General features: G+C 66.6%; 63 protein-coding genes and 1 pseudogene. 44 read left to right on the forward strand and 20 right to left on the reverse strand.

Annotated elements, in window-relative coordinates:
- Window positions 1-229: 229 nt before the first annotated feature.
- From ABZW16_RS05920 to ABZW16_RS05940, 5 genes are all read right to left on the reverse strand, one after another.
- Window positions 230-1,669 (reverse strand): dienelactone hydrolase family protein, encoded by a 1,440-nt coding sequence (locus ABZW16_RS05920; RefSeq protein ID WP_354952655.1) that lies wholly within the window; start codon window positions 1,667-1,669, stop codon window positions 230-232.
- A gap of 27 nt (window positions 1,670-1,696) precedes the next feature.
- Window positions 1,697-1,873: a hypothetical protein gene (locus ABZW16_RS05925; protein WP_354952657.1), complete on the reverse strand. Its 177-nt coding sequence runs from the start codon at window positions 1,871-1,873 to the stop codon at window positions 1,697-1,699.
- Between the two features lie 72 nt (window positions 1,874-1,945).
- A complete protein-coding gene (locus ABZW16_RS05930; protein ID WP_354952659.1) occupies window positions 1,946-2,611 on the reverse strand; it encodes a class I SAM-dependent methyltransferase in 666 nt (221 codons plus the stop codon).
- Between the two features lie 31 nt (window positions 2,612-2,642).
- Window positions 2,643-3,344, reverse strand: a complete 702-nt coding sequence (locus ABZW16_RS05935) for a siderophore-interacting protein (RefSeq protein WP_354952661.1) — start codon at window positions 3,342-3,344, stop codon at window positions 2,643-2,645.
- A 160-nt stretch (window positions 3,345-3,504) separates the two neighbouring features.
- Window positions 3,505-3,996 (reverse strand): hypothetical protein, encoded by a 492-nt coding sequence (locus tag ABZW16_RS05940; RefSeq protein WP_354952663.1) that lies wholly within the window; start codon window positions 3,994-3,996, stop codon window positions 3,505-3,507.
- A gap of 144 nt (window positions 3,997-4,140) precedes the next feature.
- Here ABZW16_RS05940 and ABZW16_RS05945 point away from each other — a divergent pair, with 144 nt between their 5' ends.
- From ABZW16_RS05945 to ABZW16_RS06000, 12 genes are all read left to right on the forward strand, one after another.
- Window positions 4,141-5,427 carry a SidA/IucD/PvdA family monooxygenase gene (locus tag ABZW16_RS05945; protein WP_354952665.1) on the forward strand — a complete coding sequence of 429 codons (1,287 nt, stop codon included), beginning with the start codon at window positions 4,141-4,143 and terminating at the stop codon, window positions 5,425-5,427.
- Window positions 5,428-5,457: 30 nt separating this feature from the next.
- Window positions 5,458-6,393, forward strand: a complete 936-nt coding sequence (locus ABZW16_RS05950) for a methionyl-tRNA formyltransferase (RefSeq protein ID WP_354952667.1) — start codon at window positions 5,458-5,460, stop codon at window positions 6,391-6,393.
- Window positions 6,394-6,567: 174 nt separating this feature from the next.
- Window positions 6,568-7,323: an alpha/beta fold hydrolase gene (locus ABZW16_RS05955; RefSeq protein WP_354952668.1), complete on the forward strand. Its 756-nt coding sequence runs from the start codon at window positions 6,568-6,570 to the stop codon at window positions 7,321-7,323.
- On the forward strand, window positions 7,320-8,636 hold the full coding sequence (locus tag ABZW16_RS05960) for a polyketide synthase (RefSeq protein WP_354952670.1): 1,317 nt from the start codon (window positions 7,320-7,322) through the stop codon (window positions 8,634-8,636). The genes ABZW16_RS05955 and ABZW16_RS05960 overlap by 4 nt, the downstream gene beginning before the upstream one ends.
- Entirely contained in the window at window positions 8,629-11,733 is a 3,105-nt protein-coding gene (nbtC, locus tag ABZW16_RS05965) for a nocobactin polyketide synthase NbtC (protein WP_354952672.1), read from the forward strand. The genes ABZW16_RS05960 and nbtC overlap by 8 nt, the downstream gene beginning before the upstream one ends.
- A 13-nt stretch (window positions 11,734-11,746) precedes the next feature.
- Window positions 11,747-17,794: an amino acid adenylation domain-containing protein gene (locus ABZW16_RS05970; RefSeq protein ID WP_354952674.1), complete on the forward strand. Its 6,048-nt coding sequence runs from the start codon at window positions 11,747-11,749 to the stop codon at window positions 17,792-17,794.
- Window positions 17,795-17,867: 73 nt separating this feature from the next.
- Window positions 17,868-22,400, forward strand: a complete 4,533-nt coding sequence (locus ABZW16_RS05975) for an amino acid adenylation domain-containing protein (RefSeq protein ID WP_354952676.1) — start codon at window positions 17,868-17,870, stop codon at window positions 22,398-22,400.
- The gene (locus ABZW16_RS05980) at window positions 22,397-23,353 is read left to right on the forward strand and encodes an ATP-binding cassette domain-containing protein (RefSeq protein WP_354952678.1); all 957 of its coding nucleotides are present in this window, start codon (window positions 22,397-22,399) and stop codon (window positions 23,351-23,353) included. The genes ABZW16_RS05975 and ABZW16_RS05980 overlap by 4 nt, the downstream gene beginning before the upstream one ends.
- Entirely contained in the window at window positions 23,350-24,114 is a 765-nt protein-coding gene (locus ABZW16_RS05985; protein WP_354952680.1) for an ABC transporter permease, read from the forward strand. The genes ABZW16_RS05980 and ABZW16_RS05985 overlap by 4 nt, the downstream gene beginning before the upstream one ends.
- A complete protein-coding gene (locus ABZW16_RS05990; protein WP_354952682.1) occupies window positions 24,111-24,875 on the forward strand; it encodes an ABC transporter permease in 765 nt (254 codons plus the stop codon). The genes ABZW16_RS05985 and ABZW16_RS05990 overlap by 4 nt, the downstream gene beginning before the upstream one ends.
- A gap of 87 nt (window positions 24,876-24,962) precedes the next feature.
- On the forward strand, window positions 24,963-26,732 hold the full coding sequence (locus tag ABZW16_RS05995; RefSeq protein WP_354952684.1) for an MFS transporter: 1,770 nt from the start codon (window positions 24,963-24,965) through the stop codon (window positions 26,730-26,732).
- 42 nt (window positions 26,733-26,774) lie between these two features.
- Window positions 26,775-27,869: a DUF6545 domain-containing protein gene (locus ABZW16_RS06000; RefSeq protein ID WP_354952686.1), complete on the forward strand. Its 1,095-nt coding sequence runs from the start codon at window positions 26,775-26,777 to the stop codon at window positions 27,867-27,869.
- A 2-nt stretch (window positions 27,870-27,871) separates the two neighbouring features.
- Here the strand turns inward: ABZW16_RS06000 and ABZW16_RS06005 are convergent, their stop codons facing one another.
- A complete protein-coding gene (locus ABZW16_RS06005) occupies window positions 27,872-28,840 on the reverse strand; it encodes an ABC transporter substrate-binding protein (RefSeq protein ID WP_354952688.1) in 969 nt (322 codons plus the stop codon).
- Window positions 28,841-29,126: 286 nt separating this feature from the next.
- Here ABZW16_RS06005 and ABZW16_RS06010 point away from each other — a divergent pair, with 286 nt between their 5' ends.
- The gene (locus tag ABZW16_RS06010; protein ID WP_354952690.1) at window positions 29,127-29,483 is read left to right on the forward strand and encodes a hypothetical protein; all 357 of its coding nucleotides are present in this window, start codon (window positions 29,127-29,129) and stop codon (window positions 29,481-29,483) included.
- A 376-nt stretch (window positions 29,484-29,859) separates the two neighbouring features.
- Complete coding sequence (locus ABZW16_RS06015; RefSeq protein WP_354952692.1) at window positions 29,860-30,246, forward strand: Uma2 family endonuclease; 387 nt, start codon at window positions 29,860-29,862, stop codon at window positions 30,244-30,246.
- Between the two features lie 41 nt (window positions 30,247-30,287).
- On the opposite strand, the gene ABZW16_RS06020 is transcribed toward ABZW16_RS06015, so the two are convergent.
- On the reverse strand, window positions 30,288-32,324 hold the full coding sequence (locus ABZW16_RS06020; RefSeq protein WP_354952694.1) for a M13 family metallopeptidase: 2,037 nt from the start codon (window positions 32,322-32,324) through the stop codon (window positions 30,288-30,290).
- Between the two features lie 95 nt (window positions 32,325-32,419).
- Window positions 32,420-34,462 carry a M13 family metallopeptidase gene (locus ABZW16_RS06025; RefSeq protein WP_354952696.1) on the reverse strand — a complete coding sequence of 681 codons (2,043 nt, stop codon included), beginning with the start codon at window positions 34,460-34,462 and terminating at the stop codon, window positions 32,420-32,422.
- 346 nt (window positions 34,463-34,808) lie between these two features.
- On the opposite strand from ABZW16_RS06025, the gene rplN reads away from it, so the two are divergent.
- The 5 genes from rplN to ABZW16_RS06050 all read left to right on the forward strand — a co-directional run bounded on the left by rplN (window position 34,809) and on the right by ABZW16_RS06050 (window position 37,688).
- Entirely contained in the window at window positions 34,809-35,177 is a 369-nt protein-coding gene (gene rplN / locus ABZW16_RS06030) for a 50S ribosomal protein L14 (protein WP_040686591.1), read from the forward strand.
- Window position 35,178: 1 nt separating this feature from the next.
- Window positions 35,179-35,496, forward strand: a complete 318-nt coding sequence (gene rplX / locus ABZW16_RS06035) for a 50S ribosomal protein L24 (RefSeq protein WP_354952699.1) — start codon at window positions 35,179-35,181, stop codon at window positions 35,494-35,496.
- A 1-nt stretch (window position 35,497) separates the two neighbouring features.
- Window positions 35,498-36,061: a 50S ribosomal protein L5 gene (gene rplE / locus ABZW16_RS06040; RefSeq protein ID WP_354952701.1), complete on the forward strand. Its 564-nt coding sequence runs from the start codon at window positions 35,498-35,500 to the stop codon at window positions 36,059-36,061.
- A 4-nt stretch (window positions 36,062-36,065) separates the two neighbouring features.
- Window positions 36,066-36,251, forward strand: a complete 186-nt coding sequence (locus ABZW16_RS06045) for a type Z 30S ribosomal protein S14 (protein WP_062983162.1) — start codon at window positions 36,066-36,068, stop codon at window positions 36,249-36,251.
- A 156-nt stretch (window positions 36,252-36,407) separates the two neighbouring features.
- On the forward strand, window positions 36,408-37,688 hold the full coding sequence (locus tag ABZW16_RS06050; protein ID WP_354952703.1) for a Fic family protein: 1,281 nt from the start codon (window positions 36,408-36,410) through the stop codon (window positions 37,686-37,688).
- 292 nt (window positions 37,689-37,980) lie between these two features.
- On the opposite strand, the gene ABZW16_RS06055 is transcribed toward ABZW16_RS06050, so the two are convergent.
- Together ABZW16_RS06055 and ABZW16_RS06060 are read right to left on the reverse strand one after the other, a co-directional pair.
- The gene (locus ABZW16_RS06055; protein WP_354952705.1) at window positions 37,981-38,631 is read right to left on the reverse strand and encodes a Uma2 family endonuclease; all 651 of its coding nucleotides are present in this window, start codon (window positions 38,629-38,631) and stop codon (window positions 37,981-37,983) included.
- A gap of 81 nt (window positions 38,632-38,712) precedes the next feature.
- Window positions 38,713-41,520: an AAA family ATPase gene (locus ABZW16_RS06060; RefSeq protein ID WP_354952707.1), complete on the reverse strand. Its 2,808-nt coding sequence runs from the start codon at window positions 41,518-41,520 to the stop codon at window positions 38,713-38,715.
- A gap of 276 nt (window positions 41,521-41,796) precedes the next feature.
- Between ABZW16_RS06060 and rpsH the strand changes: the two genes are divergently transcribed.
- From rpsH to map, 9 genes are all read left to right on the forward strand, one after another.
- Window positions 41,797-42,195: a 30S ribosomal protein S8 gene (rpsH, locus tag ABZW16_RS06065; protein WP_354952709.1), complete on the forward strand. Its 399-nt coding sequence runs from the start codon at window positions 41,797-41,799 to the stop codon at window positions 42,193-42,195.
- A 15-nt stretch (window positions 42,196-42,210) separates the two neighbouring features.
- Complete coding sequence (gene rplF / locus ABZW16_RS06070; protein WP_354952711.1) at window positions 42,211-42,750, forward strand: 50S ribosomal protein L6; 540 nt, start codon at window positions 42,211-42,213, stop codon at window positions 42,748-42,750.
- A 2-nt stretch (window positions 42,751-42,752) separates the two neighbouring features.
- A complete protein-coding gene (gene rplR / locus ABZW16_RS06075; protein ID WP_354952713.1) occupies window positions 42,753-43,160 on the forward strand; it encodes a 50S ribosomal protein L18 in 408 nt (135 codons plus the stop codon).
- 31 nt (window positions 43,161-43,191) lie between these two features.
- Complete coding sequence (gene rpsE / locus ABZW16_RS06080) at window positions 43,192-43,854, forward strand: 30S ribosomal protein S5 (protein WP_354952715.1); 663 nt, start codon at window positions 43,192-43,194, stop codon at window positions 43,852-43,854.
- Entirely contained in the window at window positions 43,855-44,034 is a 180-nt protein-coding gene (gene rpmD, locus ABZW16_RS06085; protein ID WP_062983142.1) for a 50S ribosomal protein L30, read from the forward strand.
- Between the two features lies 1 nt (window position 44,035).
- Window positions 44,036-44,479, forward strand: coding sequence for a 50S ribosomal protein L15 (rplO, locus tag ABZW16_RS06090; protein ID WP_354952717.1), 444 nt, complete (start codon window positions 44,036-44,038; stop codon window positions 44,477-44,479).
- 138 nt (window positions 44,480-44,617) lie between these two features.
- Window positions 44,618-45,940 (forward strand): preprotein translocase subunit SecY, encoded by a 1,323-nt coding sequence (gene secY, locus ABZW16_RS06095; RefSeq protein WP_354952719.1) that lies wholly within the window; start codon window positions 44,618-44,620, stop codon window positions 45,938-45,940.
- Complete coding sequence (locus ABZW16_RS06100; protein ID WP_354952721.1) at window positions 45,937-46,482, forward strand: adenylate kinase; 546 nt, start codon at window positions 45,937-45,939, stop codon at window positions 46,480-46,482. Before secY ends, ABZW16_RS06100 begins: the two co-directional genes overlap by 4 nt.
- A 54-nt stretch (window positions 46,483-46,536) precedes the next feature.
- Window positions 46,537-47,334, forward strand: coding sequence for a type I methionyl aminopeptidase (gene map / locus ABZW16_RS06105; RefSeq protein WP_354952723.1), 798 nt, complete (start codon window positions 46,537-46,539; stop codon window positions 47,332-47,334).
- A 1,336-nt stretch (window positions 47,335-48,670) separates the two neighbouring features.
- On the opposite strand, the gene ABZW16_RS06110 is transcribed toward map, so the two are convergent.
- Both ABZW16_RS06110 and ABZW16_RS06115 read right to left on the reverse strand, forming a co-directional pair.
- On the reverse strand, window positions 48,671-49,492 hold the full coding sequence (locus ABZW16_RS06110) for a class I SAM-dependent methyltransferase (protein WP_354952725.1): 822 nt from the start codon (window positions 49,490-49,492) through the stop codon (window positions 48,671-48,673).
- A 207-nt stretch (window positions 49,493-49,699) separates the two neighbouring features.
- Window positions 49,700-49,939, reverse strand: coding sequence for a hypothetical protein (locus ABZW16_RS06115; protein ID WP_354952727.1), 240 nt, complete (start codon window positions 49,937-49,939; stop codon window positions 49,700-49,702).
- Between the two features lie 132 nt (window positions 49,940-50,071).
- Between ABZW16_RS06115 and ABZW16_RS06120 the strand changes: the two genes are divergently transcribed.
- Both ABZW16_RS06120 and ABZW16_RS06125 read left to right on the forward strand, forming a co-directional pair.
- Window positions 50,072-51,943 carry a PPE domain-containing protein gene (locus ABZW16_RS06120; RefSeq protein WP_354952729.1) on the forward strand — a complete coding sequence of 624 codons (1,872 nt, stop codon included), beginning with the start codon at window positions 50,072-50,074 and terminating at the stop codon, window positions 51,941-51,943.
- Window positions 51,940-52,728: an ESX secretion-associated protein EspG gene (locus ABZW16_RS06125; RefSeq protein WP_354952731.1), complete on the forward strand. Its 789-nt coding sequence runs from the start codon at window positions 51,940-51,942 to the stop codon at window positions 52,726-52,728. The genes ABZW16_RS06120 and ABZW16_RS06125 overlap by 4 nt, the downstream gene beginning before the upstream one ends.
- Window positions 52,729-52,787: 59 nt before the next feature.
- Here the strand turns inward: ABZW16_RS06125 and ABZW16_RS06130 are convergent, their stop codons facing one another.
- Window positions 52,788-54,296 (reverse strand): hypothetical protein, encoded by a 1,509-nt coding sequence (locus ABZW16_RS06130; RefSeq protein WP_354952733.1) that lies wholly within the window; start codon window positions 54,294-54,296, stop codon window positions 52,788-52,790.
- A gap of 256 nt (window positions 54,297-54,552) precedes the next feature.
- Entirely contained in the window at window positions 54,553-54,984 is a 432-nt protein-coding gene (gene dtd, locus ABZW16_RS06135) for a D-aminoacyl-tRNA deacylase (RefSeq protein ID WP_354952735.1), read from the reverse strand.
- Between the two features lie 98 nt (window positions 54,985-55,082).
- Here dtd and ABZW16_RS06140 point away from each other — a divergent pair, with 98 nt between their 5' ends.
- The 7 genes from ABZW16_RS06140 (at window position 55,083) to ABZW16_RS06170 (ending at window position 91,978) form a co-directional block, all read left to right on the forward strand.
- Window positions 55,083-55,886: a DUF6585 family protein gene (locus ABZW16_RS06140; protein ID WP_354952737.1), complete on the forward strand. Its 804-nt coding sequence runs from the start codon at window positions 55,083-55,085 to the stop codon at window positions 55,884-55,886.
- 215 nt (window positions 55,887-56,101) lie between these two features.
- A complete protein-coding gene (locus ABZW16_RS06145; protein ID WP_354952739.1) occupies window positions 56,102-56,401 on the forward strand; it encodes a hypothetical protein in 300 nt (99 codons plus the stop codon).
- A gap of 11 nt (window positions 56,402-56,412) precedes the next feature.
- Entirely contained in the window at window positions 56,413-61,860 is a 5,448-nt protein-coding gene (locus ABZW16_RS06150; RefSeq protein WP_354952740.1) for a hypothetical protein, read from the forward strand.
- A complete protein-coding gene (locus tag ABZW16_RS06155) occupies window positions 61,857-62,354 on the forward strand; it encodes a YbaB/EbfC family nucleoid-associated protein (RefSeq protein WP_354952742.1) in 498 nt (165 codons plus the stop codon). Before ABZW16_RS06150 ends, ABZW16_RS06155 begins: the two co-directional genes overlap by 4 nt.
- Window positions 62,355-62,667: 313 nt before the next feature.
- Entirely contained in the window at window positions 62,668-62,982 is a 315-nt protein-coding gene (locus ABZW16_RS06160; RefSeq protein WP_354952745.1) for a hypothetical protein, read from the forward strand.
- 14 nt (window positions 62,983-62,996) lie between these two features.
- Window positions 62,997-63,512, forward strand: coding sequence for a YbaB/EbfC family nucleoid-associated protein (locus ABZW16_RS06165; RefSeq protein WP_354952747.1), 516 nt, complete (start codon window positions 62,997-62,999; stop codon window positions 63,510-63,512).
- 17 nt (window positions 63,513-63,529) lie between these two features.
- Window positions 63,530-91,978 carry a hypothetical protein gene (locus ABZW16_RS06170; RefSeq protein WP_354952749.1) on the forward strand — a complete coding sequence of 9,483 codons (28,449 nt, stop codon included), beginning with the start codon at window positions 63,530-63,532 and terminating at the stop codon, window positions 91,976-91,978.
- A gap of 293 nt (window positions 91,979-92,271) precedes the next feature.
- On the opposite strand, the gene ABZW16_RS06175 is transcribed toward ABZW16_RS06170, so the two are convergent.
- The 3 genes from ABZW16_RS06175 to ABZW16_RS06185 form a co-directional block, all read right to left on the reverse strand.
- Window positions 92,272-92,835 carry a hypothetical protein gene (locus tag ABZW16_RS06175; protein WP_354952751.1) on the reverse strand — a complete coding sequence of 188 codons (564 nt, stop codon included), beginning with the start codon at window positions 92,833-92,835 and terminating at the stop codon, window positions 92,272-92,274.
- Window positions 92,836-93,281: 446 nt separating this feature from the next.
- Window positions 93,282-93,611, reverse strand: a complete 330-nt coding sequence (locus ABZW16_RS06180) for a hypothetical protein (protein WP_354952753.1) — start codon at window positions 93,609-93,611, stop codon at window positions 93,282-93,284.
- Window positions 93,611-93,955, reverse strand: coding sequence for a hypothetical protein (locus ABZW16_RS06185; protein ID WP_354952755.1), 345 nt, complete (start codon window positions 93,953-93,955; stop codon window positions 93,611-93,613). Before ABZW16_RS06185 ends, ABZW16_RS06180 begins: the two co-directional genes overlap by 1 nt.
- Before the next feature lie 285 nt (window positions 93,956-94,240).
- Between ABZW16_RS06185 and ABZW16_RS06190 the strand changes: the two genes are divergently transcribed.
- Both ABZW16_RS06190 and ABZW16_RS06195 read left to right on the forward strand, forming a co-directional pair.
- Entirely contained in the window at window positions 94,241-95,410 is a 1,170-nt protein-coding gene (locus ABZW16_RS06190) for a helix-turn-helix domain-containing protein (RefSeq protein WP_354952757.1), read from the forward strand.
- Window positions 95,411-95,565: 155 nt separating this feature from the next.
- The gene (locus ABZW16_RS06195) at window positions 95,566-95,766 is read left to right on the forward strand and encodes a hypothetical protein (RefSeq protein ID WP_354952758.1); all 201 of its coding nucleotides are present in this window, start codon (window positions 95,566-95,568) and stop codon (window positions 95,764-95,766) included.
- 987 nt (window positions 95,767-96,753) lie between these two features.
- On the opposite strand, the pseudogene ABZW16_RS06200 reads toward ABZW16_RS06195, so the two are convergent.
- Window positions 96,754-97,339: pseudogene (locus ABZW16_RS06200) on the reverse strand (transposase); the annotation flags it as partial.
- A 380-nt stretch (window positions 97,340-97,719) separates the two neighbouring features.
- Here ABZW16_RS06200 and ABZW16_RS06205 point away from each other — a divergent pair.
- A complete protein-coding gene (locus ABZW16_RS06205) occupies window positions 97,720-99,351 on the forward strand; it encodes a hypothetical protein (RefSeq protein WP_354952760.1) in 1,632 nt (543 codons plus the stop codon).
- On the opposite strand, the gene ABZW16_RS06210 is transcribed toward ABZW16_RS06205, so the two are convergent.
- Window positions 99,342-100,016 carry a response regulator transcription factor gene (locus ABZW16_RS06210; protein WP_354952762.1) on the reverse strand — a complete coding sequence of 225 codons (675 nt, stop codon included), beginning with the start codon at window positions 100,014-100,016 and terminating at the stop codon, window positions 99,342-99,344. The genes ABZW16_RS06205 and ABZW16_RS06210 overlap by 10 nt on opposite strands.
- A gap of 56 nt (window positions 100,017-100,072) precedes the next feature.
- The gene (locus tag ABZW16_RS06215; protein ID WP_354952764.1) at window positions 100,073-101,389 is read right to left on the reverse strand and encodes an MFS transporter; all 1,317 of its coding nucleotides are present in this window, start codon (window positions 101,387-101,389) and stop codon (window positions 100,073-100,075) included.
- A gap of 382 nt (window positions 101,390-101,771) precedes the next feature.
- Here ABZW16_RS06215 and ABZW16_RS06220 point away from each other — a divergent pair, with 382 nt between their 5' ends.
- The 4 genes from ABZW16_RS06220 to ABZW16_RS06235 all read left to right on the forward strand — a co-directional run.
- Window positions 101,772-103,025, forward strand: coding sequence for a hypothetical protein (locus ABZW16_RS06220; RefSeq protein ID WP_354952766.1), 1,254 nt, complete (start codon window positions 101,772-101,774; stop codon window positions 103,023-103,025).
- A gap of 24 nt (window positions 103,026-103,049) precedes the next feature.
- Entirely contained in the window at window positions 103,050-103,370 is a 321-nt protein-coding gene (locus ABZW16_RS06225) for a hypothetical protein (RefSeq protein WP_354952768.1), read from the forward strand.
- 61 nt (window positions 103,371-103,431) lie between these two features.
- A complete protein-coding gene (locus tag ABZW16_RS06230; RefSeq protein ID WP_354952770.1) occupies window positions 103,432-103,953 on the forward strand; it encodes a YbaB/EbfC family nucleoid-associated protein in 522 nt (173 codons plus the stop codon).
- Window positions 103,954-103,974: 21 nt separating this feature from the next.
- Window positions 103,975-109,197, forward strand: a 5,223-nt coding sequence (locus ABZW16_RS06235; RefSeq protein WP_354952772.1) for a hypothetical protein, incomplete at its 3' end; no start/stop codon positions are given.

Genomic DNA, 109,197 nt, shown 5'->3' on the forward strand with positions numbered 1-109,197 from the left:
CCCCGCAAACGCCACGGCTTCCGCACCCCCGCCCACATCCTCGATGACATACTCACCCAATCAACCACTGTTGCATCGACCACGTGAATCCGCCGGCCTGTGCGACCACCATTCGACTACGTTCGACAGACCCGGCCCAGGGCTGGCTGGGCGCGGCACTAGCCGGTCAGCGTCGCGTTGGCCGGAAAGGCGAGGGCCTACTCGCACAGCATCCGCCATTCCGTGCGGTCTAGGAGACCGGCCCGCCGCGGATATCGGCGTGCTGGGCCGCAGCGGCCGGAACATCCCCGGGTGTTCCACCGAGCGGCCCCTGTAGGAAGGCCGCGAGTATGTCGTTGGCCGCGCGCTGGGTATCCACCGGACCTCGCTCACCGCCGGTGAATTGGGCGACGGCGAATCGTACTGGTGCGGCGAGGAATAACGGGACATCGGTGAAGCCGAAATGGTTGGCCTCGGCGATTTCGTAGCGGAAACCGCCTGCGCGCAGGTGCTGGATGAGATCGCGATTGCGGTCCAGGTAGTTCATGGAGTGGCCGGTCTCGGCGTGATCGCTCTCCAATAGCAGGAACGGTTGTGGCAATGCGTGGTTCGGCAGATCGCCGTAGAGGGTGCCATCGATATTCACCGCCGCCTTGATCCGGGGATCATCCGCCGCTGCCGCGACCGCGCTCGCGCCACCGAACGAATGTCCGATTGCGGCAATGTGATCGGTATCCAACCGTCCCGCCAGTACGCCCATCGCCTCGGGCCGGTCCAACTGATCGACCACGAAACGCAGGTCGCCCCTGCGGACTTCGAGTTGTCCGGTCATATACCGCTCGCCGTCCGCGTCGTTGTCCGGGAAATCCTCGATCGGGGTTGCGACGGAGCCGTCCGCGAGTTCGGTGACGGCCACCTCATAGGGATGGTCGATGGCGAGTACGACGAAGCCGCGACTGGCGAGATCGCTGACCAATCCCGTGTAGAACGCGCGGGGAGCGCCGTATCCGGGTGAGAACAGCACCACCGGCCAGCGCGCCCGTTCGGCGCTGATCGGCACATCGGCGTACGCGTGGGTATCGATCCGCCCGTAGTTGCTCATGAGGAAACCGGGAATCTGGGTGACTCGGTTCGGCAGCCGGTCGAGCCCGTCGATATAGACCCACTGCCGTGCCGAGGTGAACTCCGTCGGATACCAGGCCTGCACAATGACATTGCGCCGGTCCGCAGTGGAATCCGTTGCCGTCTCCGGCCTTTGCTGATCGACCCAGCGAAAGATCTCCGCGCCGACGCGGTATCGGCCGGACGGCTCGGGCAGAGTGGGAACGGGCGGAACGCTCCACGGAACAATGGCGAGCACGGCGAGCAGACCGACGGCCACGGGCGCGATGAAGGCGGGGATTTGGTGCTTCGTCCGCTCGGCCGGTGGCGGTTCGGTGATCGCGAGCTCGCGCAGTATCGTCGCGCTACGCTGCGATCGGCTGAAGACCAGCAGCGTCGCGGCGACAATGGCCAGATAGCTCGGCACCATCTGCCAGTAGAAGTTCTCCAATAGGAATTGGACCAGGCAGCCGACGACCAGCAGCGGCAACACCACCGGCATGGCGCGCGCGACGTGCCTGGGAAATACCGCCGTGGCCATCGCGAAAAGGATGGCAGTGGCGGCTATGACTCCATCGATGATCGACATTGCCCGCTCGCTTCCGCGCCACCGGGCTCAGCGTGCTGCGGCGGCGATTCGAATTCGAGCATCAGCATCGCGTATCGGGTGGGGCGGATACGTCGCCAGAAAGTAGCGAGTGGGGTCATCCCGGAGGATGATCTTCTTGCCGAGGAATGTATCGGAATGTTGCTGGATGTGTTGTGTATCAACGAGATCGCCGACATCGGCCACCTACATCCGCTGGCGCAACCAACACGCCGAACCCAAACGCGACTTCGCCGTCGACTCCAGAATGCCGGGCGGTTACTGCCGGGTGGTGATGCCAGGAAGTTCCCATTCCGCATCGAGCTGCAGGCCGAGACAGGTCCAGGCAACTCCGGGGCGTCCGTGTGGATCCTCACGCTGAGCTTCGTGGACGACGTTCAGGCCGTGGCTCTGGGCGAGGCCGATGGTCTCCTCGGCGGAGACGGGGAACATACGGCGGCCCACCGGAATCGGACCATGACGCAGGGAGAGGACTACCCGGCCTTTGCTCTCGAGCAGGCCGACCAGGCGGGCCATGGCCGAGGCGCGCTGTCGTTCGTCGAGATGCATCCAGACTGCGGTCAGCAGGATCAGATCGAAGCGGCGCTCTTGTGCAGCCAGCCCGGGAAGCGCGGGAAGCGCGTCATCGACCCATTCGATCTCCTGGTCGGCATGCAGGCGCTGGCCCAGCGCGCGCAGCTCGGCGGTGGGTTCGGCGGCGACGACCCGGTGTCCTCGGGCGGTCAGCGCTGCCGCGTCGCGCCCGCTGCCCGCCCCAATATCCAGCACGGAGCTCGGCCGGGTGGGGAACAGGTGCAGCACCTCGCGATGTACCTCGGTGAAGGTCACGCTCTCGTACTGCTCGGCAAGAGCCTCGGCCGCCTCGCCGTATCCGGCGGTACTGGTCATGGCCTGCAACTGCTCGCCGTCTGTCCCGCTGTTCATGGCGAGGCACCCTACGCCTGCTCCGGCCCGGCTACTTCCAATAGGCGCGGGATTTGATCGAGGTCTTCGGCAGCCCGTGGGTGGTCTCGAGCGCCTTGACGATCGAACGCGTGGTGTGTCCGTCGCAGGCGATCCAGGCGTAGGCGTCCTTTGGGCAGTCCATTTCCTGTGCCTGCTCGCGCAGCAGTCGGCCGTCGTCGACGCGCTGCACCCAGGTCACCCGGTGGTGCGGCTTATTGCGCACCGGCAGACCGGAATCGGATTCGTATTGCCATTCCAGCCATACCCGCGCCGGAATATCGCCGATGGCATCGAGTAGGGAGTTGATTGCGGGCAGCGAGGCGGTGTCGCCGAAGATGACGAATTCACTGGGCAGCGGATCGGGGAGTTGGAAGTCCGAACCCAGCACCGACACATCGATCTCATCGCCGACCGCGGCATTCTGCGCCCATACCGAGGCGGGGCCGTGGTGCACCGCGAATTCGATCGAGAATCTGTCCCCGGCCGGATCGGGATCGACCAGGGTGTAGCCGCGCTGGTGTTCGCGCTCGCCATTCGGAATCCACAGCCGCACCCACTGGGTCGGATGCACCGGATGATCCGCCAGCAGTCCGCCCGCCTGGAAGCCGAGCCGCAGGTACTTATCGCTGATGTACTCGGTCGAGGTCACCGTGAGCCGGTAGTCCTCGGCACGCCACGCCTTCAGCATCAACCCTTCGAAACCTCTGCCCATGGAGATAAGGTTAGCCTAAACACACTTGGGTGTCGCAGGTGTCCGGATATCCGCCGCGCCGCCGCCATGGGAGATCGGCGGCGCGATAGCACCGCCGAAAAGCCGTGTGGCCCCGAGATATTCGTTCGCCTCGGGGCCGACTCGCCTGTGGTGCCGGTGATTACAGGTTGCAGGGGAGCATGGCGACGCCCGCGAGGGTGCATTCGGCCTCGCGGGTCAGCTTCCAGGTGCCGTCGATCTGCCTCCAGGACAGGTCGAAGTACCAGGGGTTCCAGCCGTCGATGGCGGTGGTCAGCTGGGCGTTGAGCAGATCGCCGGAGACATTGACCGGTCCGAGCACATCCCAGCGGAAGCTGGACGGGGCGCCGGCCATGACGGTGCCGATCTGATCGACCAGGCCGAGACCGGCCTCGCCCGCTTCGAGTTCGGCCGCGCGGGCCGAGCGCCCGGCTCCGGTGTTGAACACCAGCTGCAGCTTGGCCTTCAGCTCACCCACGCCGGGTGCGGCGGTCCGCATCGGCGCGCCGATGGGCGCGGCAGTGGCCGGAACCGCCGTGGCGACGGTGCCGAATGCGCCGATCACGGCGGCCGCGGCGAGCGAGAACACCGCGGTGGCGGCGCGCGCCACCGGCTTGTTTCTGGTGCTGAACATCGATACTTCCAATCGTTCGTGTGCGGTAGTGCATCCGTCCCGGGGACTGGCACTGCAGTGCAATATAAGGTAAGCCTATGCAAAGCTATTAGCGAGAAGTTAGGTGACCCTGGGTTGCCGCCCTTGATCGAACGCAGGAGAACCGTGGACACACTGTTGGTGGTCGGAGCTGGGCCGAAAGCCCTTGCGGTGGCGGCTAAAGCGCACGTCCTGCGGAAGTTGGGGCTCGCGGCCCCGCGCGTGATCGTGGTCGAGGCGCATGCGGTCGGCGGCAATTGGCTGCCGAGCGGCGGCTGGACCGATGGACAGCACCGGCTGGGCACCAGTCCGGAGAAGGACATCGGTTTCCCGTACCGCTCGACCTGGGCGCGCGGGCACAACCGCGCCATCGACGAGGCGATGATGGCCTACAGCTGGACCTCGTTCCTGGTCGAACACGGCACCTATGCCGAGTGGATCGATCGCGGCCGCCCGAGCCCGCAGCATCACGTGTGGGCCAAATACCTGCAGTGGGTGGCCCGCGCGATCGATCTCGAATTGGTGCTGGGGACGGTGGATTCGGTCGCCGCGGCGGCCGATGGCTGGCTGGTTTCGTTGACCGGCGCGGACGGCGTGACCACCGAAATCGATACCGACGCACTGATGATCACCGGCCCCGGCCACAGCCGCCGGGCACTGGCCGAACATCCCCGGGTGCTCAGCATCGCCGAATTCTGGGATCTGGCGGGTAAGCGCGCATTGCCGGTCTCCTCGCGGGCCGCGGTGATCGGCGGCGGCGAGACCGCGGGCTCGGCCCTGGACGAGCTGGTCCGCCACGACATGCTCACCATCTCGGTCATCACGCCGAAGGCCACGATCTACACCCGCGGCGAAAGCTATTTCGAAAACGCGCTTTTCAGCGATCCGACCAAATGGAACACGCTGAGCATGGACGAACGCCGCGATGTCATCCGGCGTACCGACCGCGGCGTCTTCTCGGTTCGCGTGCAGGAGAGCGTGATCGGCGACAATCGCGTGCACCATCTGCAGGGCCGGGTCGTGCGGATCGCCGAACAGGGTGACGGTGTCGCCATGACACTGCGCAACGACCGCCGCCCGGATCACGTGCACACCTTCGATCTGGTGATCGATGCCACCGGCGGACAGCCGCTGTCGTTCCTGGAACTTTTCGATGCCAACGCCGCCGACCTGCTCGAACTCGCGGTCGGCGGACCGCTGACCCAGACCAGGCTGGAGGCCGCGATCGGCTACGACCTGGCGGTCTCCGGACTGGACGCGAAGCTCTATCTGCCGAATATGGCGGCCATCGCACAGGGGCCGGGATTCCCGAATCTCAGCTGCCTCGGCGAACTTTCGGATCGGGTATTGCGCACCGCCCCGGCGCGTCAGGTCGTCGGTGCGCGGAGTGGTGTGGCCGCGCGACCGGCCTGATCTCCCTTAATTCAGCTACGTGAGGTTTCCATGCGCATTGTCTTCTTCGGCTTCCAGACCTGGGGTCGCAGCACCCTGCAGGCCCTGATCGATTCCGAGCACGAGGTCGTGCTCGCGGTCACGCATCCGGCAAGTGCGGACTCCTATAAGGGGATCTGGTCGGATTCGGTCGAGGAACTCGCCCGCGAGCACGGCATTCCGGTGCATCTGACGCAGCGGGCCGATGCCGAGACCATCGACCTGGTGAAGCGGGCCGAGCCGGATGTCATCGTGGTGAACAGCTGGTACACCTGGATGCCCGCCGAGCTCTACAACCTGCCCCCGCACGGCACCTTGAATCTGCACGATTCGCTGCTGCCCAAATTCACCGGATTCTCCCCGGTGCTGTGGGCGCTGATCAGCGGTGAATCCGAAACCGGCCTGACCGTGCACCGGATGGACGAGGGGCTGGACACCGGCGACATCCTGGTGCAGCGGTCGCTTGCCATCGGGCCCACCGATACCGGCACCGAACTGGTGCTGCGCGGTATGGAACTCATCCCCGACGCACTGGCCGAGGCGCTGCACGCCCTCGAATCCGGTACCGCGCAGTGGCAGCCGCAGCGCAAGTCCGAGCGGACCTACTTCCACAAGCGCTCGGAGCGGGACAGTCGAATCGACTGGATGTGGTCGGCGGTGGACCTCGAGCGTTTCGTGCGTGCGCTGTCCGAGCCGTATCCGCGGGCATTCACCTATTACCGCGGCGAGCGGATCGAGGTGCTCGAGGCCGTGGTCTCGGAGGCGCGCTATGGCGGCACGCCCGGCCGGGTGATCGTGCAGGAGGGTGGCGGCGCGGTGGTCTGCGGTCAGGAGGCGCATCGGGGTCGCAATCGCGGGCTGGTGATCACCCGGATCCGCACTGCCGACGGTGTCGAGCACGCGGCCACCGAATTCTTCACGCGCGGTGGATATCTCACCGATCAGTGAGGGCGGAGCGCGAATCAGTGGACTTGTTAGGGTAGCCTACGCTAATATCGGGCGACCGTTCAGAAATCAGATCAGTGCAGCGAGCCGGGGGGTGTTGTACGCCGCCGACCAATGACGCTGTCCCGCGCGACCATCGCGCCGGGCAACGTCCGGCGGAAGCGCAGGAGTCAAGAAATGCCAGCAACTCTCGGATGGATCCGGCAATTCCACCGGCCCCGCTCCGTCGATTGCCCACCGCTGTTGATCTGCCCGCACGCGGGTAGCGGCGCCTCCACCTATCGGGCGTTCTCGAAGGTGCTCAGCGAGCACTTCGATGTGCTGATCTTCCAATATCCGGGTCGTCAGGACCGGGCCCGCGAGGCGGCGCTCGGCACGCTGCCCGAACTCGCCGCCGGTGCGTTCGCGGAATTCCGCACCTCGGCACACAATCGCGGTCTGCCGCTCACCGTCTTCGGCCACAGCATGGGCGCGATGGTGGCATTCGAGCTGGTCCGCGCCGCGGAGGCAGCCGGAATCGAGGTGCGGCTGCTCGCGCCCTCCGCCGCGGTCGCACCGGGCCGGGCCGTCGATCTGCCGCCGCATCCGAGCGACGACGAACAGATCCTGGACCACCTCGGCGCGCTGGAGGGCACCGGCGCGGATGTGCTCGGCAGTCGTGAGGTGATGCGGATGGCGCTGCCGGTGGTGAAGGCCGACTACCGGGCCTTCGATGCCTATACCTGCCCGGTGGATGTCAAGGTGCAGGCCAAGATTCATGTGCTCGGCGGCGCCGAGGATCACTTCATCACCCCGCGTGAGCTGTATGCCTGGTCCAACCACAGTGCGCAGGAGATCGATGTCACCGTCTTCGACGGCGGTCACTTCTACCTGAACGACAATGCCACCGGTATCGCGGAATTGCTGGCGCCCGAACTGGATCGGGTCGGATGAGCCCGGATATGGATCCGATCGTCATCTCCGGTATGGCCGTCGAGGCGCCGGGCGGTATCGATACTTTGCCCGAATTCTGGTCCGCGCTGGCCGAATCGCGTGAACTCATCGGACCGTTCCCGCGCAATCGGGAATGGCCGATCGATGAGTTGCTTTCGCTGCATCGCCGCGAGGGCTGGAGCCGGGTCGCCGACGCCGGTGGCTTCCTCGCGGAGGCAACGGAATTCGATCCGATGTTCTTCGGCATCACCCCGCGCGAGGCGCTGTCCATGGATCCGCAGCAGCGGGTAGCGCTGCGGGTGGCCTGGCGGGCGCTGGAGAACGCGGGCATCAATCCGGGCGCGCTGGACGGCGTCGAGGTCGGCTGCTTCATGGGCGCGTCCATCAATGAATACGGTCCGCAGGGCGGTGTGGTCACCGAGTACACCGGATACCGGGTGACCGGGACGGCGCTCGGCGCGGTGGCGGGCCGGATCTCGCACAGCCTCGGGCTGGTCGGGCCGTCGGTGACCATCGACACCGCATGCGCCTCAGCGTTGACCGCGGTCCACCTGGCCGCACATGCGGTGCGCGCGGGTGAGTGCGATTGGGCGCTGGCCGGTGGCGTGTGCGTAATGGGTTCGCCAGCCGCATTTTTCGAGTTCTCCAAGAACAACGCATTGGCCGCCGACGGACACTGCCGCTCCTACGCCGCCGATGCAACCGGCACGCTGTGGGGCGAGGGGGCCGGTGTGGTGGTCATCGAACACGAATCGCGCGCACGCGAACTCGGCCATCGGATCTACGGCCGACTGCTGGCGACCCGGATCAATCACAATGGCAAGGGCGCACCCATCGCCGTGCCGAGCGCATCGGCGCAGCGGCGGCTGATCGAGAAGACTGTGGCCGCGGCGGGAATTCGGCCGGACGATATCGGGCTCATCGAGGGGCACGGCACCGGAACACCGGTCGGCGATCCGCTCGAGCTGACCGCCCTGGCGCAGGTGTACGGCGATATCAATCGCGGCGGAGACGGTCCGCTGCTCGGTTCGGTGAAGTCGAATATGGGTCACGCACAGGCCGCCTCGGGGCTGCTCGGCTTGATCAAGGTGCTGCTCAGCGGTGCGAACGGGCAGATAGCGCCGAGCCTCTACGCGGAAAACCCCACCACCGAGGTGGATTGGGATGCCACCAGCCTGCGGCTCGCCACAAAACTCGAACCCTGGGAGCCGGTCGACGGCCTCCGCTACGGCGCGGTGTCCTCGTTCGGTGTCGCGGGCACCAATGCACACGCGATCCTGGCGATGCCCGTGCTGGAGGATATCGATGCCTGAATACCGACTTCCGGACGGAACCATCCCGGTCCTACTGTCCTCCGATACGGCCGATGGACTGCGCGGCGAGGCCTCGGCGATCCTGTCGTATCTCGAACGGCATCCCGACGTCGGTCCGGATCGCGTGGCGGACACGCTGTTTCGCACCAGGGTCGCGCGGCGGCGCCGGGCACTCGCCATGGTCGAGACCAGTGCCGAACTCCGCGACGCGCTGCGGTCGATCATCGCCGATGCCGAACATCCCGCAGTGGTATCCACCGGCGGCGTGGCCGCGGCTCGGCGGATCGGATTCGTCTTCCCCGGCCAGGGCAGTCAGCGCCCCGGAATGGGCAGGCTCTACTACGACGTCTCGCCCGCGTTCCGCGCTGCGGTCGACGAATGCGCCGCGATCTTCGAGGATCGGTTCGGTCACCGGGAGCCGCTGCACTATCTGCTCGGCACCGAGGGGCAGTTCGCGGACGCCGTGCGAGTGGTGCAGCCCGCGTTGATGTTCCAGATGTTCGCGCTGGCCGCGATGTGGCGTGCGGCCGGTGTCGCACCCACCGCGACGATCGGACACAGCCAGGGGGAGTTGGCGGCCGGTGCGGCCTCAGGGGTCATGACGCTGCGCGATTCGGTGCTTGCGGTGACGCATCGGGCGCTGTGTGTCGATCAGCTTGCGCCGCGCGGCTATTCGATGGCCGTGCTCGGCATGGACCGCGATCAATGTGAGGCGCTGCTGGCCAGGCATTCGGGCTGGGCCGAGCTGTCGGTGATCAACTCGGCGCACATCCTGGCCATTTCGGGTGACCGCGAGACCATTGTCGATATGGTGGCGACCGCGACCGCGCGCGGTCGGTTCGCCAAGGAGATCCGCGTCGCCTATCCGGCGCATACCTCGGTGGTCAGCGAGTACCGGGAAGTACTCGAGGCGGTGCTCGGCGACGAGATGAGCGGCGCGCACTTCGCGGCGACCGAAATTCTCTGCTACGGAGCGACGCTCGGCACCGCCATTACGCCCGATCTACGGCACGACCAGTACTGGTACTGGAATCTGCGCAATCGCGTCCGGTTCGATCGGGCGATCACGGCGGCCACCGCTGATGTCGACACCTTTGTGGAAATGTCGGAACATCCCATGCTGCAGTTGGCCATTCAGGAAAACCTGAGCACGGTGCCGCGGGATCCGGCATCGCCGCAGCGCGAGTTCCGGGTGATCGGCACCTCGCTGCGCAGCGCGACGGGGCTGCGGGAGTTCACGCGCAATCTGGCGACCGTCGCGGTGCACGATCTGAACTATCGGTGGGATGCATTGCAGGTCGAATCCGATTCGGGTGCAGTGCGATTGCCGCTGCGGGACTTCCCCAACACCGTGCTGAATCCACAGCGGCTGTGGGCCGCCTACCGAACGAATGAGACCCCCGAACCGGTGCGCTCCGAACATGCCGCCACTCGTCTGGCGGAGCGCTGGGTGCGGCTCGAGCGTCGCTCGCTGGTGTCGCCGCGCACCATGCTGATCGTCGATCACACCGGACAGTGCGCCGAACTCGCCGCGGCACTGTGCACCGCGGCTTACGACCACGGCGGCGGCGCCTCCGTCTACGACACCGACAAAACAGCCGATACGGGTGCCTACGATTCGGTCGTCGTGCTGCTACCGCGGCTGCCCGACCTGGACGGACCCGCCGCGATCGAGGAGTTGGCGCGGTTCTATGACGCCCGCTGGCTCCCCGCGCTCGACGCCACCATCACCGACTGCTGGCTGGTGACCGTCGGCGGTGAATCCGCGGTCGCCGACGATCCGGTACCGCAGCTGTTCCACGGTGCGGTCTCCGCCGGATTCCGCTGCATCGGTCTGGAGAATATCGGCACCGCATTCCGGCATCTCGACCTGGGCGATGCCGATCCGGCGCAGGCCGCCGCGATCGTGCGGGCACTGCACGCCAAGGGCGAACCGCAGCTCGCACTGCGTGCGGGCGGTCTCTACGCCAAGCGGCTCGAGGTGGACAGCGATCCGCTCGCCGGGGCTCCGGATGACGCGGAGCTCGAGCATGTCGTCATCGTCGGCGGTACCGGAACGCTCGGCCTGAAGTTCGCCGAACACTTCGCCGATCGTGGCGCGCGGCTGATCACACTGCTGAGCCGGTCCGGCGAGACCGACACCGTCGCAGCACGATTGCGCGCCATTCGGCAGATCGGCGCGGCCGAGGTCGCGGTCGTCGCATGCGATGTCAGCGACGCATCCAGTGTGCGGGATCTCGCCGCCGCGCTGACGGACACACCGGCGACCATGCTCGTGCACGCCGCGGTGAACTACGTGCGCGCCGAACTCGCCGAGGTGACCGGCGAGAAGCTGTTCGAGATGGCGGCATCGAAGATCATCGGCACCGACCACCTGCTGCGGCTGCTGCCGCTGGCCGCCGATGCTCGGATCATTATCTGCTCCTCCGCGGCGGCCACCTTCGGCGGTCGCGGGCAGATTCTCTACGCGAGCGTCAACCGGATGCTCGATGTGCTGGCCAGCCGACTGCGCGCCGCGGGTACGAATGCCGTTGCTATGCAATGGGGCATCTGGGATCTCGCGGGGCCACTGCATGCGGTCGGCGTGGATCGGATCGCCGCCGCGGGCGGCCAGTCCATGGACCCGCGTGATGCGCTCGCCATCGGTTTCACCGAGTACGCCGAGATCGGTCGGCCCGGCAATCGCATTGTCATGGCCGCCGACTGGCCGCAGTTGAACGACATCATCTCGGCCGTCGGCTGGGGTCCGCTGCTCACCGATGTGCTGGCGCGGGTGGACTCGGTGCCAGCGCCGGTCGTGCCGGTTGTGGCTGCGCCCGCTCCCGTCGCGGCCGTGCTGCCGGAGGCGGTCGAACCGTCCGCCGGTTCGCTGTCCGAGCAGGTGCGGGTGGAACTGGGCAAGGTAATGGGCACCGATGGGCTCGACCTCATCGACAGCTCCGTGCCGCTGGTCGCGCTCGGCCTGGATTCCCTGCAGGCGTTGGACTTCCGCAAGCGGGTCCGGGCCGAATTGAACCGCGATCTTCCGGTGGCGGCCATTCTCGGCGGCGCGTCATTGGACGATGTCGTGCGCTTGATGGCCGACAGCAACGTCTAAGGCGAGGGATCTGATGTCGAACAACGAGCTCATGAGCGTGCTGGACCGCCGGAAGGCACTGCTGCGCAAGCGTTTGGCCGAAAGCGGCCTGACCGCGGCGACACCGACGGCCGCACCGATGCGAAGATCGAAACCCGGTGCGCGTCATCCGCTTTCGGCCGGACAGCGGCGCATGTGGTTCCTGCAGACCCGGGATCCGGAGGACACCACCCTCAATATCTGTGTGGCCTACCGGCTGACCGGCGCACTCGATGAGACGCGGCTGCGTCGGGCGATCACGGCCGTCGTCGACCGCCACGACATCCTGCGCACCACCTACGGGCTCGATGAGAGCGGTGAGCCGTATCAGATCGTGCGGGCCGATCTCGAATACTCCTGTCAGTCATACGATCTGACCGATCTGCCGGAATCCGGCCGGGAGCGCCGATCGGAAGTACTGGCGCGTCGGGAATTCGGCCGCCCTTTCGATCTCGCAGTCGAATCGCCATTGCGCATCAGCCTGGTGCGCACCGGTGCCGATGAAATCACCCTGCTGCTGGTCGTGCACCACATCAGCTGGGACGACGACTCGTGGGCGGTCTTCTTCACCGAACTCAACGACGCCTATCGCACTGCACCGGCTGAGCCCGATAGTGCACGTGCGCAATTCGTCGATATCGCGGTCTTCGGCGATAGCACCGACGACGACGCGGTCGATATCGACTACTGGCGTGCGACACTGCGTCCGCTGCCGGAATCCCTGGAACTCCCCGGTCCGGCCACGGTCCGCACCGTCGCGACCAAGCAGTCCGGTCGTTGCACCGTGTCACTGTCGGCCGAGCTCGTCGGTCGAGTAGAGGCTTTCGCTCGCGCGCACGGTGCTACCCCGTTCATGGTGTGGCTGGCCGCCTATGACGCGGTGATCCATCGCTACACCGCGGCAACGGATTTCCTGGTCTCGGTACCGGTGACCGTGCGTCGCGCTGCCGCCGCCGAATCATTGATCGGCTATTTCGGCAATACGCTGCTGCTGCGCGCCACCATCGGCGCGGGGAGCACCTTCGCCGACTTCACCGAATCCGTTCGCGATACCTGTGTCGGGGCCTTCGCCCATCAGCATGTCGGCATCGATCGCGTGGTGTGCGAGGCGAATCCGGACCGTGTCGACGGCCGGGACGGGCTGGAGCAGCTGGTCCGCCTCGGCTTCGGGGTACGCAAGAGCGCACAGGGCTTCGATCTCGACGGTGTCGATGCGACGCTGCTGGATCTCGGCAGCGCGGTCGCGCAGGTATCGCTCGGCTTGACCGTGGTCATGGCGGCCGATGGCGCCTATCTGGAGGCCGAGTACCGGATCGCCGATCTGGACCGCGCACTGGTGGAGCAGCTGCTCGGCCACTACGTGCAGCTGCTGGACAGCGCGCTCGCCGAGCCCGATCGCCGGCTCGGCGATATCGATATGCTCGGTGCGGCCGATCGTGCCGCGATCCTGGCACTGTCGCACGGCGCAATCGTCGATGCGGAGCCGACCACCATGGTCGCACTCTTCGAAAACCAGGTCGCCGCAACGCCGGACGCGCTCGCCATTGTTGCCCCGGCCGAACGCGGCAGCGCCGATACCGAACTCGGCTACGCCGAGCTGAATCGTCGCGCCAATCGGCTTGCGCGCTGGCTGATCGGGCAGGGCCTCGGTACCGAGGACATTGTCGGATTGCGGCTGTCCAACTCGGTCGAGTTCGTGGTCGCGGTGCTCGGTGTGCTCAAATCCGGTGCGGCGTACCTGCCCATCGACCCGGCCTACCCGGACGAGCGCATCGACTATCTCGTCGAAGACGCCGCACCTCGACTGGTGCTCGGCCGGGTCGAGTTGACGGCCGCCGAGACCGCGGCCGACCGGCTTCCCGACGCCGATCTGGTCGATGCCGACCGGCTGCGGCCACTGCTGCCCGGTCACCTCGCCTATGTCATCTACACCTCCGGGTCCACCGGAAAGCCCAAGGGCGTCCCGGTATCCCATGCCGCCATTGCCGAACATCTCTCGGGCTTCGTCGCGGAATGGAGTATGACCAGCGAAGACCGGCTGCTGCAGTCGTCTTCGGTGAGCTTCGACGCCTCGCTGCTCGATATCTTCGTGACGCTGACCCTCGGTGCCCGCCTGGTCATCCCGAAACCCGATGCGTTCCGCGATATTCCGTATGTCGCCGAGCTGATCACCCGCTGCGGGGTGACCGTGCTGCATATGGTGCCGTCGATGTTGAGCACCTTCCTGCTGCTGCCGGAGGTAAGCGAATGGCGTGCGCTGCGGCATGTGCCGGTGGGCGGTGAGGCGCTGCCCGGCGAGGTGGCCGATAGGTTCGCCGGTGTCTTCGATGCGGAACTGCGCAATCACTACGGCCCGACCGAGGCCGTGGTGTGCGCGACGCATATGAATGTGGACGGCCCGCAAGGGACCCGGATCGTGCCGATCGGCGTGCCGAACCAGAACGTCACGGTGTATCTGCTCGACGAGGCGCTGCAGCTGGTGCCACCGGGTGTGGTCGGTGAGATCTATCTCGGCGGTGCGCAATTGGCGCGCGGGTACCTGAATCGGCCCGGACCGAGCGCGGAGCGGTTCGTCGCCGATCCGTTCGCACTCGGCGCGCGGTTGTATCGGACCGGAGATCTCGCGCGGCGCAATGCCAATGGTGAGATCGAATTCGTCGGCCGGGCCGATGAGCAGGTCAAGGTGCGCGGTTTCCGGATCGAACTCGGCGAGGTCGAGGCGGTCATCGCGTCCTATCCCGGTGTCGGGCACTGTGTGGTCATTGCGGTGGCCGACGCGGCGGTCGGTGCGATGCTGGCCGCGTATGTCGTGGTGGCCAATGGTCTTTCGGAGTCGGCACTCGATATCGAGGATGTTCGGCGCCATGCCGCGGCCACGCTGCCGGAGTACATGGTGCCCAGCGCGTTCGCCGTGATCGATGAGATTCCGCTGACCGCGCACGGCAAACTGGACCGGCGCGCATTGCCCGCGCCGGAGCGCACCACCACCCACCGCTATCGGGAGCCGGGCACCGCCACCGAGATCCGGCTCGCGGAGCTGTTCGCGCAGATCTTCGGTCGCGCGCAGATCGGCGCGGACGATTCCTTCTTCGAACTCGGCGGACATTCGCTGCTGGCCACCCGGTTGGTCGTGCAGATTCGCACCGAGTTCGGCATCGAAGTCGATGTCCGGGCGCCATTCGATACCCCGACCGTGGCCGGGCTCGCCGCGCTCATCGAGGCGGCACCGGCGCACACCGCCGCCGCCGTGCCCGCACTGCGGAAATGGTCGAGGCCCGACCGCATTCCACTGTCCTACTCCCAGCTCGCGCTGTGGTTCCAGCGAAAGCTGGAGGGGCCGAGCGCCATCGGCAATATTCCGTTCGCGGTGCGGGTGGACGGTCCGCTGGAGCTGGCTGCGCTGACCGCCGCCCTCGCCGACGTGGTGGCTCGGCACGAGGTGCTGCGCACGGTATTCCCCGAAAGCGATGGCGTGCCATATCAGTCGGTGCTGCCCGCCGGGCCGATCGATATTCCGGTGACGGAGCTCAGTGATCCCGAACAGCTGCGCGCCGAGCTGGCGCAGGCGGGTCGGCACTGCTTCGCCCTGGATGGCGAATTGCTCATCCGGCCGCGGATCTTCATGCTGGACACCGAGACCCATGTGCTGTCGCTGCTGGTCCACCATCTGGTTGCCGACCACTGGTCGTTCCGGACGATTCTCGACGATCTCGCCATCGCCTACCGGGCGCGCACCGCCGGTGCGGCACCGGAGTGGTCACCGTTGGCCGTGCAGTACGCGGATTACACACTGTGGCAGCGCGAGGCGGTCGATGCACTCGATGCGCAAGTGGACTACTGGCGCGGCGCGCTCGCCGGTCTGCCGGACCAGATCAATATCGCCACGGACAAGCCGCGCCCCGCGGTACTGAGCAAGAGCGGGCAGGTGGTGCCGTTCGCGGTCCCGGCCGCGCTGCGCGGGCAGCTGAAGTCCGTCGCCGAGGCGAGCGGGGCCAGCGAGTTCATGCTGTATCAGGCCGCGGTCGCGACACTGCTGCACAAACTCGGTGCTGGCGTCGATATTCCGCTCGGTACGCCGATTGCCGGCCGGGTGGACCCGGCGGCCGCGGATCTGGTCGGCCTGCTGGCCAATATGGTGGTGCTGCGCAATGACCTGTCCGGCGATCCCACGCTGCGCACCGTGCTCGCGCGCTCCCGCGATATCGCGCTCGGTGCGTACAGCAACCAGGACATCCCCATCGAGCGCCTGGTGGATGCGCTCGACCCGGCCCGTTCGCGGGCCAGGAATCCGCTGTTCCAGGCCATGATGCACTTCCGCGAGGAGAACTGGGACGGCGCGGACCAGGGACTCGACGCGCGGACCGCACTCACGGTGCTGCCATTGGACTTCGATATCTCGCTGCTCGACCTGAGCATCAATTTCTTCGCGGGATCCGATGGCGGCTTCGAGGCCAGTGTGATCGTCAATACTGATCTCTATGAGCCCGCGACCGGAGAGTTGTTCGCGCAGCGCATGCTCCGCGTGCTCACTGCCTTCGCGGCATCTCCCGACAGCACCGTCGGCGAACTCGACATCATGCCCGTCGCCGAGCGTCAGCGGGTGCTCGGCGAATGGGCCACGGGCGTCGAGCTTTCCTGGATGCCCGGGATCGCCGAGCTGATCCGGCGCGGGCGCGGCATTCCCTCCGACCGGATCGCGGTGCGTTGCGGTGCGGAAGCCCTCAGCTACGGTGCGCTGTTCGAACAGCTCGATCGTGGGGCCGGGGCGAGTATGCCCGATGGTGCGTCGGTGGCCGCAGTGGTCCGTCGCCTGGCCACGCTCGACGCGATCGCGAATACGGATGGGACCATTGCACTTTCGCGTGTCGATGCGCCTACCGCGGTGTTCACGCGGGACGCCATCGCGGCCGCTGTCGCCGATCGACGCGCTGTCGCCGCCGATCGCCGTGCCGAATCATTCGACCGGGCAAGGGGTTCGGCGGATGTGCGACTCGTCGCCGCACCGTGGTCGGGATCCGAGATCGAGGTCGAACTGCTGGCCGCGCTGGCCGATGGTGCGACGCTGATCCGCACCACCGATTCGCAGCGCGACGATCCGGTCGCACTGGTCGAATTGATCGGCGCGCACGCGGTCACCCACGTGGTCGCCGACCCTGCCACGCTTGCGCGGATCGTGCACACCGGAATCTCGATGCTGCCGTCGGTGCGCAGCTGGGAGGTCACGGGAACCGCGTGGCCCGCCGCACTGCCCGATCTGCTGCCCGCGCTCGCGGCCGGTTCGATCGCCACCTTCGACTATCGGATCCCGGAATACGCGGGCGCGGTGGCCCGCGGTGCGGTCGACGGAAGCGGATACGCGCGTCCTATCCCGGGGGGTCGGGTGCTGGTTCTGGATGCCGCCTTGCGACCGGTCGCACCCGGCGTGCACGGCGATGTCTATGTGGGTGGTGCCGGACTCGCCGATGGCTATGTCGAGGAGTCGGCGCACGCCTTCATCGACGATCCGTATCTGCCGGGAGCCCGATTGTTCCGGACCGGGCAGCGAGCGCGTTGGGATACGGCGGGGCGACTCGCCTTCGCAACCAAGGTGACGGCCATCGTCGACACCAGCACAGCGCCTTCCGATGCCGCGCACACCGATACCGAACAGCAGCTGATCTCGATCCTCGAGGAACTGCTGGAAATCGAGGACGTCACCGCCGATGACGGCTTCTTCGCACTCGGCGGCGACAGCGTGATCTCCATCCAATGGTCGGCACGTGCCAACCAGATCGGACTGCCGCTGTCCCCGCAGCTGGTATTCGAACACCTGACCATCGCCGAACTCGCGGCCGCGGTCGATGCGGCGGTGCCGGCGGGTGTGACCACGACCATCGAAGACACCTTTGGTACGGCCCTGGACGACGCGAATAGCGATGGCGTACCGGCGGATACCGATCAGTCCGCCGAACCGGCCCGGCACCAGCATGCCGCCATGAGTGTGTCCGGCCTCAGCTCGGACGCACTGGCCGCATTGGGTGCGGCGTGGAAGCAGTCGCAATGAGGGGCGGCTGCTTCCGATCGGCTCGCCGGATGAGTGGCGGTGTCGCGGTGACCATCGGTCGAAAGGCGGTGCGATGACGGTGGACCGGAGCGTTCCGGCCGAAATCGAGGATGTGCTGGCGCTCAGCCCGCTGCAGGAGGGCCTGTTCTCGCTGGCGCGACTGGCCGCCGACGGGGTCGATCTGTACACCATGCAGTTCGTCATCGATATCGGCGGTCCGATCGACGTGCCGATGCTGCGGCGCAGCGCGGAGGTGATCCTGGAGCGACACGCCAACCTGCGGGCCTCGTTCTGGGATAAGGATCTACCCAAGCCGGTGCAGATCGTGCCGACCTGGGTGGATCTGCCGTGGCTCGAAATCTCGGCCCGGCCGGAGGAATTCGATGCCATCGCCGAGGCCGAACGGCAGCAGCGGTTCGACCTCGGTCGCGGCCCGGCCCTGCGCATTACGCTGGTCGCGCTGCCCGATGAGCGGCGTCGAATGATCGTCACCGCACACCACATCCTGATGGACGGCTGGGCGGTCGCGGTGTTCTTCCGCGAGCTCATCGCGGTGTACGAGGCCGGGGGACAGGCGGATTCGCTACCGCCCGCCCGGCCCTACCGCGACTACATCGGCTGGCTCGCCGCACAGGACGCCGCCGCGATCACCCGCAGCTGGACCGAATACCTTGCGCCACTGAGCGGTCCGCTCATGCTCGCTGGTGGTACGGCGACCGAGGTCGGCGCGGCGATTCCGCGCCGCAGCCGATTCGGCTTGGACACCGCCGAAACCGCGCGGCTGGTGCACTGGGCGCGGTCGAACGGCCTGACTCTCAATACCGTTGTGCAGTACGCCCTGGCGGTCGTGCTCGGCAGACTCACCGATCGACGCGATATCGTTTTCGGCACCACCATCTCCGGTCGCCCGGATGCGCTGCCCGGTGTGGAGACGATGATCGGGCTGTTCATCAATACCGTGCCCGCCCGCGTCCTGATCGATGGCACCCGCACGGTCGCCGAGCAGTGCGTGCAACTGCAGCGCGAATCGGCGGCCATGCGCGATGCCGGATACGTGAGCCTGTCGACCATTCAGCGCGCGGCCGGTCACGGTGCGCTGTTCGATGTGCTGTTCGTCTTCGAGAACGCGCCCATCGGCGCGGCCACCGATCCGATCGTCACCGCGAATGGCACTCGCTTCCTGCCGGTCGCAATGGAAAGCCTGGTGCACTACCCGCTTTCGGTCGTCTCCTACCTGAACGACGGGATACTCGTGGTGATGCTGGAGGCGATTGCCGAAGCGCTGCCGCACTTTTCGGTCGCCGATATCGGCGCGCGGATCCTATCGGTGCTCCGCCAGCTGCCCGACCATGGCGATGCGAGTCCCGATACGGTGGATGTGCTGCTGGCCGAAGAGAAGGCGCGATTCGGGATCGAATCGCCGTCGAGTACTGCCGGGCCAGGAGTCTACGAACTATTCCTGAGCCAGGTCGACCGGACCCCGGACGCAGTTGCATTGAGAACCGGCACCGCGCGCTATTCCTACCGTGAGCTGCGGGAAGTTGCCGGGCAGCTGGCGAGCGAGCTCGTCCTGCACGGCATAGGACCGGAAACGGTTGTGGCCCTGATGCTTCCGCGATCAGCCCGATCGATTGTCGCGATCCTCGCAGTGCTGGAGGCGGGTGGTGCCTATGTGCCGGTGGATATTTCGGCACCGGCAGCGCGCATCGCATCCATCCTGTGTCAGGCGAGCCCGAAACTCGTCCTGACAGTGGGCGAGTGCGCACACCTGCTCGGCGAGAACGAGCGCCCGCTAGTGGTGCTCGACGACCCCGCCGTTGCCGAGCGGATCGCGCACCATCCCATTTCGCCCTACCGGCCGATCCACCCGGAGACCGCCGCGTACCTGATCTTCACCTCCGGCTCCACCGGCGAACCCAAGGGCGTCATGGGCACGCACGCCGCCCTCAGCAGCTACTTCGCCGATCACCGAGACCGTGTCTACCGTCCGGCCGTGGCCCGGCTCGGCCGCCGACTGCGGATCGCACACGCCTGGTCGCTGAGCTTCGACGCCTCCTGGCAGCCGATGATCGGACTGTTCGACGGCCACGCGGTGCATCTGTTCGACGAGACCGAAATGCGTGATGCGCAGGGTCTGGTCGCGGGCATCGTCCGGCACGAGATCGATATGATCGACACCTCGCCGTCCATGTTCACCCAGCTGGCCGCGGCCGGTCTGGTGGACGGTGAGCGGCTGACCGTGCTCGCGCTCGGCGGTGAGGCCATCGGTGCGCCCATGTGGGAGCGGCTGCGCACCCTGCCCGGCACCGCCGTCTACAACTGCTACGGCCCCACCGAGACCACCGTCGAGGCGGTGGTCGCGACGGTGAACACCGGTCGCGACCAGCCCGGGAATGCGCAGCCGAGCATTGGCGGACCGGTGGATCGCATGTCCGCCTACGTCCTGGACGCCATGCTCCGGCCGGTGCCGCACGGCGTCATCGGTGAGCTGTACCTCTCGGGTGCCCAGGTGGCGCGCGGTTATATCGGTAAGGCCGCCACCACGGCCGACCGCTTTGTCGCGAACCCCTTCCGACCGGGTGCGCGCATGTATCGCACCGGCGACCTGGTGCGGCAGTTGCCGAATGGCGACCTCGCCTATTTGGGCCGGGCCGACGACCAGGTCAAGATTCGCGGCTACCGGATCGAAATCGGCGATATCGAAACGGCTTTGCTGCGGCTGCCGCAGGTGCGTGCGGGCGCGGTCGTTGTGGTACAGCGGCCGAGCGGCCCCAGCCTCGTCGCCTTCGCGGTCGGTGCGACGGCCGATGCGGCCACACTGCGCGCCGACCTCGCCGAACGGCTGCCCGGATATATGGTTCCGGCCCGGATCATTTCGCTGCCGGAGCTCCCGGTCACCGCCAATGGCAAGCTCGATATCCGTGCGCTGACCGCACTCGGCCAGGAGGCACTGGCGGGGTCGGCCGGTCGCACCCCACCGAATACCGATACCGAGCGGACGCTGTGCCGCGCCCTCGCCGAGGTGCTGGGTGGGACAGCGCCCGGCATCGATGACGACTTCATCGCGCTCGGCATGGACAGCATTGTCGCCATCTCACTGGTGAACGCGGTGCGCCGTGCCGGGCTATCCGTCAGCCCGGCCGTGGTCATGTCCAACCACACTGTCCGTGACCTGGCCGTCGCCATCGATTCCCGTGCGGCACAACAGGAGTCGGTGCGCACCCCGGTCGAATTCGGTGAGGTGCGTCCGACGCCGATCATGTCCTGGATGTACGAGTACGGCGGTTTCCGCAGGCTCGCACTCTCGACGCTGATATCGCTGCCCCCCGAACTGGACCGGCCGCAGTTGGAATCGGTACTGCAGGCCCTACTCGATGCCCACGACATGCTGCGCGCCCGGCTGACGACGACCGCGGACGGGCACCGGCTCGAAACCAGGGCGCCGGGCAGCGTGCGCGCCGCCGATATCCTGCGGGAGGTCCCGGCACCCGGCGACTTTGCCGCCGTGCTCGCGCAGCATTCGCGCGCGGCGATCGACCGTATCGATCCGCTGACGGGCACCATGATGCAGGTCGTCCGCTTCGAGGGCACCGACATACTGCTGCTGTCGATCCACCACCTCGCGGTGGACCCCGTCTCCTGGCACATCATCCTCGCGGATCTGGCCGATGCCTGGTCACAGCTCAGCGCAGGCCGAATCCCCACCATCGCAGCGGAATGCACCAGCTACCGAGGCTGGGCCGAACTGTTGCACGAGCGCCGAACGGCACCAGAAGTACTCGCCCAACGCGACTTCTGGACAGCGCAGCTGACCGGCCCCGATCCGGAACTCGGCCGGCGCCACCCGGATCCGACCCGCGACACCTGGTCCTCCTACCGGATCACCCCATCGTTCGCGCCGACCGACCGCACCCGCCGCATCCTCGACCGCCTCGGCGCCGATATCGGCATGCACGAATTCCTGCTCACCGCACTGACGATCGCACTCACCACCTGGCGATCCGAACGAAACCAGGACGCCGCCACCGGCGCACTGGTGGCCCTGGAGGGACACGGCCGCGAAGACGCCACCGTCGGCGGTGTCGACACCGCTCGCACCGTCGGTTGGTTCACCACCGTCTATCCGCTGCGCGTCGGCGCGGGCTCGGCACTCGACATCATCGGCGCCGAAGCCGATCCGGCCGAGGTGGCGAGTCTGCTGAAAGCCATTGGCACCCAATTGGACAGTATCCCGAACAAGGGCTTGGACTACGGCCTGCTCACCTACGGTGACACCGCGCCGCAGCGCGATCCACAGGTGATGCTCGACTACCTCGGCCGCATGGACCTCGCCGCCAACGCATCGCGACCATGGTCCCCGATCACCGATCTCGGCCTGCACCAACGCCTTCCGATCGCCCCCGAACCGGATATGCCGCTGCGCTACGCCATCGACCTCGTCACCGCTGTGTACCCCGGTGCCGACGGACCCCAGCTGGCCACGCTGTTCCGCTGGAGCGACGCACTTTTCGATACCGCGGAGATCGACCGCTTCACCACCATCTGGCAGCGCTGCGTCACCGTGGTGGCCGCCGCCATGCCCAACACAGCACCGGGAGAACGATGAACGCGACCGATAACGCCATTGTGGTCGAGGACGTCCGCAAGTCCTTCGGCGACGTCCACGCAGTGCGCGGCCTCACCTTCGCGGCAGCCGCCGGGAGTGTGCTCGGAGTGCTCGGCCCGAACGGCGCGGGCAAGACCACCACGGTCTCCATACTGTCCACGCTGACCAAACCCGATGCGGGCCGCGCACTGGTGGCCGGATACGACGTGGTGCGCGAGGCCGCGGCCGTGCGCGCATCCATCATGCTCACCGGCCAATACGCGGCGCTCGACGAGGTGCTGACCGGCCGGGAGAACCTGGTCCTGTTCGGCCGCCTGATGGGCCTGCGCCCGAAACAGGCCAGGGTTCGCGCCACCGAACTGCTCGAACAATTCGACCTGACCGCGGCCGCCGACCGCCGCGTCGGCGGCTACTCCGGCGGTATGCGCAGGCGCATCGATATCGCCTGCGGCCTGGTCCGCCCGCCGAAGGTCGTCTTCCTCGACGAACCGACCACCGGCCTGGATCCGGTGAGCAGGCAGGGCGTCTGGTCGCTGGTGCGTTCGCTGCGGGAACAGGGCGTGACGATCCTGCTCACCACGCAATACCTCGAAGAGGCGGATGCGTTGAGCGACAACATCATCGTCATCGATAAGGGCCGGGTGATCGCCGAGGGCACCGCGGATGAACTCAAGGCCCGCTCGGGTTCGAGCTACTGCGAGGTCGTTCCGGTCGACGCGGCCGACGTGCCCGCCGTTGTCACCGCGCTCCACGGCCTCGGCGCGGTCACCGTCGCCGAATCCAAGGACCGGGTTTCGCTGCCCGCGCCCGACGGCGCGGCCACGCTGGCCGAAGCGTTGCGCCGCATTACCGACGCCCGCATCGAACTCATCGATATCGCCTTGCGCAGACCATCGCTGGACGAGGTCTTCATCGAGCTCACCACCGACGCACCGGCAGCGCTGACCGCATGACCGAAATATCCCCGATACCAGCCGGAATGCAATGGAGCGCACTGAGCGGGCGCACCGTGCGCGCGGCATTGCGCGAGGGCGACCTAGCCTTCGGCTGCCTCGCCCCGATGATCTTCTTCCTCTGTTTCTATGTCCCGCTGCGCAAGTCGATGGAGCAGACCGGTGCCGACTACGCCCAGTACCTGCTGCCGGTGATCGTGCTGCAGAGCATGTTCTTCACCGCCATGTCGGCCGGTGATCGCGCCGCCCGAGACACCTTCAGCGGCATGGGAACTCGCATGCGCTCCATGCCGGTGCGCTCCTGGATCCCGCTGGCCGCCCGGATGTCGGCGAATCTGGTCCGCGCACTGGCGGGGCTCGCCGGAGCGCTGGTGATCGGCACTGGCTTCGGCTTCCGATTCCACGGCGGGGCGGCGGCTCTCACCTTCGTCGCACTGTCCTTGGCCTTCGGTGTGGCGCTGGTGATCGGCGCCGACGCACTCGGCGTCGCCACCGGTAAGCCGGAGATCGGCGCATCGGCACTGCTGGCGCCACAACTGCTGCTGATCATGATGTCGACGGGTTTCGTTCCGGCGGAGGGCTTTCCGGGATGGATCCAGCCTTTTGTGCGCAATCAGCCGGTCTCCCAGGCGGCAGCCGCACTGCGCGATCTCGCCGCGGGCGATTACACCTCGGCCGTCGCGATCGCGCTGGCCTGGATCCTCGGCCTGATCGTGGCGTTCACCGCCGTCTCGGTCCTGGTGGAAGGGCGGCGGCCATGAAGACACTGATCGACCAGAGTCTCGTCGAAACGGGCCGACTGCTGCGGCGCTGGCCGCGCGAGCAGGAGGTGCTGACCTCCACGCTGATCCTGCCGGTGCTGCTGCTGTTGATGTACCAGCTGGTGCTCAACAAATTCCTCAGCGCATCCTCCGGTGTGGACACCATCTACGGTTTCGTCCCGATGATCGCGGTCACCGGCGCGATGTACGGCGCGATGGGCACCGGGCTTTCGCTCTACGCCGAGCGGGAAAGCGGTCTGCTGCGGCGCTTTTGGGTGCTGCCGGTGCACCGCGCGGCCGGACTGATCGGCAGATTGCTCGCCGAATGCGGGCGCACGCTGATCGCCACAATCATTGTGGTCGCGCTCGGTATCGCGCTCGGCTTGCGCTTCCACCAGGGCTGGCTGGGCATGCTCGGTGCGCTCGCTGTTCCGGTGCTGCTCATACCGGGTTTCGCGACCATGGTGATCACGGTCGGCGTCAGCAGAGCGGGCAATAAGGTCGTGCAGCTGTTCTCGGCGCTCGTCCTGCTCGGCATGTTCTTCAATTCCGGCTTCGCTCCGGTGCAGAACTATCCGGGCTGGCTGCAGCCGATAGTCCGAGTCCAGCCGATGAGCTGTGCGATCGAGGCGATGCGCGGCTGCACGATCGGCGGCCCCGTTGCCACCCCGCTGTTGCAGACGATGGCCTGGTCCATCGGGCTCGCCGTGGCCTTCGGCGCGTTCGCCGTTCGCGGCTACCGCAGAGCCGCCGAGAGCTGAGACTTCTCACTGGGTGGGCCCTCGGCTTGTTCGTTACATCAGCTAACTATATAGTTTGCTGAGGTAATAACTCAGCAAGGGGCTGCCGTGACGATTCCATCCGCCGATCTCGATCTCGGTGATGTCCAGACCATTCGCCGTCGCCTGCGCTACGACCGGGATCACCCGCACTACAAGTGGATCGTCCTGACCAACACCACCCTCGGTGTGCTGCTCAGCGCGGTCAATGCCTCGATCGTGTTGATCTCGCTGCCCGCGATCTTCCGCGGCGTCGGGCTGAATCCGCTGGAAGCGGGCAATGTCGGCTATCTGCTGTGGATGCTGATGGGCTATCTGCTCGTCACCGCCGTGCTCGTGGTGATGTTCGGGCGGCTCGGCGATATCTTCGGCCGCGTCAGGATCTACAACCTCGGTTTCGCGGTCTTCGCGGTGACCTCGGTCGCGCTGTCGTTCGATCCGTTCCACGGCGGATCGGGTGCGATGTGGATCATCGTCTGGCGCGTGCTGCAGGGCATCGGCGGCGCCATGCTGACGGCCAATTCGACAGCCATCCTCACCGACGCTTTCCCCGCCAAACAGCGCGGCACTGCACTCGGCATCAATATGGTCGCCGCGGTCGCCGGTTCATTCCTCGGACTGATCATCGGCGGTGTGCTGTCGGAATGGGATTGGCGCGCGGTGTTCTGGGTCAGTGTGCCGATCGCCATCGTCGGTGCGATCTGGTCCTACCGCTCGCTGCACGAGGTGGGAACGCGCACCAAGGGCAAGGTCGACTGGGCGGGCACCATTACCTTCGGACTCGGCCTCACCGCACTGCTCACCGGCATCACCTACGGCATCCAGCCCTACGGCGGCCACCCCACCGGCTGGTCCAACCCCTGGGTGCTCGGCGCGGTGCTCGGCGGCATCGCCCTGCTCGCGGTGTTCTGCGTGGTGGAGACCAAGGTCGCCGAGCCGATGTTCCATCTGTCGCTATTCCGCAACCGCGCCTTCGGATTCGGCAACTTCGCCAACCTGATGGTCTCGATCGGTCGCGGCGGTATGCAGTTCATGCTGATCATCTGGCTGCAGGGCATCTGGCTGCCGCTGCACGGCTACGACTACGAATCGACCCCGCTGTGGGCCGGTATCTACCTGCTGCCGCTGACCGTGGGATTCCTTGCCGCCGGACCGGTTTCGGGTTGGCTGTCGGACCGCTACGGTTCGCGTCTGTTCACCACCGGCGGCGCGACGCTGGCCGGGCTCACCTTCCTGCTGCTGCTCGTCATCCCGGTCGACTTCAACTACTGGGTCTTCGCCGCGATCGTGCTGCTCAACGGCATCGGCTGCGGACTGTTCTTCTCCCCGAATACCGCCGCCATCATGTCCAGCGTGCCCGCGGCCCAGCGCGGCGCGGCCTCCGGTATGCGCGGCACCCTGTTCAACGGCGGCAATGCGCTGTCGATGGGAATCTTCTTCTCGCTCATGGTCATCGGCCTTGCCGCGAGCCTGCCCTCGGCGCTCGACAGCGGCCTGCGCGCCCAGGGTGTGTCCGCGGGTGCTGCGACCCAGCTCGCCGACCTGCCGCCGGTAGCGAGCATGTTCGCCGCCTTCCTCGGCTACAACCCGATCCAGGAATTGCTCGGCCCCACCGGCGAATTGGCCAAGCCCGGCGTCAATGCCGACACCCTCACCGGTCAGGAGTTCTTCCCGAATCTGCTGACCGGACCGTTCCACTCGGGCCTGATCGTGGTGTTCGTATCCGCCGCGCTGATGATGTTCATGGCCGCCGCATCCTCGTACTTCGCTGGCAATAAGTACGTCGAGGACGAACAGGCCGAACTCGCCGAGGCCGAGGAACTGATCGCGGTGCGCTGATCGAATCGCGTTCGGCCCCTTCGGGTTCTAGGGTCGAGCGCGATGAACAGTGTGCCGCCCGTGGTCGGAGTGTCGACGTTCGTATTCGTTGCCGTGATCACGGCCGCTCGCTGGTTTCTGCTCGACGAGGTGACGATGGATCGGCTCGTCAATCGCGCGCTCGGGTGGAATCTGGCCGGACTGCTGATGGCCGGGCCGGCCTTCGCGCTCGATCATGACGATCTCGGGCACCGGTTGTTCCTCAGCGCCGGGCTCATTGCGGTCGCGTACCTGTACGGCCTGGCACGACTGCTCGATGGGGCGCCCGCCGCGGCGGCGGTCCGCAGACAGCGTCGCTACAACGCGGTCGGTGCGTCGGTCGGTGGCTTGGTGCTGGTCGGCACGGTGACCGAGGGCCTCGGACTGCCCGTCGTCGGCGGGCTGCGCTGGGATGCCGTGATCTGGGCGGGCTCATATCTGCCGATCCTGGCCGCCAGTGTGCTGATCGCCCGCGCTTGCATCCGGGAACTGCGGCTCCCCGGTGCGACGGTGGCCGAGCGGCTGGCCTACTCGGCCCTGCTGACGACTGCCTGCTGCTGGATCGTGTCCTCCTGCGTGGCCTTGGTGCGCGCCGCCATCGGCGTCTCGCCGGAGCAGCCGGGCACCGCCTTCGCCGTGCTGGCCTTCGTGAACTTCGCCGTGATCGCGGTACTGATCTCGTTTCCCGTCGTGGACGCGGTGCTCGTGCGCGCCCAGCTGGATCGAGCGGGCCGGGCCTGCCGGGTGCTACGCCCGCTGTGGCGCGATCTCACGGCCGCGGTGCCGGAGGTCGTACTCCGTGACGGCCCGGTGCATGACGGGGAATCGCTGTCCCGGCTGTACCGCATGACGGTCGAGATCTGGGATGCCATGCTGCACCTGAAGCAGTACCGCGCGGATGCACCCTTCGACGGCGATGTCGGCGGGCGCGCCCTGGCGATCGCCTATGCCGCACAGGCGAAGACCCAAGGCGTCGCACCGGAACCGGTCCGGCACGCCGCGGACGCGGTGCCGGTCGGCACCCGCGATCGGTCCGATGAACTGCGTTATCTGCTCGAACTGGCCGCGCAATGGCCGAAGGCCCGCGCGTTGGCGGGCCTGCGATCCGCGGCGGGCTGAACTTATTTCGCCGCGACGGCGAAGGCTGGCTCCAGCTTGGTCAACAGATAGGGCACCGAAAGCGCGGTCGGCTGGTTGACGGCGCTGATCTCCTGCACCGTCAGGAACACCACCGAGCCCTTGCGCACCGCGGGCAGATCGGCGTATCCCGGCAGCTGTCGGTACTTTTCGTCCATGCCCTGGGAGTATCCGGCCAGCAGCAGATCGGCGGTGAGCTCGTCGACCCGCTCGGGCGATAGCGCGAGCCTGCCCTGATTCGACGGCTTATCAGTCAGGTTCTTCGGAATGCTCAGCCCGAGCTGGGTGAAGATCCTGCTCGATCCGTCGTTCGGATCGGTCAGCACCATCAGCTGCGCCGGGCTGGCCAACCAGGTGCTGGCGAAGGTCTTACCCTTCAGTCCGGGATGCGCCTGGCCGATGGACTGCACCTTCTTGTCCACATCGGCGATCACCCGCGTCGCGGCATCCTCGTTGTGCAGGACCTTGCCGAGCGCGGTCACCTGATCCTGCCAGGACGCGACCGTCTCCTTCGTCAGCGCGGGCAGGGTCGGCGCGACCTTGGACAGCTCGTCATAGGTCTTCTGGTCGGCCAGGAATCCGTCCACCAGAATCAGATCCGGTTCCAGCGCCGCGACCTGTTCGGCGATATTGCCGGTGGTATTCAGGGCCTTCGACGATTCGAGCGCCTTCGGCTCCCACGGCGGCGTGCTCTTGGATATCGAGGCGACATTATCGACATAGCCGACCGGTGTCACGCCGAGCGCCAGTGTCGAATCCAGCCACTGATTCCCCAGCGTGACAATCTTTTTCGGGGTGCCACGGACGGTTGTCGTGCCGCGCGCATGGTTGATGGTGACGGGCGCGTCGCCGTCGGATCCCGCATCATCGCTGGGCGACCCACAGGCGGTAATACCCAGGGTCAGCGCACCGGCCAGCACGGCAACCGCCGCCCGCTGCCAGCTGCCAGACATCCGAACAGACTGCATCGTCACCCTCTCCTCATCGAGTAATTCCCCGACTCGGCTCCCTTCGAGCCGCAATAGAGTAGGTCAGCCTAACCTATATTGATTCCCGCGCCGCTTCTGTCTGCCGCTTGCTGTCACGTCATCTGTCGTGGACCTATTGAACGTACCGCTATATAGCGGTACGTTCAATGGCGTCAATAAATGATCCTCTCGTCCGGGAGGCATCGACGTCGAACCCGTGAGCACGCGGGTCCTCGCACGACTGACGCATACCGAATCGAGGTTAGTTCCGATGAATCAAAAGAGTTCCGCCGGACGCTTCCGGCCCATGGTTGCCCGCATCGCTATCACCTCCGCCCTGGCCCTGGCCCCGATCGCCGCGGTAGCGGGCCCGGCGCTCGCTGACACGACCGACACCCAGGGCCCGGCCATCGTGCTGGTGGATCAGGCCGACGACATCCATGGCCACGGCGGCTGGGGTCATGGTGGCTGGGGTCGTGGCGGCTGGGGTGGCTGGGGTGGTCGTGGCGGCTGGGGCGATTACGACGGTTGGGGCGGTTACGGCGGCTGGGGCGGCTACGGCGGCTGGTTCGGCTACCCGGGCTACCCGGGCTATTTCCCCATGCCCTCCACCGGCAGCGCCTTCTGACCAGAGTCGCCTCGGCGGAGCAAGCCTTCCCCTCGAAGCGCTTCCCGTATGAATTAAGCCCGGCACAGCAGCCGGGCTTATTCACATCCATCCGACGACCTACACCGGCGAAGTAGATCGCAGGTGTGGGTCAGCTGCCGCAGACATGGGCTCTCGATATGGCGAATGGGTAGGCTTCCGTCATGACGATCGGGCCGTCCGGCCATCTGCCGCACGAGATGACCGAGGAGCAATACCGTCTCCTGCCCGAGGACACGGCGCGTGAGATCGAGGTCGTCCATGGGCATGTGATCGTCTGTGAGTCGCCGGTGCCCGAGCATAATCGTGTGGCACGCAGACTGGCCGGTGCAATGGAGCAACTGCCGAGCACCGAGCCGTGTATTCGAGTCGAGACCGGTATCGACGTAGTGCTCTGGCGAGTACCAAATTCACGTTCCGGCGGCCGAATGTCACGGTCTATCGCTGCCTTCCGGAGCGGGGTGCGAAACCCGAGGCCGGTGATGCCCTGATCGTCATCGAGGTTTCCTCGCCATCCACCGCCGCTGAGGATCTGCTCGACAAGAAGGTGCAGTACGCCCGCGCAGGCATCCCGCTCTATCTGGTCGTAGCTCTCGATACCAAATACGACATCGAAGAGGTCCGTGAGTTCCGGCTCGACGCGCACGCCGCCGAGTACCGCTTGCACCGGTTGCATCGCGACGGATTCGTGCAGCTCGAGCACGTCGTGCTGGGCGAGATCAGTTTCGCTGACCTGGTTCGGTAACGAAACAGCCCGGCGTGGGCCGGGCTGTTACGGGGCGGGGTTCAGAGTGTGATGCGCTGGTTCTCCGGGAGGAAGAGTTTGTCGCCTTCCTTGACGGCGAAGGTGTTGTAGAACTGGGCGATATTGCGGACGATCTGGTTGCAGCGGAATTCGTTGGGGGCGTGCACGTCCTGGAGCAGGCTGATGGTGGATTCCTCGGTCTGCTTTTCCCGCCAGCTGCGGGCGTGCGAGAGGAACATCTGCTGGTAGTCGGGTTCGATGCCCTCGCGCCCGGCGGCGATGCGGTACGCCTCGACGGCGATTTGCAGGCCGCGCAGGTCGGCGAGGTTCTCGCCGACGGTGAGCGCGCCGTCGACGTGATACTTGGGATCGAGCCCCTCGGGTACCAGCACATCGAATTGCTCGATCAGCTGTTTGGTCTTGGCTTCGAATGCGGCCAGGTCCTCGGGGGTCCACCAGTCGCTGCGGTTGCCGTCGGCGTCGTATTTACGGCCCTGATCGTCGAAGCCGTGGCCGATCTCGTGGCCGATAGTGGCGCCGACCGCGCCGTAGTTGACGGCGGTGGTGGCGTCCTTGTCGAAGAACGGCGGCTGCAGATAGGCGGCGGGGAAAGTGATCTGGTTGCTGGTCGGGGAGTAGTAGGCGTTGACGGTCTGCGGTGACATCCCCCATTCGGACTTGTCGACCGGGGTACCGAGCCGGTTGAACGCCTTCTTGGATTCGAAAGCACTTACCGCGCGCAGGGATTCGATCAACTTGCCCCTGGTGATCTGCAACGCCGAGTAGTCGTCCCACTTGTCCGGGTAGCCGATTCTGGCCTCGATCTTGTCGAGTTTGACGATCGAGGCATCCCTGGTCGGCTGCGACATCCACGACGAATGCGTGAAGTTGTCCTTATAGGCGGCCATGAGGTCGGCCACCATCTGCCTGGCTCGGTCCTTGGCGGCGGGCGGAAAGTGCTTCTCGACATACAGTTTGCCGAGTTGGTCGCCGAGATTCTCATTGACGATGCCGACGCCGGACTTCCAGATTTCCGGCCGCTCCTCGATCCCGTTGAGCACCTTGCCGACGAATTCGAAGCGGGCATCGCGGATCGCCTTGGGCAGGAAGCGGGCATACTCCGCAACCACATTGACGCGCAGGTACTCCCGCCACACCGCGATATCGGCATCGCCCCACAGCTGCGCCACCGCGGTCACGAATGAGGGCTGCGCGACCACGATCTTGTCGAACAGCGAGCGTGGCCGATCGGTATTGCCCGTCATCCACGGATCCCAATCGAATTGCGGTCCGAGCGCGACCAATTCCTGCCAGCTCATCAGGTTGTAGGTGGCGTCGGTATTGCGATTGCGCACACTGTCCCAATGCGCCGCTGCGATCTTGGTCTCCAGATCGACCATGCGCTGCGCAATGCCGGCTGGATCGGCGAAACCCGCGCCCGCGGACATCTTCTCGAGATAGGTCTTGTAGCCCGCGAGCTGCTTGGCGTATTCCGGCTTGCGGTAGTACTGCTCGCTGAGCCCGATACCCGATTGGCTGACGGTGGGGATATAGGCGTTGGAGTTCTTGCGATCGATACCGATACCGATGCCGATCAGCCCGGAGATCGGCAGCTCCGCCATGGCCTTGGCCAGATCCGCTTTGGTCGCCGCGCCGTCGATCTTGGCGAACAGATCGGCCAGCGGCGTCATGCCGAGCGTTTCGAAGGTGGCCTCGTCCAGCCGCGCGTCGTAGAGATCGCGAATCTGCTGTGCCTCCGAACCCGCCTTCGGATCCTTGATGGCCTCGATGATCTCGTGCAGCTGATCCAGCGTCCGATCGCTGGCGTCGCTGATCGCGCCGACCGCGGCCTTATCCGGCGGCAACTGGTACTCGCGCAGCCACTTGCCGTTGACATGCCGGTACAGATCGTCCTGCGGCCGGATCGTCAGGTCCGCACCGCCCATATCGACCCCGGCGAGCTGGACCGAACGCGCATCCTTCGAGCAGGAGACCAGGGCGACGGCGGCGGGCGCCAGCCCGAGCGCCACCAGGAAGGCGCGTCGGTCCAGCTGACCGGGACGACCGGTTGATGTCACGGGGATTCCTCTCCCGATGCGGTCCCGCCGCATCCTCGTCAGGGCGATAGTGCTGGCCCGAGGCTACCCGTCGGCGGCCCCGCCAGCCCGTCGGATCAGAGCGAGACGCGCTGGTCCTGGGGCAGGAACAGCTGGTCTCCCGGCTGTACGCCGAAGGTGGTGTAGAACTCGTCGATATTGCGGACCACCTGATTTGCGCGAAACTCATTGGGTGCGTGCACGTCCATGGCGAGTCGCATTTCCTGCTGCTGCACGGTCGCCTTGTTCCGCCAGACACGCGCCCAGGACAGGAACATCGTCCGGTGGTCGGGATCGTCCTTGCCGTCGCGTTTATCGGCGATGCCCAAGGCGGCCAGGGCGATACCGAGACCGCGCAGATCGGCGAGATTCTCCCCGACCGTGAGGGCGCCGTCGACGTGCTTGCTCGGATCCAGGCCCGCGGGGACCAGCACGTTGTACTGCTCGATCAGCTGTTTGGTCTTGATGTCGAAGGCGGCGCGATCCTCGGGTGTCCACCAGTCGCGCAGATTGCCGTCGCCGTCATAGCGCGATCCCTGATCGTCGAATCCGTGTCCGATCTCGTGCCCGATAACCGCCCCGATCGCGCCGTAATTGACCGCGGCCTGAGCGTCCTTATCGAAGAACGGCGGCTGCAGAATGGCAGCGGGAAACGAGATCGAGTTGGCATTCGGGTCGTACATGGCATTCACCAGCTGCGGCGGCATACCCCATTCGGACTTGTCGACCGGGGTGCCGAGCCTTGCCAAATGGCGCTTGGTCTCGAATTGGTTTGCGGCACGGACGGATTCGATCAGCTTGCCGCGGGTGATGGTCAATCCGGAGTAGTCGATCCAGGTATCCGGATAGCCGATCTTCGTGACGATCTTGTCGAGTTTGGCGATGGCGGCCTGCTCGGTCGGCGGCGACATCCAGGTGGACTCGGTGAAATCGGCCCGGTAGGCCGACATCAGGTCCGCGACCATCGCCAGCGCGCGCTCCTTGGCCGTGGGCGGAAAGTGTTTGCCCACATAGAGTTTCCCGAGCACCTGGCTGAGATTCGCATTGACGGTGGCGATGCCGTCCTTCCACGGCTCCTGGCGTTCGCGCAGCCCCTGCAATGCCTTGCCGACGAAATCGAATTCGGCATCGGCAATGGCCCTGGGTAGCAGCGCTGCGAAGCGTTTGACCACCGCCAGCCGCAGATACTCCCGCCAGGCCGCGATATCGACCTCGGCCCAGAGCTGTCCGGCGGCCGTCACGAACGACGGCTGCCCGACTACCACCCGGTCGAATAGCGAATGTGGCCGGTCGGTGGTACCGGCGAGCCACGGCTCCCAGTCGAATTGCGGTGCGAGCGCGGTCAATTGGGGCCAGTCGAGCGGGTTGTAGGTGGCATCGGGATTGCGCAGTCGCACGTCGTCCCAGTAACCGGCGGCGATCCTGGTCTCCAGGTCGAATACGCGCTGGGCGGTGCCCGCGGGATCGGCGAAGCCCACACCCGCGGCGACCCGCTCCAGGTAGGTCCGATAGGCCGCACGCTGCTCGGCGTATGCGGGCTTGCGGTAGTACTGCTCACCCATATTCGGATCGATACCGGACTGGGAGATGGTGGGGACATATCGGCCGGAATTCTTCGGATCCACCCCGACGTCCAATCCGATCAGCCCGCCGATCGGCAGCCCGCCCATCACCCGCGCGAGATCCGCCTTGTTCGCCGCACCATCGATCGCGGTGAGCAGATCGGCCAGCGGGGTGAGGCCGAGCCGCTCGATCTCGGCGGAATCGAGTCGGGCGTCGTAGAGATCGCGGATCTGCTGTTCGGCGGATCCGGCCTGCGGATCGTGGATGCCCTCCACGATCTCCCGCAGCTGCAGTTCGACGCGATCGCTGACCTCGTCGAAGGTGCTGTAGGACGGCTTATCCGGCGGCAGCTGATAGTCACGCAGCCAGCTGCCGTTGACGTAGCGGAACAGATCGTCCTGCGGCCGGATGGCCTGGTCTTCGCCCCGCATATCGACCCCGGTGAGCCGCACCGGCTGATCCCGCGAGCAGGAGACCAGCGCGGTGGCCGGAATCACGCCGAGGGCGATCAGGAAGGTGCGACGACCGAGCCGGGCGGAACGCGCGGACGAACTCAAGAGAACCTCTCTTCCAGCGGTGATACGGAATGTGCACAGTTCTACAGGCGATCTTGCTCGTTCTCGAGGGTAGTAACGTCGCAGCTCGCGAGCACTGATCGGCGCGGTTTCACAGCGGAAGCTCAGCCTGCGTTGATGGGCCCTGATTTGGGACCGACCTGGGCATTCACCTACACTGAACCGGTTGCCTGCGGGAGCTATGCCCGCAATCCGGCCGTGAACCCCCAGTGGTTGGGTCATCGAGATCCACATAACCGCTGGCAGGCGCGCGTTCGGGTGGTGACACGACCATGCCCGTCGGGTCGGCAATCCGGCGTGCGTATACATCCAGGTCAAGGAGGCTGAAGTGATTCAGCAGGAGTCGCGACTGCGGGTCGCCGACAACACGGGTGCGAAGGAAATCCTCTGCATCCGCGTTCTCGGTGGTTCGTCGCGTCGCTATGCCGGTATCGGTGACATCATCGTCGCCACCGTCAAGGACGCCGTCCCCGGCGGCAATGTCAAGAAGGGTGAGGTCGTCAAGGCCGTCGTCGTGCGCACCGTCAAGGAGCGTCGTCGCCCGGACGGTTCGTACATCAAGTTCGATGAGAACGCGGCCGTGCTGATCAAGGCGGACAACGACCCGCGTGGCACTCGTATCTTCGGCCCGGTCGGCCGCGAGCTGCGTGAGAAGAAGTTCATGAAGATCGTTTCGCTGGCCCCGGAGGTGCTCTGACATGAAGGTGCACAAGGGTGACACCGTGCTCGTCATCTCGGGTAAGGACAAGGGCGCCAAGGGCAAGGTCATTCAGGCCTACCCGAAGGAGAACCGGGTCCTGGTCGAGGGCGTGAACCGGATCAAGAAGCACGTCGCGAACTCCGCCAACCAGCGCGGCGCCTCCTCGGGCGGCATCGTGACCCAGGAAGCCTCCATTCACGTGTCGAACGTGATGGTCGTCGACTCCGACGGCAAGCCGACCCGTATCGGCTACCGGACCGACGAGGAGAGCGGCAAGCGGGTCCGGATCTCCCGTAAGAACGGGAAGGACATCTGATATGACCACCTCTGAGCAGACCCAGCCGCGCCTGAAGACCCGCTACCGGGCCGAGATCAAGGACGCGCTGAACACCGAGTTCAACTACGCCAATGTGATGCAGATCCCGGGCGTGGTCAAGGTCGTCGTGAACATGGGTGTCGGTGACGCCGCGCGCGACGCCAAGCTCATCAATGGCGCGGTCAAGGATCTGGAGCTGATCACCGGTCAGAAGCCCGAGATCCGCAAGGCCACTAAGTCGATCGCGCAGTTCAAGCTGCGTGAGGGCATGCCGATCGGCGCGAAGGTCACCCTGCGCGGCGACCGCATGTGGGAGTTCCTGGACCGTCTGGTCTCCATCGCGCTGCCCCGTATCCGTGACTTCCGCGGCCTGTCGCCGAAGCAGTTCGACGGCAACGGCAACTACACGTTCGGTCTCAGCGAGCAGTCGATGTTCCACGAGATCGACGTGGACTCCATCGACCGCCCGCGCGGTATGGACATCACGGTCGTGACCACCGCGACCAACAACGAAGAAGGCCGTGCCCTGCTCAAGCACCTCGGCTTCCCGTTCAAGGAGAACTGAGCAAATGGCTAAGAAAGCACTGGTCAACAAGGCCAACAGCAAGCCGAAGTTCGCCGTTCGCGCCTACACCCGCTGCCAGCGCTGCGGTCGCCCGCACGCGGTGTACCGCAAGTTCGGCCTCTGCCGCGTGTGCCTGCGCGAAATGGCGCACCGCGGTGAGCTGCCGGGTGTGCACAAGAGCTCCTGGTGAGCTCGCGCTCATTGTGAGCGCACCCGCATAACTGAGCACAGAACAAGGGCACGGACTCTCAGTAAGTCCGTGCCCTTGTGCGTTTGCTGGGCAAGAACCGATAGCAACGCGACTCCTTATTAAATGTTATCTGTTAACCTTTAATAAGGAGGTGTCATGGCGAAGTTTGTGCAGCTGCGCTGGTCGGGCAATCTGGATGGCAGCGGTCTGTCTCGCAGGGATCGCGGCTCCGGCACCTACCAGGCATATCTGCCTGATCCATTGGTCGGTCGCCCCATCGTTCTGACCAGTGAGACCGCTGCTGATGTCGTCGATGCCGAGGTTGCGATCGCTCGGCACGACACCGAAGCACAGGCGCTGGTCGAAACGGAAGCGTTGTCTCGATTGTTGTTGCGTGCCGAGGCCGTCGCTTCTTCGCGGATCGAAGGCTTGGAAATCGGCGCGCGCCGACTTCTGCGCGCTGAGGCGGCACGGCAGCTGGAAGGTGAATCTTCTGACGTGACGGCCACCGAGGTGCTGGCCAACATCGACGCTATGGCGGTCGCCACCGACGCGGTGCGGCGTGGCCAGCCGATCAGCGAAGACGTTTTACTCGAGGCCCATCGTCGCCTGCTTGCTGGCACCAGGCTCGCGCAGCACGGGGGATGCCTGCGTGACGTGCAGAACTGGATCGGTGGCAGCTCGTTCAACCCCTGCTCGGCCGCTTTCGTTCCGCCGCCGCCGGAATACGTGCCCGAGTTGATGGAAGACCTGATCGCCTTCTGCAACAGCGACGACCTACCCGCCGTCGCACAAGCGGCGATCGCCCACGCTCAGTTCGAGACGATCCACCCGTTCATCGATGGCAACGGCCGCACCGGGCGCGCGTTGATCCATCTCGTTCTGCGCCGCCGCGGCGTCGCAGAACGAGTCATCGTGCCGGTGTCGCTGGTCCTCGCCACTTGGAGCGACAGCTACATCGACGGGCTGAATCGCTTCCGGCATATAGGTGCTGCGGAATCGGCGCAGGCCACCGACGATTTGAACACCTGGGTGGCGCGTTTTGCCGGCGCGTGCACTCGGGCGGTCGAGGATGCGACAGCTTTCGAAGTGAAAGCTGCTGCCCTGCAACGATCGTGGCGGGATCGGGTAGCGCCGGTACGGGCGAACTCCGCTCTGGACTTGCTCTTGGACAAACTCGTCGGAGCCCCGATTCTCACCGTCTCCGCCGCGGCCGCCCTGATCGGGCGGAGCTTTCCCGCCGCGAACGCCGCAGTCGAGCGATTGACCGAGGCTGGAATTCTGCATCAGCTCACTATCGGCCGCCGCAACCGAGCGTTCGAGCCACCCGAAGTGATCACTGCGTTCACCGCACTGGAACGGCGCCTCGCCAGCCCGGACGGCGACACACGAACATCGGATCCGAAACGTCCGGTGCCGCGCCACGCCGCCCGCTAGGCGGTCCGAGACAAGACGCAAAGTCAGCTGGATTTCATCAGGGGAGAAGCGAAGCGAAACGCGGATCGCGTCGTAGTGGGTTCCCGACTACTGGAGAAAGCAATACTGGCAGGATAGTGCCGCGGATGCATTGAAGTCGGATACCGGAAATGAATATTTCGAAGAATCTGATGCAAATGGCGGACGATGGGTTGTGGTTCACGATCTCACTGCCGACAAAGCCCGAATCTTCGCCCGTGGACTATGTTGACCTCGACTCGGTACGGAGTTTCCCGACACCGATTCGCGCGGTTCAGAATTCGAGTTCGGACCAGGGGATGTGGATCGGGAACGGGTGGTCGATTTCGATAGCCTCGGACTCGCTGGGAGACCAGGTGCCGGCGAGGATGTAGTTGGCTTGGTGCAGCACCGTGACGCCGGGTGGCGCCGCGACGTCCGGTGCCAGGACGTAGGCGTGGACATGGGCTATCGCACTTTGCTGGGTCGCGAGGGTAACTTCCCAGTACCACGGAATTCCGGCAGCGGCGTAACGTGCCTTCTTCAGCTCCATGTCGGCGTCTGAGTTGGATGGTGACAGAACCTCACCGACCAAGAGAACTCCGTCGGATCGGACGTACTGGTATGGCTCGTCCAGGCATCGGAAGATCATGAAGTCCGGCGTGACGAAGTCGGATTTTCCTGTCCGCCCGAAGAAAACGTTGGTCTCGGTGCTCACCCTCCAGCACTGCTCGGGGTCCGCAGTCATGTTGCTGCGGGCGCATCGGCGCAGCCCACTCCACAAGAGGTTGGTGAACTCCTGGTGTTCGTCTGGCCCGCGTCGCAACCAGACAACGCGACCGTTCCAGAGTTCGATCTGCTCCGCGATCTCTTCGGGAAGCTGTTCCAGTTCCTCCCAGGTCATGTACTCGGGGAGGTCCGGACGCTTGATCTGCGGACTCGACATGGTGCCATGCTAGCCGGGCGCGGCGACAATTTGCCCTGGTTGCGGCGGCCCGCGAAACGCCGCGCGGAGTTACCCACGGATTCAATGGGGTTGGGGCATGGCTGTCGCGATTTCGCGGCGGGAACGGAGGTCCAGTTTTGCCAGGATGTTCGAGACGTGGGATTGGATTGTGCGGCGGGACAAGTACATTTGGGCTGCGATATCGGTGTTGGACAGGCCCTCGGCGGCCTGCACGGCGACTTTGCGTTCGGTGTCGGTGAGGGCTGCCCAGCCGGACTTGGGGCGGTTGCGGGGGCCGCGGACGCCGCGGCGGATTCCGTAGGGGCGCACGCGGGCAACCGCGCGGGCGGAATCCCAGGATGCGCCGAGGCCGGAATACAGTTCGATCGCGGCGTCCAAGGCGTTGCGGCACTCGGGTCCGCGGCCCGCGGCGGCGAGTAGGACAGCGGCGTTTTCCTGCGCCTGGGCCTCGAACAGCGGGCGGCCGGATTGCCGGAAGACGTCGGCGGAGGCGAGCAGGTCATCGGGATCGGAGTCGGCGAGGCCGCGGCACAGCAGGGCCGTTCCGGTTCGCGATGCGGTCGGCTGTCGGGTGAGGAGTAGATCCGCGCTGGCTGCTACCGACCGGGCCGCAGGCGCGTCACCGATTTCCGCGGCCAGGCGCGCGATATCCGGGAAGATGTAATGCAGTGTGGCTGCGGCCAATCCGTCGGCAAGCCGCTGATGTGCGTCGAGGAGAAGTTCCAACGCCAGCTCAGGGCGACCGTGGGCCTCGGCAGTCAGGGCCTTGACCCACGGATGGAAGTGCGCGTAGCCGATATTGCCCGGTCGATCATCCGGCGCGGGCAGGCCGTCCGGGTCCGGCAGGAAGGTGCCACGGCGAATTCCGATGAGCGCCGCAATGGTGTGCGCAACCGTCGCATACCCGAGCACATCGGGGGTCTGCATACTCGCCGCGCATTCGGCCAGCGCGTCGTCCCAGCGCCCGCCCACCAGATACATCCGCGCCTTGGCGACCAGATTCGAGGACAGATAGACGCCGCGGAATCGGCGGTTGCGCCCGATGGCCGTCTTCAGCACCTCCTCGGCGTCGGCCAGCCGATCGAGTTCGATCAGGCAGTGCGCGTAGAGCGCGTACGGATCGAATTGGTCGGGCCCGGTCCCGTCCTCGAAGAGGGCCGGGATTCGAGCACTCAGGTTCAGCGCATCGTCGAGATGGCCCTCGGTATAGCGCACCGCGCCCACTGCAGTCAGTCCGTATCCGGTGGCCAGCGAATTCTCGGCGCGCTCGCCCAGCGATACGGCCTGCCGACCGGCCTGCTCCGCCGCCGCGAACCGCCCGAGGAAGAAATTGCCGAGTCCCGTCATACCCAGAAATCGGGCGGCGTCCTCGACGCCCAATTCCCTGGTCGTGCCCAGCTCGCTGGCGGACAGCACCTCCTCGGCGACCGCGACGGCATCGGCCAATCGGGCCTGGGCTTGATAGATCTGGGCGAGCAGCCAGCGCAATTCGATATGGCCGCCGTCCTCCGGCTGGGTGAGCAGCGCCTCGCGCACCACCGATTCGGCCTCGGCCGCGTTCCCATCCCACAGCAGGGCATGAATTCTCAGCCGGATCAGTACCGAACGCCTTGCCGCATCGAGATCCGGCGCCGTTGCGACGCGGCTCAACAACCGTTTCGCCAGTTCGGGTGCGCGAACGATCAGCTTGTCGGCGGCACCGATCAGCCAATCGAGGCTGGCCGCGTCCAAATCGCGGTCGGCGACCGACAGATAGTAGGCAACCCGTTCGATCGGCGCATCGGTCGACTGGAGCGCCTGTCCGGCCTGCTGGAGCAGATCCGACCGCAGTGAAGCGGGCAGCCGATTGGCCAATGCATCGCGGATCAGGTCGTGCCGAAACACCAACTCGGAGTTCACCCGGATGAGCAGTCCGCCATCCAGTGCCTCGGTGACGGCGCTCCAGACATCCAGAATCGGGATCTGCAATATCACCGCGAGGTCCGCGACATCGATGGTCGGACCGAGGGCCGCGGCCATCGGCAGCACATCGCGTGTTGGACGGGACAGGAAGTCCAGCCGCTGGGTAATCGCCTCGGCCAAGGACGCGGACGTGTTCGCGACAACAGCGCCCGCGGGATCGGCGGTGTCGGCGATCACCCTGATCGCCCCGTCGCGCACCAGGGCAGCCACCAATTCCGAGACATGCAGCGGATTTCCACCGGCCTCGGCCACCTTCGCCAACAGCCGTGGTCCCGGTTCGGCGCCGATCAGCTCACGCACCAGTTTCGCGGCGTCGGTTGCGGGCAGGGCACCGAGCCGCAGTACCGGGGCCTGCCGGGCCACGAGTTCGGCCGACAGTGCGGCGAAGGCCGGATCGCGCGGCAGCGGCCGGGCCGCGAGCACCAGCAGCAGCGGCAGTTCGTCGACGAGGGTGCAGAGCCGGTGCAGCAGCGTCAGGCTCGACCGGTCCGCCCAGTGCACATCGTCCATGACCAGGGCAATCGGGCCCGCGGCGCACCAGGTGTCGATCTGGTCCAGAATCGCCTCGGCGATGGTCAGTTCATGGGTCGCCGCCACATCGCCCACGCGATCTCCGCTGCGCAGTGCGTCGATCGGGGATGTCGGGCCCGGGTCGTCGAGCCAGGAGCACACCGCGGCGAACGGCACGCCCTGCCGCAATTCCTCGGCGGCGCCGACGCGAATGCGCAGGCCCGCTGCGGCGAATGGATTTCGCATCGCTGCCAGCAGTGCCGATTTACCGATCCCCGGCTCACCCTCGACCAGCACGACGCACCCGTGTCCGGTGGCCGCACGCCGTCCGAGTGCCGCCAGACTCGCCACTTCGACATCGCGACCAACGAGTGCGGTCGCGAAGCAATCCTGCACCCGGGTGAGTGTAAGGGGCGAACCCCGGATTTTGTCCTGGTAGCGACCTTGCCTACACTAGAGCGGTTGCTTGGGCACCTCTGTGCCCGCATGTCCTGGATACAGCGACTGTATCGATGTGTGGGCGGCCCGGGCACCGAGAGCTCTGATGAGAACTCAATCCGGTCGGCAAGTGTCGGCCGGACCGCCGAATTGCTATAGGCCCACGGCTGGCGTGCGCATGCGTACGCCGGTGTTGCATGGGAACCGTAGCGAGAAAGGTGTCAAGGTCGAACCATGACCATGACTGATCCGATCGCAGACTTCCTGACGCGTCTGCGCAACGCCAACTCGGCGTACCACGATCAGGTGAAGGCTCCGCACTCGAAGCTCAAGGCGAATATCGCCGAGATCCTCAAGCGCGAGGGCTACATCGCCGACTACCGGACCGAGGACGCGACCGTGGGCAAGACCCTCATCGTCGACCTCAAGTACGGCCCCAGCCGTGAGCGCAGCCTGCAGGGCCTGCGCCGCGTCTCGAAGCCGGGTCTGCGTGTGTACGCGAAGTCCACCAATCTGCCCAAGGTCCTGGGCGGCCTCGGCGTGGCCATCATCTCCACGTCGACTGGTCTGCTCACCGATCGTCAAGCGGCCAAAGCTGGCGTGGGCGGCGAAGTCCTCGCCTACGTCTGGTAAGGGGAGGTAGGACACATGTCGCGTATTGGTAAGAAGCCCATCGCCATTCCTGCCGGTGTCGAGGTCGCCATCGACGGCCAGAACGTGTCGGTGAAGGGTCCCAAGGGCACCCTGACCCACCTCGTCGCCGAGCCGATCACCGTCGCCAAGGGTGAGGACGGTCAGCTCGAGGTCGCCCGTCCGGACGACCAGCGCCAGAACCGCTCGCTGCACGGCCTGACCCGCACCCTGGTCTCGAACATGATCGAGGGCGTGACCAAGGGTTACGAGAAGAAGATGGAAATCTTCGGCGTCGGTTACCGTGTCGCGGCCAAGGGCTCGAACCTGGAGTTCGCCCTCGGCTACTCGCATCCGGTGCCGATCGAGGCCCCGGAGGGCATCACCTTCGCGGTGGAATCGCCCACCAAGTTCTCCGTGTCCGGTATCGACAAGCAGAAGGTCGGTCAGATCTCCGCTGTCATCCACGGACTGCGCAAGCCCGACCCGTACAAGGGCAAGGGCATCCGCTACGCCGGTGAGGTCGTTCGCCGCAAGGTCGGAAAGACGGGTAAGTGATCATGGCGCAAACCGAAAATCAGAAGGCCAAGCGCATTCCGCGTGGCAAGGACGTGTCGACGACGCGTCGCCTGTCGAAGGCCCGCCGTCACTTCCGCCTGCGCAAGAAGGTCGTCGGCACCACCGAGCGTCCGCGCCTGGTGGTCAACCGCTCCTCGCGGCACCTGCACGCACAGCTCATCGACGATTCGGTCGGCAAGACCATTGCCGCCGCGTCCTCGATCGAGGCCGATGTGCGCGCACTGGACGGCGACAAGTCGGCCAAGGGCAAGAAGGTCGGCGAACTGCTGGCCGAGCGCGCCAAGGCCGCTGGCATCGAGGCCGTCGTATTCGACCGTGGTGGCCACGACTACCACGGCCGCATCGCGGCGCTGGCCGATGCCGCTCGCGAAGGTGGGTTGAAGTTCTGATGACTGCAAACATTTACGGAAGGAACGTCTGATGCCGGGACGTCAGAGGCGTGACGGCGGCAACGGACCCGCCGGACAGCAGAGTGGTGCCGCTGGTGGCGGCGACAGCCGCGACGGCCGCGGCGGTGGCCGGGATCGTCGCGGCGGCGGTGACCGTCGTGACCAGCAGACCGACAAGAACCAGCTCGAGCGCGTAGTCGCGATCAACCGTGTCTCCAAGGTCGTGAAGGGTGGTCGTCGCTTCAGCTTCACCGCCCTGGTGATCGTCGGTGACGGCAACGGTCTGGTCGGCGTCGGCTACGGCAAGGCCAAGGAAGTTCCCGCGGCCATCCAGAAGGGTGTCGAGGAGGCTCGCAAGGGCTTCTTCCGCGTCCCGATGATCGGCTCGACCATCACCCACCCGGTTCAGGGTGAGGCGGCGGCCGGTGTGGTCATGCTGCGTCCGGCCTCGCCCGGTACCGGTGTGATCGCCGGTGGTGCGGCGCGCGCGGTGCTGGAATGCGCTGGTATCCATGACATTCTGGCGAAGTCGCTCGGTAGCGACAACGCCATCAACGTCGTGCACGCGACGGTTGCGGCGCTCAAGATGCTGCAGCGTCCGGAAGAGGTCGCGGCTCGCCGTGGCCTGCCGCTCGAGGATGTCGCTCCGGCTGGCATGCTGCGTGCGCGCGCTCAGGCAGCAGGAGGTCGGTAAATGGCAGATCTCAAGGTGACCCAGATCAAGTCGTCGATCGGCGCCAAGGCGAACCAGCGGGAGAGCCTGCGCACGCTCGGCCTGCGCAAGATCCGCCAGACCGTGGTTCGCGAGGACAACCCGCAGAACCGCGGCCTGATCAACGTCGTGCGCCACCTCGTAACAGTTGAGGAGGTCTGACATGACCATCAAGTTGCACCATCTGCGTCCGGCTCCCGGCGCCAAGACCGAGAAGACCCGCGTGGGTCGCGGTGAAGGCTCCAAGGGCAAGACCGCGGGCCGCGGTACCAAGGGCACCAAGGCTCGCAAGAATGTTCCCGCCGCCTTCGAGGGTGGGCAGATGCCGATTCACATGCGGCTGCCCAAGCTCAAGGGCTTCACGAACCCGTTCCGCACGGAATACCAGGTCGTGAACGTCGGCTCGATCGCCAAGCTGTTCCCCGAGGGCGGCGCGGTCGGCAAGGCGGAGCTGGTTGCCGCCGGTGCGGTTCGCAAGAACCAGCTGGTGAAGGTTCTCGGCGACGGCGAGATCGGCGTCGCGGTCCAGGTGACCGTCGACAAGGTGACCGGCGCCGCCAAGGAGAAGATCACTGCGGCCGGTGGCACTGTCACCGAGCTGGGCTGACGGTACTCTGCAGATAGTGGCGCCGGACGAGTGAAGAGCTCGTTCGGTGCCACTGTTAGAGTTCAATTGTTGTCTGCCAAGCCTCGTCATGGGTTTTCTATATCCGTGGCATGACCATGTCGTTCGCCAGGAGGATCTGTGCTTTCCGCCTTCGTATCGGCCTTCCGGACTCCGGACTTACGGCGGAAGATTCTCTTCACGCTGGGGTTGATCGCGCTGTACCGCTTGGGTGCATCGCTGCCGTCCCCCGGTGTCGATTACAAGAGCGTGCAGGAATGCATCGACCTGGTCTCCGGCGGTGAAAACGCCGGTATCTATCAGCTGATCAACCTGTTCTCCGGTGGTGCGCTGCTGCAGTTGTCGGTCTTCGCGATCGGCATCATGCCCTACATCACCGCGAGCATCATTATCCAGCTGCTCACCGTTGTTATCCCACGCTTCGAAGAACTGCGTAAAGAAGGCCAAACCGGCCAGAACAAGATGACGCAGTACACCAGATACCTCTCGATCGCGCTGGCGATCCTGCAGGCCACCGGTCTGGTCGCGCTCGCGGCCCGCGGCCAGCTGCTGCGGGGCTGCCAGAAGGACATCCTGGCCGATACCAGCATCTTCGGCATGGTGATCATCGTGCTGGTGATGACCGCCGGTGCCGCACTGGTCATGTGGTTCGGCGAGCAGATCACCGAGCGTGGTATCGGCAACGGCATGTCGCTGCTGATCTTCGGCGGTATCGCCGCGCGCATCCCGAACGAGGGCAACAACATTCTGCAGAACCGTGGCGGATTGGTCTTCGGTCTGGTCTGTGTCGCCGCGTTTGCCATCGTCAGCGGGGTCATCTTCGTCGAGCAGGGCCAGCGCCGAATCCCGGTGCAGTACGCCAAGCGCGTGGTCGGCCGCAAGATGTATGGCGGTTCCTCTACTTACTTGCCGCTGAAGGTCAACCAGGCGGGTGTTATCCCCGTGATCTTCGCGTCGTCGCTGCTGTACCTGCCGAACCTCGTGTCGCAGCTGACCTCGTCCAAGGGGGCGACTGGCACGAGTTGGTGGCAGACGGCCATCGAGAAATACCTGGTGAACCCGGGCAACCCGGTATACATCGCGATCTACTTCAGTCTGATCGTGTTCTTCACCTACTTCTATGTCGCGATCACCTTCAACCCGGAGGAACGCGCGGACGAGATGAAGAAGTTCGGCGGCTTCATTCCGGGATACCGCCCGGGTAAGCCGACCGCCGACTACCTCAATTTTGTGTTGAGCCGCATCACTCTGCCCGGCTCGATCTACCTCGGTCTCGTGGCCGTCCTCCCGAATCTGTTCCTCGATATCGGCGCGTCCGGTGGCACCCAGAACCTTCCGTTCGGTGGCACCTCGGTGCTGATCATGGTGAGTGTCGGCTTGGACACCGTGAAGCAGATCGAAAGCCAGCTGATGAATCGAAATTACGAAGGGTTCCTCAAGTGAGACTTGTACTGCTCGGACCGCCGGGTGCCGGAAAAGGAACTCAGGCCGATCTCCTGTCGGACAAGCTGGGTGTCCCGCACATCTCCACCGGGGACCTGTTCCGCACCAATATTTCCGCCCAGACCCCGCTGGGGCGTGAGGCGCAGAAGTACATCAACGCTGGCGATCTCGTGCCGAGCGATGTGACCAACCGTATGGTCGAGGCCCGGGTCGCTGAGCCGGATGCCGCGAACGGCTTTGTACTGGACGGCTACCCGCGCACGGTCGACCAGGCCGACGCGCTGGAGAAGATCCTCGCGGATATGGACAAGAAGCTCGACGCGGTGCTGTGCTTCGTCGTGCCCGAGGAGACCGTGGTTTCCCGGATGATGGCGCGCGGTCGCGCCGACGACAACGAAGATGTGATCCGCAACCGGCTGCGGGTGTACCGCGAGGAGACCGAGCCGCTGCTGGAGCACTACGACGGTCTGGTCGTCTCGGTCGACGGTGTCGGCGAGATCGACGAGGTCAATGCCCGCGCCTTGCGCGCCCTTGGGCACTGAATGCTGCCCCCTGCGGAGCACATGATGCCGCTCGGAATGGAGCACTGAGCCCGGATGGTCTTCAACCGCAAAAAGAAGGTCGTGCCGTTCCGTACGGCAGGTGAACTGGATGCCATGGCGGCGGCGGGCGCGGTCGTCGGCCGCGCACTCGTCGCGGTGCGTGCGGCTGCCAAACCCGGGGTCTCCACCCTGGAGCTGGACGAGGTCGCCGAGCAGGTGATCCGTGATGCGGGTGCCGTGCCGTCCTTCAAGGGCTACCACGGCTTTCCGGGTTCGATCTGCGCATCGGTGAACGACCGTGTGGTGCACGGGATTCCGACCGCCGCGGAGGTGCTGGCCGAGGGCGATCTGGTTTCGATCGACTGCGGCGCGATTCTCGAAGGCTGGCACGGTGATTCCGCCTGGACCTTCGGTGTCGGCGAGATCATCGAGGCCGATCAGCTGCTCAGCGAGGCCACCAAGATGTCGATGGAGGCCGGTATCGCGGCAATGCTGCCCGGTAATCGGCTGACCGACGTCTCGCATGCCATCGAAATGGGTACGCGCGCGGCCGAGAAACAGCACGGCCGGTCCTATGGGATCGTCGACGGTTATGGTGGGCATGCCATCGGCCGGGAAATGCATATGGATCCGTTCCTGGCCAATGAGGGTGCACCGGGCAAGGGCCCGAAACTCGTGGTCGGATCGGTACTCGCGATCGAGCCGATGCTGACCCTGGGCACCACGCAGACCAAGGTGCTCGACGACGACTGGACCGTGGTGACGCTCGACGGCAGTCGCGCCGCGCACTGGGAACATTCGGTCGCGGTTACCGAGGACGGACCGCGGATTCTCACACTGCGTCCGGAGTAGGTGGCGGTACCGGACATTGGTCCGGGACTTTCGATGCCGAACGTTGGATGGCATCGGATAATGCGTTGGCCCGGAACGGTGTTTGCCGGACGTTGGTCGGCATGCTCGGTGCTCGGTGCTGGAACTCGTTGGCCTTGGATATTGGTCGGTTGACCTTGCGCGTGTCGGGGATTGGTTGGCACGGGCCGTTGGCTCGGTGCCCGACGTTGCTTGGTGCTGGGCATTGATTGGCATGGGCACTGGCTCGGTGCCGGGGCGTTGGTCGGTGCGGGATGTTGATCGGCACGGGATGTTGGCTTGGCACCTGACGTTGCTCGGCGCTGGTACCCCGTTGGTTCCGGACATTGGTCGGTACCGAGCCATTCTCGGTACCGAACATTGCTTCGGTGCCGGATCCTCCCTGGTGCCGTACATGTCTCGGCACCGTGGTTCAGCGACATACATTCGCGCTGAAACCCTTACGGCACCCCAAATCCGGGCGGCACCATACCTCCCGCGGCGCCGCGCGCCACCCCTGGACGAGTGATCACCATGCGCTCATGCAGGTAAACGTCGAGAGCGCACCTGCATGAGCGCATTCTCGGCTGATGGGAGGGGTTGGTTGCGCCGTACGTTTGTCGGCGCTGGAAAGTTGGGTTTGAATGGCTTTTGATTTCGCGGGGCGCGGGGGCGGGGGATGTTTGGGTTTTGGTGTTGGGTGGGGCGGTTACGGGATTCGACTCGGGGGGTGACGCTGCGCGGCGAGGAGTCGAGCCGCACCGACGCTTGGGGGCGTAAACGTGTGGGGGACGATGGCTTTGGACACAATGCATCCGTTGCCGGTCCTGACGTTACCCAGCTTGCGCTGGATCGGTGACGTCGTTCCTTGCACCCGCGCCTGTGCGTGCAGCCGCACCTCGGGGTCGTGTAGGGGTCGACCGCTACCACAATGGTGGATGCTTCCTCCGATTCGTTCTGAACTTCAACGTTGGAAGAAGCGTATGTCCGGGGGAGGGGTGGTAACCCGAGTAGATAGCTACTCGAATTCCCTTGTGGGAACGCGTAGTTCTGCGGCAGACCGCGCTCGGCCGGTCGGTGTGGTCGGCCGACCGATCGCCTCTCTGCGCAGCTCAGGGCGGGTTTGACGGGATGTGCGGGGCAGCGCGTAGGTAGCGGCTTCCGCTAGACGCCTTGGTCCCGTGGCGGTGTGGGTATCGGCGGGACCGGGTGGGTGGTCGAAGGTTCGGCTTCGGGTGGGTGGGGGTTTCGCTATTGCGTTGGTCTTGTGGTGGTTCGGGGTGTTGGTGGCCGGACCGCGTAGGTGGTCGACGGCGCTTGGTTGAGCGGTGGGTTTCGTTCAATCCTGCTGCGGTGGTGGCATATCGACGGTGCGGCGGGTGGTTCGGATGACGTCGGTCCGGAGGGGGAAGTCGAATTCGCCCGCTGCGGTTTCCGGTCGGCTGCGCAGATAGGTCCCTATTCGATCCAGCAGTTCGGCCCGCTGCTCTGCCGGTATCACCACTGTGAGCGAATGCGTACCGATTGTCGCGGTGAGGGATTCGGCGGTCCTTCGATGAGTGTGCGCGAACTCGGACCTATCGAAGTCGGTGAACAGTGGATGCGACGGCACCTTGTTATCCGACCCTGCCGATGGAACGGGCGCGTTCGCACGCACAACCTGTTGTAGCCCGGCTACCCATTCGACGCGGCCGTCGTCCATATTCCAGAATGCGGCGAATACGCCATTCGAGCGCAGCACCCGGGCGATCTCCGGGAAGGCTCGCGCCTGGTCGAACCAATGGAACGCCTGCCCGGCGACGACCGCGTCGACCGAGGCGTCGGGCAGCGGAATCGTGTCTGCCGCACCGGAAAGCGCCGTCACATTCGGGAATCGTGCGATCAGTTCCGCGCGCATCGCGTCATCGGGTTCCACGGCGATCACCTCGGCACCGACGGCCAGCAGCCCCTCGGTGAGTTTGCCCGTACCGGCGCCCAGATCGAGGACGACGGGTGCCTTGTTATCGCCGATCGGTGCCAATGCCCAGCGAATGCCCGCTGCCGGATAGTCCGGCCGATGCTCCGCGTAAACGGCGGCCTGCGTACCGAACGAGCTCGCCCGCTGCGCCCAAAGGTCTGCCCGGTCCATTGCCTGATCAGTCGAATCCCCGGTTCCTGGCACGGGGACGACGGTACCCGGCAAATGCGTTCTGGTGCAGCGGATTTAGGCATGCTGGGCTTCCTCGGGGCCGATGGGACATGATCGGGCTCAGCAGGTACTGGGAACGGCCGAGTGCCGCCACATTCTTCAGTCGGGCAGGATGGCGGCGCGCAGATCGGCGATCAGGCTGAGGAGTGCATCGTGGTCGAGCCGCCGCGCATGCCGGTGTTAGCCAACGAGATCCACTGCCGGATAGGCGTTTTCGCGGTCGCGGTAGGTGTTGAACTCGGCGAGCAGGGTGGCCATCGCGGCGGCGAAGATCCGGCGGTGATCCTCGGGCGCGGCCGACGCGGCTTGATCGGCATCGATCACCGCCCGCTCGCAGCGCAGCCGATAGCGGCGTTCCACCGCGCCGAATTCGTCGTCGATATTGCCGTTCGGGGTGAAGTTGATCTTGTTCGGGGCCAACGGATGAACCCGAGCATAAGGTTCGGTTAAGACGCTCGGATCCGCTCGGATCGGTGACCTAGACTCGGGATTTGCCCTGTATCCGAGGTGCGGACGGGTGCGGGATCCGCGGGCGTTGGAGGAGCGGTCGGAATGGGTAAAGACAGCGGGCCATGGGATGGTCTGAAGAAGACCGCGCAGGATGGGCACAGCATCAAGGTCGAGGCGAATGTGGCGTTGGCCTGTGCGGAGGCCTGCTCGGAGATGATCGGAAAGCTGAAGGCGTACAAGACGATCGCCGCACAGGCCGAGATCAAGAATCTGGCGGACTTCGGGACCTTCCGGTCCGGAAACCAGCTGGCGACGAAGTTCAACGAGAAGTTGACGTCGATGAACGAGACGTTCGACGACCATATGGATACCCTCGCCGACCTCACCGACCTGTTCAAGGCGGCCGGTGCCGCGTATCGCGGGACCGACCAGACGTCGGCGAATGTCTTCAGTCATCTGGCCCAGGTCAATTCCGATCCCGATAAGGCCGCCGTGAAATTCGAAGCCCCCAAATATTCGGAGCCGGACGACGACAACCCGAAGGTCCCCAAGTCGCTGCAACAGGATGGCGGCATGGACAAGGCCGACATCAAGGTCGAAAGCGGCGAAAACCAGGGGTGGGACAACCTCAACGCGCTGTACGAGCACATCAAGTCCGGGACCGCGTCGGATGCGGGTGGGGTATGGGACTTCTTGGCCACCGAGATCGATAAGGCTGGCGGCACGCTCAAGGAGTCGTTGCGCAAGCTGACCGCGGATTCGTGGCAGGGATACGGTGCCGATCAGGCCGTCGGCAACATCAGCAGGTACAGCGACAATATCCGCGAGATGAGCAACACGATGGTCGTGGTCGCGGAGAACCTGCAGTACACCTCGCGCTGGTTGCACGCGACCAGGGAGGCGATGCCGTCGAACGCGGTGCACAACGGCATGGCCCACTGGGATTCGCTGTGCCTGTCGCACTATCAGGAGAAGTTCGACGAACTCTACGGCGACAATCTGCCGAAGTCGGACAAGGCTTTTCCGGTGCTGCCCGGACCCCCGGTGCCAGCCAAACCACCCGCCGCGCCGAAGCCCGAGACCGATCCGAAGGGGGACGGTAAAGGCGATGGCAAGGGGGATGGCAAGGGCCACAAGCGCGGCGGCGGCAATGGTGGAGGCACCGGCGGTGGGACGGGTGGGGGAACAGGCGGTGGGACGGGTGGGGGAACCGGCGGCGGTAGTGGCGCGGGCAAAGCCTCGATTCCTGGTGCCGGGGGCTCGGGGACCGGTAAGGAGACCGGCACCGGCACTGGCTCGGGGACCGGGACAGGCAATGGCACCGGTACGGGCACCGGGACCGGGACCGGAACGGGCACGTCGGCGTCGTCCTCGGGGCAGGACATGATCTCCGGGTTGGTGAATGCCCTGTCGCAGGGTATGCAGGCGATCCCCGGTCTGATGCAGGCCCTCACGCAATTCCAGGCCCAGCATCCCGCGTCGGCACCGATCGATTTCAACAGCTTCTTCGAGAAGTTCCCCCAGATCAAGGATCTGATCGCCACGAACCCGGAGCTGAAGCCGCTGGCCGATCTGCTCCAGATCCCGGTCAAGGAGGACGCATCGGCGCGGGCGGCCGATTCGGTCGCTCCCGCCGGACAGGTGATTCCGGCGCAGCCGACCACTGCGGCGCGACTGTTTCCGCGGGCCTCGCTGCCCGGCATCCCCGGTTTCGCGAGTCCCGATGTCGACAAGGTCGAAAAGTTGCTCGAGTCGGCGATCCGCGGTATCGCCGACGGTGTCGGACTGGAGATTCCGGGTGTGTCGTCGGGTGCGGGCCTGCCCGGATTCGCCGAGCAGTCGAACGGCTGGGATATAGGCATTCCAGGTGTCGCGCAGCAGGATCGGCCCGAACCCGTCGTGGCCCGGGCCGAGGTGGGCGGCGATTCGGCTGCGACGCAGGTCGAACAGGCGCTACCGCTGGGTCGGTCGTGACCCGGACCTGGGAGTTCACCGATCTGGAATTCAAGGTGCTGTGGGAACGCCAGCTACAGCAGCGGATCCTGCCCGAGCCGCTCACCTATATGAGCCGCACGCCCTTGCGCGACGACTACGAACGCGAGAAGTTCCAGATCTGGGAGCGTTTGCGGGATACCGTGGACGGCTCGATGCGCGAGGTGCTCGAGGTCATCTCGCGGCCCGAGGTCCTGGTGAAGGTGCTGGGGTGGAACGACGCGGACCAGGAAGATCCGCAGCAGTGGATCCGGGCGCGTGGCGTCCGGTCCGGTGCCCGCGGCTTTCTACTCGCCCAGCAGCCCGGTGAAACCCCCTGGCACAGTAGCGGTTACGCGATAACCGAATGCGGTCCGTGGGGGGTGGCCGACGCGGTCGTCGGATTGCTGCCGAAGACGCGGCCCGGCCGGATCGGCAGCATTCCGATCCTGACCGATCGGGTCGCCGATCATGAGCGGTTCGACTTCGGCGGTTCCCGGGTCACCGAGACCGCCAGCACGTCGACGGTGAGCCGCAGTGACCAATTCTTCGCCATTCCCGCGACCCGGACCGGTGTGATCACCATCCACCAGGGCCATTCGAAGTTCGGTCCGCGCGGCATCCTGGAGCGAATTCTGGTGTGGCGCGACCTGCCCGACGACGGCCGCTATGTGATCGAGCTCGACCAAGCTCCGGTCGCGCTCGGCATCGGCGAGGGGCGGCTGGTGCAGAAGATCGATGACCTGATCGCCGGAATGCTCCAGCGGCTGGAAACCCATTGGGAGTGAACGGATCAACTGCCGGAGCGGCGGCGCGGTAGCCGCCGACCTCGCAGATCGAGTATTGCTCAGCTCGCCGATTTGCGGAAGAACAGCACGTTGTCGCCGTAGTCGGCGAGCGGAATCGCGAGTGCGGCTTGCCGAATGCCGCTGGGGGGTAGTTGGGTGAGCTTCGCGAACATGTCGGTATTGCCGAAGGCGGCGCGGACCTGGGTTTCGGACGCGTAGTCCGCGCCGTAGTCGGCCAGGGCGGCGAAGTCCAGCGGCGCCAGCGGGGTATCGAGCGGTGCCTGGCCGCTCGGGCGACCCAGCGCGGCGTATTGGGTGGCCACGCCATTGTCGTACCGGCACAGCTCGTAGGACATCTTTTCGTTCGCGGTCACGCTGATCACCTGCCAGCGGTTGGAAAGATGCTGTGCCAGTGGATGTCTGCCGACCGGTGTCATCTCCCATTTCAGGCTCATCACGACCACCGAACCGCCATAGGGCTGTTCGATGAGCACCACGTCATCGCCGAGGGATTCCGTGGCGTTCAGTTCGGGATCGAAGGTGTGCCAGTGGGTTTCGTGCGCACCGCGCACCGCCGAGCGGTCGACCTGGCCTGCGTTATCGGCGGCGTAGGCCGCGATAATGGCCGCGCGGACCTGGGCGACGGCATCGCTGGAACTGCAGCGCACGCTCAGCGCACCGAAGGTCGCACCGATCTCCACCGGCCGCGAGGGTGGATCGGGTAGTGCGCCCGCGGCCAGCGGCTTCAAGCCGACCAGTGCGAGCTTCCAGTTGATCTCCTCGATGGTCGACAGGTCGCCCGAGGTTTGGTACAGGATCTGCTGCTGGGTGAGGTGTCCCGCGCGCTGCAATGTCCGGCATTCGAGTTTGGTGAGCGCCGTAAGGGTCTTGCTGGTGAGGTCGATATCCTCGATCCGGGTTTCGCGCAGCCGCGCCGTCATCTCGGGCGAGGTGAAGGCCGCGTACCGCTCGCGGTACATCGCGACGGCCTGTTTGCGCTGTCTGCCGACCATCAGCGTGCGCAGCAACATATTCAGACTCGCGAGGTACTTACCGGCCTGATCCGGATTCGTCGCGAACAGCGAACTGCGGATCCGCACGGCATCCTCGCTGGCGGCAACGGCGGCACCCGGGTCGAGACGGCACAGCCACACGCCGCACTTCGACAGCCCATCCGCGCAGACGGCGGCCACCTGCGGATGTGTGTGTGCCACTTGACGATATGTGTGGCAGGCATTGCGGATGGTGCTAGCGGCCAGTTCTCGGTGGCCGATATGGCGGGTGGCCTGCTCGAATACGCGCAGCGCCTCTTGTACTTCACCCGCAAACTGCGCGCTGACCCGCCCGGCGGCGAGCCAGTGCAGCCGGATGCCGACGGACTCCTGGGAGGGCGCCAATGCCTCGGCCGTGCGGTCACGTCCCTGGCCGTTCTTGGTGGCGACCAGTGCCTTGGCGAGGTCGCAGAGCGACGTGGCCAAACGCAACTCGTTCTCGACCGTTCGGTCGACGGCTGCCCGGCGATCCTCGGCTACCCGACGCTCGAGCGCACTCAGATCCCTCAGATCCATCGCGACCTCAACTCCCGCATTACCTTCCGCGCCACGGTCGTCGATCGGCCGCATTCTGCTCGACCGAGTTTGCCATAGAAATGGCCGGAACGAGCAGGCAATCCCCCGGCGACCGCCGCCGCCGCAATCGACCCGTTGACAGCGGGTGCACTGGGCTTCCGTGTGCTGGGGTCGTTCCGCGCGGACGATACGGTGTGGTCGAGCAAATACCTGCCGCGGGCAGTTTGTCCGGAGTGGTTGCGCTCCGGGGTTGTGCTCAGCCCTCGAGCAGCAGTGTCACCGGTCCGTCGTTGACGAGTTCGACATGCATATGCGCGCCGAACCGGCCGGTGGCGACGGTCGCGCCGAGTTCGCGCAGCGCCTGGGCGAAGGTCTCGACCAGCGGTTCGGCGACAGCACCCGGCGCGGCAGCGGACCAGGACGGCCGCCGTCCTTTCCCGGTATCGGCATAGAGCGTGAACTGACTGACCACCAGAATCGGCGCGTCCAGATCGGCCGCCGAGCGCTCACCCTCGAGAATCCGCAGCCGCCACAGCTTGTCCGCCAGCGCCTTCGCGGTCGCCTCGGTATCGTCGTGCGTCACCCCGACCAGGGCGACCAGTCCCTGCGGGTTCGGCTCGATCCGGCCGACGGACTCGCCGTCCACGGTCACCTGAGCGGCGGATACGCGCTGCACCAGTACTCGCATGCCCCGATCCTCGCATCCGGGTTGCCGGCTGCCGCCGGGTGCATCGGATCCGTTAAGGCGGTGGTCCCGCGGGTGCTCGCGCTGGCACGATTCGAGCGATGGAGCTGAACGCGGGTCGGCCGGTCGCTAATGAGCACGATCCGGTTGCCGAGGCGGCGGTCGCGGCCGGGCTCGGTACGCGCCGGGCGAGTTATCTACCCGTGGCACCGGGGTGGCGGCGGTATCGGAGGATGGTGATCGTCACTGCGGTGGGTTGGGCAGCGCTGCTCGGCTCGGTGGCCGGTGGGTTCGTCGTCGGTGAGATCTTCGCCGGGGTATTTGCGGTGATGTTCTCGGGGCGGCTGCTATGGGATCTGGTCCGGTTGCGTTACTTCGAGGAACGTAATCGCGGGTCTCGGCTCGAACTGTTCCAGCGCGGTTTCGTGGTCGCGTTCCGTGGCGAGGTGCGGGCCTTTCGGTACGACACGACGTCGGTGCTGCAGAATATCGTGCGGCACAACGGGTATGGCACGACCATCGGGATTACCTACGCGTACACCTGTACCGACGTCACGGGTGCGAAGGTCGTCGTGCGGAGCGGGTTCGAGCGTCCGGAGGAATGGGGTCCGGCGATTCAGCAGGCCGTTACCGATGCTCAATTGCCCAGTGCCGCATTCGCAATCGATGCCGGGCAGCGTCTGGATTTCGGAGATCTCTGGATGACATCGGGGCTCGTGGGTTCGGGCGCTGTGTCCGTTGCGTGGTCAGAGATCGAAGAGATCAGGGTTCGTGACGGTCTGGTGAGCCTGCGGGTCGCCGGACAGTGGCGCGCGCTGACGACTACACCGGTCCGGTATGTTCCCAACTTCTTCGTATTTCTCGCGCTCGCGCAGGATCTGCGGCGGCGCAATATATCCGGCTGAGCCGCGTCAAGAAGTCGTAAGCCGGTGGCGAGATCGGTTCCGCCGGGGTTGGATCGATCGCCGGAGTCCTACCAGCACTGATCGCTGCTGCCATCGAGTTCTGTGGTCCGGCACAGGCGTATCAGAACGGCGTTAATTCGCGGTGCGGGCACTGTCGGTTCGATCGCTGTTCATGCCACTGTCGAAAGTCCGGTGCTTGGCGGAAGGGGTTCGACGTGGCGGAAAAGGTGCGGGTGACCCCGGAGCAGTTGCGTTGCGCCGCGCGGGATATGGGCATTCTGCGCGACCGCGTCGCGGCGATCCTGACGAATCTGGAGACCTCGCTGGCCGCCAAGGGCGCCGCCTGGGGCAATGACTCCTACGGCAGCAATTTCGCCGACGGACCCGACGGATACACACTCACCCACACCGAAATAACGAAGGGCATGGGGGATCTGACGACGACGCTCGGCTCGTACTCCGATGGGCAGTACAAGGCCGCGACCGCGCTCGCGAATGATCATTTCGGGATATAGCGCGGTCCTCGGTGTCCCTCTATCTGCCCCCGTGGCTGCACTGGCTCGGCTTCATTGCCGGTTCGTACTGGCCCGAGGGTGACGAAGACGATATCTGGGCGATCCGCGATGACTGGAAGGCCGCCAGCGACGCGATTCGTGATCTGCTGCCCGAGCTGAAGGCCGCGGCGAAGGCGACCGAGGACGCCTATCCGTGGGGTGATGGCATCGAGGCCATGAAGGAGCGTCTGCACGAGCTCCAGGTGGGTGACAAATCGGTTGCCCATCTCGCCGATGTCCTTGCCGCAATGGCTGATTCGGCGGATGCGCTCGGCACCGAGATCGAGTACACCAAGCTGCTCATCTACACCTCGCTCGCCATGCTGGCCACCGAGATCGCCCTGGTCTGGGCGCCACCGACGCCGCTGTCGCCGGGGTTGGAAGCGGCGGCGATGGCGGCTCAGCGGATCGCCATTCGAGTGATCGGCGAGAAGGCGATCGAGACGATCGGCAAAATTCTGGCCCGCAGCGGCATTCGCTGGATGCTGAAATTCACTGCCCGGCACGTTGTTTTGAGCACGCTGCTCGGCGCGGGGCAGGATTTCGCGATTCAGGGTTGGCAGATCGGCGAGGGGACCCGCAAGGATTTCGATTGGAAGCGGCTGCGGGTGACTGCTGCCACCGCTGCCATCGCGGGCGCGTTCGGCGGACCCGCCGGTGGCGCGCTCGGCAAGCTCGCCAACAAGATTCCTATGCCGACCAACTACCTGACGGGGATCACCAAGGGGGCGGTCGTCGGCACGGGCGCGGGTGTGATCGGTGGATATGGCGCCTGGGCCAGCGGCTCGATTCTGAATGATCCCAATGCGAGGATCTGGGATCCCAGAACCTGGAATTACGGTGCGATCGATCCGAGAAAGATCGACCCGTTGGTGCTGACGAGCACTTCGGCGTATGGCGTGCTGGTGGGTGGGAATCGGGGGGCCGAGCACGTCTATGACATGCGCAAGGCCGCGGCGGCCGCGAATAACGGGACCGGGGCCGGGGGATATCGAGCTCCGGAAGCCGGACAATACGGCCCGCCGCGCGGCGCGGACGGGAGCGCGGCGCATTCGCCGGAAACCGGTACGGGACACGGTGACCCGGGGAACGGCGGTTCGCGTGGGAGCGATCCCGCGGGCGGGTCCATCGGAGGCGCCCAGCCCGACGGAGCGGGGAACGGCGCGCGCAGTGCGGATCCGGGTCACGCAATGGGGGAGGCCAGGCCCCAGGCACCCTCGTCCGAAGCGCCCCGAGGCGAGTCGGGGCAGCAGCACCAATCCAGCGAAAACGCGGGCCCCCAGAGTGCTATGGAAAATCGCCCGGCTGCGGAAGGCCGTCCTGGGCCGGAAACGCGTCCGGTGTCGGAAGACCGTCCGGTCGTCACCGGCGAGCCGAAACCGTCAGGGACTGACGGGCGTTCGCCTTCGGCGGGTCCGTCGAAGGCGCCCGATGGCTGGCGCGCCGAATCCGGCCAACAGCGGCCGAATACTCCAGATCCCCGCCCGACCGGCAACGGATCTCGTGCGGGCCTCCCACAACAGCCAGGAGCGGGTAGTACCCCCGAGAGCCACCAGCCGGTACAAGCGCGTTCGGGGGCGGAAGAGGCTCCGCGGGCAGCCGAAAACGGCAAGGCCGAGAACCACATCGACGGCAGCGCGCCGCACGAGGCACCAGCCGGACCTGAACAGCGGGTTCATCCCGAAAGCCAGTCGAAGCGGGCTGCCGACGGCGCCGAGCCGGAGTCGGCGAGCGATCCTGCGCGGCAGCGAGATCCGGATGAGGGCGAGGGGCCGGAGCGGATTCGGTTCCTGCGCGACAGTGATGAGGGCTTCCGTTCCCCGGAGGAGCGGTCGGAGCACGCGAAGCAGCGCCCGGAAGGAGATCAGCGCCCGGAAAGTCAGCGGCCGAGGTCCGAGTCGGAGGCAGGGCAGTCGAAACCGGAGGAGGAGCATCCCAACCGGGAGTCCGAGCCGCGCCCGCAAAGTGAACCGCGTTTGGAGGGGGAGCAGCAGCCGAAGTCGGAGGCTGGGCAGCCCAAGCCGGAAGGCGAGCAGCAGCCTGGTGAGCACGGGCGGGAGGGTGAGCGGCGTCCGGAAGGCCAGCGGCCGGACTCCGAGGCCCGGCAGTCGAAACCGGAAGGAGAACAGCCCAAGTCGGAGGCCGAGCAATCGAGGGCGGCGGTTGCGGAGTCGCAGGCCGAGGGAGTGCGGCGGCCGGACAGTGCTGCCGAGCAGTGGTTGCAGGCAATTGCAGGGTGGGCTCGTGCCGAATTGGGACTCGACCTATCTGGGATGAGCCCTGATCGAATGCAGCGGGTCATCGCCGACGAGTTGATGCGTGCGCAGTTCCGGTTGAATGCCGAGAATGATGCGTTGAATCGCGCCGGTCTCGGCCCACGCGAGCATTTCGAAATTCGTGATCGGCTGCAGCAGGAGCAGGCGCAACTCTCGGTGAATCGCCAGTGGTCGCGCAGTGCCTTCGGTTCGTACCGCGACGCTGTCGCCGCTGCGAAGTCACCGGCTGGGGCGGATCCTGCGCATCAATCCACCTCGAAACCTGAGGCGCGGCCTGCATCCGAGCAGTCGAGGCCCGACGCGGAGCAACCGAACTCGGAGGCTGGACAGCCGAAACCGGAAGTGGAACGGCCTGAATCGGAGGTCGAGCAGCCGATATCGGAGGGGGAGCAGTCGCGCAGGCCGGGTGCGGAGCCGCGGTTGCGGCAGGTGGATTCGCAAGTGCCGCACGAGTTGTCGCCTTCGGTGCGGCATGAGGTGGCGGCGTTGGCCCGTGATCGCGCGGCCTTGACCGAGCAGTTGCCAGGATTGCGGGCCGCGCGGGATGCGGCGGTGGCGGCGGTGTATCGGGAAAGGCTGCCGCTGGATGAGGGCAATCTGTCGACTCCGGAGGGGGTGCGGGCCGAGGCGGATCAATTGCGTGATCGGACGATGAGCAGCCATGAGGCGCCCGGCAAGTTGGCGGCGATCGATGCGCTCGAGCGGGCCGCGAACCGGTACAACGAGGTTCGGGATCAGATGCTGGCGAAGACGGACGAGATCACGGCGAAGACGAGCAGCGACTATCTGAGATCGCTTGGCGCGGAGGAAGTTTCCGATCGAGTCGGGTTGGTCGATGGCGATCCGCCGCGGGTGATCGTGGTCGGTCGCAGCTCCGAGGCAGGTGCGGGGTCGCCGCATGATCGGCTGCTGACCGACGCGTTGCGGGCGGAGGCGGCGCGGGGTGAGTCTCGACTTGCCGACGCCCTGGCTCACCCAGGTGCGGAGATCAATTATGTTCGCGTGGCGACGGATTCGTCCGGCCAGACCCATACATCCAATCTCGGGTCTCCCTCTCCGCGCCAGTTCGTGCCCGAACGTGCGGTCTCGCCCGAGGTGGAGGTGTTGACCCGCGAGCACGCCGCGCAGGTCGAGCGGCTGCGGGAGCGGAAGGTCGCGCGCGATGCGGCGGTCGCGGCGGTGTATCGGGAGAAGCTGCCGCTCGATGAGCACAACCTCTCGACTCCAGACGAGGTGCGGGTCGAGGCCAACCGTCTGCGCGATCGGACCATGACCACCGACGAGGCCCCCCGCAAGCTCGCCGCCATCGACGCTCTCGAGCAGGCTGCGCACGAGTACAACGCCGCCGAGGCCGAAACGCAGCGGGCGGCCGACAAGTTGTCTGCTGCTGAAAACCCTGCGGCCGCGCAAGGAAACTCGACGAGCAAACCCTCACGCCCCCCGGCCCCGCAGCCGTCCGCTATCTCCGAAGCCCAGCCCCCAACAGCCGATCCCAACGGTGGACAGCCTCTAACACCCGCACGCCCCGAGGGCGACCCCGAGGAACCCGAGTCATCGGAGCCCCCGGACACAACGTCGAGAATCCCCTACACCCCAAGATATTTCGCCCCACCTGGCGCCACAGACTACGACGCACCGGAGCCTCCGGACGACGGCATCTGGGAGGAGCCCGAACCCGAACCGGGGCCCGAACCCGAACCGGGGCCCGAGCCGGAACCTGAGCCGGAGCCCGAGCCGGAACCTGAGCCGGAGCCGGAGCCCGAGCCGGAGCCGGAGCCCGAGTCCGAGCCGGAACCGGAACCTGAGCCCGAGCCGGAGCCCGAGCCGGAGCCTGAGCCCGAGCCCGAGCCCGAGCCGGAGCCTGAGCCCGAACCTGAACCCGAGCCGGAGCCGGAGCCGGAGCCCGAACCTGAACCCGCGCCCGAGCCGGAACCGGAACCTGAGCGCGAGGTCGAACCGGAACCTGAGCCGGAGCCCGAGCCCGAGCCGGAACCGGAGCCGGAGCCCGAGCCCGAGCCGGAACCGGAGCCCGAGCCGGAACCTGAGCCGGAGCCGGAACCCGAGCCCGAGCCGGAACCGAAACCTGAGCCGGAGCGCAAAGTCGAACCGGAACCTGAGCCGGAGCCCGAACCGGAACCCGAGCCGGAGCCCGAGCCCGAGCCGGAACCCGAGCCGGAGCCCGAACCCGAACCGGAACCGGAACCGGAACCCGAGCCCGAGCCGGAACCCGAGCCCGAGCCGGAACCCGAGTCGGAGCCCGAGCCCGAGCCCGAGTCGGAGCCCGAGCCCGAGCCTGAACCCGCGCCCGAACCGAAACCTGAGCCGGAGCCGGGGCGCAAGGTCGAACCGGAACCCGAGCCCGAGCCTGAACCGGAGCCGGAGTGCAGGTCGGAACCTGCGCTGCAATGGCCGGAGCATCCGCGCTGGATGCCGTTGGGGTCGACGGATTCGGTTGTGCCCGAACGGAATCTGTCACTGGAGCCAGATAAGGGCGGTGGGCGAGATGAGGATTCGTCGTTGGAGGTTGTCGGTATGGATGAGATGGTTGCTCGCGCGCAGGCATATGCCGTGCCAGTGGCGACAATGCTGCTAAAGGCTGATCGGGCTGACGCTGATCGGGGGATGGGCGGTCCCGAGGTCGGCTCGATGCCCGTGGCTCCGGTAGGGCGCGTGGGCGGTGGCCCGATCACCCCGAACAGTGGCGAACACGGTGGCGGAGTCCAGGGCGTGCTTGTGCGGTCGCTGAGCGGTTATGGGGAACTCGCCGACCTGGACACGGTGACCGGAGTGCTGCGCGAAGTCGGCGCTGCGTCGGAGTTGCCCGCCCGATTGGGGGGCGTATTCGGTGATCTCGGCGGTGTGCCGGTAGTGCTCTATCGGGACACCGGCGGGCTCATGTTGCGGGTCGGGACCCGGGTGCTGGCGACCGATGAACCGGGGCTGCGGGTCGAGTGGCATCGCGAGGTCATGGGGCAGGGTGGTGGTGTCCATGCGCGCCTGACGGTTTCGATCCGCGACGAGGTGGTGTGCAGGCTGCGGTATCCGAATCTGCCCGCCGACAACGATCTCGGACGTTTCGTCCGCGATGTGCTCGCGGATCCGCAGCGATGTGATCAGGTCTTCGAATCGAGCCAGGTCATATGACGAACGAGCACTCGAGTGCCGAGATGTACGCCCTCATCGACGATTTCGAAAAGCAGATGGGCGAGATCGCGCGATTGCAGCGCGAACGCAATCTGATCGTCGGCCGAGCCACAGTGCGGGGCAAGCGCATCACGGTCACGGTGAATGCCGATGGCATCATCATCGGCGTCGAGTTCAGCTCGAGGATCACTGACCTGAGCTATGCCGAGATCGCAACCGCGGTGGTCGACGCCACGCAGCAGGCAGCCGCCGACGCGACTCGCCGAGCGCGGGAATTGATGGCCCCCTTGCTCGCTCATCGAGCGCGAATGCCGAAGCTGTCCGATCTGGTCGATGGCATTCCGGATCTGACTGCCCTGATGCCGAAGCCGGTACCTGCTCCGATCACCCCGGCACGCCTCGAATCGGACCGGGAAACGATGACTTTCACCGATGTCGAGGCCTTCGACCATGACCGCACCGAACGCAGCGGGGTTACCGACGCCAGTTGGTGATCCGCCGGTGCGCGCTCCAACTGCCACGGTAGTCAGCAGGTGATCGACCAACAACACCACCTGGATGAGTCCCGGTGCGATGTAGCGGGCGACAGTGTCGGTGCCAGCGGCGGTGTCGCTAGGTGAGCCGAGCCGTTCCGGTTGTTGACGTTTATGAGAGGCGATCGGTCTAGGCGGGAGCGGGTGTGTAACTGCCACGGCACCTTTCGTTCATTTTCGAGCTACTGACGAGTTGCCCAGCGCTGTCATCGTCGAATCAGACGATCCGATGGTGATGGCGCGGGTGACCGCAGGAGCTCGAGGAGTTGGCGCGATGTCGGACAAGTTGACGCATGACGCGGACCTGTTCGAGAGGGCCGCGGAGCGGACCAGCGCGGTCCGGGATCGGGTCAATGGCGTGCTGAGCACGTTGGACGCGGCGCTCGCCGGACGCGGTGAGCCCTGGGGCAACGATAAGCTCGGCCGACAGTTCGCCGAAGGGCCCGATGGCTACAAGGTGGCGCGCACGAATATGACCGCCAATATCAAGACCACCGCGACGAATTTCGACAACTTCTACACCGGTCAGACCAAGACCGCCAAGGAGTTGCGGCGGATGGACCAGTCCAACGGCGACGGCTTTCGGTAATCGGGGGCGGGGGTATGACCAACGAATTCGCCAAGGCCGAGATGGCCGCCGTGCTCGATGAGGTCCAGCAGCAGTTTCGCGCGATCGCGAAGGTGCAGCAGCAGCGCGCCGAACTGACCGCCAGTGCGACTGTGCGCAAACGGATTACCGTCACGGTGAACGCCGACGGCACCATTATCGAAACCAAATTCGCTTCCGATATTGACGAATTGAGCTACAGCGAGATCGCCAAGGCCGTGACGGAAGCAGCTCAGCAGGCCACCGCCGAGGTGATGCGCAAGGCGCAGGAGCTGATGACGCCCCTGCACGATCGCCGTGCGCGACTGCCGAAACTTTCGGACCTGATCGAGGGCATGCCCGACCTGAGCGCCGAAATGCCAAAGGCGCCAACAGTTTCGCTCGCGCCGCCGAATGCCGAAGAGCGGCGCGCGGTCGCCGCGGATGACAGCGCCCCGATGGAATTCAGCAATGTCGAGTTCGTTTCTCGACAGCCGGGCGCGGACCGCGGGGTCACCGATTCCAGCTGGTGATCCAGGGGTGAGTGCGGATGGCTGAGCTGCCCGGATATCTCAAATGGTTGGAGTGGGTCGCTGGCTCCGACTGGCCGGCGGGCGATCCGGATGGCATGTGGGGCCTGGCCGATGACTGGCGCGCGGCCGCGGCCGGATTGCGCGATATCCTGCCCGATATCAGGGATGCGAAAGCGGCGTCGCTGAAGGCGTATCAGGACGGCGACGGCATCGACAAGATTCTCGAGAACTTCGACAGCTATCTCGAGGGGCCGCAGTCACTCGAGAATCTGGCCAAGGACTTCGAGAAGCTGGCCGATTCGGCGACCGGCGTCGGTACCGAGATCGAATACGGCCAGCTGATGCTGATCACCTCATTGGCATTGTTGGCGGCCGAGATCGCGATCGCATGGATCTTTCCGCCGACCGCGCCTGCCGAAGAGGCATTGGCGATCGCGGGCACTCGGGTGGCGATTCGGATTATCGCCAAACGGATCATGGACAAGATTGTCGATATCGTCGCCAAATTCCTCGGGCGGCGACTGGCTGAGTTCCTGGTCCGCCACATTGCCATCGATACCGCACTCGGCACGGTCCAGGACTGGGGTATTCAGCAGTATCAGGTGAATTCCGGACACCGCAAGGAGGTCAACTGGGAGCAGGTCGCGGTCACCGGCGTCAGTTCGGCGGTGGGCGCTGGTGTGGCCAGTCCGCTGGGTGAGATGCTCGGCAAGAGACTGGCCGAGGTCGAGATGAAGGCCTGGCTGCGCGGGCTGATCACGGGCTCGGCGGCGGGCACCGTCGGCGCGCTCGCTGGGTTCGGCGGAAGTGTGGCCACGCAGTTCGGCATCACCTGGGCCAAGGATGGTGAACAGGGCGGCTGGGATAAGGCCGTCGAAGGTCTGAAGAGCACCGAGTTCGATCTGCGCATGTTGACGGCGGGTGCGACGAATGGCGCGATGTCCGGTGCGAATCGGGCGCTGGCCGAGCAGTTCTATGCGAATCGGCATCCGGAGTGGTATCGGCCGAGTGGGTCGCCGGTGAACCCGGATAGCCTGACCCGCATCGGGTTTCGGCCCGATGCCGGTCCGGTGGGTGCTGGTGCTGGCGGTGCCGATGTGGGTGCGCACGGGGGTGCGGGTGACTCGGGGAACGGCCGGGTCGACGAGGGTGCGCCGAATGCGGGCCATTCGGGGGAGTCGGTCAACGGTCGGGCCGCGGGTGACGGGGCTGCGGCCGGAGATGGGTCGACTGCGCATGTTGCCGAGGACGGTTCGGGGGCGGCCGGTGCCGATGGGGCGAATAGTCATGGTGCGGGTAATGATTCGGTGCAGGCGCATGGTGCTGATGGCGGAATGTCGAAGGCGGGGGCCGCCGGTGATGGTTCGACTGCGCGTGCTGGTGATGATGGTTCGACCGCGCACGCTGGAGATGGCGGTTCGACGGCGCATGCTGGTGATGATGGTTCGACCGCTCACGCTGGAGATGGCGGTTCGACCGCGCGTGCTGGTGACGAAGGCTCAACTGCGCGTGCTGGTGACGATGGTTCGACCGTCCACGCTGGAGATGGCGGTTCGACCGCGCGTGCTGGTGACGATGGATCGACCGCTCACGCTGGTGACGGGGGTTCGACAGCGCACGCTGGCGAGGGGGGTTCGGCTGCGCATGCTGGCGATGATGGTTCGACAGCGCGAGTTGGTGATGGCGGCTCCCCGGATACGCACGGGGCGGGCGATGCGACCACGAATGGGCATGCGTCCGGGGATGGTGCTGTCCGTCCCGCAGGCGAATCGGATCACACTGCGGTACAAACGAATTCGGCGGCCGGTGAGTCGAATGGCGGTTCGGGCGCGCGTACGGCGTCCGTCGATCATGGTGGAACGGCGTCGCCGGACGCGAATCAGTCCGCGTCGGCTCGGGCCGATATCGGGACGCGAGCCGACCTGGCTCCCGCAGGTGCGCACCCCGTTTCGACGACCGACGGAACGCATGCCTCCAGCGACAACGCGTCCGCTGCTGCCGCAGCAGTGTCGGGCCCCGCCCAGGCCGGTGTCCACACCGCGACCTCCCCGCCCCACCCCGGAGCCGACACCCGCGGCGGCGCACCGACATCCACGCCCCGCCCCAGCGCCGCCGAGATACGCCAGCCCGGCACCACCTCCAGCACTGACGCACAACGCAGCGAACCCACCCGTCCACAGTCGAGCGCCGAATCGCGCACCGGAGAACGCTCGACCCCAACCTCCGGCCCGGACGCCCGTACCGCCGCACACCGATTCCGTACCGGCGATAGCTCCGAGGCCCGCCCCGCAGCAAGCCGATCTGCAACCGAAAACCGTGCGGGCGCAGCACAATCCGCATCCAACTCGAACGCCGCCGAACCCGTCGCCGCCCCGCGAGCAGACGCCGCACCGATCCGCCCCGATGCCCACGCCGACACCGGCGTCACAGCCCGAGCAGCCACCGATTCCACAGCCCATCCCGATACCGATCCTGCGACGCGCCTCGATGGCGAGGGTGCCCCGCGACCCGACAGTGATAGCGCGGTGCGCCCTGAGGACGAGACTCCTGTGCGCCCCGAGAGTGAGCCCGCTGCGCGGCCCAACGGTGAGCCTGCGGTACGCCCCGAGGGCGACAGTCCGGTGCGGTCCGACGGTGAGAGTCCGGTGCGGTCGGACAGCGAGCGGGCTGCGCGATCTGACGGTGAGGGTGCCGGGCGTCCAGCGGGTGACAGCCCCGTGGGAGCTGAAGGCGAGCGCGCGGCACGTCTCGGCGGTGCGGACACGGTCAGCCCCGACGCCGAGCGGGTCGTGCGCCCTGAGGGTCAAATTCCTGTGGTCGCGGAAGGAGAAGGGGCGGTAGACCGCGGCAGTCGGGAGGCGGTGCGGCTTGATGGCGACAGCGTGGTGCGCCCGGAAGGCGACATCCCGGTGGGCTCGGAGGGCGAGCGCGCTGTGCGTCCCGACGGCGAGGGCGTGGTGCGTCCTGAGGGCGAGGGGCCGGTGGGTCCGGAGGGCGAGCGGGCTGATCGTCCTCACGGTGTTGGTGTGGTGCGTCCCGAGGGTGAGAGTCGAGCGCGCTCGGAAGGCGAGCGCGCTGTGCGTCCCGACGGTGAGGGCGTGGTGCGTCCTGAGGGTGAGAGTCCGGTGGGCTCGGAAGGTGAGCGGGCCGCGCGGCCTGAAGAGGAAGGGGCCGTACGTCCTGACCGTGCGGGCGCGGTGCGTCCCGAGGGCGACAGGCCAGTGGGTTCGGAGGGTGAGCGGGCCGCGCGGCCTGAAGGTGAAGGGGCTGTGCGTCCCGACGGTGAGGGCGCGGTGCGTTCTGAGGGCGAGAGTCCGGTGGGCTCGGAAGGTGAGCGGGCCGCGCGGCTTGACGAGGAAGGGGCCGTACGTCCTGACCGTGCCGGCGCGGTGCGTCCCGAGGGCGACAGGCCAGTGGGTTCGGAGGGTGAGCAGGCCGCGCGGCCTGAAGGTAAAGGGGCCGTACGTCCCGACGGTGCGGGTGTGGTGCGTCCCGAAGGGGAGAGTCCGGTGCGGCCCGACGGCGAGCGTGTGCCTCGCCCCGGGGACGAGAGCGGCGTGCGGTTGGATGGCGAGAGCCCGGTCCGGTCGGATGGCGAGGGTGCGGTGGGTGCCGATGGTGACGGTGGCCGCCGACTCGACGGTGCGGGTGTCGTTCGGGCTGACGGCGATACAGCGGTGCGCCCGGACGGTGATGGTTCGGTGCGCGCAGAGGAGGGGGCAGCGCGGCACGAACCCGGCGGCGAACGGCGTGGGGCGGATTCGGCTGGGGACGAGCATGGTTCGGTGCATCGCGACGATGCCGATGCATCGGCATCGTCCAAGACACATCGCGCGGACAGTTCGGATGTGGAGCAGCGGCGCGCCGAGGATGTCGAGGCACGGCGTGCGGCTGCTCGCGAACGGGCCGAATCCATCGATCCCGCAGTGGCTTTCGTGCCCATCGCGGGGCCGGAAGCGCCTGCGCACCGCACGGGCGACGCGTTCGCCGACAGAACCGCGCCGGGCGATGGCGCGGATACTCCGCATCGGCAGGCGAGTGATGATGCCCCGCTGCGTATTCCGGAGCGCAACCGCGGTCGGTGTGCCGAGCTGTCGCTGCGGTTGATCAAAGCGCTCACCGGCAGTGCGTCGATCAGGCTGCCGGAGCGGGTGATCGGCATGGACGGTATGTCGGCCGGGGAGGTGCAGGACGCAGCGGGTGGGCAGCTGCGCAAGTACGGCGATCACGGCGAGATCGCGCGGCTATTGGCTTCCATGCCGGAGGGTTCCTCGGCATTGATCGTCGATGAATACAACGCCCCGGTCGACCAGTATCAAGTCGGCGCGCACGCGTACGTACTCGTGCACGAGAACGGCGGCATGGTGGTGCGCGATCCGGGTGCGGGCCGGGTCGAGGGATTTCCGCCGACGGTGCCGCGCGAAATCCGTGGCACCTACGCCATTGTGTTCGACGCCGCGGGAAAGCCGCTGCATCCGCTCGGCGCCGAACCGGGCGCCCAGCACTCGGACGATCCCGCGGCGCGCATCGGCCGCTCCCTGGACGCGCAATCCGATCAGGTGCGGGAACTGCTGCGGCAGAACGAGATCGGCCGCCAGATCATGGCCGAGTTCGATACCGGGCCGGTACGCGACAGATTCGAGTCCGATGCCGCTGACGGCCGCGCCGGTGAGTTCCGTCGCCGCGAGCTGAGCGCCATCGCGTACACCTCCGGCGCCGATCATGTGCAGCAGGCCCTCACGCTGGCACACGAATCCGTGCACGCCGAACGCTATGTGTCGGGCCGAACAGGCGATCCCAGATCGATGTCGCGCGAGGAATTCGTCCGGACCATGGTCGACGAGGAGGCGGCCGCGACCGGGCGACGCTTCCAAATGGCCGAGGAATTCCGCGATCTCGGCCACGACATCAAGGTGCACCCGCTCGAGCAGACCTACACCGACGCCCGCGATCGCGCCGCGGCCGACCTGGCGGCGAGCGATTCGACGCTGAGCCCGGCCGAGATCCGGCAGGCCGCGCACGAGGTCGGCGTCGACGCCCTGCGCCAGCAGATCGCAACCCACGAATGGCGAAACGGCAAGAACTACACCGACTTCTACGGCAGCACCTGGGATCGCGCACATGCGGCCATGGCCGAAACGCCAGCGGGCACCCGCATGCACGAACTCGACTCGCCCGAGCGGGTCGCGGAAATGCGCGCCGCGGCCATCGATCGCGAGGCGGCGCTGCGGCATCTGGGTGAGGTCTCGCAAGATCTGACCAAGCGAGCCGCGGCCCTCCAGCTGGATCCGACGCTCGGCCGAGAGCCACTGCAGCGCCAGATTGCCGACCGGCTACAGCGGATCACGAATGAGCTGGCCGGACAGGATGTCGCGCCGCAGCGTCAGGCGCAGCTGCGCACCGAGGCACACGATCTGCGCCGGCTCGCCGATCTCGCGGACCAGCGCCAGCACGCCCAGGCGACCTACGATCACCGCGCCGATCAGCTGGCCGCGACGGCCTTCGCGGAAGTGCTGGGCGAGCACCTGCGCAACCCCAATGCCCGAATGCTCAATGAGCACCTCGTCCATATCCCCGGCGAGCCCGATCGACTGATCATCGCCTCCGGTACCGACGATCATCAGCGGGTGCTGGCCGAGGCACGGCACAACCCCGAGATCCGGGACCTGCTGGCGCGACCGGACGTCATCCGCGAACATCTGAATGTCGATACCGACCAGACCGGCCGCATTCGGGTCGAGGCGATCGATGAGCCGTCGCCGAGCCAATTCGAGCGCACCAGTGATCTCACCCCGCTCGACCGGGCGGGCGAGGCGGCGCGGGAGCGCACCGCGCGAATCCGGGAACAGTTGGTGCAGACCGAAACCGGCCGCTGGGCCGATGAGGTGCTCACCCGCCACGGCGTCGAGATCGTGTACGAATCCGGCGCCGATGACCGCTACTACCCGAGCCGTCGGATCCTTGCACTCGATGTCGGCGCCTCCGATGCGCAGCAGATGGTCGCGCTCGTGCACGGTGCCATCCACGTCGATTTGGCCCAGGCCCGTGCGACGCCCGGCGGTGCGCAGGAGCGCATGCGGCTGCGGCGCGATAACTACATCGACCGGATGCTCGATGAGGAAGCCAGGGCACATGCCTTGGAAATCGTTGCGGTAAAGCAACTCCGGGCGGCCGGACACGATCTCGCGGAGACTCCGCTCGAACGCACCTACACCAATGCCTACGACGAGGCCCGTGCCCGTGCGCAGGACGAGCATCCGGAAACTCCGACGGCCGAACTGGATCGGATCGCCAACCAGGCGGGCCTCGACGCGATCCGGCCCGAAATGGCCGCCCACCGTCTCGAACATTCGAACGAGACCCACGCCGAGTTCTACGGCAACGCCTGGGATGACGCGCACGGTATCCGCTCGTTCGACGACATCGTCCGGGCGGCAATCGATTCCGGCGAGCGCGAGGTCACGGTGCGCAGCCAGGGCAGCACGGTCGATTCCGCGAGGAAGGTCGAGCTCGTCCGGTACAACAATGGCACCGAGCTGATCCGCAAGACCGTTCTGAATCCGCGTCACGCGGTCGCCGAACGGCTGGCTTCCCTGCTCGGGCGCACCATCGGCGCGAATGTGCCCGAGGTGTTCCACCCAAAACCCAATTCCAATGTCGTCTACCTGGAGAAGCTGGCGGGACACGTTGCGGCCGAACGGCATCCGCAATTCGTCGACGTGCACGAACTCGGCTATGCCGATACCGTCGCCGGTCGTGCGCTCGGTCTGCTGGACACCCTGATCCGGATTCCGGACCGCGATGCCAACGGCTGGATGATCGGCCCGCAGCGCGAGGTGCTCGGCATCGATCACAGTCGTGGATTCGAAGACAGCGCTGCGGCACGAAATGCGTTGAGCCCATTCGCCGAACACTTCCTGCGCCGCAATGGCGACACCATCGAATTCATCGACCACCACCTACCGCGTGCGGTCGTCGACGCGATCACCGAACGCGTCGCCGCGCTGCGACCGGAGTTCGAGAAATATGGTCGCGGCGCCTGGCACGACACCGTCATGTCCCGGCTCGCCGAAATCCGCGTGCACGCGAGTGAATCGCCGCCCGAACACGGCGCGGACGATATCGCGCTGCGCCCGGAGGATCCGAGCAGGCAGGAGGCGGAGGTCGACGACCGCCCGAATGCCTACACCAACCGGTACGGCGGCGATAACCAGCACGGCATCCACGGCCGGGTCGACGCCGACGGCGTGCTGCGCGCGACGGTCCGGGTCGGCGACGGCACCCCGACCGGGCGCGAGATGTTCCGGGACATGATGCGGGTGCTCGGCCATCAGGTGACCGAGATACGTGCCGAATGGAATGCCGACGACCGGGTCCGGGACAATCTCGACACCTTCAATGCCGGTATGCAGGACCTGTTCCTCACCCCGGAAGAGGCCGCGCGCCAGACCTTTACCGGCAAGCTGGCCGTCGAACTCGGCTTTACCGAGGTCACCTTCGACCACGAGGCGATGCGCGGCCGACCGGGCGAATACCAGAAGGTCGTCGCGCACTTCAGCAGGCCGGAGACCCCCGAATCGGTACACCGGCCCGAGGCACAGGGCGATGGCTCGAACTCGCCGGAGTTCCGGCCCGGAACCAATGACCCGGCCGACCCGACGGGTGCATGGCAATCTCGCCCGCGCGATCTGACCGGTGGTCCGGTGTGGGAAGTGCTGGAGCGCAACGAGGTAGGCCGGGAGGCTGCTGCCGCGCTGCGTGCGGCGGGTGCGGGGGTGCGATTCGGCGAGGCGGGCGAATCCGGCCCCAGGGATTCGTTCAACGGCCGCACCATGGATATCTCCGTCGACACTCACGACCGCAGCCAACCCGCGCAGGCGGAGGCCCTGGTACGCGCCGCGGTGCTCGCCGATGCCGTGATCTCCGGTCGGGTCCCGGCGGATCCGGCGGGTATCCGCGCCACCGATCGCTCGGATTATGTCGCGGCACAGCTGCGTACCGAGGCCGAGGCGCTGGGCAGGCAGGCCGAATTCGGCCGCGAGCTGCGCGCGGCCGGATATCCGGAGTCGAGATCGATGCACGATCTTGCGGATTCGGCGTACACCCGGCAGCTGCATCAGCAGTATCTGGATGCCTATGACGCCGCCGTGCGGGGTGCGGATCCGGCGCTGGGAACCGAAGCACTGCGCCGACTCGGTCGGGCAGCGGGCATCGAGGCGCTGCTGTCCGGCGATATGTTCGACTCGCCGATATATCCGCACGAGGGCGCGAGTCTGCGCGATATCCACGGCGGCGCCTGGGATGCCCACCAGCACGCCGACGGGGTTCCGGAGCATGTGCCGTCGTCGCCGACGCAGGCACGGGAACTGCAGCGCCTGGTCCGCGAACACGCCGCGCTCACCAGGGAGCTGCGCGCGTCCGCGCGCGATTGGGAGCGCGCCGTGCGACGCTTCGGCGGTTTCGATCCCGATACCAACAGAGCCGATCGCGAGCTCATGGAACGTGGTCGAGAGGCGGTGGCGGAGAGCAGGATCCGACGCTACGACCCGGATTCGGGCCGCACCGTCCAGCAGAATGCGCTCGCCGAGGCGACCCGGCGGCACGCCGAGCTCGAGGCACGGCACAACCGACTCGTCGATGAGATCGCCGCACGCGTCGGTCGCGATGTCCTCGATGCGGAAGTACGTGCGGGCGACGGCAATTGGCTGCACGATCGGGTCGCCGTGCTGCCGGGCGAGCGGCTGCGCGTGCTCGTGGTCGACGCGCGCGGCGATCACGGCGCGATATCGCGTGCGGCGGGCGATCGCGGCAGCGACCTGCACCGCGCGGTCCCCTATGGCGAGGCCGTCGCGGAACGGCTGCGGGTCGTCGTCGACGATTCCGGGGCCGTGCGAGTGCGCCGGGAATCGGTCGATCTGCGGGCCGCCTGGATCGAGGACAATGCCGCGGCGGTCCGCCGGGAGGTTGCCGAGAGCATGGTCGCGCCGCGACCGCCGGACGAACCCGCCGGAGCACATCTCGACGCATCGATGGCCGAGATCACCGAAGGGGCGCTGAGGCGGATGCAGCGCATCCTCGGCGGCAACGACCTCGGGCGTTGGGCGATGGAAGTCCTTGCGCGGCACGAGGTTAAGATCCGCTTCGGCCTCGACGTGGATTCCGCTTTCTACGACGGCAGGCAGCACCGTGGCCTCGATACCGGCTACGACCCGGCCTCGAGCACCCTGCTGCTCGGCCTCGCTCCGACACCCCTGGCGCACGCCGATGCGGCAATCCGGGCGGCCTACCTTGCCGAACAGCTGGGCGGGCCGCACGGTCCGCTCGAGCGGCTCACCTTGGGCCGCGACGAGTATGTCAACTTGATGCTGGACCGGCAGGCCGTGGCGCATGCCAGAGCCTTCGAATTCGACCGGTGGCGGCAATTCGGCACCGAAGCCGCAGCGGCCCCGGAGACTTTGCTGTCCAAGGCCTACAACGACGCCTTCAAACAGGCACGGCAACAAGCCGAGCGGGTCTACCGCGACAACCGCGCGATCGCGGACACCATGATCGATGCCGCCGCCCATCAGGCCGCCGCACGCGAGGTGCGCAACCGGCTGCTCGAGTTGGGTCCGCGTGTCGACGGCGGTGACCTCGCCGCGTTCTATCGCGCGCAGTGGGACAGCGCGCACGGGATCGCACCCCAGCACGGCGAATCGCCACCGGTGCGGCACACCGACACTCCGGCGATCCGGGACCAGCGCGCCCGTCAGTACGCGGCCGAAATCGAATCCCTTCGCCTGCTGCGTGATTCGGGCCGATTCGTCCCGGTCGGTCCGGCCGAACGCGCCTACACCGACGCCTACGACCGGGCCCACCGGCGGGCCGAGCGTGCCGCGGCGCGCTCCGATGACCCCACCGCGATCCGGCCGGAACGGGCGGGTTACGAGGCCGGGCGCGACGCACTGCGCAAGTATCTCGACAAGACCGGGCTGGCGGAGGCAGAGGTCGCGTTCGATGTCGCGCGCCACGCCGACGATAATGTCGACAACTATCGGCCCTGGGATACCGACGCCGCAGACCCGGCCGGTCGGCCCGCCGATACTGATGCGCCAACGCGCCAACTCGGCGAAAACGAGGCCGCCGACCTGGTGCGCCGCGCGCTCGATCACGAACTCGCCGAGGATCCGGGCGGTACGCGCCTGACCGATCGGGTCGCCGAGTTCCCTGGCCACCAGCCGGTGGGGCGTGGACGGCTGGTGGTCGTCGCGCCGGAGGGCCAGCACATGGATGCGCTGCGCGAGCTGGCGGCGACGCATCCGGAGTACGCCACCGTGCTCTGGGACGGTACACAGCGGATCGAATATCTACAGGTGGGGCCGGGTTCCGACGGTCTGCACGAGGTCAGATCCATCTCGGATACGGTGGCCGAGGGGCCGTATCGTCGCCCGAGCGAAGACGAGGTGGCGGCCGAGTTGCTGGCGCACTACCTGCGTTTCCGCGCCGCTGGGCAGACCGATCTCGGATTCGACGCCTGGGTGCGTCAACTGGGTCCGGACTGCTTCAACACCCGCGACGACGCGTCCGCGGCACTGGAAGGCCGACTGCGCCCCGACTTCCTGGCCCGCGACTATGCCGCGGCCGAGGCCGATCCGTCGAAGGCGGAGCCGCATCCCGGCGAGGTGGCCCGCCGACTCGTGACCCGTCAGGTTCCGATGCCGGTGGGCACCGACCCGACCAGCGAGGTGCGGGCCCGGCGCTGGCCGCAGTTCACCCAGGTCGCGGTCAATATGCGCACATGGGGCTTCCCGATCACACTGCAATCCGACGGCAATGGCGGCTGGCGGGTCGCGGCGCCGGGCGGAGAGAGCCACGCCGCGGATGTGCTGGCCAGGCAGTTCCGGGGCATGTCGGATACCGATTCGGCGCGGCTGGCGGACCGGATCGGCAAGATCCTGCTCGACGGTTCGGCCGATCTGAACGATCACGGTGCCCCGAAGGGCCTGCTGCGCAGGATCACCGACCGGCTGTCCTTCGGATCCCGTTCGGACCAGGGCGATTCCGGTAGCCGACCGATCGATCGGCCACGGCCGGACGATGATTCGTTCGACGCGCCGGAGTTCCCGCACGGTGAGCCGGACGAGGGTGCGCAGGACCGGGAGGCCGCGCAGCGCCGCCAGGACGAACTGGATCGGCTGGCGGAGGAGAACGCGCAGGCCCTGCGCGAACGCGACGAGGCCAGGCTCGCCGGGGATCCCCAGCGGATCGCGGCGGCCGAGGCACGCGTCGAGCGGCTCGATGCGGAGTTGGCGGCGGCGGAGCATCGCGATGCGCTCCTGCGCGCGGGTGCGATTCCGGTGACCGATCGGGTCGGTGTGGTGCCGGGCGAACCCGCGCGGATCTACGTGGTCGGCCGGGGCCATGACGACCCGATCCGAGTGCTGGACGCGGCGGCGGCCGAACATCCGCGGTTGGCCGAATTGCGGCAGACGCCGGGCACTGTCGTGCGCGAGCTGCGCATCGGATCGCACGGCGAGACGCGGGTACTGCGCATCGATGGTGAAGTGGCGCAACAGGAATCTGCGCAGCTGGAGTCGACGCAGCGGCCGAGTGCGGAGGTCGCGCGTCGGCCCGATGCGGAAGTCGAACAGCAGCCCGTCGCGGAGGCCGGTGGCGGCGGAAAGCAGCCGCCGTCCCAGCCGCCGGTGCCCGTCGGATCGCCGGACGATCCGGGCGCGGATCCGGCACGGAACTCGAACTCCGACAGCGGATCCGTCGATCCGAACGCGCCCCGCCGGGTAGTCATCGATGCCAACGGCGACGCGATTCCGCTGCGGCTGACACCGGAAGGCGACCACTGGCGCGTCGAAGCCCCCGAGGAAAGCGGTCCACCGGCGCACCCCTCGGAGTCCGAACCGCCGGAACGGAAGTCGCCGCTGCGGCGGGCCTGGGAACGCATTCGGGAGAAGCTGCGCGTGCGCGGCTACGTCGGCGATTACCCCAAGTATCCGTCGGGATCGGGTGAGGACCGCAAGGGCCAGACGGCGCTGAAGGATGCCGTCGAACATGCGCCGGAGCTGTTCGAACACCATCCCGCCCAGCCGACACCGCATCCGCCGCAGACATCGGGGCACGATGTCGTGGCCCGACCCGCGCCGGAACATTCGGACCAAGCCCTCAATTTCGCCCGGATCGCGAAGGAGGGCTGGACGGCGTGGCGCAATCGCGAGCATCTGCCGATCCTGAACAAGCTCTCCGGCCGAACCCGGGATGTGGCAGGCGATTTCGTGGTGCCGCGCACACCCGACGGCGAGGAATACCGGTTCTGGGTGAGTGACGCCGACCCGGATCTGGTGCGCCAGACGGTCACCGAACTGCTCGAGGTCGAGGCGATCGCACCGGAGGAGGCGAAGGCGGTTCTCCAGGAGGCCCTGACCGTCGCCGATCCGGAACAGCGGCAACGCATTATCGACGATCTGGAGAACTTCGACCTCATCTCCCACGACGAAGCCAGAGCGCTGGAAGCGGAACCGCCACCCGCACAACCGGATCCGGGCGCCGAACTCGACGGCCCGCCGCCGCAGGACGAGTCGCTGACCGATACCGCGCACCGGCTCGGCTTCGATCTGCCCGATGAGAGCCCGGAGACCATTCAGCGGGTACTCGCGGAGCAGGAATTCCGGGCCATGCGCGAGGCGGCCGCGATCGCCGGACTCGCCGAGGCGGCCGACCGCTTCAACGAGGAGGTCACGCGCCCCTACGTCCGAGCGGATCTGGCCGGTTCGGGGCCGGAGCTGGACGGCCCACGGCCACCGGCGGGCGAACTCGACGATCCCGACGCCCGCACTCGGATCGACGAGGACGATGACTACTACTTCGACGAGGACGACGAGGCGGCGCAGGAGCCGACAACTCGCTGGGGCGTACAAGATGCCGCGGGCCGTCCGGTGCCGCTGGCCGACCGGGTCAGCATCTTCGACGACAACCCGATGGGCCGCTTCCTCAAGGAGCTGATCAGCGCCTTCGACGGACATCCCGGTCTGCAGAACTACACCCCGGTCGGCAATGGCTCGGATCCGCTGCGCGAATGGGGCGATATCGGGTCGGGCCAGGAGCTCGGCCGCGACCAGGGCCCTCGAGTGTTCTTCGAGCACGCGCTGCGCCGCGACCAACTGCGCGATGAGGTATCGACCTGGGCGCAGATGTTCGGTCTCGACCTGAACGATGTGAACCCCCGGAACCTGGACACCACGCTGCGCCGACTCTGGGCCGAGCACGATGCGCGGGTCGCCCGGGTCGTCGAATTCGCCGCGGCTGCCGAACCGCATCTGCACGCCGAATCGTCCGAGCCTGTCGGCGAGGTCCATGGCGACCAGGTCGCCCGGGTACCGGTCGGTGACGGCGCGCCGGACCGGCTCGTGGTGATCGACGGACCGCTGGACCGTGCCGACGCACTGGCCAGGGCGCTCGCCGATGATCCGGCGCTGGCCGAGGCGCTCAACCGCGGCGAGGTCGAACTGGACTACCGGGCCGCGCGGGAGGATCGGCTGGGGCAGATCCATCTCGACCCGGTGGAAACGCCCGAGGTGTATCACCATCGGGAGACCATCGATGGCCGGGAACTGGTCGTGACGATGGTGCGCGATAACGACGGTCAGTGGCGTGCGGTGCAGGCGCCGGTCGACGGGCCGGCCGGGGGTGATCCGGTCGACACAGCCGCGCCGCCGCGCACTCGACTCGAGATCGTCCGCGAACTCGTCAATGTGGCAAGGGAACTCGGCCTCGGACCGGAGGATCTGCACCCGGATCGGGTGGCGCAGACGATCGCGGAGCTGAAGCTGGGCAATGCGCTGCGGGCCGGTCAGGTCGAGGCGCTGGCCGACTTCGCGCGCACGATGGACCAGATCTCGAACTTCAACGATATCGGCGACGCGCGCGGCCAACTCGCGCACCGGCTCGATATCCCCGAGGCAGAGCTGACACCCGAGCGCGCCGGGGCAGCGCTCGCCGATGAGTCGTGGCGAAATGCCCGGCGCGATCAGCAATTCAAGGATCTGGCCGACTATGCCAAGCGGCTGCGCGAAATCGACCTCGACGCGGTCAATGCCGCCCGCGATCGGTTGGCTTCCCGGCTCGGACTGGTGGATTCGGATCCGCTGCAGCCGACCAAGGTCAAGGTGGCCGACGACGGCGAGGTCAAGCGCTCGTTGGATGCGAACGGTCTGGATCCGGCGAAGCTGCGCAAGGTCATCGCCGGGCTGGAAGCCGAGGGCAAGCACGATCAGGTGGTCGGTGCGCTCACCGAATACCTGCGGGCGCTGATCGATATCGATCCGTACTCGGAGGTGCCGCGCGGTGATCTCAGCGCCGATCCGCGGGCCGCGGGCGAGCCGCCGATCCACGAGTTGGGTGCGGTGCGGGCATTGCGCGAAATCATCGCCGAGGCAATGCAATCCGGGAATGCGCTCGATCTCGGGCGGGTGCTCGCCGAGCATCCGGGCCGCGACGGTCATTTCACGCCGGGCGAGGAGAGCTCCAACCGGCACGGGCGGCCGGAGCCCAGTCGCGATTGGGCCCGGCTCGTCGGTGTCGATATCGCGGACGCGGACGATGCGACCTTCCGCAAGGTCTACGAGGCATACCGCGACGGCAAGATCGAGAAGCACGAGGGGCTGAGCCCGGCCGAACTGACCGAGGAACTCGCCCGCATCCGTGCCGAGATCCGGGCGCGGGCCGAGCAGATCCGGGCGCTGGCCGCCCTGTATGACGAGTACTCGTCGGCACCTGAGGAGTTGACGGCGGGTGGTTCCGATCCTGGAGTCGGTGGCTCGCCGAAGTTGGGTGGGCCTGACGATGGTGGATCGGGTGCCACGCCACCGAATGGTTCCCAGCCCGGGTCCGGTGGGTCGGATCACGGTGGGGCTGCTGGGACGCCGTCGCGGTCGGGTGGTTCTGCGGGAGGCGAGGCGCCGAAGACCGGTGGGGCGGACGACGGTGGATCCGCCGCCACGCCGCCGGATGGTCGCGAGCCCGGGTCCGGTGGATCGCCGAAGGTGGGCGAGTCGGACGATGGCGGGTCTGCTGCGACGCCGCTGCGGTCGGATGGTCCGGTGGGATCTGGCGAAGCGTCGAAGGTGGGCGGGTCGGATGACGGTGGGTCTGCTGGGACGCCACGGCCGAGTGGTTCCGAGCCCGGATCCGGCCGGACGTCGAAACCGGGTGGACCAGACGATGGTGGGGCCGCCACGCGTCATACCCCAGGCGGCGAAGATCCTGTCGCACAGCCGAATTCGGGCGAAGCCCCTGATACTCGGTCGGAGTGGAAGCGGCGCATGGATGCCGAGCAGGCCGAGTGGAATGCGCGGATGCACGCGGAACTCGACGAGTGGGTCGCCCAGATGCGTGGCGGCGACGAGGCGCCGCCCAGCAGTGCGACCGATCCGCGGACCAGGATCGATGAGGCGCTGCGACGCGAATCCGAGGCCGCCGAGGAAGAGTTCCGGCGCCGCGATGAGGAGCGCGAGGCCGAGCATCAGCAGTTGATGGATCACCTCGACGAGTTGGCTCGTCGGCTGGAGGAAGGTTCCGGCGACCCCGACCCGCGCGAAGAGGCTGTGCCGGACCATGATCCGGGGCGGATCGATGCGGCGTTGGCGCGTGAGTCGGCGGCGGCGGAGGAGGCGTTCCGGCGTCGCGATGAGGAAGGTGAAGCCAGGCATCAGGAGTTGATGGATCACCTCGATGAGTTGGCACGCAGACTCGAGGAACGGTTCGCCGATCTGGAAGAGCTTGTCCCGGAGCCGCATTCGGTGGAACCGGAGTCGAGGATCGATGCGGCGCTGGCGCGTGAGTCCGCGGCGGCGGAGGAGGCGTTCCGGCGTCGCGATGAGGAGGGCGAGGCCAGGCATCAGGAGTTGATGGATCACCTCGATGAGTTGGGGCGTCGGCTCGAGGAACTTCGGCAGTCGGATGAGGGGCCCGAAGAGGACGGTCCCGAGCCCACCGCATCGCCATCCGGACCGCCGCGCGACCCATCGGACAGTCCTGCGTCCGGCGCCGAGCCGATTCCGACCTCGGGTGAGGGCGAGAGTTCGTCGCAGCGCGATCCTTCGGAGACCTCGGAGTCGGGTGCGAAGCCGGTTCCGGTCTCGGGTGAGGGTGATGGTTCGCGGCGGGATCCTTTGGAGGGTGTGGAGTCGGGTGCGAAGCCGGTTCCGGTCTCGGGTGAGGGTGATGGTTCGCGGCGGGATCCTTTGGAGGGCGTGGAGTCGGGTGTGAAGCCGGTTCCGGTCTCGGGTGAGGGTGATGGTTCGCGGCGGGATCCTTTGGAGGGCGTGGAGTCGGGTGTGAAGCCGGTTCCGGCCTCGCGCGAGGCCGACGGTTCGCGCCCGCACGATCCAGCGGGCAGCTCCGAGTCCGGTAAGAAACCGATTTCGGCGTCGGATGAAGGCGACGGTTCGACGGAACGCGATCCGAATGTGGATGGGGGAGTGGATAAGTCGGCGCACGAAATACCGGAACATCCACCGCTGCAGCAGGAATCGCGTCCCATCGTCGACGAATGGTCCAAGCGCAGCCCCCGAAAGGTGGCCAAGGTCCTCGCGCGGCGGCATTCGATCGAGGTGGAGGGCTTCCGCCGCAAGGGCATCGATCCGGAGGTGGTTCGCGAAATCGCGCGCGCCGTGGACGAGATGCTGACCAAGCATCCGCAGATGAAGCTCGTGGGCATTCGTATCGAACCCCGAAGCGCGGGCCACCCAGAGGGCGGTGTCGCGTACACGAGCACGAGCCCCCGCGTCGGCCCGGATGCGCCACTGTCCGAACGCCTCCGGCAGGTGACCCCGTCGATCATCATCCTGGAGGAATCGGCGCGCGGGCAGTCATGGGGCCACGATCCGGACACGCTGGCGTCGAAGACCAGCCGCGATGGGATGCGGATCATCGGCGCGGACCGCCCCGTATACGGCGTCATGGTGCACGAACTCGGCCATGTACTGGACTACGCCGGACAGGGCCGCGCACAGCAGCGGGCGCTGGACGCGCTGCGCGACCACTACCTCGCCACCCGCGCCAACCCCACCGAGGCCGATTTCCGCGCCTGGGTCGACCAACTCACCCGCTACAGCTTCGACGGCGACAACCTGGACCCCGGCGAAGCCCTCGCCGACGCCTTCCGCGAGGTCGAGCGCTACGGCGACAACGCATCCGAACCCGCCCAGGTCCTGCACCGCCTCCTGGTCGAGGAAGCCCGAGCAGGCGCGTCGAGTTCGGTCAAGTTCGTCAACCGAGCCCTCCCGGTCCCCGTCGAACTGTGGCCTGTCGGCTCCGATATCGCACAGCCCCACCACAATTCGCAACCGTCGCAAGACGTGCAGTCCACTCCGAAACAGCCCGGTTCCGTCGACCAACCGGATACCACGACCGCGCGCACCGACGACGGGCCAGTGGCACCACAGCCGCCTTCCCCTGACCCGCACTCCGTCCCGGCTGCCCCGATACCCGGCAGCCGTCCGGAACCGGCGACACCGCACCCCGATAACGACCCAGTGGCAGAAGCTGGTGGCGGCTCCAAGAAGCCCCCCGCCGAACCCCCAGCCCCACCATCATCCAGCCCGGACGAACCGTCGCCGTCCGATCGAAACGAGCCGGACGCATCCGAGCCAGATGCACCCCTGGCATCCGGTCCAGTCGAGCCGGAGGCTGTCGGACAGAACGAGCGGGAAGCGCGCGAGCTGCCAACAGGCGAGGAGAGCGAGCCGGCAGCGGCTGAGGAGAGCGAGCCGGAATCGGCCGAGCCGAGGCAGTCGGACGCATCCGCGTTGGATGAGCCGGTCGCGTCCAGCCGAGACGAGCCACGGGCTGCCGGTCGGACTGCGGCAGAGGCGTCCGGCCGGGGTGAGCGGGATGGGTCCGAGTCGGAACCGGCTGAGCGGAACGGGCGGGAAGGAACAGAACCAGCCGGGCCGGAATCGGGTAGACAGAGCGAGTCGGAGGCGGCTGGCCGGAACGAGTCGGAGGCGGCCCAGCGTAGGCAGCTGGATGCGTCCGAGCCGAATGAACCCCCGGCGTCCGGTCGGAATGAGCCACAGGCGGCCGGGCCGATCGAGCCGGAGGAAGCTGGTTCGGGTGAGTCGAAAGCGGCTGGGCGCGAGGAGGTTCCGGCTGGGCGCGAGGAGGTTCCGGGAGAGGGTGATTCGGGGGCCGAGGGGCGGGCGGCCGGGGATGCGCATGATGAGGCTGTGCGGGCGCATGCTGATGCGGTTGCGCGGCGGGACGCGCTTGCGGCTCGGGTGCGGGAGTTGGCGGATCGGCTGCCGTCGCAAGAGGATCCGGATGCGTGGACGCCGCGGCGGATTCGGGCGGCCATTGCCGAATTCGCGGGCAGGCGTCTGATTTCCGATGCCGATCGAGCCGTCATCGGTGAACTCGCGCGGCTCGCACCGGAATTCGTGCGGGTGGATGCCGAGGTGGGTGAGCTCGCGGCGCGGGTCGGGTTGGTCGACGAGTACGACCGGTTGCTGCAGGAGCGGCAGGATCTGGTGCGCGAGCGAGAGTTCGTGCGGGCCAAGGCGAATGAGCGCGCCGCCAATATGGGGCTGGATGATTCGACCGAATGGGTGCGGCGGGATCCGGATTCGCGTGACGAGGCGATCCAGGCGCTGCACACCCGCGCGCGCACCGATGTCGTCGAGGTGGAGGGCGGACTCGAGGAGGCGAACCGTCAGGTACGCAGTCCGGTCGAAGGCGATGAGCAGGGTCGTCGCGAGGAGGCGCTGCGCAAACTGATCGCGGCGACCGAGGATTTCGAATCCCTCGACGACCAGATCCGCGGGATCGACCAGCGGCTGTCCGAACTCGAGGACCAGGGCGTCGCGCGGCACCGGCCACCCTCGGAGGACGGCGCCGCCGAAATCGACCGGATGGCGCGCGAACGCGCCGAGGAACTGCGCCAGATCAAACCCCGCCGCAGCATGCGCGATGATCTCGCCGTCCGCCTCGGCGTCGTCGACGACTCGGGACATCCGGATGAGGCGGCGCTGCAACCGGATCGGCTGCCCGACACCATCGCCGAACTACGCGATCGGGCCGCGGAAACCACATTGTACGAGGACGAATACCGCGCCCGAATGCGCGAGATCGACGCACTGGCCGACGCCGCCGACGATGTGAACCAGGCACACAATCGCATCGGCCACCTGCAGGACGAAATGGCACGGGCCGCAGGCGTATGGCGTCAGCAGGTCGAGGCCGAAGGCGGGCGGATGGTGACCGACCGGGTCGGCATAGTGGAGGGGGAGCGGCCGCGCATCATCGTATTCGGTCCGCGCAGCGACCACGCGTCGCCGCGGGCGGATCATGATCACGCGCTGGCCGATGCGCTGCGCCGTGACCCTGCCGTCGCGCAGGCGATAGTGCGCCCCGAGACCCGCGTCGAATACCGTCAGGTGCTCGCCGATCGCGCGGGCAATACCAGAACGGTGCAGCTGGCGCCGCCGGAGATCCGCCGCCTGAGCACCGGCTGGCACAACGGCAGGCGCATGGACATGACGTCCTGGGTCGACGCCGAAGGTGTTGTGCACCATGTCGATCCGACCCGACCGGATTGGGTGGGCAATCGCGACGGCGGCACGGTGCCCAAGAAGTTCACCCCGAAGGATCCGCCGGACGGGGTGAGCGGTTGGGCGATGGAGGATGTCGTCAACGACATCACCTTGCCCACCGATGACGTCCCGCCGGGCGAGGTCCCGGAGAGCACGCTGCCTGTACACATGCCGCAGGCGCCATCGCGCTACGACACCTCCGGAGTGCCGCCGGGAACGGCCATCTTCGAACAGCATTGGGGCAACGACGCTTACAACATCACCCGGTTGATCCTGATGGCCGCGCAGACCCCGCAGCATCCCGCGGTGAAGGCCTGGATCCAGCGTCATCCGGAGATCGGTGAATGGGTGCAGGCCCGGCCCTGGCTGCAGAAGATTCCGCCATTCGGCACCGTCTTCCGCAACTATGACTGGTTCGCGGGGCCGGAGCGCAATGTTCAGCCGATGCACCGGCCGTGGGATCCGGCCGAGCACGGCAATCCGGCCGATCGGGTGGAGATTTCCAAAGGGCTGCAACGGGAATGGGATCGCGACGCGGCCAACTGGCGTCGGGTGCAGGACTGGGCCGACGCCGAGTACAACCGGTTCCTCGCCGATGACAGCGATATCGACCGGATCGGCGACGGCCTGGATGCCCATCGGCGGGCCCAGCAGCAGGCCGCAGCGCGCGATGTGGTCGGCGCTGTACAGGACCGGCTCACCGCCGATCGGGGCATCGATCCGACGCGCGACGTCGATGCGCAGCTGCGGCGGATCGATAACGACATCGACCGCGTCGCAGCCGATGTCGCGGATCGCTTCGCTACCGACGACTCGGTCGCGGTGCGCGACACCATCGCCGACATTCGCGAACTGCTGAGTGCCGGTGCCGATCCGGATGCCATTGCCGCGATCCTGGGCCAGCACATGCGCCACGACGTACCGGATTTCACCCGCGCCGAAATCGCGCAGATCAAGAACCATCTGATGGTCGACGAACACCTGGTGCGCGACTACACCGATCCCAATGGCGCCTATGTCCGTCGACCGATGGATCGCCTCGCCGACGTCGCCGAGGCATGGCACCGCCTGATGGCAGGCGAACCGCTGCCCGCCGATCTCGTCCTGCTCCAGGACGCCCGCGCCGAATCGAACTTCCTGCGCGCCAATCCCGGCGCCACCTGGCGGGCCGCCAATACCCACGCCATCGGCCTCGGCTTCCACTGGGATGCGAACCGTCCGCCGCTCACCGACTGGCGCGCCGAAATCCCCTATGCGGTGGACACCCTGGCTTCGGACCCGGCCTGGTCGCCGCCCGTCGCGCGCGGGCCGGAACTGCCGCCGGATGAACCGCCGTTGGGTGCTGTTGCGCCGAAGCCGGATACCCCGGGTTCCGGTGGCGGCGCGCGTCGCCCCGAAGCCACCGGTTCGGACGCCGACCTGGGGGCGGATACCCACCAGGATGAACAGGCCGAATCGTCCGGCAACGAAGCCACCAAGGGTGAGCCCAAGCCAGAAGGTGTTGCGCCGGAACAGATTCCCGATGCGGCGGTGCGGCAGGCCGAAATCGAACGCATTGCTGACGAATGGGCCGAAGCCTTTGTCGCCCGCGAAGAAGCGCGAGCCGCACGCGACGAGACGGACTCCAATTCGGATCCGACCGGTGAACAACATTCGGCGGCAGCACGATTCGATGAAGCCGATGCGAAACTGACCCGCCTGAACGAAGAGTTGAGCCGTGCGGTCGCCGATGACATGGCGCATTCCGCAGCGGACAGCACGTCGGATCCGTCGGCACCGCATAGCGCAGCGGACGACGCGGCGAACCCATCGACACCCCGTGCCGACGAACCAGGCGATCCGGTGCAACGCATCGAGGAGGCCCGGCAGCGTGCCGAGGACGGGTTCGATGAATTGCAGCGTCGGATCGACGAGTGGCACGAGGAGGCGTTGCGGGACAACGAGCGCCGCCATGAGCAAGCCCTCCAGTCGTTGCAAGAATCTGAACCGCCGGCGTGGCACGCCACCGAGGACAGCGTGTCCGCAGCGGATTCGCCGCCGCATGCCGACGAGCCGGGCGACCCGCTACAGCGCATCGAGCAGGCGCGACAGCGGGCCGAGGCCGGGTTCGATGAGCTGCAGCGTCGGATCGATGCTTGGCACGAGGAGGCGTTGCGGGAGAACGAGCGCCGCTTCCAGCAAGCTCTGCAGTCGCTGAGTGGGCAAGAGCCGGAGGGCACTGAGACTGGGGTGCGTGCTGACGCGGACGGCGAGCGGCAGCCGCCGCGTGCGGGTGAGCCCGGCGATGCGTTGCGACGTATCGAAGAGGCGTGGCGGCGTGCCGAGGCTGGGTTCGATGCGTTGGAGGATCGGATCGATGCCTGGCATGAGCAGGCGTTGCAGGAGAACGAGCGTCGCTACGAGGAGGCTCTCCAGTCGCTGAGTGAGCAGGGACCGCCGAGCGCTGAGGGCCGGTCCGACGCGGGCGGCGAGGAGCATGCACGGCGTGCGAGCGAGTCCAGCGATCCGGTACGTCGCATCGAGGAGACCTGGCGGCGTGCCGAGGTCGGATTCGATGCGTTGGAGCAGCGGATCGAGGCTTGGCATGAGGAGGCCTTGCGGGAGAACGAGCGCCGTCATCAGGAAGCTCTCCGAGCGCTGCACGAGTCGGAGCCGCCGGTGTGGCAGGGCGAGGCGCGGCCGACTGCTGAGCCGATCTCGGATTCCGAAGTGGCGCAGGGTGATCCGATGCGCGCCAGTACTGACAATCAGCGCGGCGAGCCTCGGGATGTGCGAGTGTGGCCGCTCGATGCGCCCGAAGCGGAGCACCGGCCGCAGCCTTCCGAGGCGGGTGATGGGGGATCGCAGCATCCGCCGCAGGAGCCGCCGACTCCGGCGCAACCGGAGCCCGATCAGCCGGACTCACATGGGTGGCCGCAGGACGGGCCGTCGTGGATACACGAGCCTGTCACGCAGGAATTGCGTGATGCGCTGCCCGGCTTGGTCGCTCGGATCGTGGAGACCACGGCCGCCCGTCAGGCCATGGAACCCCGTATTCCGGAGGGCGCCCGGCAGCTCGGGCTTGATCCGGATGGGTTGAGCCCGTTTGAAATACAGCGTGCTGTCGACGATTTGGTCGCCACGGCGGAGGCCCGCGTCGAGGCGCTGCGAGACCGGGAAAACGTCCCCGGCGCCGAAATGGTGCAGCACTTCGACGATCTCCGTGCGGCCGAGCGGGATGCCGCCGCCATCAGGGATGCCGCCAGCGCGTACCAGGACGAACTGCGCCGCTATATCGAGGCGGCCACCGACGAGACCGTGGCCCGACAGAGCGCGGCGGTACTCGCGTCCCGGGACGTGTTGACCGGCGACCGAGTCCACATGGTCGCCGAGGGCATCGGGATCGCGCCCGGCGGGCGGCGGGTACTCGTCGCGTCCCCATCATCGGCGCCGGAGCAGGTCATGCCCGCCGAAGTGCGCCGTCAATTGGCCGATCAGGGCGTTCATGTCGACTATCGCCACGTTGTGGTGGACGAATCGGGCGTCATCACCGTCACTCCGATCCGCCCGCCTGAGGAAGGCGCCGCACCGGTCCATCCGTCCACTCCGCCAGAAACGCCGGGCTCGGGGTCCGCTAGGGCGGAAGCATCGGGCAACGCGCGGCCCGACTCGTCAAGGGCGGGGTCCGTGAGGCCGGAGTCGCCGGAGTCGGGGGCCGCAAGGCCGGATTCTCCCGGGTTGGGGTCTGTCCGGCCGGAGTCGCCTGGCTCGGGGTCCGTCCGGCCGGAGTCGCCTGGCTCGGGGTCTGTCCGGCCGGAGTCGTCCGGCTCGGGGTCTGCGAGGCCGGAGACCCCCGGCTCGGGCGCCGTCGCACCAGAAGCGGCCGGTTCACCCGCGGAACACCGTGTGGCGCAGTCGGATCCATCCGAAACGCCGCACGCCGATGCGGACGGACCGGAATCCGCACCCGGCACTGGGGATACGGACGGTCTCACCCCCGAGGCCCGAGCCGAACTCGAGCAGCTGCGCGCCGAACGCGCCGTGGCCGTGGCCGAGCGCGAGGAATTGCGCGATCTGCGCCGCATCCGGGCCGACGGGCTGCCCGTCGATGTCGAGCGGGGGCTGCGGCCCGGTCAGCCGCTCGAGCAGACGCTCGAAGAGTTGCGCAACAAGACCATGCTGGTCCAGGAGCAGGCGGCGCGGCACGCGCGTATCGATGCACTCGAGCGCGCGGCCAACGAATTCAACCGTGTCGATGCCGAGGTCACGCGCCTCGACGAGGCCATTGCCGCGATCGAACTGTCCGGCACACCGGAGGGTGTGCACGCCGAGTTGGTGCGCGAACGCGCGGCGCTAGCGGCCGAGCGCGAATTCTGGCGGGCCAAGCGCAATGACCGGGCCGAGCGCTTCGATCTGCGCGATCCCGATCGCGCGCTGAACCAGGACAACCTGGAACCGACCATGCGGCGGCTGAGCGGCGATATCGTCGGCACCAGGGACATTGCCGGTACCGGTGATGAAACCAGCAGGTCGGAACCGGAATTGGTGGGTTCGGTCGAACGCACCCAGCGTGCGAACGCCATGTTCAAGCTGCAGGATGCCGCCGAACGGTTCAACGAGGCCGATTCCGCGCTCGCCGACCTGGATCGGCGCATCGCCGCCCTGGAAGGCGCAAATGTCGTTGCGCACCAGCCACTTTCGGTGGATGTCCGAGCAGAACTCGACCGATTGGGCGCTGAACGCGCTGCCGAGGTGCTCGCCGCCAAGCCATGGCGCGGCATGCGTGACGACTTGGCCGACCGGCTCGGCGTGAACCGAGCTGCCGACCATTTCGAGCGACCTGCAAGCAGTCGCTACGCGTTGGGCCCCGGCGAGATCGATGCAACCTTGCGCGATGCCGCGAACCGGCTCGAGCCGACCGAGGAGAACACCAGACAGCTGCGCCTGCTGCGCGAGGCCGCCGATCGAGTCAACCAGGCGGACAATAGGATCGCGCGCATCCAGGACCGGATGGCCGAGCTGGTCGGCGCGTGCCGCGACGCCTTCGACGCGGCGGGTGCCCGGCAGATCACCGATCGAGTGGGCCTGGTCGAGGGCGAGCAACCGCGGATCATCGTGGTGGCACCGCGCGGCACACTGGAACATCCGCGCGCGGAGCACGATGCGGCGCTCGCCGATGCGATTCGCCGCAATTCCGCAGTGGCACAGGCGATGACCCGCCCCGAGACCACCATCGAGTACCACGAGATCGTCGCCGAGCGCGAGGAGCCGGTACGGCTGCGCGATCTCGCGCCGCCGCGCCGCGAATACCTCACCGCGGGCTGGCGCGAAGGTGCACCCGGCATACATCTGACCCGATGGCAGGACGGCGAGGGCAACTGGCATCCGGTCAACCCGACCCGCCCGGACTGGACGACGAACCGGCAAGGCCCCCGCGTACCAAAGACTTTCGAGCCACGGGTGCTGCCCGAGGGCGTGAGCGGCTGGGCGGTCGATCCGTTCCAGTCGTCCATCGTCGACCCGTTCCTGGATCCGCCGCCCGGTGCGATCGATGAGGAACTGCTGCCGCGGATACCCGGTATGGATCCGCTCGATCCGGGTGTGCCCACCTTCGAGCCGCCGATGGCGGGCGTGTTCTACAACACCATGCGCATCGTCCTCGAATCGGCGAAGCTCACCGGCTTCACCTGGTTCAGCGATAAGGACCATCCGGGTCGAATCAGCCCGGGATTCAAGGGGCACCCCTACTTCCGGCCGCGCGCCGCCGATGTGCAGCCGATGGCGCGCGAATGGGATGTGCAGGATCGGGTGCCCGATCGCGGTGAGCTGTCGGAGGAGTTCAAGCAGCGCCAGCGCGATCAGGAGGCGGCCTGGGCGCGAGTGCAGGACTGGGCCGATACCGAATATCGACGGTTCCGCGCCGATGACAGCGATATCGACACCATCGCCGGTCACCTCGCGACGCATCCGGATGCGGAAGGCGCGGCGCGTACCGTGCGTGCCGCGGAGATCGTCGATCAGATCGCTCGCAGGCTCGACGGCTCCGGTGATCTCGATCCGATCGTTGACGCGCTGACCGGACAGCTGCGCGACGAACAGCCCGGCGACGCAAGACGATTGGTCGACGACGTCCGCGCTCGGCTCGACGGTATCGACACCGACCGCGCCGAATTGACCCGCTTGGTGGCGGACCGACTCGACGGCTCGACCCCGACCTTCACCCGCGCCGACATCGAGCAGATCAAGAACCACCTCATGCGTGACCCGCATCTGGTGCACGACCCCGAGGACGGCATTCTGCGCCGCCGCCCGCTCGACGCCGTCGCCGATGTCGCCGAGGCCTGGAACCGTCTCATCGCGGGAAACCCACTCCCACAAGACATCCTGCTTCTACAGGACGCCCTCGCCGAATCGAACTACCTGCACCGCAACCCGATCGCCGCCTGGCACGACGCCAACCAGCACGCCATCCGCATCGGCTTCGACTGGAACGCCAACCGCCCACCCCGCACCGACTGGCGCACCAAGATCCCCTACGCCCCACCCCGCGTAGACCACCAGCCCCACCTCCCCCCACGCCCCCATTCATCCGAGCTGCCGAGCGCCGCAACCAACCACCTTCCGCAACAACCCCATCCCGATCCATCCTCCGAATCGACGCCCGTCGAACCGCATTCGGCCCCCGACCACACCGAGGACCCATCCACCACCCAACCCCTCCCGCCCGCCGACCCCGACAATGGATCGGCTGGGCGGGAACAGAATCTGTCGGAGCCCGCACCGGATCGTGATCCGGCAACCGATCAACTGCCGCCGGCAGGGGATGTGTCCTCGGTTGGCGAGGGTGCGGAATCCACTGAGTCGGGTGGCGCTGATGGTCGGTTGGCGACAGACGGTGCGTCTGAACGTGGTCGGGATCCGTTGGAGCCCCCGCCAGGTCGTGATCCGGCAAGCGATGAGCAGCGGGCCACCGGGGATACAGGTAGCCGGTCTGAGTCCCACCCCGCGCCCGAACAAGGTCAGGATCCGTTGGGGAGCACCGCCGGTCGTGATCGCGCGGGCGCCGGAGAACCGTCCGAGGGGGGTGTACATCGCGGTCGCGGCGGCACTGGAGAGTCGTCCGACAGTACGTCGGGGCGGGATCCCGTCGGCGCTGAGGCGTCCGCCGACGATGCGTCTGGTCGTGATCGTGCGGGTGATGAGGAGTCGTCCGAAGGCGCGGCCGGTCGTGATCGTGCGGGTGAGGGGGAGTCGTCGGATGGGGGTGCGCGGCGGGGGCGCGATGGCGGCGACGGCGAGAGTGCGGGGCGCTCGGGTCGGGGCGGTGCGCAGGAGCCGCCCGGTGGGCAGGAGCCTCCGCCTGGGCAGGGGCATTCGGGGGATTCGGCGCCGCAGTCGCAGCTGCCGGGTTCGCGGTTGCGTTCCCATATCCCGCATCCGCCAAGGCAATACGACGAATATGATCTGCCTGATCCACCGCGCCGATCCCCCTTCGATCCGACGTGGCCGCTACCGAAGCACCCACCGGAACCCCGGCCGCCGCATCCCCCAACGCCGCCGAACCCGCCGACGCCGCCGAACCCGCCGGTAACGCCACACCCCCCGACGACGCCGCATCCCCCGAAGCACCCGGTGCCGCCGAAGCCGCCCGTGCCGCCCAAACCGCCGGTACCCCCGCAACCGCCGACTCCACAGCCGTCGGTGCCTCCGCAACCCCCGACCCCGCCGGTCCCGCCGGTACCGCCGAAACCGCCGGTGCCTCCGCAACCCCCGACCCCGCCGGTCCCACCGGTGCCTCCGGTACCGCCGACTCCGCAGCCGCCGGTGCCTCCGCAACCTCCGGTTCCACCCACGCCTCCGGTCCCTCCGGATCTGCCGGTGCCGCCGTATGTGCCGGTGCCGCCGACACCTCCGCTCCCACCGACGGTGCCGGAACCTCCGGCGGTGCCGGAACTTCCGAAACCGCCCGTGCCTCCGCATTCGTCAGTGTCGCCGACAACTCCGACGCATCCGTTGCCGCCGACGCTTCCGACAACGCCTCCGGTGCTGCCAGTCGCGCCGACACCTCCTGTGCTCCCGGACCCACCGACCGCGCCGCGCCTGCCTGCCCACCCGACCCCACCGAATTTCCCATGGCAGGATCCGTCGACGCCGCCGGGCTCGTACGATCCGGCGCATCCGCAGTCGCCGATGCCGCCGTCATCGCCTGCGCAACCCACGGAGCCCCCACATCTGCCCCCGCCGATTGCACCATCCGACCCGCTTGGTTCCGGCTGGCCCGATTCGTCGCAGCAACCGGCGCACCCCTACATGCCACAGCAACCGGAGCACCCCGATTCAACGCAGCACCAGGACCACTCCGGTTCCACGCAGCAGCAGACCTACGCCGGTAACACGCAACAATCGGATCCGTCTTCGACCCCGCCGATGATGCCGCCTGTCAACCAACCATCATCGACCAATCGAAATCGGCCGACAAACAACAAAATTCGGTATCGCGGCGTCCAAAATGGTGATGGCACCAGTCTTTTCGTGCAACCGTTCTCCGGATTCGGTGTGCCCGCGCACTTCGACCCGGAGACCGGTGCGCTGCGGGCGGTCGGCGGGGGCATCGGTCCGCAGGTCGGTGTGTACGGCGATCTGGGTGACGTATCCGTGGTGTTCTATCGCGACGGATCCGGTCTTGCGCTGCGGGTCGGTGCGAACACGATCAATCTCGACGGCCCACTCGTCGCCACCGAATGGGAGCCCCTCGCGAACCGGCAAACCCGCTTCGCCGTCACGGCCTCCGGCACTGTGGTCTGCCAGCTGCTGTACCGATCGCTCCCACCCGAACTCGACCTCGGCCGCCTGATCCACGACGTCTGCGCCACCCCGACACGCCGCACCCAGATCTTCACCCGCTGACCCACGTGCACCGGTCGAGCATGGGGTGCTCGCCCGGATTCGCTGGTGGTGGGCAATACTCTCGGCGTGGGCGAAGCTGGCCCGGTTATAGCCGCGTATCCCTCGCTAACTGCACTCGCGTCGGGCCAGCGGAGCTCACGCACACTTTCGACACCCTCATATGCCGACGCTCGGCACGACATGTCGGGCCGAAAATCAGAAGCTCTGCGCGAGAGCGAATTTGGCGCGGCAGCCGGACTCTCTCCGTCCGCAACGTCGTCGATCCTCGCCCGCGCCTTACCCCGAATCCGTGGCTATATCGCGATGTGGCCCGGGGGAGTCGCGTCCTGCCCGAGTTCCACTCGACGTATCTCGAGGTCGGGATGGCGAAGAAGCTTGTGTACCAGTCCGGTAGGACCGCCGACGCAGATCCAGTCGTCGTCGAACAACCGCGATACCAGCCAGCAACGGTTGCTTGGAAAAATTAGGTCGGGCAGGCTACGGCGTTGACGCCAAGTCAGCTTGCGCCAGGTGAGCGCCTGCTCCGGCCCCGCCTCGACCAGCACGTAGTGCCAATTGGCATACAGGGTCACCCGGGGAGCTTCGGGAAAGACGACGTCGTCGACGCCGTTATCGAGGTATCCCAACCACCAACGCTGGTTCGCAGACTCGATGCGCAGAACCGACACCAGCGCTCGGTCCAGCGCTTCCCACGCCACGTCGTCGTCCTCCGGCACGACAATCGTGGCGTACCTGTCGAAGACCGGCGGGATCGCGGAGCTGATGGTCAGGCCGGCCGACGTACCGTCCGCGATCCATGCGCTCTCCGCGTCGGTTCCGATTCGCCAGGAACCGCCGTCCGAGGTGGTGACCTCCACCCACCGATCATCGCCGGCTCCACGCGGAAACGCCAACGAATTCGAGTGGGTCGGTCAGGCGGGTGCGGGCTCGATGGAGCGGCCTGGTTGGAAGCAACTTCGTGATCGCCAGGCCCGTGCCTGCACCGCATCCCGGGCCGACTCGGAACCCAATTTGCGCGACTTCTTATGAATGCTGTTGGGACGCACGGAGTTCAGACCAGTACTCATGGCGTATCGCATCCCACAATCGCGATAGCTTCGGGAACCGCTCGCGCATCTGGACCAGGTCCGGCGCGGTGTCCGAGGTAGGAGCAGACATCAGCGTTGTTGATTCCAAGATGTTGTGTACCAACAATATTCGAATACAGCGCTGGTCAATCCGCCAGATTGCCTGCCAGTCGTCCACCTCGGTGTGATACTCGCTCATCTCGGAGTCCGGAATCGCCTACCCGTGGCCGCCGCTGTCAACGCCCGTACCTGTACTGGGAACTGGCAGGGCCAAACTCGGTGAGTTTGTCCAGCACCTCACGCAGCGTTCGTGCTGTCGGCCCGCCCTCTCCGCATAACTCGCGGTCCAGCGGTGGGAACTCGAGCCCTCGCGCGAATGCACGCTCGCGCGGCGTCAACGATTGCGGCGCGAGCCGACCCGCATGGACCAGCGTGTAGTACGCCGCCGTCTTCCACACGCATCGACCGACCTGGCAGGCGCGATGCTCGCGCATCTGCTCGTGCGCCAACTCGACATCGGCATACGCGCAGACCCTCGGCGGCGTGACGATCGTGCGCTCGCTCATCACGCCGGTCCCATCTCGGCGTTGGCCCGGTGCGCGACCCTTGCCCATGTGGTTGCGGGGCAGACGGTTTCGAGATCGAAGTCCTCGCACACCCGCGCCGGTTGATCGTCGACTTGAGCCAGGTCGTAGACCACGATCGCGGCCGCATCGAGCCCGGCCGCGATACCGAGGGCGTACCCGATCGGATCTGGGGTGTCATGCGGGGACCGCACCGTGTACACATATTGGTAGCCCAGCAACCGTGCATGCCGCTGCACCGCTTCCGCATGCCGAGGCGCCTCCACCCCTGACACCTCGGCCCGCACGAGTCCGACCGCCTTCAGCGGGCCACTCTCGTTCCGCAATGTGTCTCGTTCTGTCGCATGCATTTTCGTCACCCTCGCGAACCGAAGGATTGTGCGACAGGGCCAGATACTCGACAGTCCGGGAGTTCGGTAACCGCTGCGGACGGTGTGGCGCGGGACGCGGTAATCGTTGAAGCGTTCAGGGGCATCGGCTCAGTCCTGTTCGTCGCACATCTAGGAGTATTGGTTTCCTCATTCCTGGTACGTATCCACCCTGGACCTGGGACGATGCGGAGCGCAGAGCGGGAAGACGCAGGTTTGAGCGAGTTTTAGCGAGGGGCGGCGGTGACCACGCAGTGGACCGGTGAAACTGTTCGAGCACTACGGACGGCGTTGCGCATGAGCCAGCGGGATTTCGCCCGACTGATCGACGCTGGGCAGCGGACGATTTCCGGTTGGGAGCGAGGGGAATCCAGCGTCAACGCTGCCGCGCAGCTTGCACTCGACACGCTTTGGGTGACACTGGACCCTGTGGCGCGGGCGCGCTTCGAAGTGTTGGCCGAGGAGACCGATGTGGACCGCAGACAATTCCTCATGACAACGGCAGCGCTGGCCGCGACCGCCGGAACAGCCCGGCCGACGGTGTCCCCAGCGGCTATTGATCATCTTCGAACTACGGTTCATGCGGGAATGCTGCTGGATGATTCGCTCGGATCCGATGCTGCTAAGCCCCTGGTGGATGCGATGGCGCGTACCTGTCTGACTCTGTTGCCCGCGTGCCCCGAATTACTGAAGCCACAACTGTCTCAGTTGACCGCCGAAGCTGTAGCATCCTCAGCCTGGGCCGCATGGGATCAGCGCGACGTGAAGTTGGCCGACGCACTGTTCGCGCAGGCATTCCAGCATGCCGAAAACGCGGGCGATACAGACGTCCAGGCCGGAATCTTGGTGCATCGCACCGACCTCGCCGTGTGGACCCGCCGCTACGCCGACGCGGCCGACTACGCCGATGCAGCATTGGATATCAAGGTCCGTGATCGCAGAATGGCGGACTACCGGGCGCTGCGATCTGCACAAGCGTTCGCACACGCCAATCGGCGACAAGACGCCCGAAGGCAATTGAAAGCCGTTTCCGGAGACCACATCACGGAGACAACACCGGACGATTCATACGCGTATTGGATGGCGGGATGGGTAACCAGCGATGTCACAGGCTCAGTACTGGAAGCGACGGGTGATCGGCGTGGTGCTGCGGAATCAGTCGAGGAATCGCTGCAGTTCATCCCTGAACACGCGACGCGCCACCGAGCGTTGACGCTACTGCGCCTCTCCCGAATCGCCGCACCGCTGGATCTCGATCGATCTGTGGCAGCCGCGAAGCAGGCGTTGGCACTCTCCCGGACGAACACCTCACCGAGAGTTCGGGAGAAATATGCAGAGACTCGGCGACTGCTGGCGCCCTGGAGCGACACCCGCGCAGTCCGCGAACTGGACGCCTTCGCAACCCCCGCCTAATTATGCGCCGCTGGATTAGTGATTTGCACAATAGGGTCTTTGCGATCAAGACCTATTATTGGCCGTGGCGAGGGGAATTGTGCAGTTGTCCACATTGTCAGAGATTGTCCGGTAGCCCGTGACGTCGTGGGTCGTTTCCCTCGCGACGGGTTCGAGTGGACGGGGTCAAGCGCGAGCTGTTCTGGTACAACACCTTTGCCGATTCCCAGCGTGGCTTCTGCGGTAACTCCGGGAGTTCTGTTGCCGCCCAGCACGACGGTGACGCGGAGCTGGTTGGTGTCACGATGATGAGCCTCGATGATCGCAGCGGGTTGGTACCCGAGCGACAGAGTTTCCGCTCCAACGCCGTTGCGTGACTTCCGATCCGGCGCACAGGACTGAGCAGGATATCGACGAATGTTTGCTACGCTGTGCGTGGTTCGCCTCGGGCGAGATCAGGTCTCGCGTGAGGAGTCTTGGGGGCGGGTCTCGTGGCGCGTGTCCAGTAGTTCAGATTCACCTTCATTCGACGGGAAGTCTCGATGAAATCACATATGCGTTCAGCTTTATTCGGCATCGCAGCCGTCGGGTGCACAGCCTTGGCAACAGTTGGTAGCGCACCCGCAGCATTCGCAGTTCCGGCCCCCGGGGCTGTGGAACTTTGCCGGTTCACCTTCCTCACCCCCGATAATGCTCAGCGCACGGCATCCACTGTAGTGAGTGCGGAGCCCGGCAATTCAGGCATCCTGAACTTGTACGTTCACACGGACGCACAATCGGATACAGAGTACGAGCAGCGCTTCTCGTTCACTTGGTCCAACCTCGACACCGGTCGCAGCGGAAACGCGGAAACCACTACCCGCGTGCAGGGACCGGACAACGAGTACCTCCTGCGCAATACCTTGACGGAATCGGGCCGCCTCGCCTTGGTGCTGAGGTCGAGCAATCGGGGGCTGGGTGAGCTCAGCAACCACTCCACCAACGGCGATTGCAGCGCGGAATACACCACGTAAGGAGTAGCCGAGTCCTGTTGGTCAACATGAGCATTGCCTTGACCGGCAGGACTCGATCGTCCAGCTGGTACCTGACCAGCTCCGCCATTTGCCAGGTGATCTCCGAGTTGGATTCCGGAGCGGATGGCATTTATTACTAGCCACATCCGACCACTCACCGACGATTCGACCGGGCACCCGTCGTTCTCCCCCCGACCACATGAGGATCCTCTTCACTCGTTTCACCCGTGATTCAGCGTCCAAGTCAGGAGTGAGGCCTGGGAGATGGGCAGTGACGGCAGCAACCCACGCCGTCTCACCGATCCGAAACAAGCTGCGCAGCATCCCAGCACGGGTGGGGGAACAGGCTCACAGCATGGCCGCGGCCGGCTCGCCGGTACCGGTCTCGCCGTGATCGATGAATGCCCACGACGGGTGGAAACCGAAGCCCCGCTTGAATGTCGGTGCCGCCTTCTCCTTCTCCGAGTGCGCGTCGGTCAAGGTGGCATCGAGATCGATCAGCAGCGGATGCTCAGCGTCGAGACGTGACCGGTGCCGCGTTCGCCGGCCAGAATCCACGCCCGCGCACATGCATCCGCGCGCGCAGAAGCGATGGCCGCCAACACTTTCGGTGTATCAGCCGCCAGGACAGTCACCAGACGCGGCACCGTCGGATCCGATGCGACCGGCCCGAACACACCGGGTTCGCCCGCAGCACCGCCAGGTCCGACACGCAGTCGCCACCGAGCGCGAGCGACGCCGCCAGATCCAGCACGATCTTGCCCGGATCGTGCGTGGCGAGAGGTTTACGCCACGGCGCCAACGCCTTCGACAAGCCTTTGACCAGGCCGATCCGCTCAGCGGTGCGCACCAGCAGCACCGCCACGGCCAGCGATGCAGTCCCCGAACCAGCACCGTCCACAGCCAACACCGGATACGGCGAGATGGACTTCCGCACCGGAAGGGTGCTCCTCACTTGCGATGATTTTTTCCTCAGCAAGAAGGATTATCGCAAGTCGGAGCGCCCTTCTTCATCTCCAGATCGCACTGTCGCCGATGCCGGTGAATTCCCGGGCTAGTGATGTTGTTCGCGAATCCCGATGCGTTGCTCGACATTACGAACATGCCCTGCCGGATGAACACGCGGGCAGCAAGGTCGGAATTGCCCATGAGCATCCTCCCGAGCGGCCTTCCAAAGCTCTACCTTCAGGATCGGTTAAGCCCTGGGCTTTCCGGAATCGTGTGTCGTGGCGCTGTGCCAGGATAGGAACGGTAATTGCTCGGGCACTGTGCGCGGTCCACGGCGCGCGGTGCGCAGATGAGGGAGATTGCGGCGACGTGACCACACCTGACGGCGAGGCCCCCGACAACCGGGCGAACGACAACCAGGCGAACGAGCCGAACCAAGAGCAGGCCGTACCCGACGCTTCCGGCGACGCGGAATTCATGGCCGAGTTCATGAAGGCCTTCGAAGCCACCGACAACGACCGCACGGAAGATACCCCCGGCGAAGACACCCCCGTCGACGAGGACGCCCCCGATATCGGCTTCACCCTCGACGAACCCCCGGTCGACGTGGCCGAGCAGGCCAAACAACTCATCCACCGGATCGCCCGCGCACTCGCCTCCGGTGGCCCGCAGGGCTGGCTCCGCCTCGCCGCTGTCTTCGTCATGACGACCACCGCCGAATTCGCGCTGGTCACCTTCGCCGACGACGAGCAGCGCGAGGCCCGTGCCCAGCCCGCTCCCGAGGTGCTCACACTGGTTCGGGAACAGCGGCACCTCGCGGCCCGACTGAGCGACGGCCCCTGGTGGCGGCTGCTGATCAACTTGGCGAGCACCGGCGAGATCGAGGTCGACTACGACTACGGCGACGAGCCCTTCCCGGACGACCACCTGTTCCCGCCCGAGGTCTACGCCGCGGATCTGCAGGCATATCCACGCCAAAAGCTGCCGGTATGGCTGGCGGCGTATGTCGGCCACGCCGACCGGCAGTCGCGCCCGGCGCTCATCGCGGCCGCCCAGGCGCGCGCGGACCGGGAAGCTGGCGTGCGACCGGTGCTGTCGGAGCAGGACTTTCCGGCCTTCCCGGTGCTGTCGGCCCGCTGGGCGGTCATCGCGGCCGCCTTCGTCGCCGCCGGATCCCAATGGGGGCCAAGGGTTTTGCCTGCACTCGGTTGGTTCGAAGGAGCCAAACGCAGCGGGTCGACGCTGTATGCGTTGCCGGGCGGTCGCGCCGTACTGTCCGGTGGCGTGTGGAACGCGGCCGAACTCGATGCCGTCTACAACGCCGGTGCGCCGATGCCGCGGCTGTACGCCGGTGCGCCGGAGTGGATCGCCAATCCGGTGCTGAATCCCCGTGCGGCCAGCGGGTTGTTGTCGTTCTGCTATTGGTGGGACGGCGGCAGGTGGTATCGCGGTGACTCGCCGTCCGCGGTCGCGCTCAGCGATGCGGTGCCCGGCATCTGGACCTCCGATACCGTGGCCGGTGTGGTCGCCGGATTGGTGGCCGACGAGCCGACCGATGGGCAGCGCGCGGCGGTGGCCAACCTGGTGTCGGCCGCGGAAATCGGTGTCGTCACCCGCGATACGCTCGTCGAGGTCTTCGGCGACGATGGCACCTTCGATATCGATAGCGCCCTCTACCAGCTCACGCTGGCCGGTGTGACGATCACACTGCCGCAGCCGATTTCGCGGGACGCCGCGATGGTGCAGGTCCGGCAGTACATTTTGGACCAAAATATGGATACCACCGGCTATCCGCTGGAGAATCTGCGCGCGGACCGGATCAATGTCGGCTGGATGGTGTACGTGCCGACCGAACCCGGTGAGATCTCGATCGGTCGGGCGATCTTCTATGTCGCCGATGACGGTGTGCTGGAACAGTCTTCGTCATCGGTCGCGCCGTCGGTCTATGCCGCCGAGTTCGAGCAGCGCTTCCAGCAGCGGCACGGATCCGTTCAGGCCTGAGGGCCGCCATCGGTGCTCCAGCGATAGCCGAAGCCACGAATGGTGGTGATCAGACCGGGGCGATCGAGTTTCGCGCGCAGCCCCGCCATGTGCACATCCAACGCCCGCGATACCGAGGCCGACGAATCGCCCCAGATGCGGTCCATCAGCTCTTGGCGGCTCACGGCGGTGTCCGGTCGCTCCGCCAGGATCCGGACCAGCTGGAACTCCTTGTGGGTGAGCATGATCGGCACACCGGCCACTTCGACCTGCCGGGCCATCAGGTCGACTCGCACATCGTGGGAAACGACCGCCTCGACGGGGGAGGTGTGGATGACGACGCGCCGGGTGACCGTCTCCAGTCGCGCGACCAGCTCCGCGATGCGCGGCGGTTTCACCAGATAGTCGTCCGCACCGGAGCGCAGCGCGAGCACAATGGTGCGCTCCCCGGCCCGTGCGGTGAGGATCAACACCGGCACCGAGCTGACCTCGCGCAGGCGCCGCAAAACCTCCAGACCGTCCATATCGGGCAGTCCGAGATCGAGGATCACCGCGTCGTAGTCACGGTGTGTGCGCAGTAGGTCCGCGCCGCGGCGCTTGCGGTCGACGACGTAACCGCGGGCGGTGAGCGCGGCTTGTAGCGCGTCGCCCACCCCGTCATCGTCTTCCACCAGCACAAGCCGCACGCGCCGATCCTTGCAAAGCGAAGGTTCGGCGCGCAGGCGTTTGCGCATTGCCATCCTCAATGGACGGTCACCTCGGCGCCGGTCTCGGCCTCGGCCTCGATCGCGGAGTTCTTCGAGGTCTCGCGCATGAAGTAGTAGATCGTCAGCGAGATCGCGATACAGGCCGCGACGTACCAGAAATACAACGATTCGTGATCGGCCTTCTTCAATGCCAGCGCGATGGTTTCCGCGGTACCGCCGAAGATCGCCACGGTCAGCGCATAGGGCAGGCCGACGCCGAGCGCCCGGATCCGGGTCGGGAAGAGTTCGGCCTTCACGATCGCATTGATCGAGGTGTAGCCGGTGATGATCACCAGGGCCAGCATCATCAGCCCGAATGCGCCGATCGGATTGCGGGTGTGCGCGAGCACGGTCATGATCGGCACGGTCAGTAAGGTTCCGGCAATGCCGAAGAAGATCAGCAGCTTGCGCCGTCCGATCCGGTCGGACAGCGCTCCGGCCAGCGGCTGCAGCACCACGAAGACCAGCAGTGCGATGAAGTTGATCCAGGCCGCGGTCGGCTTGGAGATATGCGCGGTATTGATCATGAATTTCTGCATGTAGGTCGTGTAGGTGTAGAACGCGACGGTGCCGCCGAGGGTGAGCCCACAAACGATCAGACATTCGCGCGGATACTGCGCGAGCACGCGCAGCGAGCCGCGGGCCGAGCGATCGGATTCGGCACGGAACTGTTCGGATTCGTCCATGCTGCGCCGCAGCCACATGATCAGCAGGGCACCGCCCGCGCCGATCAGGAAGGGAATGCGCCAGCCCCAGTTGTTCATCTGCGCGTCGCTGAGAATGTGCTGCAGCACGATCTGCACGCCGAGTGCGACCAGCTGACCCGCGACCAGCGTGACGTACTGGAAGCTCGAATAGAACCCGCGCTTACCCGGCGATGCCACCTCGGACAGATACGTTGCGCTGGTGGCGTATTCACCGCCGAGGGACAGCCCCTGCAACAGCCGCGCCAGCACCAACAGCACCGGGGCGGCCAGGCCGATCGTCTGATAGCCGGGCGTGCACGCGATCAGCAGCGAACCCGCGGCCATCACCGTCACCGAGAGGGTCAGTGCCGCACGGCGTCCGAAGCGGTCGGCGTAGCGACCCAGCATCCAGCCGCCGATCGGACGCATCAGGAAGCCGACCGCGAAGACGGCCGCCGAGTTGAGTAGCTGTGCGGTGGAATCGCCCTTGGGGAAGAAGCTGTGCGCGAAGTACACGCTGAACGCGGCGTAGACATACCAGTCGTACCACTCGGCGAGATTGCCGAGGGAGCCACGCAGCACGTTGGCGATGACCCTGCGCTCGCCCACGGGTTGTGTCGTAGTCATTGTGAATCTCCTTCTGGCGCCGCACTTACCGGCGTAGTAATGGCGACTGTGAGCGTAGTCACAGCGCATTGCCAGGGGTCGGCCGATGTTCTAACGGTCCCTTAGGAAAAAACTTCGATCGGATTTCGACGCCGGATAATTCGACCGCCGAGGCGGCAGATGCCCTGGTCGGAGGCCGGTTCGAATTCTTAACAATCCCTTTAGCTAGTCGTCGGCGGTATCGGGATACGACTGCCGATCCGCGTGCCACCATCGAAAATAGGACCGATGGCGACTACTGCCGAACGCCCGAAACAGGGCGATCCGAATCGGTTGTGATGTAACAGGAACGAGAGCAGTGAAGCAAACAGCGCGTAGCGATTCCGTGGGAGGTGATGGTCGGATGACGGGTGGGCGCGACGGACAGATCGGCGTCACGGACATCGTCCTCGACCCGGTCGAGACCTTGATCTCGCACATCGCCGACGAGTTGGCCGAACTGGGCCCACCCGGCTGGCGGCGGCTGGACGCGGTCTTCGCGCTGACCGTGACCGTCGAATCGGCGCGCGTCGAGTTCGCCGGTCCGCTGCGCGTGACACGCCTCGAGGTGCCGGAGCCGGTGCTGGCACTCGTGCGTCGGTACCGCGCCGAGGTCGCCGAATCCGGTGCCGAGCCGTGGTGGCGACTGCTGTTGTGGGCCAGCGCATCCGGTGATATCGGGGTCGACTACGACTACGGCGATGAGCCGTTCCCCGCCGATCAGCTCTTCCGTCCCGAGGCCTATCGCGCCGATGTGGCGGCCCATCCGCGTCCGCGCCTGCCGGTCTGGCTCGCGGCCTATATGGGGCACGCCGAGCGGCAGTGCCGCCGTCCGCGCCGGGCCGCGGCGGCGGTTATCGCCGACCGAGCTCGCGGGGTGACGGCCCGGTCGGTGGACGAGGAGTTTCCGCGGTTTCCGCAGCTGTGGGCCAGGTGGGCGATGATTTCGGCGGCACACGTCGCCGTTTCGTCCGATCGTGGTCCGCGCATGGTGGCCACGAACGGCTGGTTCGAGAGCGCGGGCACCGGCAGCAGCGGCTCCACGCTGTACACCGTGCCGGGCGGCCGCGCCGTGCTGTCGGGCGGCGTATGGAACGCACCGGCCTTGAACGCGGCCTATAACGGCGGCGTCGATCTGCCGAATCTCTATGCGGGAGCGCCGGATTGGGTGACCAACGCGGTGCTGAGCCCGCGTGCGGCGGTCGGCCTGCTCTCGTTCTGCTTCTGGTGGGACGGCCAGCGCTGGTGCAGCGGGGAATCACCGTCGGTGCAGCAGTGCGGTGCGGCGATGCCGGAGATCTGGAACACCCACACCGCGATCGAGGCGGTGGCCCGGTTGCTGTCGGCGGATCCGAGCCCCAGGCTGCGAACCGCGGTGGCGCGCTTGCTGACTGCCGTCGAACGCGGCGAGATCACCCGCGAATTGGTGGCCGACACCTTCGGAGAGGATGCCGATATCGATGCCGCCATGCGTCAGCTGACGGTGGCCGGAGCGGTGGTGTCGCGGTCGAATCATGTTCGTGCCGTTGGGCGTCGGCCGGAGCCGGTCGCCGACGGTATGCCGGGACTTCATATTTTGGACGGCAGACGTCCATGCAGTGATCGAATTGCGCTATAGCACAGGTTCGGAGGAGGATTCGAGATGAGTGAAGGCTTCCGGGCGAGCCCGTCCGGGTTGAACAAACCGTCGGCGGACCTCGCCGAAGTCGCCGTCAAGATCCAGACGATCGTCTCGCGGCTGGATGCGGTGAATACGTGGAACTGGGGCAGTTGGGGCACCAACGGTCGCGGCCCGAATTTCGCCACCGGAGAAAACGGCTACGAGTCGTCGCACGACAATCTGATCGGCGTATTGAAGGCACAAATCGAGACACTGCAGAACTATTCGCAGGGCGTGACCGACACCGGCGTGGCGCTGACCGATACCGATCATGCGGGCCACGACGACTTCGAGAACATCTGACGCCGACGGCGCGAAGTCCGAACCGGGGTGGTCGGGTACCGGGGTGAGCTAGGAGGATTCGATGGCTGACGACATTTCGATCGGGCAATTCACCGATCTCATGGAGATGATGCGGATGGGCGTCGAATCCATTGCGCGAGCTCAGGAGAAGCAGGCTCTGCTCACCGCGACCGGCTATGCGGCGGGCAAACGAGTCGCCGTGGTGGTCAATGCCAATAATGTGGTCATCCAGACTCGCTTCACCGATGACGTATCGGATTTGAGTTACGCCGAGTTGGCCGCCGCCATCACCACGGCCGGACAGGACGCCGCGGCCCAGATCCAACGGCGCACGAGCGAGATGGTCGATGAAATGCGCGCCCAGACCGCGCGACTACCGAAGCTATCCGAGTTCGTCCCCGGACTACCCGATCTGCGCGAGATGCTGCCCGCCCGGCCCGAAGTATCGACCGCGCCGCCCTCCGCACGCCGTCGCGCGGAAGCCGCAGATGCGGACCCGCCCATGGTGTTCACCGATGTGACACCGTGGGACCATACACATTCCCCCCAGAGACCGTCGGGTGTGTCCGAGTCGGGCTGGTGAGCTCGATATAGGGGGCGCTAGATGTTCATCGATATCACTCCGCTGTGGAGCTGGATTCCGAGTTGGATTCTCACTGCGCTGAATTTCGGCATGACGTATCCGAACGGCCACGTGACGCCCATGCACGATCTCAGCGAGGTCTGGAAATGGGCCGCGGAGGAAATACGGAAGCTCGAGCACGAGTTGAAGGCAGCCACCGATGCCGCACTGAAACATTACGAGGGCGGCGACGGCTCCGCCGAGATGAAAAAGGAGTTCGACAAGCAGTTCGCCGGTGACAACTCGGTGTCGAATGTGGCTGCGGGACTGGAGAATCTCGGTGACTACACCCACGGTGGTATGAAGGACCTCTACCAGGACCAGATGTGGTCGGCGCTATTCGCCGGAATGACGGCCTATTCGGCCATAGCTTTGATCGTGGAGCTGTGGCCCTTCGGCATGGGGGCCGCATCGGTGGAGCTGGCGATCTCCCGCGAAGTCCTCGCCCTGACCGAGCGGGAGGCGGCCGAACTCGCGGCGGAGGAGGCGGCGAAGGCCGGTCTGCGGAATCTGCTGAAGCCCTATCTCAAGAAGATCGGCCTGCAGATGGATAAGTGGGCCGGTGATTCGCTGGCCCGCAAGGCCGCGGTCGGCGGTGTGCGTCTGGCCGGGGCCGGGGCCAAGGCCGGTATGCACGGTGCCATGGCCGATCTCGGGATCCAGTTCATCTCCGATCCCGGCGGCCCGATCGACTGGGGAAAGGTCGGGACCAGTGCGCTGACCTGGAGTGCGGGCGGGATCGGCGGACGGGCGGCTGGCCTCGGTGTATCCAAGGGGCTGGGCAAGGCGGTGTCATCGGACCTCGGACAGCGGATGGCGGCCAGTGCCAATCCGGTGGCCAGGGCGGCGGTATCGCCGAGAACCATGGGTCTGGCCACCGGTTTGGTCAGCGGTGCCGCGGGTGCCGCCGGGATGTACGGGGCCATGGCCGCGGTCGACCCCAATGCGAAGTTCAGTCCACAGATGCTCGCCGCGGGTTTCGGCATGGGGGCGCTCGGCGGCGCCCGGATGGGCAGCGCGGCGGCGAGCGGCGCGTCCACCCATGGCGATGGCACGGCATCCCGTGCGGCCGATGGTCACACGGCCAAGCCCGCGGTGGTGACCCCGGAGACCAGCGCGGAAGGAAAGAAACTCTTTAGACAGGTCAGCAGACTAACCCATCCCGACACAACCCCGCCCAGTGCGCAGCGTGACGCCATCATCTATGAAGCCACCGACATCAAGGCGCAGGCCAATGCCGGTGAGCGGAGTGACCAATACAGCGATCAGCATGTTGCTAGGCTGCGGGAACTGCATCAGCAGGGTGTCGAATTGGCGAGCAGCACCGCTACCAACGGCCATGGCGGCGGCACCGGCGCGACACCCGCCGAGAATTCGGCCAGGACGGCCGGTTCGGGAGCACAGTCAACGGGGTCGGGTGCCCATACGCCCACGGAAGGTACTGCCCGAACGGCGGATTCGGGTGCGCGGGCGGCCGGATCCGACGGCAGTGCGCGCCCGCCTGCGACGCCGGAAAGGCCTGCCGGACAAGGACAGTCGGACCGGGGTGGTGTGCAGCGCGGCGGGACCGGGGCTCCCGAGAAGTCCCGCGCCGGTATCGCCGCCTCCGAGCACACCAGCGGCGATCCGAATCTTGCGGCCGGACAACAGGATAGGGCCGTTCCATCGGATCAGGTCAACGGCGAGGCACGGCACGGCGTCGAGTCCGAGGCCCGTGTCCCGGAGCAGCGGGCGCCCGAGGCATCCGACGACGGTGCGCGTGCTCGGCCCGCGGAACATGGTGATGGCGCGGCCGAATCACGCGTACCGGAGCAGCGTCGCCCCGACGTGCCGGTCGACGATTCGCCCGCACGACGCGCACCGGAACCTGCTGCTCCGGACGCACGGGCTGCTGAGCAGAGTGCTCCAGCGGTTTCGGAGCGCCGCGGTGATGATGCCGTCCTCGATGCTTCGCCGCCGCGCCCGCCGGACGATCCGGCTCCGCGCCAGGTCGATCCGCAGCCCGGTCGCGTCGATGGCGAATCCGCCGTCGTCTCGAGCGAATCCGATGGCAGTCATGCCTACGTCGCCGATCGGCCCGCGATGCCGGAACCGGCTCGGGCGCATCCGGCACCGGTCGGCGGCGAGGAGTCGTTCCGAGTTCCCGAACAGCGCACGACACAGGAATCGGCGGTCAACAGCTGTGTCCCGGAGGCGTTCCGTCATCTCGAACAGGCACAGGGCCCGGTGGCCGATGGGCCAGCGCCGCAGCAGCGGAGTCTGGCCGGGGTGCCGCTGCACGAAGTGCAGCGGGCGATTCCCCTCGGCAAATTCGAGGGTTTCGCTCCGGACCGTTCCTCGTCCGGCCATGCGCAGATCGTCGATGCGACGATGCGGGCGGGCAAGGGCGCGAGCGCGCTGATCGCGGAGCAGCGCGCCAAGGTCAATGCGGGCGGTGCGCAGGGGCACGTCTACACGCTGACCTACAAGGGGGACAACCACTTCGAGGTCAATGGCAAGTCCGCGGTCCACACCGAGACCGATGCGCAGGGCCGGGAGTGGTTCATCGCGGCGGATGAGAAGGGTAGACCACTGCCGGGTCACGCGCCGCAATCGCTGGCGGAAGTGGCGGGTGGCGCGACCCGAGCGGATGCGGAGGCCACCGAGGCCGTCATTGTCCGTGCCGGTGAGGTGGTCAGCGGCCTCGGCAACCCGAATGCGCCCCGCTTGTCCGGGGAACTGATGATGGGCGCCACTCCCGAGCCGCGGGCCGAGGTCCGTACGCTGCACGCCGAATATCGCCATGCGGCCACCGAGGAGGCGCGCGCACGTGCCGAATCGACGCGGCTGCGCGAGCAGGCGCGACAGGCGCGCGAGGACGGTCTGCACGATCGGGCCCGAGAACTCGACGAGCGGGTGCGGCGGCTGGATGACCGGGCGGATGCGGCCGGGAGGCAGGCGGATCTGTTGCGTGCCAGGGTGGTCGAATCCGAACAGGCCAAACTCGCCGTACAACAGGAGGCGGTGCAGACCCGGATCCGGGAACTGGACGAGCAGTTGACCGGTGCCATCGGTGACCAGCAGCAGGTACGGCAATTCAGCACCGACCTCGAGCTGATCGACCGCGTCGAGGCCGCCACCCAGGAGCGGGACCGGGTGGACGGTGCCCGGCGGGAACTGCGAAACCAGCTGGAGCCCATCGGGGAACAGTTGGAGACCGGCCGGACCGCCGTGCGGGAACTCGAGGCGCAGGTCCGGGCGGCCGAGGCACCGGGCACGGCCTTGACCCCGCTGGAACGCGGCGAACTCGCTCGCGCGACCGGACCCGCGCTGGCCCGTGCCCAGGCCAGAATCGATTGGCTGCAGGGCGTCTATGCCGAACTGGAGCATCGGCACGGCGATCTGGTCCACCGGCACGATGCGCTGACCGGCGAGATCGAAGCGGCAACGCAGGCGCGCGATCGGGTGGCCGCCACCTTCGACGTGCCGGATCCGCAACAGCTGCATCCGTCCTATCGCGGGGTCCCCTCGCCCGGCACGGAACTGGTGCATTCGCTGCGCGATGCGCTGGACCGCTTGGGCCGGGCCCAGGATGAGGCGGCTCGGCTGGCCGACGGTCAGCTGGGCCTGCGGGCACTCGACGAGATGGGGCTGCTGCCGATTTCGGATCGCGTCGGCATCGCGCCAGCGGTCGAGCCGTCCAGGGCTTTCCCGGATCAGCGCATTGTGGTGGTCGGAACCGATACCTCGCCCGCTGGCTACCGGCAGGCATTGCAGACCACCCTGCGGCCCGGTACGGATCTGGAACTGGTGCTGCGCCTGGCCCAGTCGGACAAACTGCCGTTGCAGGTGGAGTTCGTGCGCATCGAGCTGGCCGAGCCGGACGCGCCGGGGCAGGCATTGGCATCGACCACACCGACGGCGGTGGAGAAGTCGGGCGCGTGGCCGGATCCGAAGAAGCATGCGCGGCCCTGGGAGAAGACGAAGTGGACCGAGCCGCAGCCGCCGTTCCTGTTCAAGGTGTCGATGGTTCCGGTTTTCGACAAGATCATGGCGCCCTTCCACCACTTCGAGCCGGGCGAGGTACCCGCCTTCCTCTTCCCACAGAACCTGCCCTTCTCGAAGACGGTCTACGACGTGCCCGAGGGTGTCCACACCTTCCAGTCCGACGTGGGCATGGACCTGTTCCACGCGCGGATTCTGAGCCTGGGCATTCTCGATCGGATCCCGAATCATCCGTGGGTTCGCCAGTTCGTACAGAACCGCCCGTGGGTCGGCAAGGTGATATTGGGAGCCACCAAGTGGCTGCCAGCCAATACCGCGCACGGTCGGTCGGTGCACGTGCCGCTATCGGTGGATTTCGTGAACAAGCATCCGCGGATCGCCTTCGCATTGGGCAGTGTCGAGCAGTGGATCCCCAGTGTCCGCAAGGGCCACTGGATTCATCTGGTGCCGATGATCCGGGGGACGCGCACGCATGCGTGGTTCGACGATGCGCGGCCCGATCCGGCACCGCTGCATCGCGCCGATCTGGCGAAGCCAGTGTTCAGCTCGGAGGCGCAACATCTCGACGGCGGCGTCACCCGTCCCTACACCGGCGAGAGTGTGGAGATCCCCGAATCGCTCGCGCAGCGCTGGCGGGCGAATGAGCAGGCGCGCGAGCGGATTCAGGAATGGACCGATGGCGAGTACGACCGATTCGAGCGCGACCGGGTCGAGGCGGGCGACAGTCTGGTCCATCGGATCGCGGACCAGGCCGCCGCGCAGCCCGACCGGTATTCCGGCGGCGATCCGAAACAGTGGGTGCGCGGTAAGAGCAATGAGTGGGTCCGGGATCCGGACGGTTCGCTATTGCCGAGACACGCCGACGGCTCGACCTGGTTGCGTGATGCCGAGGGCAATGTCCGGCCGCGCGCGGAGATCGTGACGGATCTGCAGCGGGCCCGCGACTACCTGATGCGCAATTCGGAGCTGAACCGGATCCCCGACGTGGCGGAACTGTGGAACCGGTTGATCGCTGGAAAGCCATTGCGAGAGGACGTGATCGGCCTCGAGGCGGCATTGGTCGAGGCGAACCATCTGGCCACTCATCCCGAGGCGACCGGGCACCAGGCGCATCAGGCGGCGAAGAAGGCCGGATACGACTGGGACAGCAACCGTCCGCAGCTGACCGGCGATCGGGCCGAGCGCAGCCTCCCCGCGAAACTGACCGGTCGCCGGCCCCTC

It is taken from the genome of Nocardia sp. NPDC004604, from assembly GCF_040609795.1.
GTDB lineage: Bacteria > Actinomycetota > Actinomycetes > Mycobacteriales > Mycobacteriaceae > Nocardia.

Excerpts from the sequence above, each read along its gene's own strand:
- map (WP_354952723.1), top strand. The coding sequence starts at position 46,537 with ATGGTCTTCAACCGCAAAAAGAAGGTCGTGCCGTTCCGTACGGCAGGT.
- ABZW16_RS05990 (WP_354952682.1), top strand. The coding sequence starts at position 24,111 with ATGAAGACACTGATCGACCAGAGTCTCGTCGAAACGGGCCGACTGCTG.
- ABZW16_RS06180 (WP_354952753.1), bottom strand. The coding sequence starts at position 93,611 with ATGAGCGAGCGCACGATCGTCACGCCGCCGAGGGTCTGCGCGTATGCC.
- ABZW16_RS05955 (WP_354952668.1), top strand. The coding sequence starts at position 6,568 with ATGCCAGCAACTCTCGGATGGATCCGGCAATTCCACCGGCCCCGCTCC.
- ABZW16_RS05935 (WP_354952661.1), bottom strand. The coding sequence starts at position 3,344 with ATGGGCAGAGGTTTCGAAGGGTTGATGCTGAAGGCGTGGCGTGCCGAG.
- ABZW16_RS06140 (WP_354952737.1), top strand. The coding sequence starts at position 55,083 with ATGGAGCTGAACGCGGGTCGGCCGGTCGCTAATGAGCACGATCCGGTT.
- ABZW16_RS06225 (WP_354952768.1), top strand. The coding sequence starts at position 103,050 with ATGAGTGAAGGCTTCCGGGCGAGCCCGTCCGGGTTGAACAAACCGTCG.
- dtd (WP_354952735.1), bottom strand. The coding sequence starts at position 54,984 with ATGCGAGTACTGGTGCAGCGCGTATCCGCCGCTCAGGTGACCGTGGAC.
- ABZW16_RS05980 (WP_354952678.1), top strand. The coding sequence starts at position 22,397 with ATGAACGCGACCGATAACGCCATTGTGGTCGAGGACGTCCGCAAGTCC.
- ABZW16_RS05950 (WP_354952667.1), top strand. The coding sequence starts at position 5,458 with ATGCGCATTGTCTTCTTCGGCTTCCAGACCTGGGGTCGCAGCACCCTG.
- ABZW16_RS06130 (WP_354952733.1), bottom strand. The coding sequence starts at position 54,296 with ATGGATCTGAGGGATCTGAGTGCGCTCGAGCGTCGGGTAGCCGAGGAT.
- ABZW16_RS05930 (WP_354952659.1), bottom strand. The coding sequence starts at position 2,611 with ATGAACAGCGGGACAGACGGCGAGCAGTTGCAGGCCATGACCAGTACC.
- rpsE (WP_354952715.1), top strand. The coding sequence starts at position 43,192 with ATGCCGGGACGTCAGAGGCGTGACGGCGGCAACGGACCCGCCGGACAG.
- rplR (WP_354952713.1), top strand. The coding sequence starts at position 42,753 with ATGGCGCAAACCGAAAATCAGAAGGCCAAGCGCATTCCGCGTGGCAAG.
- ABZW16_RS06055 (WP_354952705.1), bottom strand. The coding sequence starts at position 38,631 with ATGTCGAGTCCGCAGATCAAGCGTCCGGACCTCCCCGAGTACATGACC.
- ABZW16_RS06160 (WP_354952745.1), top strand. The coding sequence starts at position 62,668 with ATGTCGGACAAGTTGACGCATGACGCGGACCTGTTCGAGAGGGCCGCG.
- ABZW16_RS06170 (WP_354952749.1), top strand. The coding sequence starts at position 63,530 with ATGGCTGAGCTGCCCGGATATCTCAAATGGTTGGAGTGGGTCGCTGGC.
- ABZW16_RS06165 (WP_354952747.1), top strand. The coding sequence starts at position 62,997 with ATGACCAACGAATTCGCCAAGGCCGAGATGGCCGCCGTGCTCGATGAG.
- ABZW16_RS06010 (WP_354952690.1), top strand. The coding sequence starts at position 29,127 with ATGAATCAAAAGAGTTCCGCCGGACGCTTCCGGCCCATGGTTGCCCGC.
- rpsH (WP_354952709.1), top strand. The coding sequence starts at position 41,797 with ATGACCATGACTGATCCGATCGCAGACTTCCTGACGCGTCTGCGCAAC.
- ABZW16_RS06000 (WP_354952686.1), top strand. The coding sequence starts at position 26,775 with ATGAACAGTGTGCCGCCCGTGGTCGGAGTGTCGACGTTCGTATTCGTT.
- ABZW16_RS05920 (WP_354952655.1), bottom strand. The coding sequence starts at position 1,669 with ATGTCGATCATCGATGGAGTCATAGCCGCCACTGCCATCCTTTTCGCG.
- ABZW16_RS06230 (WP_354952770.1), top strand. The coding sequence starts at position 103,432 with ATGGCTGACGACATTTCGATCGGGCAATTCACCGATCTCATGGAGATG.
- ABZW16_RS06215 (WP_354952764.1), bottom strand. The coding sequence starts at position 101,389 with ATGACTACGACACAACCCGTGGGCGAGCGCAGGGTCATCGCCAACGTG.
- ABZW16_RS05985 (WP_354952680.1), top strand. The coding sequence starts at position 23,350 with ATGACCGAAATATCCCCGATACCAGCCGGAATGCAATGGAGCGCACTG.
- rpmD (WP_062983142.1), top strand. The coding sequence starts at position 43,855 with ATGGCAGATCTCAAGGTGACCCAGATCAAGTCGTCGATCGGCGCCAAG.
- ABZW16_RS06120 (WP_354952729.1), top strand. The coding sequence starts at position 50,072 with ATGGGTAAAGACAGCGGGCCATGGGATGGTCTGAAGAAGACCGCGCAG.
- ABZW16_RS05970 (WP_354952674.1), top strand. The coding sequence starts at position 11,747 with ATGTCGAACAACGAGCTCATGAGCGTGCTGGACCGCCGGAAGGCACTG.
- rplX (WP_354952699.1), top strand. The coding sequence starts at position 35,179 with ATGAAGGTGCACAAGGGTGACACCGTGCTCGTCATCTCGGGTAAGGAC.
- ABZW16_RS05940 (WP_354952663.1), bottom strand. The coding sequence starts at position 3,996 with ATGTTCAGCACCAGAAACAAGCCGGTGGCGCGCGCCGCCACCGCGGTG.
- nbtC (WP_354952672.1), top strand. The coding sequence starts at position 8,629 with ATGCCTGAATACCGACTTCCGGACGGAACCATCCCGGTCCTACTGTCC.
- rplF (WP_354952711.1), top strand. The coding sequence starts at position 42,211 with ATGTCGCGTATTGGTAAGAAGCCCATCGCCATTCCTGCCGGTGTCGAG.
- ABZW16_RS05960 (WP_354952670.1), top strand. The coding sequence starts at position 7,320 with ATGAGCCCGGATATGGATCCGATCGTCATCTCCGGTATGGCCGTCGAG.
- rplO (WP_354952717.1), top strand. The coding sequence starts at position 44,036 with ATGACCATCAAGTTGCACCATCTGCGTCCGGCTCCCGGCGCCAAGACC.
- ABZW16_RS06050 (WP_354952703.1), top strand. The coding sequence starts at position 36,408 with ATGGCGAAGTTTGTGCAGCTGCGCTGGTCGGGCAATCTGGATGGCAGC.
- ABZW16_RS06005 (WP_354952688.1), bottom strand. The coding sequence starts at position 28,840 with ATGTCTGGCAGCTGGCAGCGGGCGGCGGTTGCCGTGCTGGCCGGTGCG.
- ABZW16_RS06220 (WP_354952766.1), top strand. The coding sequence starts at position 101,772 with ATGACGGGTGGGCGCGACGGACAGATCGGCGTCACGGACATCGTCCTC.
- ABZW16_RS06155 (WP_354952742.1), top strand. The coding sequence starts at position 61,857 with ATGACGAACGAGCACTCGAGTGCCGAGATGTACGCCCTCATCGACGAT.
- ABZW16_RS06045 (WP_062983162.1), top strand. The coding sequence starts at position 36,066 with ATGGCTAAGAAAGCACTGGTCAACAAGGCCAACAGCAAGCCGAAGTTC.
- rplE (WP_354952701.1), top strand. The coding sequence starts at position 35,498 with ATGACCACCTCTGAGCAGACCCAGCCGCGCCTGAAGACCCGCTACCGG.
- ABZW16_RS05975 (WP_354952676.1), top strand. The coding sequence starts at position 17,868 with ATGACGGTGGACCGGAGCGTTCCGGCCGAAATCGAGGATGTGCTGGCG.